100 protein-coding genes and 2 pseudogenes (1 of these 102 running past the window's edge) are annotated in these 115,343 nt (G+C 70.2%); 60 read left to right on the top strand and 42 right to left on the bottom strand.

Going from position 1 to position 115,343, the window contains the following annotated elements; translation table 11 throughout:
- Positions 1-489 carry the 3' portion of a phosphoribosyltransferase gene (locus ACH34Q_RS35005; RefSeq protein WP_395987434.1) on the top strand. 9 nt of this gene lie to the left of the window's left edge, so 489 of the gene's 498 nt are visible here — the last part of the coding sequence; the start codon falls outside the window, past its left edge; the stop codon is at positions 487-489.
- Positions 490-570: 81 nt separating this feature from the next.
- Here the strand turns inward: ACH34Q_RS35005 and ACH34Q_RS35000 are convergent, their stop codons facing one another.
- The 3 genes from ACH34Q_RS35000 to ACH34Q_RS34990 all read right to left on the bottom strand — a co-directional run bounded on the left by ACH34Q_RS35000 (position 571) and on the right by ACH34Q_RS34990 (position 4,929).
- Entirely contained in the window at positions 571-1,680 is a 1,110-nt protein-coding gene (locus ACH34Q_RS35000; RefSeq protein ID WP_395987433.1) for a hypothetical protein, read from the bottom strand.
- Positions 1,681-1,881: 201 nt separating this feature from the next.
- Complete coding sequence (locus ACH34Q_RS34995) at positions 1,882-3,300, bottom strand: helix-turn-helix domain-containing protein (protein ID WP_395987432.1); 1,419 nt, start codon at positions 3,298-3,300, stop codon at positions 1,882-1,884.
- A 399-nt stretch (positions 3,301-3,699) separates the two neighbouring features.
- Positions 3,700-4,929, bottom strand: coding sequence for a helix-turn-helix domain-containing protein (locus tag ACH34Q_RS34990; RefSeq protein ID WP_395987431.1), 1,230 nt, complete (start codon positions 4,927-4,929; stop codon positions 3,700-3,702).
- Between the two features lie 623 nt (positions 4,930-5,552).
- Between ACH34Q_RS34990 and ACH34Q_RS34985 the strand changes: the two genes are divergently transcribed.
- The 4 genes and pseudogenes from ACH34Q_RS34985 (at position 5,553) to ACH34Q_RS34970 (ending at position 10,334) form a co-directional block, all read left to right on the top strand.
- The gene (locus ACH34Q_RS34985) at positions 5,553-6,191 is read left to right on the top strand and encodes a hypothetical protein (protein ID WP_395987430.1); all 639 of its coding nucleotides are present in this window, start codon (positions 5,553-5,555) and stop codon (positions 6,189-6,191) included.
- 692 nt (positions 6,192-6,883) lie between these two features.
- A pseudogene (locus ACH34Q_RS34980) lies at positions 6,884-6,937 on the top strand (hypothetical protein); the annotation flags it as partial.
- A gap of 606 nt (positions 6,938-7,543) precedes the next feature.
- Positions 7,544-9,484 carry a DUF6801 domain-containing protein gene (locus ACH34Q_RS34975; protein WP_395987429.1) on the top strand — a complete coding sequence of 647 codons (1,941 nt, stop codon included), beginning with the start codon at positions 7,544-7,546 and terminating at the stop codon, positions 9,482-9,484.
- A gap of 133 nt (positions 9,485-9,617) precedes the next feature.
- Positions 9,618-10,334 carry a hypothetical protein gene (locus ACH34Q_RS34970; RefSeq protein ID WP_395987428.1) on the top strand — a complete coding sequence of 239 codons (717 nt, stop codon included), beginning with the start codon at positions 9,618-9,620 and terminating at the stop codon, positions 10,332-10,334.
- Between the two features lie 262 nt (positions 10,335-10,596).
- Here ACH34Q_RS34970 and ACH34Q_RS34965 read toward each other — a convergent pair whose 3' ends face one another.
- The 4 genes from ACH34Q_RS34965 to ACH34Q_RS34950 all read right to left on the bottom strand — a co-directional run bounded on the left by ACH34Q_RS34965 (position 10,597) and on the right by ACH34Q_RS34950 (position 14,689).
- Positions 10,597-11,265 (bottom strand): hypothetical protein, encoded by a 669-nt coding sequence (locus ACH34Q_RS34965; RefSeq protein ID WP_395987427.1) that lies wholly within the window; start codon positions 11,263-11,265, stop codon positions 10,597-10,599.
- Between the two features lie 570 nt (positions 11,266-11,835).
- Complete coding sequence (locus ACH34Q_RS34960) at positions 11,836-12,204, bottom strand: hypothetical protein (protein ID WP_395987426.1); 369 nt, start codon at positions 12,202-12,204, stop codon at positions 11,836-11,838.
- Between the two features lie 385 nt (positions 12,205-12,589).
- Positions 12,590-13,210 (bottom strand): hypothetical protein, encoded by a 621-nt coding sequence (locus ACH34Q_RS34955; protein WP_395987425.1) that lies wholly within the window; start codon positions 13,208-13,210, stop codon positions 12,590-12,592.
- Positions 13,211-13,690: 480 nt separating this feature from the next.
- On the bottom strand, positions 13,691-14,689 hold the full coding sequence (locus ACH34Q_RS34950) for an AraC family transcriptional regulator (RefSeq protein ID WP_395987424.1): 999 nt from the start codon (positions 14,687-14,689) through the stop codon (positions 13,691-13,693).
- A 41-nt stretch (positions 14,690-14,730) separates the two neighbouring features.
- Between ACH34Q_RS34950 and ACH34Q_RS34945 the strand changes: the two genes are divergently transcribed.
- The 3 genes from ACH34Q_RS34945 to ACH34Q_RS34935 all read left to right on the top strand — a co-directional run bounded on the left by ACH34Q_RS34945 (position 14,731) and on the right by ACH34Q_RS34935 (position 16,993).
- Positions 14,731-15,534, top strand: coding sequence for an SDR family oxidoreductase (locus ACH34Q_RS34945; RefSeq protein ID WP_395987423.1), 804 nt, complete (start codon positions 14,731-14,733; stop codon positions 15,532-15,534).
- Positions 15,531-15,908 (top strand): nuclear transport factor 2 family protein, encoded by a 378-nt coding sequence (locus ACH34Q_RS34940; protein ID WP_395987422.1) that lies wholly within the window; start codon positions 15,531-15,533, stop codon positions 15,906-15,908. The genes ACH34Q_RS34945 and ACH34Q_RS34940 overlap by 4 nt, the downstream gene beginning before the upstream one ends.
- A 557-nt stretch (positions 15,909-16,465) precedes the next feature.
- Complete coding sequence (locus tag ACH34Q_RS34935) at positions 16,466-16,993, top strand: DinB family protein (RefSeq protein ID WP_395987421.1); 528 nt, start codon at positions 16,466-16,468, stop codon at positions 16,991-16,993.
- Positions 16,994-17,192: 199 nt separating this feature from the next.
- On the opposite strand, the gene ACH34Q_RS34930 is transcribed toward ACH34Q_RS34935, so the two are convergent.
- Complete coding sequence (locus ACH34Q_RS34930) at positions 17,193-17,462, bottom strand: hypothetical protein (protein WP_395987420.1); 270 nt, start codon at positions 17,460-17,462, stop codon at positions 17,193-17,195.
- Between the two features lie 112 nt (positions 17,463-17,574).
- On the opposite strand from ACH34Q_RS34930, the gene ACH34Q_RS34925 reads away from it, so the two are divergent.
- Together ACH34Q_RS34925 and ACH34Q_RS34920 are read left to right on the top strand one after the other, a co-directional pair.
- A complete protein-coding gene (locus ACH34Q_RS34925; RefSeq protein ID WP_395987419.1) occupies positions 17,575-17,913 on the top strand; it encodes a hypothetical protein in 339 nt (112 codons plus the stop codon).
- Positions 17,914-18,110: 197 nt separating this feature from the next.
- The gene (locus ACH34Q_RS34920; protein WP_395987418.1) at positions 18,111-18,920 is read left to right on the top strand and encodes a VOC family protein; all 810 of its coding nucleotides are present in this window, start codon (positions 18,111-18,113) and stop codon (positions 18,918-18,920) included.
- Between the two features lie 90 nt (positions 18,921-19,010).
- Here ACH34Q_RS34920 and ACH34Q_RS34915 read toward each other — a convergent pair whose 3' ends face one another.
- The 3 genes from ACH34Q_RS34915 to ACH34Q_RS34905 form a co-directional block, all read right to left on the bottom strand.
- Positions 19,011-19,361 carry a MerR family transcriptional regulator gene (locus ACH34Q_RS34915; RefSeq protein WP_395987417.1) on the bottom strand — a complete coding sequence of 117 codons (351 nt, stop codon included), beginning with the start codon at positions 19,359-19,361 and terminating at the stop codon, positions 19,011-19,013.
- Between the two features lie 10 nt (positions 19,362-19,371).
- A complete protein-coding gene (locus ACH34Q_RS34910; RefSeq protein ID WP_395987416.1) occupies positions 19,372-20,130 on the bottom strand; it encodes an SDR family NAD(P)-dependent oxidoreductase in 759 nt (252 codons plus the stop codon).
- 106 nt (positions 20,131-20,236) lie between these two features.
- Positions 20,237-20,962 carry a TetR/AcrR family transcriptional regulator gene (locus ACH34Q_RS34905; RefSeq protein ID WP_395987415.1) on the bottom strand — a complete coding sequence of 242 codons (726 nt, stop codon included), beginning with the start codon at positions 20,960-20,962 and terminating at the stop codon, positions 20,237-20,239.
- Positions 20,963-21,187: 225 nt separating this feature from the next.
- On the opposite strand from ACH34Q_RS34905, the gene ACH34Q_RS34900 reads away from it, so the two are divergent.
- The 3 genes from ACH34Q_RS34900 to ACH34Q_RS34890 all read left to right on the top strand — a co-directional run bounded on the left by ACH34Q_RS34900 (position 21,188) and on the right by ACH34Q_RS34890 (position 24,992).
- Positions 21,188-21,784 carry an NADPH-dependent FMN reductase gene (locus tag ACH34Q_RS34900; protein WP_395987414.1) on the top strand — a complete coding sequence of 199 codons (597 nt, stop codon included), beginning with the start codon at positions 21,188-21,190 and terminating at the stop codon, positions 21,782-21,784.
- Positions 21,785-21,789: 5 nt separating this feature from the next.
- Positions 21,790-23,400, top strand: a complete 1,611-nt coding sequence (locus ACH34Q_RS34895; RefSeq protein ID WP_395987413.1) for a DHA2 family efflux MFS transporter permease subunit — start codon at positions 21,790-21,792, stop codon at positions 23,398-23,400.
- Positions 23,401-23,723: 323 nt separating this feature from the next.
- Positions 23,724-24,992 (top strand): MFS transporter, encoded by a 1,269-nt coding sequence (locus tag ACH34Q_RS34890; protein WP_395987412.1) that lies wholly within the window; start codon positions 23,724-23,726, stop codon positions 24,990-24,992.
- Between the two features lie 133 nt (positions 24,993-25,125).
- Here ACH34Q_RS34890 and ACH34Q_RS34885 read toward each other — a convergent pair whose 3' ends face one another.
- Positions 25,126-25,875: a MerR family transcriptional regulator gene (locus ACH34Q_RS34885; RefSeq protein WP_395987411.1), complete on the bottom strand. Its 750-nt coding sequence runs from the start codon at positions 25,873-25,875 to the stop codon at positions 25,126-25,128.
- A 54-nt stretch (positions 25,876-25,929) separates the two neighbouring features.
- On the opposite strand from ACH34Q_RS34885, the gene ACH34Q_RS34880 reads away from it, so the two are divergent.
- The 4 genes from ACH34Q_RS34880 (at position 25,930) to ACH34Q_RS34865 (ending at position 29,905) form a co-directional block, all read left to right on the top strand.
- Positions 25,930-26,217, top strand: a complete 288-nt coding sequence (locus ACH34Q_RS34880; protein WP_395987410.1) for a hypothetical protein — start codon at positions 25,930-25,932, stop codon at positions 26,215-26,217.
- Positions 26,218-26,464: 247 nt separating this feature from the next.
- Complete coding sequence (locus ACH34Q_RS34875) at positions 26,465-26,875, top strand: hypothetical protein (RefSeq protein WP_395987409.1); 411 nt, start codon at positions 26,465-26,467, stop codon at positions 26,873-26,875.
- A gap of 117 nt (positions 26,876-26,992) precedes the next feature.
- Positions 26,993-27,466 carry a DinB family protein gene (locus tag ACH34Q_RS34870; RefSeq protein WP_395987408.1) on the top strand — a complete coding sequence of 158 codons (474 nt, stop codon included), beginning with the start codon at positions 26,993-26,995 and terminating at the stop codon, positions 27,464-27,466.
- A gap of 1,236 nt (positions 27,467-28,702) precedes the next feature.
- On the top strand, positions 28,703-29,905 hold the full coding sequence (locus ACH34Q_RS34865; RefSeq protein WP_395987407.1) for a DUF222 domain-containing protein: 1,203 nt from the start codon (positions 28,703-28,705) through the stop codon (positions 29,903-29,905).
- A gap of 136 nt (positions 29,906-30,041) precedes the next feature.
- Here the strand turns inward: ACH34Q_RS34865 and ACH34Q_RS34860 are convergent.
- Positions 30,042-30,845, bottom strand: a pseudogene (locus tag ACH34Q_RS34860) (transposase family protein).
- Positions 30,846-31,159: 314 nt separating this feature from the next.
- A complete protein-coding gene (locus tag ACH34Q_RS34855; RefSeq protein ID WP_395987406.1) occupies positions 31,160-32,404 on the bottom strand; it encodes an alpha/beta hydrolase fold domain-containing protein in 1,245 nt (414 codons plus the stop codon).
- Between the two features lie 138 nt (positions 32,405-32,542).
- Between ACH34Q_RS34855 and ACH34Q_RS34850 the strand changes: the two genes are divergently transcribed.
- Positions 32,543-33,094: a dihydrofolate reductase family protein gene (locus ACH34Q_RS34850; RefSeq protein ID WP_395987405.1), complete on the top strand. Its 552-nt coding sequence runs from the start codon at positions 32,543-32,545 to the stop codon at positions 33,092-33,094.
- A 693-nt stretch (positions 33,095-33,787) separates the two neighbouring features.
- Here the strand turns inward: ACH34Q_RS34850 and ACH34Q_RS34845 are convergent.
- Complete coding sequence (locus ACH34Q_RS34845; RefSeq protein WP_395987404.1) at positions 33,788-34,198, bottom strand: nuclear transport factor 2 family protein; 411 nt, start codon at positions 34,196-34,198, stop codon at positions 33,788-33,790.
- Positions 34,199-34,264: 66 nt separating this feature from the next.
- Positions 34,265-34,714: a hypothetical protein gene (locus ACH34Q_RS34840; RefSeq protein WP_395987403.1), complete on the bottom strand. Its 450-nt coding sequence runs from the start codon at positions 34,712-34,714 to the stop codon at positions 34,265-34,267.
- 73 nt (positions 34,715-34,787) lie between these two features.
- Between ACH34Q_RS34840 and ACH34Q_RS34835 the strand changes: the two genes are divergently transcribed.
- Positions 34,788-34,916 carry a hypothetical protein gene (locus ACH34Q_RS34835; RefSeq protein WP_395987402.1) on the top strand — a complete coding sequence of 43 codons (129 nt, stop codon included), beginning with the start codon at positions 34,788-34,790 and terminating at the stop codon, positions 34,914-34,916.
- A 220-nt stretch (positions 34,917-35,136) separates the two neighbouring features.
- Here the strand turns inward: ACH34Q_RS34835 and ACH34Q_RS34830 are convergent, their stop codons facing one another.
- From ACH34Q_RS34830 to ACH34Q_RS34815, 4 genes are all read right to left on the bottom strand, one after another.
- Entirely contained in the window at positions 35,137-36,204 is a 1,068-nt protein-coding gene (locus ACH34Q_RS34830; protein ID WP_395987401.1) for a hypothetical protein, read from the bottom strand.
- Complete coding sequence (locus ACH34Q_RS34825; RefSeq protein WP_395987400.1) at positions 36,201-36,716, bottom strand: sigma-70 family RNA polymerase sigma factor; 516 nt, start codon at positions 36,714-36,716, stop codon at positions 36,201-36,203. The genes ACH34Q_RS34830 and ACH34Q_RS34825 overlap by 4 nt, the downstream gene beginning before the upstream one ends.
- A 98-nt stretch (positions 36,717-36,814) precedes the next feature.
- Entirely contained in the window at positions 36,815-37,891 is a 1,077-nt protein-coding gene (locus tag ACH34Q_RS34820) for a TRM11 family SAM-dependent methyltransferase (protein WP_395987399.1), read from the bottom strand.
- A gap of 190 nt (positions 37,892-38,081) precedes the next feature.
- Positions 38,082-38,918, bottom strand: coding sequence for a hypothetical protein (locus ACH34Q_RS34815; protein ID WP_395987398.1), 837 nt, complete (start codon positions 38,916-38,918; stop codon positions 38,082-38,084).
- A 497-nt stretch (positions 38,919-39,415) separates the two neighbouring features.
- Between ACH34Q_RS34815 and ACH34Q_RS34810 the strand changes: the two genes are divergently transcribed.
- The 14 genes from ACH34Q_RS34810 (at position 39,416) to ACH34Q_RS34745 (ending at position 53,207) form a co-directional block, all read left to right on the top strand.
- Complete coding sequence (locus ACH34Q_RS34810; RefSeq protein WP_395987397.1) at positions 39,416-40,531, top strand: ABC transporter ATP-binding protein; 1,116 nt, start codon at positions 39,416-39,418, stop codon at positions 40,529-40,531.
- Between the two features lie 86 nt (positions 40,532-40,617).
- Complete coding sequence (locus ACH34Q_RS34805; protein WP_395987462.1) at positions 40,618-41,316, top strand: MlaE family ABC transporter permease; 699 nt, start codon at positions 40,618-40,620, stop codon at positions 41,314-41,316.
- Between the two features lie 57 nt (positions 41,317-41,373).
- The gene (locus tag ACH34Q_RS34800; protein ID WP_395987461.1) at positions 41,374-42,189 is read left to right on the top strand and encodes an MlaE family ABC transporter permease; all 816 of its coding nucleotides are present in this window, start codon (positions 41,374-41,376) and stop codon (positions 42,187-42,189) included.
- Between the two features lie 7 nt (positions 42,190-42,196).
- A complete protein-coding gene (locus ACH34Q_RS34795; protein WP_395987396.1) occupies positions 42,197-43,480 on the top strand; it encodes an MCE family protein in 1,284 nt (427 codons plus the stop codon).
- Between the two features lie 2 nt (positions 43,481-43,482).
- Positions 43,483-44,529, top strand: a complete 1,047-nt coding sequence (locus ACH34Q_RS34790; RefSeq protein WP_395987395.1) for an MCE family protein — start codon at positions 43,483-43,485, stop codon at positions 44,527-44,529.
- Positions 44,526-45,659, top strand: coding sequence for an MCE family protein (locus ACH34Q_RS34785; RefSeq protein ID WP_395987394.1), 1,134 nt, complete (start codon positions 44,526-44,528; stop codon positions 45,657-45,659). The genes ACH34Q_RS34790 and ACH34Q_RS34785 overlap by 4 nt, the downstream gene beginning before the upstream one ends.
- Positions 45,656-47,005 (top strand): MCE family protein, encoded by a 1,350-nt coding sequence (locus ACH34Q_RS34780; RefSeq protein WP_395987393.1) that lies wholly within the window; start codon positions 45,656-45,658, stop codon positions 47,003-47,005. The genes ACH34Q_RS34785 and ACH34Q_RS34780 overlap by 4 nt, the downstream gene beginning before the upstream one ends.
- Positions 47,002-48,219, top strand: a complete 1,218-nt coding sequence (locus ACH34Q_RS34775) for an MCE family protein (protein ID WP_395987392.1) — start codon at positions 47,002-47,004, stop codon at positions 48,217-48,219. The genes ACH34Q_RS34780 and ACH34Q_RS34775 overlap by 4 nt, the downstream gene beginning before the upstream one ends.
- Positions 48,219-49,469 (top strand): MCE family protein, encoded by a 1,251-nt coding sequence (locus tag ACH34Q_RS34770; RefSeq protein WP_395987391.1) that lies wholly within the window; start codon positions 48,219-48,221, stop codon positions 49,467-49,469. Before ACH34Q_RS34775 ends, ACH34Q_RS34770 begins: the two co-directional genes overlap by 1 nt.
- The gene (locus ACH34Q_RS34765) at positions 49,466-49,996 is read left to right on the top strand and encodes a hypothetical protein (RefSeq protein WP_395987390.1); all 531 of its coding nucleotides are present in this window, start codon (positions 49,466-49,468) and stop codon (positions 49,994-49,996) included. The genes ACH34Q_RS34770 and ACH34Q_RS34765 overlap by 4 nt, the downstream gene beginning before the upstream one ends.
- Positions 49,997-50,006: 10 nt before the next feature.
- A complete protein-coding gene (locus ACH34Q_RS34760) occupies positions 50,007-50,696 on the top strand; it encodes a hypothetical protein (protein WP_395987389.1) in 690 nt (229 codons plus the stop codon).
- Between the two features lie 28 nt (positions 50,697-50,724).
- The gene (locus ACH34Q_RS34755) at positions 50,725-51,486 is read left to right on the top strand and encodes a hypothetical protein (protein ID WP_395987388.1); all 762 of its coding nucleotides are present in this window, start codon (positions 50,725-50,727) and stop codon (positions 51,484-51,486) included.
- Between the two features lie 11 nt (positions 51,487-51,497).
- Complete coding sequence (locus tag ACH34Q_RS34750; RefSeq protein ID WP_395987387.1) at positions 51,498-52,031, top strand: hypothetical protein; 534 nt, start codon at positions 51,498-51,500, stop codon at positions 52,029-52,031.
- A gap of 96 nt (positions 52,032-52,127) precedes the next feature.
- Positions 52,128-53,207: a DUF4192 domain-containing protein gene (locus ACH34Q_RS34745; protein WP_395987386.1), complete on the top strand. Its 1,080-nt coding sequence runs from the start codon at positions 52,128-52,130 to the stop codon at positions 53,205-53,207.
- A gap of 403 nt (positions 53,208-53,610) precedes the next feature.
- On the opposite strand, the gene ACH34Q_RS34740 is transcribed toward ACH34Q_RS34745, so the two are convergent.
- Both ACH34Q_RS34740 and ACH34Q_RS34735 read right to left on the bottom strand, forming a co-directional pair.
- Entirely contained in the window at positions 53,611-54,522 is a 912-nt protein-coding gene (locus ACH34Q_RS34740; protein WP_395987385.1) for an NADP-dependent oxidoreductase, read from the bottom strand.
- Between the two features lie 161 nt (positions 54,523-54,683).
- A complete protein-coding gene (locus ACH34Q_RS34735; protein WP_395987384.1) occupies positions 54,684-55,055 on the bottom strand; it encodes a hypothetical protein in 372 nt (123 codons plus the stop codon).
- A 278-nt stretch (positions 55,056-55,333) separates the two neighbouring features.
- Here ACH34Q_RS34735 and ACH34Q_RS34730 point away from each other — a divergent pair, with 278 nt between their 5' ends.
- The 7 genes from ACH34Q_RS34730 (at position 55,334) to ACH34Q_RS34700 (ending at position 64,705) form a co-directional block, all read left to right on the top strand.
- Entirely contained in the window at positions 55,334-56,275 is a 942-nt protein-coding gene (locus ACH34Q_RS34730; protein WP_395987383.1) for a polysaccharide deacetylase family protein, read from the top strand.
- Positions 56,276-56,460: 185 nt separating this feature from the next.
- Complete coding sequence (locus ACH34Q_RS34725) at positions 56,461-56,976, top strand: DUF1707 and DUF4870 domain-containing protein (RefSeq protein ID WP_395987382.1); 516 nt, start codon at positions 56,461-56,463, stop codon at positions 56,974-56,976.
- Between the two features lie 253 nt (positions 56,977-57,229).
- Positions 57,230-58,597: an FAD-binding oxidoreductase gene (locus ACH34Q_RS34720; protein ID WP_395987381.1), complete on the top strand. Its 1,368-nt coding sequence runs from the start codon at positions 57,230-57,232 to the stop codon at positions 58,595-58,597.
- 117 nt (positions 58,598-58,714) lie between these two features.
- Positions 58,715-59,980, top strand: a complete 1,266-nt coding sequence (locus ACH34Q_RS34715) for a class I SAM-dependent methyltransferase (protein ID WP_395987380.1) — start codon at positions 58,715-58,717, stop codon at positions 59,978-59,980.
- 154 nt (positions 59,981-60,134) lie between these two features.
- Complete coding sequence (locus tag ACH34Q_RS34710; RefSeq protein WP_395987379.1) at positions 60,135-61,100, top strand: alpha/beta fold hydrolase; 966 nt, start codon at positions 60,135-60,137, stop codon at positions 61,098-61,100.
- Between the two features lie 142 nt (positions 61,101-61,242).
- Complete coding sequence (locus tag ACH34Q_RS34705) at positions 61,243-62,490, top strand: cytochrome P450 (protein ID WP_395987378.1); 1,248 nt, start codon at positions 61,243-61,245, stop codon at positions 62,488-62,490.
- Positions 62,491-62,758: 268 nt separating this feature from the next.
- Positions 62,759-64,705: a glycosyltransferase gene (locus ACH34Q_RS34700; protein WP_395987377.1), complete on the top strand. Its 1,947-nt coding sequence runs from the start codon at positions 62,759-62,761 to the stop codon at positions 64,703-64,705.
- A 40-nt stretch (positions 64,706-64,745) separates the two neighbouring features.
- Here ACH34Q_RS34700 and ACH34Q_RS34695 read toward each other — a convergent pair whose 3' ends face one another.
- Complete coding sequence (locus tag ACH34Q_RS34695) at positions 64,746-66,287, bottom strand: long-chain fatty acid--CoA ligase (RefSeq protein WP_395987376.1); 1,542 nt, start codon at positions 66,285-66,287, stop codon at positions 64,746-64,748.
- Between the two features lie 567 nt (positions 66,288-66,854).
- On the opposite strand from ACH34Q_RS34695, the gene leuS reads away from it, so the two are divergent.
- Complete coding sequence (gene leuS, locus ACH34Q_RS34690) at positions 66,855-69,368, top strand: leucine--tRNA ligase (protein ID WP_395987375.1); 2,514 nt, start codon at positions 66,855-66,857, stop codon at positions 69,366-69,368.
- Between the two features lie 483 nt (positions 69,369-69,851).
- Here the strand turns inward: leuS and lexA are convergent, their stop codons facing one another.
- On the bottom strand, positions 69,852-70,553 hold the full coding sequence (lexA, locus tag ACH34Q_RS34685; protein ID WP_395987374.1) for a transcriptional repressor LexA: 702 nt from the start codon (positions 70,551-70,553) through the stop codon (positions 69,852-69,854).
- A gap of 473 nt (positions 70,554-71,026) precedes the next feature.
- Here lexA and ACH34Q_RS34680 point away from each other — a divergent pair, with 473 nt between their 5' ends.
- From ACH34Q_RS34680 to ACH34Q_RS34655, 6 genes are all read left to right on the top strand, one after another.
- The gene (locus ACH34Q_RS34680) at positions 71,027-71,329 is read left to right on the top strand and encodes a LysM peptidoglycan-binding domain-containing protein (RefSeq protein WP_395987373.1); all 303 of its coding nucleotides are present in this window, start codon (positions 71,027-71,029) and stop codon (positions 71,327-71,329) included.
- 138 nt (positions 71,330-71,467) lie between these two features.
- The gene (locus ACH34Q_RS34675; RefSeq protein ID WP_395987372.1) at positions 71,468-73,084 is read left to right on the top strand and encodes an MFS transporter; all 1,617 of its coding nucleotides are present in this window, start codon (positions 71,468-71,470) and stop codon (positions 73,082-73,084) included.
- Positions 73,085-73,143: 59 nt separating this feature from the next.
- Positions 73,144-74,256 carry a serine hydrolase domain-containing protein gene (locus ACH34Q_RS34670; protein ID WP_395987371.1) on the top strand — a complete coding sequence of 371 codons (1,113 nt, stop codon included), beginning with the start codon at positions 73,144-73,146 and terminating at the stop codon, positions 74,254-74,256.
- 266 nt (positions 74,257-74,522) lie between these two features.
- Positions 74,523-74,996 (top strand): transcriptional regulator NrdR, encoded by a 474-nt coding sequence (nrdR, locus tag ACH34Q_RS34665; RefSeq protein WP_395987370.1) that lies wholly within the window; start codon positions 74,523-74,525, stop codon positions 74,994-74,996.
- 221 nt (positions 74,997-75,217) lie between these two features.
- The gene (locus tag ACH34Q_RS34660) at positions 75,218-78,061 is read left to right on the top strand and encodes a vitamin B12-dependent ribonucleotide reductase (protein ID WP_395987369.1); all 2,844 of its coding nucleotides are present in this window, start codon (positions 75,218-75,220) and stop codon (positions 78,059-78,061) included.
- A gap of 77 nt (positions 78,062-78,138) precedes the next feature.
- The gene (locus ACH34Q_RS34655; RefSeq protein ID WP_395987368.1) at positions 78,139-78,519 is read left to right on the top strand and encodes a VOC family protein; all 381 of its coding nucleotides are present in this window, start codon (positions 78,139-78,141) and stop codon (positions 78,517-78,519) included.
- Between the two features lie 121 nt (positions 78,520-78,640).
- Here ACH34Q_RS34655 and ACH34Q_RS34650 read toward each other — a convergent pair whose 3' ends face one another.
- Together ACH34Q_RS34650 and ACH34Q_RS34645 are read right to left on the bottom strand one after the other, a co-directional pair.
- Positions 78,641-79,474, bottom strand: coding sequence for a nuclear transport factor 2 family protein (locus ACH34Q_RS34650; RefSeq protein ID WP_395987367.1), 834 nt, complete (start codon positions 79,472-79,474; stop codon positions 78,641-78,643).
- Positions 79,475-79,513: 39 nt separating this feature from the next.
- Positions 79,514-80,593 carry a sigma-70 family RNA polymerase sigma factor gene (locus tag ACH34Q_RS34645; RefSeq protein WP_395987366.1) on the bottom strand — a complete coding sequence of 360 codons (1,080 nt, stop codon included), beginning with the start codon at positions 80,591-80,593 and terminating at the stop codon, positions 79,514-79,516.
- A gap of 235 nt (positions 80,594-80,828) precedes the next feature.
- On the opposite strand from ACH34Q_RS34645, the gene ACH34Q_RS34640 reads away from it, so the two are divergent.
- The 3 genes from ACH34Q_RS34640 (at position 80,829) to ACH34Q_RS34630 (ending at position 83,228) form a co-directional block, all read left to right on the top strand.
- Positions 80,829-81,119, top strand: coding sequence for a hypothetical protein (locus ACH34Q_RS34640; protein WP_395987365.1), 291 nt, complete (start codon positions 80,829-80,831; stop codon positions 81,117-81,119).
- Positions 81,120-81,139: 20 nt separating this feature from the next.
- Complete coding sequence (locus ACH34Q_RS34635; RefSeq protein ID WP_395987364.1) at positions 81,140-82,105, top strand: pirin family protein; 966 nt, start codon at positions 81,140-81,142, stop codon at positions 82,103-82,105.
- Positions 82,106-82,196: 91 nt separating this feature from the next.
- Positions 82,197-83,228 (top strand): biotin/lipoate A/B protein ligase family protein, encoded by a 1,032-nt coding sequence (locus tag ACH34Q_RS34630; protein WP_395987363.1) that lies wholly within the window; start codon positions 82,197-82,199, stop codon positions 83,226-83,228.
- Here the strand turns inward: ACH34Q_RS34630 and ACH34Q_RS34625 are convergent.
- Positions 83,225-84,169, bottom strand: coding sequence for a helix-turn-helix transcriptional regulator (locus ACH34Q_RS34625; protein WP_395987362.1), 945 nt, complete (start codon positions 84,167-84,169; stop codon positions 83,225-83,227). The genes ACH34Q_RS34630 and ACH34Q_RS34625 overlap by 4 nt on opposite strands.
- A 62-nt stretch (positions 84,170-84,231) precedes the next feature.
- Between ACH34Q_RS34625 and ACH34Q_RS34620 the strand changes: the two genes are divergently transcribed.
- On the top strand, positions 84,232-85,470 hold the full coding sequence (locus tag ACH34Q_RS34620; protein ID WP_395987361.1) for an epoxide hydrolase family protein: 1,239 nt from the start codon (positions 84,232-84,234) through the stop codon (positions 85,468-85,470).
- A 4-nt stretch (positions 85,471-85,474) separates the two neighbouring features.
- Here the strand turns inward: ACH34Q_RS34620 and ACH34Q_RS34615 are convergent, their stop codons facing one another.
- Positions 85,475-86,308: a DoxX family membrane protein gene (locus ACH34Q_RS34615; protein ID WP_395987360.1), complete on the bottom strand. Its 834-nt coding sequence runs from the start codon at positions 86,306-86,308 to the stop codon at positions 85,475-85,477.
- 190 nt (positions 86,309-86,498) lie between these two features.
- On the opposite strand from ACH34Q_RS34615, the gene ACH34Q_RS34610 reads away from it, so the two are divergent.
- A complete protein-coding gene (locus tag ACH34Q_RS34610) occupies positions 86,499-87,986 on the top strand; it encodes a TerD family protein (protein ID WP_395987359.1) in 1,488 nt (495 codons plus the stop codon).
- Between the two features lie 49 nt (positions 87,987-88,035).
- Here the strand turns inward: ACH34Q_RS34610 and ACH34Q_RS34605 are convergent, their stop codons facing one another.
- Together ACH34Q_RS34605 and ACH34Q_RS34600 are read right to left on the bottom strand one after the other, a co-directional pair.
- Positions 88,036-88,665, bottom strand: coding sequence for an endonuclease (locus tag ACH34Q_RS34605; protein ID WP_395987358.1), 630 nt, complete (start codon positions 88,663-88,665; stop codon positions 88,036-88,038).
- Positions 88,666-88,760: 95 nt separating this feature from the next.
- The gene (locus ACH34Q_RS34600) at positions 88,761-89,516 is read right to left on the bottom strand and encodes a ribonuclease HII (RefSeq protein ID WP_395987460.1); all 756 of its coding nucleotides are present in this window, start codon (positions 89,514-89,516) and stop codon (positions 88,761-88,763) included.
- 294 nt (positions 89,517-89,810) lie between these two features.
- Here ACH34Q_RS34600 and ACH34Q_RS34595 point away from each other — a divergent pair, with 294 nt between their 5' ends.
- The 3 genes from ACH34Q_RS34595 to ACH34Q_RS34585 are packed head-to-tail and all read left to right on the top strand — an operon-like array spanning position 89,811 to position 94,296.
- Entirely contained in the window at positions 89,811-92,420 is a 2,610-nt protein-coding gene (locus ACH34Q_RS34595; protein ID WP_395987357.1) for an AAA family ATPase, read from the top strand.
- Positions 92,421-92,474: 54 nt separating this feature from the next.
- Positions 92,475-93,599, top strand: coding sequence for a winged helix DNA-binding domain-containing protein (locus tag ACH34Q_RS34590; RefSeq protein WP_395987356.1), 1,125 nt, complete (start codon positions 92,475-92,477; stop codon positions 93,597-93,599).
- Between the two features lie 10 nt (positions 93,600-93,609).
- Positions 93,610-94,296 carry a histidine phosphatase family protein gene (locus ACH34Q_RS34585; RefSeq protein ID WP_395987355.1) on the top strand — a complete coding sequence of 229 codons (687 nt, stop codon included), beginning with the start codon at positions 93,610-93,612 and terminating at the stop codon, positions 94,294-94,296.
- A 42-nt stretch (positions 94,297-94,338) separates the two neighbouring features.
- Here the strand turns inward: ACH34Q_RS34585 and ACH34Q_RS34580 are convergent, their stop codons facing one another.
- The 10 genes from ACH34Q_RS34580 to ACH34Q_RS34535 all read right to left on the bottom strand — a co-directional run bounded on the left by ACH34Q_RS34580 (position 94,339) and on the right by ACH34Q_RS34535 (position 104,531).
- Positions 94,339-95,187 (bottom strand): biotin-dependent carboxyltransferase family protein, encoded by an 849-nt coding sequence (locus ACH34Q_RS34580; protein WP_395987354.1) that lies wholly within the window; start codon positions 95,185-95,187, stop codon positions 94,339-94,341.
- A gap of 10 nt (positions 95,188-95,197) precedes the next feature.
- Positions 95,198-95,818 (bottom strand): allophanate hydrolase subunit 1, encoded by a 621-nt coding sequence (locus tag ACH34Q_RS34575; RefSeq protein ID WP_395987353.1) that lies wholly within the window; start codon positions 95,816-95,818, stop codon positions 95,198-95,200.
- Positions 95,815-96,567 (bottom strand): LamB/YcsF family protein, encoded by a 753-nt coding sequence (locus ACH34Q_RS34570; RefSeq protein WP_395987352.1) that lies wholly within the window; start codon positions 96,565-96,567, stop codon positions 95,815-95,817. Before ACH34Q_RS34570 ends, ACH34Q_RS34575 begins: the two co-directional genes overlap by 4 nt.
- 196 nt (positions 96,568-96,763) lie before the next feature.
- The gene (locus ACH34Q_RS34565; RefSeq protein ID WP_395987351.1) at positions 96,764-97,132 is read right to left on the bottom strand and encodes a hypothetical protein; all 369 of its coding nucleotides are present in this window, start codon (positions 97,130-97,132) and stop codon (positions 96,764-96,766) included.
- A complete protein-coding gene (locus ACH34Q_RS34560) occupies positions 97,129-99,006 on the bottom strand; it encodes an SseB family protein (RefSeq protein WP_395987350.1) in 1,878 nt (625 codons plus the stop codon). The genes ACH34Q_RS34565 and ACH34Q_RS34560 overlap by 4 nt, the downstream gene beginning before the upstream one ends.
- 158 nt (positions 99,007-99,164) lie before the next feature.
- On the bottom strand, positions 99,165-100,727 hold the full coding sequence (locus tag ACH34Q_RS34555; RefSeq protein WP_395987349.1) for a TY-Chap domain-containing protein: 1,563 nt from the start codon (positions 100,725-100,727) through the stop codon (positions 99,165-99,167).
- A gap of 100 nt (positions 100,728-100,827) precedes the next feature.
- The gene (locus tag ACH34Q_RS34550; protein WP_395987459.1) at positions 100,828-102,417 is read right to left on the bottom strand and encodes a hypothetical protein; all 1,590 of its coding nucleotides are present in this window, start codon (positions 102,415-102,417) and stop codon (positions 100,828-100,830) included.
- Positions 102,418-102,620: 203 nt separating this feature from the next.
- Positions 102,621-102,863, bottom strand: coding sequence for a hypothetical protein (locus ACH34Q_RS34545; RefSeq protein ID WP_395987348.1), 243 nt, complete (start codon positions 102,861-102,863; stop codon positions 102,621-102,623).
- A gap of 167 nt (positions 102,864-103,030) precedes the next feature.
- Positions 103,031-103,810, bottom strand: coding sequence for a cytochrome b/b6 domain-containing protein (locus ACH34Q_RS34540; protein ID WP_395987347.1), 780 nt, complete (start codon positions 103,808-103,810; stop codon positions 103,031-103,033).
- Complete coding sequence (locus tag ACH34Q_RS34535) at positions 103,797-104,531, bottom strand: molybdopterin-dependent oxidoreductase (protein ID WP_395987346.1); 735 nt, start codon at positions 104,529-104,531, stop codon at positions 103,797-103,799. Before ACH34Q_RS34535 ends, ACH34Q_RS34540 begins: the two co-directional genes overlap by 14 nt.
- Positions 104,532-104,623: 92 nt before the next feature.
- Here ACH34Q_RS34535 and ACH34Q_RS34530 point away from each other — a divergent pair, with 92 nt between their 5' ends.
- The 3 genes from ACH34Q_RS34530 (at position 104,624) to ACH34Q_RS34520 (ending at position 109,722) form a co-directional block, all read left to right on the top strand.
- Entirely contained in the window at positions 104,624-105,205 is a 582-nt protein-coding gene (locus ACH34Q_RS34530) for an HhH-GPD-type base excision DNA repair protein (RefSeq protein WP_395987345.1), read from the top strand.
- Between the two features lie 365 nt (positions 105,206-105,570).
- Complete coding sequence (locus ACH34Q_RS34525) at positions 105,571-107,748, top strand: SpoIIE family protein phosphatase (protein ID WP_395987344.1); 2,178 nt, start codon at positions 105,571-105,573, stop codon at positions 107,746-107,748.
- 300 nt (positions 107,749-108,048) lie between these two features.
- The gene (locus ACH34Q_RS34520; protein ID WP_395987343.1) at positions 108,049-109,722 is read left to right on the top strand and encodes an RNA polymerase sigma factor; all 1,674 of its coding nucleotides are present in this window, start codon (positions 108,049-108,051) and stop codon (positions 109,720-109,722) included.
- Positions 109,723-109,931: 209 nt separating this feature from the next.
- Here ACH34Q_RS34520 and ACH34Q_RS34515 read toward each other — a convergent pair whose 3' ends face one another.
- A complete protein-coding gene (locus tag ACH34Q_RS34515; protein WP_395987342.1) occupies positions 109,932-110,675 on the bottom strand; it encodes a YaaA family protein in 744 nt (247 codons plus the stop codon).
- A gap of 232 nt (positions 110,676-110,907) precedes the next feature.
- Positions 110,908-111,138, bottom strand: a complete 231-nt coding sequence (locus ACH34Q_RS34510; RefSeq protein WP_395987341.1) for a hypothetical protein — start codon at positions 111,136-111,138, stop codon at positions 110,908-110,910.
- 258 nt (positions 111,139-111,396) lie between these two features.
- On the opposite strand from ACH34Q_RS34510, the gene ACH34Q_RS34505 reads away from it, so the two are divergent.
- Positions 111,397-113,484: a type IIA DNA topoisomerase subunit B gene (locus ACH34Q_RS34505; RefSeq protein WP_395987340.1), complete on the top strand. Its 2,088-nt coding sequence runs from the start codon at positions 111,397-111,399 to the stop codon at positions 113,482-113,484.
- 325 nt (positions 113,485-113,809) lie between these two features.
- Entirely contained in the window at positions 113,810-115,171 is a 1,362-nt protein-coding gene (locus ACH34Q_RS34500) for an APC family permease (protein ID WP_395987339.1), read from the top strand.
- Positions 115,172-115,343: the final 172 nt, after the last annotated feature.

The following is a 115,343-nucleotide window of genomic DNA, read 5'->3' as shown; positions in this document are numbered from 1 at the left end:
GAGAGAGAAGTCCTGACCTGGGAGTTGTTCGGTACGGCCTCGCGCGCGCTCGCGGAGACGATCGCGGCGGACGGCTACCGGCCCGATCTGGTCCTGTCGATCGCGCGCGGCGGCCTGTTCGTGGCCGGAGCGCTCGGCTACGCGCTGGACGTGAAGAACCTGCACGTGATGAACGTGGAGTTCTACACCGGCGTGAACGAGCGTCTCGACCTGCCCGTGATGCTGCCCCCCGTCCCCAACGCCGTCGACCTGTCCGGTGCCCGCGTCCTGGTCGCCGACGACGTGGCCGACACCGGCGCCACCCTCAAGCTGGTCCGGGACTTCTGCGCCGACCACGTGGCCGACGTGCGCTGCGCGGTCGTCTATGAGAAACCGCACAGCGAGGTCAAGTGCGAGTACGTGTGGCGGCACACCGACCGGTGGATCAACTTCCCCTGGTCGACGCAGCCGCCCGTCGTCCAGGCCGAGGGCCAGGTCCTCGACGCCTGACCGTGCTGATGGCCTGATCGTGACGCCTGGCCGTGTTGATGGCCCGGCCCAGTCAGGCCGAGCGCTGCGCAAGCGCGGCGCTCAGATCCGTACCGCCCCCCTGAAGTGCAGGGGCAGCCAGGTCAGCCGGGACGGGACGGGCGCGGGCTGGGGCGGGAGCGTCCGGAGCCTGGCCTCGGTGAGCAGTCGGCCCGCGAGCCGGCGCCGGACCTCTCTCGGCAGGGCGTTGCGCCGGGCCAGCCGCGTCCGGGCCAGCATCAGCCCGATCGAGACGGTCATCGCGGCCAGCCAGCCCGCCTGCAGCGCGGCCAGGTCCTCGCTGTCGAACGGGTCGCCGAGATTACGGCGCAGACCGGCCATCGGGACCATCGGCATCGGGCTCGGCGCGATCTGCGGGGAGGCGACCGGGGGCAGCGCCACCTGCGGCGCGGGGATCCCGGCCACCGCGTTGAACGCGGGGCTCGTGAGCGGCGGCACGTCCGGCGGCAGTGACGACAGGGAGATCCCGGGCGGCAGCGCGCCGGTGGCGCTGGTGAGGATCAGCCGGTAGCTCCGGGACACGGAGGTCGCCTTGGACGCCGACACGGTGGCCTTGAGCATGATGGTGCCCGGCTTGGCGTTGCTCGGCGCCTTGATGGTGGCCTGCGCGGTACGTCCCGTACCGCTGACGCTGCCCAGCCCCTGAGCGGCCGGGCTGACCGAGGCGTTCGTGGTCGCCAGCCGCAGCACGGTCCCGTGCGCCGTGGCGTGCGCCGACGTCACCCTGGCCGTCGCCGTGATCGTCCCACCGGGCTTGACCGTGGACGCCGACACCGAGATCCCCAGCGACAGCGCCGGCTTGGCCGGCACGGGAGTCCCCGGGTCCGGTGGAGTGGTCGGGTCCGGGGGGTCGGGCGGATCGGTCGGGTCCGGCGGGTCTGGCGGGTCCGGTGGATCCGAGGGGTCCGGCGGGTCGGGCGGGTCGCTGGGGTCAGGGGGGTCCGGCGGATCGGTCGGGCCGGTGGTCGGCGGATCGGTCGGGCCGGTGGTCGGCGGGTCGCTGGGGTCGGGCGGGTTCGTCGGGGTCTCGGTGTTCTCGCCGCTCGGAAGGGGCTCGGGTTCGGCGATGACCGGGGGCGCGGTGGCGACGGCCAGGACCGCCGCCGTACCGAGCCCCGCGAGCAGCGAACCGCCCGCCGATCGTGAGAGCACCGTCACGCACCTCCATGCTTCCCTGCCGGGCTTCCCGCCGGGTTCCCTGCCGGGCTTCCCGCCGAGCATCCTGCCGGACGTCCTGCCGTGACACCCCTCGATAAAAGGGTGCTGAAATGGCATGGGAACACGAATCGAATGACGGAATCAACCTGGCGAAAGAGACTTATTGTCGGGTGCGTATTTCACTCCCGTCCATTGTCACCCGGCGCGTATTCCCGCGTCCGTGGCGGCCGCGGCGCCGGTGCCCAGGTCCAGCGCGGACAACGATCCCCGGCGCGCCTCCCCGGACTTGCGCGGCTCCCTGGACTCGCGCGCCTCGCGGGGTTCACGGGTAACCTGCGCCTCCCGTACCTCCCGGGCCTCCCCGGACCGGGTGGCGGCATCCGCCGCGTCCTGACCGCCGGCCTCGTCCGGGGCCACCTCGCCGTTGCGCCGCCGCAGCCACATGGCGCGCAGCACCACCTCGATCGCGAACCGCGAGCCCGGATCGGTGAGCCGCTCGCCGAGCGTGCCCTCCAGCTTGCGCATCCGGTAGCGCACGGTCTGCGGGTGGACGTGCAGTTCCTCGGCGATCTCGGCGGCCGTGCCGCGGGTGGTGAGCCAGGTGTGCAGCGTCTCCAGCAGCCGGTGCCGCTGCCCGCCGTTGAGCGCGGCCATTCCGGCCAGGTGGCGGCGGGCGATCTGGTCGACCAGCGCCGGGTCCGAGAGCAGCCACAGCTCGATCAGGTGGTCCTCGCAGCGGGTCACCGGGCCGTCGTCCATGATCCCGGCGTCCACCAGCGCGAGCGCCTGCCGCGCCCAGCGCAGCGAGTCGGCCGTGCCGCTCAGCGGCACGCTGACCCCCGACACCGCGCGGCCCTCGGGCAGCGCCTCGGCCAGCATCCGCTGCCGGTCGGCGGTCATCCGGCCGGGGACCAGCAGGTACGGATCGGCGCCGGTGAGGTCGGCGAGCACGTCCGGGTCCAGGGAGGTCCTGATGATCCGGGAACCGTGCGGTACGGCGACCAGCGTCGCCTCTTCCGGTACGTCCCACTCGGCCAGGTCGGCCAGCTCCTGGACGGCGCGCCGGGAGGCCGTCGGCCGGCGCAGCAGCAGATGCAGCAGGCGCCGCCGGTGCTCCTCCAGCTCCTCCGCAGGAAGCGCGTCCAGATAGCCCTTGAGGGCCAGCGAGGCCAGATCGTCGATGTAGGTGAACAGCGTGTCGGCCAGCTGTGCCATCACGGCCGAGGACAGGTTGCGCTGCGGCCCGACCCGCATGACGCGGCGCCAGGCGACCTGCGCGCCGATCCGGAACGCGGCCTGCAGGTTGTCGAGCGTCCGGCCCTCCTGCGCCTCGAACCGGCCGAGCCTGCGGTAGGTGTCCTCGTGCCGCTCGCGCGGCGCCGACGGGTCGGCGATCTGCTCGACGAAGTGGCCGAGGGCTCGTTCCACTCCGATGTGCAGGGCCTCGACATAGGGACCCTGCATGGGGCTCCCGTACTCGGGGATCGCGCGGCGGATCTCGTCGATGATCTCCTTGGCCAGGCTGGGCAGCTCCGGCCGCATGAGCGTGGCCAGCTGCCGCGGCAGCGGGGCCGCGAGCTGCTCCAGGCCATCCGGTTCGAGCGTTCGGGGCATCGGTGCAAACCTCCGAGGACGCCGAAGTCGGATGGGAGCGTTCCCGCCCGGCGGGGCCGCCGGTGCTGCCGACCTCGGCGTACGGCATGGGCCCGGGGGCGCGCTGAGCGGGGGACCCCTGCGCGTCCCCCGAGCAGGCTTTGTACGCTTTCTCTTGTGAGCCGAAGCTCTTGTGAGCTGAGCACTCGCGAGCTGGAAGCAGTTGTGTGTCGATGTACTTGGCGTGTCGATGTACTTGCCGTGTCGAAGCACTTGTGTGTCGAAGCACAATGAACGTAGATCAGACCAGCACACTTCTACGGTAAAAAAACGGTAAAAGTGCCCTCTGTCATGATCTTGATACGGTCGGTCATTTCGGTTGGCGCCTTATGGGGATTCGCACGTTGCCGCAGTTCGTGACTATTGCAGCGAGGGACTCCGGCGCCGCAGCCGTCCCGCGCGCAACACCGCTTCCAGAGCGAAACGGGAGTCGGCGTCCGTCAACTGGTCACCGAACGCCTCGTTGATCTGGCGCAGCCGGTAGCGGACCGTCTGCGGGTGCACCTGAAGATGCCGGGCGGTCTCGACGGCGTTCCCCTGGGTCTCCAGCCACGCGCCGAGCGTCTCGGTGAGCCGCAGCCGCTGCGTCCCGCTCATCCGGGCCAGCACCGCCAGCCGGCGCCGGGCGACCTGGTCCAGCAGCGCGCCGTCGGCCAGCAGCCACAGCTCCAGCAGGTGGTCCTCGGCCGGGGTCAGCCCCTCGTCGTCCAGGATCCCGGCGTCCACCAGGTCCAGCGTCCGCCGGGCCCAGCGCAGCGAATCGCCCGCCTCGGCCAGCGGCACCGTGACCCCAGCCGCGCCGCGCCGTTCCGGCAACGCCGCCAGCAGCGCCGACCGCCGCGCGGCGTCGACCGGGCCGGGCACCAGCAGATGCGGCTCGTTGCCACCGAGATCGGTGAGCAGGTCGTCGTCCAGGGCCGCCCGCACGCACCGCGACTGCGAGGGCAGCGCCACCGCCGTCACCTCGGGCGGCACGCTCCAGCCCGCCTCACCGGCGGCCCGCGCGATCGCGGTACGGGACGCGCGGGGCCGGTCCAGGATCATCCGCAGCAGCCGCCGGCGCAGCTCGGCCCGCTCGTCGGCCGAGTGCGAGCGCGCCTCCATGAATCCCTGCACCGACAGCGAGACCAGCTCGTCGATGTAGGCGAACAGCGCGTCGGCCAGCTGCGACATCACGGTCGACGACAGGCCCCGGCGGTCGCCCACCTCGGCGACCCGGCGCCACGCGATCTGCACCCCGGTCCGGTAGGCGGCCTGGAGGACGTCCAGGCTGCGGCCCTCGTACGCCTCGGCACGCCCCAGCGCCCGGCACAACTCGTCGCGCCGGTCGCGCGAGTCGGTGGAGCCCGAGATCTGGTCGACGAACGTGTGCAGCGCCTGCTCGACGCACATCCGCAGCCGCGGCCGGACCGCCGACCCGTCCAGTCCGGACCCGCCGGGCTGCTGCTCGTACTCCGGAATCGTCCGGCGGACCTCCGCCATGATGTCCTCGGTGAGGGAGTCCAATTCCGGCCGGAGAACGGCGGCTATCTGCGGCGGTAGCCGTCCGGGAGGACGATCCCGCCCGGGCGATTCGAGACTGCGCGCCATCGTCGATGCTCCTTCCCGCCACCGCGGGGCCGCGCGTTGTCACGGGCGGCGGCGGGGAGCCTCCCGGCTGCGGTATGGCCATTACGGTCAGCGATATCGCGCCTAATTCCCGCCGGGAACGATCTGCTTGCACGCGCCCGGCGGTGATCTACGACACGTCAAACGTAACCTACTCGCGCGTATCGTGCACCGATCCGTGGAAGGTTCCGCGACCGGGCATTGAACGACCGTACCGAGTGGTCACTGACCAGGAAGGATACCGTTCCTCGCGGGTCCCGAGAGCCACTGGTCCACTCACTCGCGGATAGAAGCCGAGCCGTTTTGATCACGAGGTGACAAGAAAAGGCGACCGTCCAAGATTTTCGCAAATCGGCCCTTGTCGGGCGGCAGATCCCCGCTTAGTTTACTCATCGGTAGGAGATGCCGGAACGGGCGGGGCAGGTTACCAGAAACCAATGCCGCCGGTACCCCGAGACGGCGAAGTCTCCCGATCACTCCTGCCCTGCCGCAGTTCACGCGAAGGAGCCGCCTGGATAGAGAGCATGCCCACCCCGCCCCCGGATTCCCACCCCTTCGACTCCGTACCCCCACCCGGGAACTCCCATCTCGAAAGGGCACGTCCAATGCGCAAGACCATCCGTAAGGGCCTCGTCGCCTCGGCCGTCGTCGCCGCCGGCATCGGCCTGACCGCCGCTCCGGCCTCTGCCGCCGAAGCCGGCTGGACCGTCGGCGGCGCCGCCGCCGACGGTTACGCCTACGGCATCTCGACCGACACCCAGCTCAAGGTGGAGCGCAGCGGTGCGGTCCTCACCTGCGCGACCTCCGAGGCCGACGCCACCATCAACAACACCACCGGCCACCCCGGTCCCGCGATCGGCACGATCGACCAGACGTACTGGGACACCTGCAGCGGGCCGTTCGGCCTGGTGTTCGACGTCACCCACAGCGGCAAGTGGAACATCAACGCGATCGCCCCCACCGCTGACCCGGCCGTCAACACTGGCAGCGTCACCAACATCGCCGCTTCCATCTCCGGCCCGGGCTGCACCGCGTCCTTCTCCGGTGGAGTGCCCGGCTACTACAAGAACGACCCCACGGGAACCCTCTCGCTCGACCCGACCGCCCCCAACCCGGGCAACGTCCAGCTGACGGCCTCCAACGTCACCGGCTGCTTCGGCACCATCCAGAACGGTGACGTGGCCAAGTTCACCGGCAACTTCGCCATCGACCCCGACACGATCGACCTCACCTACGTCCCGTAACACTGCGACGTCCGGTAACACCGGCGAACGCCGGTTGAACCAGGTGTGAGTCTGTACGGCTGCCGCACGGCCCGATCCCGTCCGCCGCGCGGCAGCCGTACCGCGTTGTCCCCTCAGAGCTGGCCCCTCAGAGCTGTCCCTCCAGAAAAGCGTTGCCTTCAAAAGCGTTGCCTTTCAAGAAAGCGTTGCCTTTCAAGAAAGCGTGGGCTCTCAAGAAGGGATCCCCTCAGGAAGCGTCGTCCCCTCAAGAAAGGGATGTCCGATGCGCTGGATCGCGTGCAAGTCCCTGATCGTGAGCGTCGCCCTGGCCCTCGGCCTGGGCGTCACCGCAGCCCCGGCCGCCGCCGCCGCAGCCGGGACCTGGACCGTCACCGGCGCCGCCGCCGATGGCTACGCCTATGGACACTCCACCGATTTCGAGATCGTGATTCCACGCAGCGGCGTCGTCTTCAGATGTGCCGATGCCGAATTCGACAGCACGATCAACAACACCACCGGTCATCCCGGTCCCGGTATCGGGACGATCGACCAGACGTCCTGGAGCACCTGCACCGGGCCGTTCGGCCTGGTGTTCGAGGTCGTCCACGGCGGCACCTGGTCGATCAATCCCGTCGCTCCGACGGCTGATCCCAACGTCTTCGTGGTCAGCGTGACCGGTATCAACCTGTCACTCATCGGGGCGGGCTGCTCCCTTAGCATCACCGGCGGTGCCGTGGGGTACTACAACAACTCCACCGGAGTTCTGACGTTCGACCCGACCGCCCCCAACCCGGGCAACGTCCAGCTGACGGCCTCCAACGTCACCGGCTGCTTCGGCCTGGTCCAGAACGGGGACACGGTCCTGTTCAGAGGGAGGGTCGCGATCGACCCGCCCATCCAACTCGCCTACACCCCATGACCCTGAGTCCGTGGTCTGCATGACCAGTCCGACCAGCCGCGCCGATGCGGTGACGTTCGGTGACATCCGGTAGCTCGAACCGGCCGGCGGGCCTGCCTGGGCGGGGAATTGCGGTGCTGAAGGCGGCCGGCCCATGCTTATCGTTTGATAGAAGTCCGGGCGCAATTATCATCCGTTAATAACGGTGGCGAGCACGGTAGGCCTGCGGGATTCGATGCCTTGTGTGAGAGATAGCCGGTGGCTATGCTACTGGTCCGTAGTGTTGACTTCTGCAGTGTTGACTTTGGCTGCCATAAGCGAGCTATTCCGGAACCGGCCGGTGCCGGCATCGGCCGATTAGACCGCGATGGGCGATCGTAATGGCGCGGCCTCTGGTGCGCATCTCCTTCTTGTTTGGGATGGATAGGCGGATATGAAGAACGGCGCGCGTTGGGCCCCCATCAGATCGGCCCGGATGGCCGGGATCGCCGCGGTGGTCGTGCTGGCCGGCCTGGTCCCCGGCGCCGCGGCGGCGGTGGGCAGCCAGAAGGCCGATGTCACCCTCAGATACGCCTGTCAGTTCCCCTCGGGATCCGAGCAGGTTCCCGTGCGCATCCAGGCGACCTTCCCGGCGGCGGTCGAACCACGATCCCAGATCCGTGTCCAGGGGGTTTCGGTGGCGGCGACCGTGCCGCGCAAGGCGGTCGGGAGCCTGGAAGGCTCGGGCTCGGTCGAGGGTGTGGCCAATCTCGACGTCCTGATGACCGCGAGTCAGCGCCCGGCCAGTGCGGCCTGGCAGGGCCTCACGATCCCCGGCACGAAACTGGCGGGCGACGGCGCTGTCGAGCTGACGGCCGCCGGTGCCGTACCGCCGTCGACGATCGGGGCGGAGGGGGACGCCGTGTTCTCGGCAGGATCCCTCTCGCTGCGGCTCTCACCGGCAGGGGCCGGCGGCGGCTCGGCCGCGGCGGCGGCGATGTCGGTCTCGTGCACGCCGAATCTCGGGCAGGACACGACGATGGTGACCGTCCCGCTTTCGGGAGCCGACCGCACCGAGGAGCCCGCGCCGCCGCCGAACTCGGGAAGCGGCACGAGTCCGCGCACTCGGGCGGCCGATGATGAGTTCTGCGAGAACCCGATGCCGGAGGACAAGTACAACGAGAAATTCGTTCACCTCTTTCCGCCGATTCCGGATGAGCATGTCCGGGTATCACAACCGAATCCCGGTTGCGCGCGATTCGGTGGAAAGGCGAACGTGAACAAACTCAAGGCCGCCAGCCCCATGGCGGGCGACTCGAGCGTCATCGCGGCAAAGGATCAGTATGTCTATATAGACGACGAAGGGCGGCCGACCAACCAGTTCCGGCATGTGGCGATGACCTACGCCGATACCTTGGACGCCACCTTCCTCACGTTCGGCTTCATGCCGACGACCTCCAAGATGGAGATCACCCAGATCGGAAACATGAATCTGGCCGCGGTCGGTCCGCAGAACGCCAGCGAAGACAGGGAGACCAAGACTTGGGCGTGGGCGGAGGTCTGGATCCGCCTGTATGACGTTCGGGTCAACGGAACGCCGATGGACGTGGGTCCGAAATGCCGGACCGCCCAACCCGTGATGCTCGCGCTGACGGGGAGCGATCACATCGCGCCCCCGTATGCCATCGACAAGGGCGGTCGGCTGAGCGGAATGGTCAACGTTCCGGCTTTCTCGGGCTGCGGTGTGGGTGAGGACCTCGATCGGCTCTTCACGGCGTCGGTCTCCGGAGAAGGCAACTACGTCCAGTTGACGCAGGGGCCGGTGTGCTTCCCCAGTCAGGGAGATATCAACGCCAACCCATGCCCTTCGATTCACGGCTACGGCTACACGATCAAGCCTGGCGGCGAGTGGTCGGGCACTTCCGGGCCTGTGGTCATCCCGGTAGGGCGGAATGTCGGCATCGAGTGCGCGTCCTCGACATTGAAGGGGCGATTCAAGAGCGGGAACCTGCTGCTGCCGAAGAACCTCGGGCAGGTGACGAGTGCCGTCTTCCGTGATTGCCGTGGAGACGCCAACTTCGGTGGTGCTCCCTTCACTGTCAGCGTCAGTGGACTGCCGGCAACGATTTTCGATGACGTGGCGGGGCTGGACCGGGACACCGGGCTCTTCTCGGGCGTTTTCGCTGACTGGTCATTCCGTATGTCGTCACCATCGTGCAGCTTCGATATCAGCCGGACTTCGGCCGGCGGCGCCAATCCCAAGTTTACTCACTCGCGTGCCAAGAGTGAGATTTCGATCACCGAATTGGGATCCGGACTGGCCGCGAGGAACGCTACTCCCGGTTGTCCGAGAATGACCGGTGCTCCCCGGCTGACCGAGCCCTTCGTGTATCCGGGAATCCAGCAGTACATCGGCTACGGTGAAACCTTCGAGTGACATGGTAGAAGCTCAATGCGGCAGCCGGTGAATTCATCGGCTCCGGTGGGGGCCGACTCGACCGCATCATCGATCTCTTCTGGGTCATCGCCCGCACCGACAGGCCGTTCATCGGCATCGGGGAGTGCTGCTCATGAGGCTTGATGACGTACCCCACGACGGGTTCGCCGATGATGCCTATATCGCCCGGCAGAGCTGGCGGGGCAATATGCCGATCCTGGTCGACCTCGGTGCCGTGGAGCTGTTCCTGCTCTACCAGACCATTCGCGCTCCCGGGCTTGGCCTGATCTTCGCGCTGGGCGTGTTCGGCTCGGTGACGGCGGTTCTCGCCGTTCTCTTCGCAAGGTCGATACATCGCGGGGAGGTGTCGTTCGCCGTGGACTCCCGCGGCGTCTATTTCGGCCCGACCGGCGAGGGGGCTCGACCAGAACTGATCCCCTGGTCGTGGATCACCTGCATTGTGACCTTCGACCTGATCGTCCGAAGGAACGGCGGCCAGAAGGGCCGCCGCCCTTGCATAGGGGCCGAGCTCAATTCCGGGGGCATCGACGCACGGGGTGGCAACCTGCCGAGGCCGCCGGACGCGCCGCCGCTGACCCCGGAGCAGCAAGAGTTCAGCGAAGCCGCCCTCGCCCCTTGGCTGCACCACGTGCAGGCCGAGCCGTCGCTGGTATCGCGGCGAATCGAGGGCTGGCGACTGGACATGGAAAGCCTGGCCCAGGTGGTCATGCGCGTCGCGCCCGACAAGCCGATCGGACATCGGCCCACTCGTCACGAACCGGGCATCGTCGGCCTTGCGGCCACGGCCTGGCAGGTTCGGCAGAACCTGCGCCGCCGCCGCGGGCTCTAGGCCGGTTCGTCGTTCGATCAGCGGCTGCTGGTCACCATGGAGTGGCCTGCTCTTGCCGGATCGGCCGCGGGCGGTGCCACCGTTGCATGACGCGTGGTGACGCGACCGATGCCGTTCACGGCGCCGTGCGGCCCCCTCGCAAAGTGAGGCTGGAGTACTGAGCCGAGGGCCCACGCTCATATACCGAGGCCGGTGCACAAGCAGAGGCCCGCCGCCCGGGCGGGCGGCGGGCCTCGGTGCGGAAGCTTCCGCGAGGTGGGCGTCAGCCGATCGCGGCGAGCTGGCGGGCCAGCGTCGGGGGAACGGTCGGCGTGCCCAGCTTCAGCGAGATGGTGTTGTCCGGGCCGGGAACGGTGATGTTGAGGAGGGGAGTCGCCAGGAGGCAGTTCTCGAACTTGGGGATCGTGTAGGTGCCCGACAGGGTGCCGCCCTGAAGGACGTTCCAGTCGTCCTCGGAGGCCAGGTTGATCGTCGCCGGGGTCTCGGTCTTGCAGTTGCTCCCGACCGGCATCGGAATGCCGGCGACCTTGAGGTTCGAGAGCTTGAGCGTGACCTTCGACGTGCTGGTGACCGCGCCGGTGTTGATGTCGATCTTGCCGGTGGTGGGGCCCTCCTCGATGAGCGTGGTCGTCACGCTGACCGGGATGAGGCCCCACTGCTTGAACTCGCCGTGCGCCGGAGGCATCTCCAGATTCGCGGTCAGGTCACCGGTGCCGAGGTCGAGGCTCGACTTCAGGGTGCCGGGGCCGAGCGCCATGGCCGAGCCCGTCGCCTTGATCGTGGTGGTGCCGTTGGCCGGGTAGTTCACGTTGACGACGGGCTCGGCGTGGGCGGCCGAAGGGATCGCGGCGACGGCCGCGGCGGTCAGGCCGGTGGCCGCCAGGGTGGCGATCCGGCGGGACAACGTAGAGGTGGACTTCGAACGCACCACGGGTGACCTCCTGGTACCGGGGGAACGGGTTTCGGATAAAACCGGGGGCGCGGCTCGAACCCAGATGACACCGCGCCGGGCATGCCGACGAGAGCTTGTGGCGGAATCGGCGAACCGCGGCTCCGGGCAGGCGATAGGCCACTCGGAATACTGCGGTTCCACGTACCGGATGAAGTGCTGCCGGATGAAGTGCTGATTGGTTTTGTTCGGAACAGTTGGTGATTGCAGGCTACTTCTCGCCCTAATGTGGCACAAGAGTGCGCAACTGAATTCCTCGGCCGGTTCGGGTCGAGTCGCGCGTTTCTATCATTTCAAAATAAGCGAGAATGCTCTTTTGTCTGGGAATGATAGAGCCGCTTACCGGCACTGGGAACGCTCGGCGTTCCCCAGATGACAGGCAGTATGGGGTCGGTGTTGCCGGGCCGCCCCGCAGCGGCCGATCCGCTCCAAGGCCGACGGACGCCGGCGGAGACGGCCGCGTGTTCGAGTTCGGGCACCGGCGATGACCACTGAAGAAATGGTTCCGGCATGGTGGCGGGTTATTCCGGCGGCACGGTCGACGCCCACGGATCACGGATGGGCCGTACGGCGCCGTTCCAGAAGTGCGGAAGGGGCGATGAGGGTTTCCGTGGTGAGCAGTTGCGCCGCGTACGCCCCGAGAGGGCGCGGTTCGTTGAACGGTTCCTGGCCAGGGCCTCGCCGCCCGGTGCCCTGCCCATTGGGCAAGCGACACGCCGCGCCCGCGTTCGCCGTACACCGGTCCGGCCCTGGATCGGACTCGTCGGGTCCGGCGGGCTCCGGGCGACCCTCGTAGAACCGGCGGAGCACCATGAGGAGGACCGCCGCGCCGAAGGCGGTCAGGACCATCCCGTCATGCAGCAGCAACTGCACGAACGTGGTCGCGTCCATCTGCGGGCCGAGGATCATGACCCTCGGCATGGCCGCGCGGCCCCTCGAAGTCCGTGGCGGCCCCGAAGATCTGCGTACCGAACGCGCAGCCGACGAGGAAGGCTCCCGCTCCACGCACATCGCCGATGCCTGCCGTCCGGCTCGCCGTGAACCTCGGCTCGGCGGAGAGGGCGACCACGCCCAGGGTCCCGGTCGTGCACAGCAGCATCGCCCCGATCACCCAAGGCCGGCTGGGAAGCGCCGCCGGACTCCGCTCGGCGGTCATGATCCCGCGAGCCGGGACGGCGGGGCCGGCCCAGCGATCCGGAGATCGTGCCGTCGCTGAGGGCGATCGCCGCTCGCTACCGGCTCACCCCCGCCACCGGCCTCACCCCCGCCACCGGCCTCACCCTCGCCACCGGCCTCACCCCCGAGGTCATTCCGCCGTGATCACCTGTGGTGGATCGACGATGGAGGGCGCCATGGAAATCGTCCAGGGATGCCCGCTGGCGAATAGCCCGAAACATCCAGATACATTCCAGATATGAAGATTTCCCCCGCCGAGAGAGAGCTCGCCGAGAGCGTTGCTGTAGGAAGCGGACATGGTGCCGGGCGTCGTAGCGTCAGGGCCTGCGACGTCGGCGCTGCATCCGGGAGTAGTGAAATGGAATCGTATGCCGCTGATCGTCCCGTTGACGCTGTCAGTGGAGGCATCGTAGGAGTTGGCATTCAGACTCCATGGGCTCGAGAAGGTTGCGCCGAACGTAATCCCTAGCCAGCCGGTGCAGTGATTGACGGTTTGATCGACCAGTGTCGCGATGGATTCACCAGGATGACCACCATCGGACTTGGCTGTACCCGAGGCGCTGATCGACTGGCAGGTCAACGACGTGCCAGTGACTTCGTCTCGCATATTGAACAGACCAGCGAACCAGTCGAATCCTCCTCCAGGCGCTACCTCCCAAGTGGTGGCGGCGTGGGCAGGGGTGGTCCATAATGCTGCGCCGATGGCAATTGCGCTGCCAGTTGCCATGCACTTTTGGGCGATCTTGTGCATTGATATCACGGGCCCTTTCGTGAGTTCTGGACGAGGGTAAGACGCTGCATATTCAGCGAATGTGGTCTGCGTGTCTGAGTTGGAGGTATCGGGCTCCAATAGGACCGGCGGGGAGGTTCGAATGAGCGTAGGGCAGGGCGATGTTTGGTGGTTCTAGCAGGCCGGAGGTGCGGCTACTCGGGAAGAATGACTTCAGAGCTGATGGGCCTGATGATATTCCGAAGCCCCTGTGCGGACAAGGGCAGGTTTCGGTCCCGAAGAAATTGTGCGATGCGAGCAACGGTTTGTCATTGGATGCCAAATTTGCTTTCGATGATATGACCGTGCCATCCGACCACTACCGCAGGCGCGACCGCTTGGGCAGCCGGGCTAACGCGCGAACGCGCCAGTCAAGGCTTGGCACTTCCTGGCCGCGACCGCCCGACGGCCTTGCCGCGCCGGCCACATGCTGGAAGGCTCCGTGCCACGGAGGACCGTCTATCAGGACTCTGCGCGGGGGCGGCGGTATTCGCCGGGAGGAACGCCGAAGTGGCGACGGAAGGCCAGGTGGAAGCCGACCGCCGAACGGTAGCCGACGCGTTCGGGAACGGCGCTCAGCGGCGTCGCGGTCTCAACCAGGATGCGGGCAGCCTCGCGCATCCGGCGGCCGTTCAGGTGGCGGGCCGGTGCCTCGCCGACGAGCCGGCTGAACGTGGTCGCGAACGCCGATCGCGACATGCCCGCCTCCCAGGCCAGCGACTCCAGCGTCCACGGCTCGGCGAACCGGGACTGGATCGCCAGCAGCGCACGGCCGATCGCCGGATGCCGCAGCGCCTGCAACGCGGGGGACAGATCGCTGAGCCGGCTCAGCGCCACCCGCAGCGCCAGCACGAAGACCAGCTCGAACGCGCGCGACGCGACCAGCCCGGCGCCCGCCGCGCCGTGCCCTGCCGCGCCGTGCCCTGCTCCGTCCCCCGCTGCTCCGTACCGGGTCGGCGCCGCCAGTTCCGCCAGCGTCCCGGCCAGCAGCGGCTCGCTCGCCAGCATCTCCCCGTCGAGAACCAGGATCTCCGGCAGCGCCCGGTAGAGGGGCGACATCCCCGCCTCGTCGTAGTGGAGACCACCGCATAGCAACTCGGTGAGCGGGCCCGGCCCGTCCACGCGGATCTCGGTCGCGCTCCCGATGGGACGTCCCGGGAGCAGGAGGTCGAGCGGCGACGTGGCGCGGCCGGGGCGGTCCGCGATCTCGTGCGCGGCGCCGTACGGGAAGACCGCCAGCTCGCCTGCGCGCAGGATCACCGGCTCGGACGTTCCGGGCATCGTGATCGCGCACTCGCCGGAACGGACGTAGTGCAGGAGCGCGTTCCATTCCTGGTCGCCCCGGAACCCCCAGGGGGCGCGGGCCTCCCACCAGCTGGCGAAGACGCCCTCCAGCCGCAGTGGCGCCAGCAGCTCATCGAGCAGATCCGCTGGACGATCCTTAAGTAGATCGGGACTCATGCTTATGGAACGTACTGGATCCGCCCGGCAGGCTGAACAGCATGAGCGAGCTGAGCAGTATGAGCGACACATACCTGGTGATCGGCGCGAACGGTGCCCAAGGTGGCGCGGTGGCGAAACGGCTTGTGCGGGACGGGCACCACGTGCGCGGCTTCGGCCGTGCCAACGGTGGCGGCCTGGGCGACCCCGAGGCGGTACGCGCCGCGTTCGAGGGAGTGACCCGAGCCTCCGTGACGCTGCCGATGGAATTCGATCCGGCGCTGGTCGCCCGCTACGTCGACAACATCATCGCCGCTGCACACGGGTGCGAGCGGCTGGTGTTCAACGCGAGCAACCGCATCCCGGCAGCCCGTACCTCCGTCGCGGCGTTCGAGACAAAGCGCGACGCGGTCGACGCCCTGTTCGCCTCCGGCATTCCCACGGTCGTGCTGCGTCCGCCCGTCTACCTGGAGAACCTGTTCCCATCCGACGGCGTCCTCGCCTATCCGATCCCGGCCGGACATCGCGTGGCCTGGCTTGCCCATGACGACCTCGGTGCCCTGACCGCCGCCGCGTTCGACCGCGACGACCTGCTCGGAACCTCGGTCGATGTCGGCGGCAAGGACATCGTGACCGGCGCGGAACTGGCCGCGGCCTTCAACGTCCGCTACCTACCATTGGATCCGGACGCCTTCGAGGAGCACATGACACCGATTCTCGGATCGGCGGCCGCCTCAGGAGTCGCGGCCACGTACCGCTGGTTGTCCGTCCCGGAAAACGCCCACTTCTATGACGGTGATCCCGACAAGGTCGAGGCACTCTTCGGCGTCGAACTCACGCCCCTGCACACCTGGATCACCCGATGAACGCCATCGAAGAGATCATCGAGCATCACCGCTTCATCGAGTCCTGGCTGCGCGGCACCGCCACCGACGTCTCGGGCTTTCTCGAAATGCACACCCCGGACTTCACCTGGTACGACCCGGACGGATCCCTCGCGATGCTTCCCGACCTGGCCGGCGCCATGGAGAAGGCCCACGGCACTGTGCCTGACCTGGAACTCCGGATCCGCGAGCCCCGCGAACTCCTGAACGGCGACGGCATGGTCGTCGCCACGTACGAGGAACATCAGACCGGCAACACCCGGCGCGCCGTGGCCGTCTTCGTACCGGACCCGAAAGCGCGCAACGGCCTGCGCTGGCGCCATCTCCACGAGACCTGGATCCAGGCCGACTCGTAGCCGGCTCGCGGCCGGACCGGCGCGGCGAGCAGGCCATCGGCGCCGGTCCGGCCAGCCATGAGTTGGTACGGGCAGGGCTAGTTGGTACGGGCAGGGCTGGTTGGTAGGGCAGGGCCAGTGGTACGGGCGGGCCCAGTTGGTGCGGGCAGGCCCTTGGGCTAATCGCGCTGCCGTACGTAGTAATTGCCCAGCACGCCGTCGTACCGTCCCGTGGGCCGGCAGCATCGGCCGAAAGCGCCGCCCGGAACCGCAGGGGCACGGGTCTTTGCCGCCGAGCTTCTCGACCAGCTCCTTATCGCCGCGCACGACCCGGTCGCCGCGCTTGACCCTGGTCTCGCTAGAGGGAACCCCCTGCGGCGCTTGCTGGTCCGTTCAAAAGTGCACCTCGTCGTCGCGGTACATGATGGCCTCCTCCGTACGGGAACCCGACGAGATTAAGCGCACCGGCCCGACAACGGCGACTCTTTTTCCACCCGGCCCTGTTCCACTCGGCTCTCTTTCCGCCCCGCCCGTCAACCTTCCCGAGCTGCTCGCGGCAGGTCATGCATGATGGAGTGATGGTCTGGACCGCACCTGAGACCGAGCGCACGATCGCGCCCCTCGATGTGCTCACGGGAGATGAGCGCGTCCTGGCCGACGCGTGGCTGGATCTTCAACGACGGACGCTGCTGTGGAAATGCGGTGGCCTCACCGCCGAACAACTCAAGCTGCGCGCGGCCGAACCGTCCGGCCTGTCCCTGCTCGGCCTCGTCCGCCACATGGCGGAGGTGGAACGCGATTGGTTCCGTACGAGGTTCGCCGGGCAGCAGCTGGATTACCTGTATTGCACCGAGGACGACCTCAACGCCGAGTTCGACGTGGACACCGCCGATGCCGAATCCGACTTCGCCACGTACACCCGCGAGATCGAACTCGTCGGGCAGGCGCTGTCCGGGCACGCGCTGGACGAGGTCTACGTCGACCCGCGACGCAAGGTGGAGATGAACCTGCGCTGGGTCTACTCGTCGATGCTCCAGGAATACGCCCGCCACAACGGCCATGCCGACCTCCTGCGCGAACGAATCGACGGCCGAACCGGACACTGACCAGGCGGAGTCTCGCCGGGAGGCCGATCCGTCGTGTCGCCTCAGTCCATGGTCCTCGTCCCATGGGCCGATACCGGCGCCGCGCGGACGTCCGTAGGGTCGAGCCATGATCTTCACTTCTGCCGAACCGGATGTGGCCGTCGTCATGGGACCAGGCGGTCCCGTCGGTACCGCTTGGCTGCTGGGCCTGGCCGCCGGGTTACGCCATGCGGGCGCGGACCTGGCCCGAGCGAGCGTCCTTGTCGGCACCTCGGCGGGCGCAATTGCGGGCGCCGCCCTGGCCACCGGCCGGGACCTGGACGTACTCGCCGACGTCCCGCCCGCGCCACCGGGCGAGCGGACCGGTGACCTGAGCGTCATGCCGCGCGTCTTCGAGATCCTCAACGAGCCGGGCACCGACCCGCGCGAGGCGCTGCGCCGGGTCGGCGCGCTCGCCCGTGACGCCGAGGCATTGCCAGAGGAACGGCACCTGGCCACGATGGAGCACCTGGTCGGCAGCCAAGCCTGGCCGGACGTGCCGCTGCTGATCACCGCCGTGGACATCGACGGCGGCGAGCCGGTGGTCTGGACACGGGACAGCGGTGTCCCGCTGCACGCCCGCCGTCGCCTCCAGCAGCGCCGCACCCGGCTACGCCGCGCCGATCACCATCGGCGGGCGAGACTACATGGACGGCGCGTTCGGCGGAGACTCGAACGTCAACTTGGCTGGTGGTGCGGGCACGGTGATCCTCATCGAGCCGATCGGGCACGTGTTCCCGGGCGCACCGGCCGAGGTGGAGTTGCGGATCGGGCCGGACGACGCCGCGCTGGAGGCGATCGGGCCCGACGTGGGTGACCAGAGCCGGTGGGCCGGGGCCTACAAGGCCGGGCTGCGCCAGTCCGCCGATTTCGTCGACCGGATCGCGCCGCTCCTGCCCTGACAGCGTTCCTGCCCTGACGGCGTTCCCGCCCTGCCAAGCCGTTCCTACCTGACGACACTCCCGTCCTCACGAGCCGTTCCTGCCCAAACGACGGGAGGCCTGAGCGCTCGAGTTTCGTTGCGGCGCGATGAGTTTGCGTGCCGGGCGTGGTCTCACCCTCTGACCATCCTTGTTCGGTGCTCCATCGGAAGGTAGCCATGCACCAGATCCCCGCCATCGGCAGCATCCTGCTCGCGTCCACGAACCCTGAGTCGCTTCGGGCCTGGTACGAGCGCGCGTTCGACGTCAAGGCGGACGCCGACGGATTCCTCCGGCTGGGCGAGGTCGGCCTGCTGATCGACGGCCGCGACGATGTGGCCGTGACGGCCGCCGAGCCCGCCCGGGTGATCATCAACCTGCATGTCACGGACGCGCAGGAGACGGCTCGCCGCCTCGGGTCCCTCGGGGTGAACTGGGTCGCGGATCTGGAGTACCGGGAGGACGCGGGCGCGTGGTTCGGAACGGTGCTCGACCCGGACGGCAACTACCTGCAGATCATCGAGCTGACCGCCGCGTACTGGGTCGCCCGCCGCGAACGCGCCGGCCTGCGTGCCGCCGGATCGCTGCTCGACGCCGCCGTTTCAACCCGCCTGCCGGCCCAGGATCTCGACCGTGCCAGGCGCTTCTACGCCGAGAAGCTGGGCCTGGAACCCGCCGAGACCCGGCCGGGAGGGCTGCGCTACCAGTGCCGGAGCGGGAGCTTCTCCGTCTTCGAGTCCACCGGCGAGCCGTCCGGGGGCCACACCCAGATGGCCTGGAAGGTCGACGACGTGGAGGCGGTGGTGGCCGAGCTGCGCGGCCGGGGCGTCGAGTTCGAGGACATCGACGTCCCCGGCCTGCGCACCGTCAACGGGATCGTGGAGGTCGCCGGCAACTACCCGTCCTCGGGAGGTACCGGCGAACGGGGGGCCTGGTTCCGCGACAGCGAAGGGAACGTGCACGGCATCGGACAGACGGTAAGCAACTGATCAGCCGGCTCGTACTCCCCGGCCCCGTATCCACCGGCCCCGTTCTCACCGGCCCCGTATCCACCGGCCTCCCGCCCACCGGCCCTGTCGCTAACCTTCCGCATGTGCGAGGGCCTCGGTGAGGCTCTCGCGGACGGTGTTCAGCGCGGCGATCTTCTCCTGTACGTCGGAGAGCCGCCGAGCGATGATCTCCGCGCTGGCCGGACAGACGGGTTTCCCGGGGGCGTCCAGTCCGAGACAGGGGACGAAGGCCCGGGCGTCCGCGGCGGTCAGGCCGAGCGACAGGAGCAGCCGGATGTTGCCGACGACGGTGACCACCGACTCGTCGTACTCCCGGTAGCCGTTCGGTGCCCGGCGCGGGTGGAGCAGGCCTTCCTGCTCGTAGTACCGCAGGGCCTTGATGGTGGTACCGGACCTGCTCGCCAGCTCCCCGATCAGCATCGTTCCCCCGTCATCCGGCCGCGCTCAGCCCGCCGTCCACGCGAACGACCGTACCGTTGAGGTACCCGGCCTCGGGGCGGGCCACGTTCACGATCCACCAGGCGATCTCCTCGGGGCGGGCGAGGCGCCCGAGCGGGATCCGGTCCCGGAAACCCTGGCCCATCTCGGCGAGTTGCTCGTCGGTAAAGCCGGCGTGGGTCATCACGGGCGTCTCGGTCACTCCCGGGGCCACCGACACGACGCGGATACCGCGCTGTGCGAGTTCGACCGCCCAGGTACGGGTGAGGAAATCCAAGGCCACCTTCGTGGATCCGTAGACGGAGTTGCCCGGCCAGCCCTGGTGAGGCGAGTTGGACGTGATGTTGACGATGACGCCGCCGGCCTCCAGATGCGGCAGAGCGTGCTGGGCGAGGAACACGGGGCCGAGCAGGTTCGTGGCGAGTTCTTGCTCGGCGACCTTCCGGTCGATCGCCTCGAGCGGCGCGGGACGGGTGATCGCGGCATTGTTGACCAGGACGTCGATGCGGCCGAGTATGTCCAGCGCGGCGGCCACGATGGCGGCCGGGGCGTCCGGCAGGGTGACGTCGGCCACGAAGGTACGGATGCCCGGATGTCCGTCGGCGGTCTCGGCCAGGCGTTCGGCGGTCCGGCCGACGACGAGCACCTGGGCACCCTCCGCGGCGAACCTCTGGGCCGTCGTACGGCCGATCCCGGTCCCGCCCCCGGTGATCAGTACTGTCCTGTCGAGAAGCGTCTCCGTCAATTCCATGATCGCGACGCTAAACCCTCCCCCAAGGGGCAAGGTCAACCCTCCACCGCTCACCTCGTTGACTCGCGGCTCGTTGACACGTCGCTCGTTGACTCGTGGCGCGGTGCTAGATCTTCAGGTCGGCGGCGATTCCGTCGAGGACGTAGCCGAGGCCGGTCTCAAACTGCCATTCCAGCGCGTCCTTGCGGATCGCCGTCTCGAGGTAGCGCTGGAACGTGGGATAGCGGCCGGTCCGCATGTGCCAGGTCATCTGGGGGCCGAGGTCGGCGCGTACCTGGTGCCCCTCGGTCCAGCCGTGCTCCTGCATGAGGCTCTTGAGGGAGAGTTCGTAGTTCATGGCGCCGTGGACGTAGGCGTCCACGGCGCGGAAGACGCCCATCATCGTGTCGGCGTCCAGGCCCAGGTCGCCCAAGGCCTGGAGTGACCGTTCGGCGATCGCCATCCGGCTGGGCGTGAGCGAGAGCATGGCCTGCGGCGAGAGCCGGGCCAGCCACAGATGCTTCAGCATCAGCTCGCGGGTGCCCAGCGCCAGCGTCCGCATGGTCTCGCGCCATCCGGCGTTCTCGGGAAGGCGCAGGTCGGCGTAGATGAGGTTGACCATCAACTCCAGGACCTCGTCCTTGCCGGCGACGTAGCGGTACGCGGCCATGGGGGCGACGCCCAGTTCGGTGGCCAGGCGGCGCATGGTGATCGCGTCCAGGCCCTCGGCGTCCGCGATTCCGACCGCCACCGACGCGATGCGCTCGGCCGTCAGCGTCTGGCGCGGGGTGGGGGCGGGACGTTCGAGCCGTTCCCACAGGTGCTCGCGAGGTGCGTCCTTCTCATCGGCCATCGGGAACGGCCTCCCTCCACGTCATCGAACCTGCACGTCATCGAACCCGCACGTCATGAAACTGCACGTCATAGAACACGGGCCAGAATCTCCAGGCCATGCCCCTAAAAGTCATGAAGCTCCAGGTCACAACGCGATACAACGTATCAGAAGTAGACAGCGTACGCGGGCTTGTGTACGTTGTATCTCGCACAGATACGCCGTACACAAACACGGGAGACCTCAATGCATCACGACGACCGGCTGAAGATCGCGATCATCCTTGGCAGCACCAGGGACGGCCGCTTCGGTACGACCGTGGCCGACTGGATCGAGACCCACCTGCGGCAGCGCGACGACATGTCCACCGACCTCGTGGACCTGGTCGAGACCCCACTGCCGACCGTGTTCCCCGTCCTCGGACAGCCGCCGGCGACGCAGGAGGCCGCCGACCTGCTGGCGGCCGTGTCCCCGCGGCTGGACGCGGCCGACGCGTTCGTCATCGTCACACCGGAGTACAACCACAGCTTCCCGGCCGCGTTGAAGAACGCCATCGACTGGCACGGTACGGAATGGCGCGCCAAGCCGGTCGGCTTCGTCTCGTACGGCGGCTTCTCCGCCGGCTTGCGCGCGGTCGAGCAGCTCCGCCTGGTGCTGGCAGAACTGCACGCCGTCACCATCCGCGACAGCGTCGGCTTCCAGGGGGTCTGGTCCCAGTTCGGTCCGGACGGCACCGCCCTGGACCCGGCCGCCGACACGGCCGCCAAGGTGATGCTCGACCAGCTGGCCTGGTGGGCGCACGCCCTCCGCGAAGCCAGAACCGCCCGCCCCTACGCGGCCTGACGCGCATGAACGAGACCGCCCACTCTCGTGACTCCCACTCCCGTGACTCCCGCACCCGTCACTCCCGCACCCGTGCCCCTGGTGTCCGCTCGCTCTACCTGGGCGTGTTCGGGCTGCTGCTCGGCATGTTCCTGGCCATGCTGGACGGCCTGATCGTCGGCACCGCGCTGCCCACGATCGTGGGCGAGCTCGGCGGCCTCGAGCACATGTCCTGGGTGGTGACCGCGTACCTGCTCGCCGCCGCGGCCACCACCCCGATCTGGGGCAAGCTCGGCGACCTGTACGGGCGCAAGGCCACGTTCATCGCCTCGATCATGATCTTCCTGACCGGCTCGACTCTGGCGGGCCTGTCGCAGGACATGGGACAGCTCATCGCGTTCCGCGCCGTCCAGGGCCTCGGCGCGGGCGGGCTGATGGTCGGCGCTTTGGCGATCATCGGCGTGCTCGTACCGCCCCGGGAGAGCGGCCGGCTGCAGTCCATGATCGGTGCCATGATGCCGGTCGCCTACATCGGCGGACCGCTGCTGGGCGGCGTGCTCACCGACCATCTGAGCTGGCGCTGGACGTTCTACGTCAACGTGCCCGTCGGCGCCGTCGCGCTGCTGATCATCGCCACCCGCATCCGGCTGCCGCCGTTCGAACGCGTCAAGGCACCCATCGACTACCGCGGCGCCGCCCTGCTCACGACCGCGATCCTGGCCCTGACCCTCGTTGCGAGCTGGGGCGGCACCACGTACCCCTGGCTCTCGCCCCCGATCCTCGTCCTGGCCGCGGCCGGTTCCCTCGCCCTGGTCGTCTTCGTCCGGGTCGAACGCCGCGCCGCCGAACCGATCATCCCGCCGGGTCTGTTCCGCGACCGCAACTTCACCGCCGCCCAGGTCCTCAGCTTCCTGGTCGGTGCGGTGATGCTCAGCGTCACCGCGTACCTGCCGCAGTACATGCAGTTCGTCCAGCAGGCGTCCCCGGCGGCCAGCGGCATGCTGCTGCTGCCCCTGATGTTCGGCATGCTCGGCGCCCAACTCGTCACCGGCCACCTCGTCAGCCGCAACGGCCGCTACCGCGCCTATCCGATCCTCGGCGGCGCGCTCATGGCCGTGGGCGCCCTGGCCATGCTGCTCCTGGACGTGGACACCGGTACGGCCGCCGCCTCCGCGCTCACGTTCGTCGCCGGAACCGGCATGGGCCTCCTCATGCAGAGCACCCTGCTGATCACGATGAACAGCGCCGACCCCCGCGACATGGGCGCCGCCAGCGGAACGGTCACCCTTCTCCGTACCATCGGCGGCTCCCTGGGCATCGCCCTCCTGGGCGCGGTCTACGCCGCCCGTATGCGAACCGACCTGACCGACCAGCTCGGTCCCACGGAGGCCTCTCGGCTCGTCGACCTGACACCCGCACTCCTGAACGATCTGTCCGCCCCGGCCCGCGAAGCCGTCCGTACGGCCGTCGCCGGCGGCCTGCACGGTGTTCTCATCGGCGCCGCCGTCCTGTCGGTCGTCGCATTCGCCGCCGCCTGGCTGATCCGCGAAGTCCCGCTCCGTACCGACGCCCCGGCCTTTCCCGATCCCGCGCCGGAGAAGGACATGAACCGGCAGAACGACCGGAGCTCCCTGTAATCGCTCCCCATAGCCGCTCCCTGTAATTCGGTGACCGCGATTTCCCCGTCCACCGCAGTTGCGCGATAGACCCTCGATCCCTCCTGCCCTTCACCGACGTCTCAGCCTGAATTCGTACACGCTTGAATACGTACCGGCTTTGTATACGTACCGGCTTGAAAACGTAGTGGGCCGTCCCGGACGCACGAGGACCCTGGGTGGAACGGGTCACATGTGGAATACGCGCCGCCGGGCTGGAGGTTGGAGGTCGGGTGGCCTCGCGGTGCGAGGCCGTCCCAGCGAGGTCGCGCCACGGCGTACCGGAACGGTTTGGAGGCGGTGGCTTGACGACGCGTGCCCCGATGGGCGGCAATCTTGCCCGTCCCCTGCTCGCGCTGGCGCTCGGTGGCTTCGGCATCGGTACGACGGAGTTCGTCATGATGGGCCTGCTGCCCGAGATCGCCGGTGATCTCCGGGTGGACATCCCGGCAGCAGGCCGCCTCATCGCCGCCTACGCGATCGGGGTCGTGGTCGGTGCCCCGCTGCTGACCGCCGCGACCATGCGAATACCTCGCCGCCGCGTCCTCGTCGGGCTCATGACGCTGTTCACGATCGGCAATCTGCTGTCGGCCCTGGCGCCCACGTACGAGACGCTGCTGGCCGCGCGACTGCTCAGCGGCCTGCCGCACGGCGCGTTCTTCGGCGCCGGCGCGGTGGTGGCGGCGAGCCTGGTCGACGTGGCGCGGCGTGGCCGGGCCGTCTCGGTGATGTTCCTGGGCCTGACCGTGGCGAACGTGGTGGGCGTACCGTCCGGGACCCTGGTCGGGCAGATGTTCGGCTGGCGCTGGACGTTCGTACTGGTCGCGGCCATCGGAGCCGTCGCCGTGGCGGCGGTGATGCTGCTGATCCCGGCCCGTGCCGGGACCACGTCGGCGCCCGCTTCGCTGCGTGGCGAACTGGCCGCGCTGCGCCGCCCGCAGGTGATGCTCTCGATGGGCGTGATCGTGCTGGGGTTCGGTGGCCTGTTCGCCTGCTACAGCTATGTCGCGCCGATGATGACCGAGGTGGGCGGGTTCTCCGCTGGAGCGATCACCCCGCTCCTCATCGTGGTGGGGCTGGGGATGACCGCCGGCTCGGTGCTGGGCGGCCGGTTCGCCGACCGGGACGCCACCCGGACGGTAATCGCCTGCCTGGCCGGTCTGGTGGTCGCGCTGGGCGTGCTGACCTTCGCGGTCTCGGTGCCGTGGGCGGCGGTGCCGCTGCTGTTCGCCGTTGGAATGTTCAGCCTGGCGATGGGACCGGCCGTACAGACCCGCCTCCTGGAGCAGGCCGGAGACGCCCCCGCGTTGGTGTCGGCGGGCCTGCAGTCCGGCGCCAACCTCGCCAACTCGCTCGGCGCGTGGCTCGGCGGGCTGGTCATCGCCGGCGGTCTCGGCCTGAGGGCACCCAACGTCGTCGGTGCCGCGCTCGCCGGAGCGGGCCTGGCCCTACTGCTGGCCGGCGCCGTCTCCGAGAGGCGAAAGGGGCGCGCCGAACGTCCCGTGCAGATGACCGGCGACCATGCCTTGCCACAGGACATCCGTCCCGCGGTCCCCGCTTCCGTTCGCGGTTAGCCCGCATCAGGCAACGCTTGCCCTGTCGAAGACGGCTGCAAGCTGCGTGCATTCCGCACGCAGCTGTTCGCATGTGACTGTCCGCACGCAGGCTTGCGTACGCAGCCGGGACCGTGCGTTCCTCCACGTCGTGTCACTCGTCCAGCTGTGTGCGGATGAGCAGGTGTGCGCGGATGAGCGTGTCGAGCCGCTGCCAGGCCGGGGACGAGGCGTTGACCGTGCCCTGGATGAGGGCCGGGATCTCGGAGGACGCATCCAGCCCGGGCGGTTGGTCGTGGCCGTAGCGTTTCTGAGTCGCCTCGATGATCCGGCGGGCGAGGTCGTCGATGCGGGGATCGTCGGCGTCGAGGTCGTACGCGCGGTCGTAGTCGAGGAAGAGCCGCCGTAGCGCCGGGTCGGCCAGGATCTCGGCTTGGTCGTGGAACAGCGTGATCGCGCGATCCGGGTGGGTGGCGAACACGAGGATCCACAGATCGCGCTGCAGGTTCACCCAACGAGACGTGAATCCCCAGCGCGCCAGGTCCTCCAGATAGGCGGCGACCTCGGCGGGCAATGGCGCCAGTTGCCCGGCGGCGAGCTCGCGCAGCCGTCCCTGGGTCGCCCGCATGCCACGGATGCGGGCGGTGAGCTCGTCGTCGATCTCGCGCAGCGCCTGCTGGAACTCATCGTCGGTCGCTGATCTCAGGTCCCGGATACGGGCCAGCGGAACGCCCGCTTCGGCGAGCGTCCGGATCTTGATCAGGTCGATGGCGGCGTTCGCGCCGTACCGGCGGTACCCGGACGCATCGCGGTCGGGCTCGGGCAGCAGCCCCTTGTCGTGGTACACGCGGATGGTCTTGATCGACACCCCGACGTACCGCGCCAGCTGCCCGATGGTGATCACTCGGCCATCGTTCCACTTGACCTTTCCCCAGGGGCAGGCCTGCACCATGGCGTCATGGCGAACACGAACATCGATCGCGAGACCCTGCGCGAGTTGGCCGATGAGGGCAACGAGGCCGCTCTGGACCGGCTGGCCGACCTCGCCGACGAAGCCGGCGACCTCACGGAACTGAGTGAGTTGCTGGACGAGGGATCCACGCACGCCGGGTTCCTGCTCACGCGACGCGCGGCCGCAACCGGTGACCTGCGCGAGCTACAACGAATCTCCGACGCCGGGTACGACGAGGCAGGGAAGGAACTGGATCGGCTGCTGCAGGCACCGGCGGACGGGCATCGGGACTGAGCATGGCCGAACCCGTGGCGCACATGTGAAATAGACGATTCACTAGCGCCCGTTGCTGCTGCCACAATGCCGGTCGTACTCCCGACCTCCTGCTCCCCACATCCTGCTCCTACCTCCTGTTCCTGCTGAGTACGGAACGGGGCGGCGCCAGGCGGGACGAGCACGAGGCAGGCGGAAGGCGGTCACTGTGTCGATCGACCGGACCGGACGCTTGAGGTCTCTGAAGAGTCCGAAGAGCGCGAAGAGTGTGAAGAGCCGGCGGGCGCTGGCCATCCTGGCCGTGATCGTCGTGATGCCCTTCTACCTCGTGTTCGTGGGCCAGAGCAGCGTTTCGGTGTGGTGGTACGCCACGGGGACGTCCACCAAGGCCGTGATCGAGGAGTGCTGGAACGAGAAGACCGGCAAGAGCAAGGGGCCGACGGTGTGCCGTGGTTCCTGGACGTTGCCGGACGGTACGCGCCGTTCCGGCAAGATCGTGGGCCCGGGCAAGCGCGACGTCGGCGCGACGATGACCGTACGAGCCTCCAAGGAACACGCCGCCGAACCCGGCCTGCGGCTGTTCGGCTACCCCCTGCTCCTTCTCGTCCCGCTGTTCGTGCTCTTCGTCGCTTCTCGCGCAGAGCGGCAGCGCGTCGCCACCCGGGCGAAGTCGAAATGACCCCGCCAGGGCCGGATCCGGCGTAAGGCCTCACGATCGCGCATCCGAGCCTGCCAGGATGACGCAGTGGATGATCAAGAGTGGACCGTAACCTCGCGAAGGTTCGAACCCTCGCGCATGGCCGGTGAACGCGCCTCACTTACCGAGTTCCTGGAGTACCAGCGCCAGACCTTGGCCATGAAGTGCGCGTGGCTGACCACCGAGCAGCTCCGCGAGAAGGCCATTCCTCCTTCTGCCCTGTCCCTGCTCGGGCTGGTCCGGCATCTGGCCGATGTGGAACGGAGCTGGTTCCAGAATGGGATGAACGGTGAACGTGTCCGCAGTTTCTGGGGACGGGGACCCGACGGGGAGCCTAACGAATTCGATGTCGATGAGGCCGACCCGAACCACGCGTTCACCGTCTGGGAAACGGCATGCCGGCGTTCCCGTGACATCGTGGACGCCGCCGAGTCCCTGGAGACCGTCGGACACTACGGCGACGAGTCGTTCACGCTTCGCTACGTCCTCACCCACATGATCGAGGAGTACGCGCGCCACAACGGTCACGCGGACCTCCTCCGCGAGCGCATCGACGGAGCCACCGGAGAGTAGGACGGCGGTTCCGATACCGCAGGCTGGGCCCTGCTTGTGGGCGCAACCAGGACGGCGTGACTACGACGCTTGGTGACCCTGGCGATCTCTGTGAACGCCTGCATGGACCTTTTGCTCGGCGCGGGTGCGCAGCGCGATCCAACTGCAGTAGGGCCTCCAGCGGTCGGCGATCTCGACCAGCCGCTGCATGTCGCCGGCCCCGACCTCGTCCAACCTGTACTGATCAGCAAGCCCGTACTGTTCGGCAAGAGACGGGAAGTCCCAAGACGGGAAGTCCCAAGACGGGAAGTCCCAAGACCGGAAGACCGTGGCCCTGCGATAGGCCGGTATGGACCGTTGTGGCACCCAGGTACTTGCCGCCTTCAACGCCGGACTTCTGAACGCTCATCGCTTTGGAATTCGGCGTCGAAATTTCCGGATCCGACTTGAGGCGGCCGATGATCCGTCGTCGGGCGGCTGGTGTTGTGGGCCTCGTGTTTTGAGGGGAGTGGTGGGGGTGGCGCTGCGTACGGGGGCGCCCCTCCAGCGTCAAGGGCGCTTCGCGTCGCTTCGCGATCGGCCTCCGGCCGACCCTTGACCCTGGAGCCTCTGCGCCCCCTGGAGGCAGTCCCATCGGGCAGGCTCCGCCTGCCCCGCCCGACGCGCCACCCCCACCTCTTCAGTCCCCTTCTCCTCCCAAAGAGGCCAAGGCAGAGCCGTTCATGGAGTTGGGGCCACGATGGCCACCACCCGAGTGAGACCGAGATCGCAGCCGTGAATCGAATCCTTACGCTCGCGGCGTTTTGCGCATCTTGTTTGTGAAACTGCACACACTCTTGAGATCGTGCCGAAAATGGATCGGAGCAGGCCACTCATTCTCAGCGGCGGAACTCTGCTGCCGTACCCCCAGCGCAGCCTTGCCTCAACACAGCCGCCGCCAAAACGGTCCTTCTTCTCAATACGACCCACCCTTCAATCGGTGGAAGTGGGGCGGGGTCGAGAATGGCGCTCTTCATGGGAAAGTGGTTGTGATCATACGGATACGTTCGGTAGTATTGGCTCATGTGTTCGAGCGTGGTCGATGTGGGGTCGCTGTCCACCGGTGAGTTGGTGGACGCGGCGGTGTCGATCGCGGCTGAGCTCAGCCGACGTGAGATCTGCACCTCGAGGCTCGACTCACCGTCTCGTTCAGGGACTGGTTCGAGACCCGGCTCAGGGCCTGGTTCGGAGGAGGACCAAGGGGCTGGTTCAGGGTGGGTGTCGGCGGCTGTGTGCCTGGAGTGGGCCGAGACCCTGGTCCGTGCCGCCGACGTACAGGAGGGCTTCCTGGCTCGTTTGATCGCGGTGGTGGACGCATCCGGTGAGATGCGCCGGTGGGGCTACCCCTCCGCGCAGGCGTGGCTGCGGTCCCGCCTGGGGATGCGTGATGCCCGCGCCAAGGAACGCGTCCTGCTCGCGCGCCAGCTGCCACGACTGCCCGAGACCGCGGAACGGCTGGCCGACGGCACCCTGTCCTGCGGATACGCGGTCGCGATCGTGCAATCGGTGGCCCGCCTCGACGATGACGACTGCGCCAAGGCCGAGACGCTGCTGCTGGAGATGGCCGACGACGGCTTCTCCGCCGGGAAGGTCGCCGCGTTCGGCACCCGGATCCGGGACGTCATCGCCGAACGCGACGGCACCGACCACGCCCCCGACGACGCCGCACGCGGCTACCAACGCTCCTGGCTCACCTCGACGCGGTCCCTGGACGGCGGCCGGTACATCAAGGGCTGGCTGAACGCCGAAGACGCCGCCGTCCTCGACGGCACTTTAGGGCCGCTGGCCAAGCCTGCCGGTCCCCAGGACCTGCGCGATCTGGCCGAACGCACCGCCGCCGCGCTGACCTGCGTCCTGTCCGGCGGGCACCACGCCACCAAGGTCACCCTCATCTGCGATCTGGACACCCTCACCGGCGGTGACACCCCGGCGCGGCTGCCCGACGGCACCCCCATCCCGGCCGAACAGGCACGCCGGATCGCGCTGTCGGCCGGGGTGTCGCCCCTGCTGCTGGGATCTGGTGGTCTCCCGCTGTATCTGGGGCGGCGGGCCCGGTTCGCCAGCCCTGCCCAGCGCCGCGTCCTGGAAGCCCTCTACCCCACCTGCGCCGTCCAAGGCTGCGAAGTCCCCGGCACCCTGTCTGAAGTCGACCACGTCGACGGCTGGGCCCTGGACAGTGGCGCCACCGACATCGACCGCCTCACCCTGTGCTGCGGCTGGCACAACCGCTGGCGCCACACCAACCCCCACCAAATCAGCATCGAGACAGATAAGAACGGACGATTCGTCTACCGACTCCTGCCACCGTCCGGACACGACCACAAACCCCGAAATCCCTACCCTTGGTCATCGGGGGAGGGGCGCCCTACAAAGACGATCTTCCACCGTAACCGCGCCGGTCCCCACACCACAGCGGCGTGAGCATCACGCGGGTACCCCTACGCTGACAGCCCCACCGGCATTATCGGTATGCCCATCTACTGTCCTGGATCGGTATTTCGAGATTGCTGGGTAGGGCATGGGAATTCCCGGCAGAGGCTTGTTCCAGTGAGCCTTTTCATCCTCGGGTGACTTCGTAGTTCTGTAGGACGGCGATGGCTTTGACGTGGTGGCCCCGTTGCTGGAGTTGCAGCGGAGTTTGCGGAGCAGGTTCCGTGATTTCAACGATTTCAACTGCGCGATCGTGTGTTCGCCGGGGCCGCGGAGCTTGGCGTGTGATCGGTTCGCCTGCTTTTTTGGGACTCCGGATTGTTCCGCCCTTTGTAAGGGGGTGAAGGCGATCGAGGCCTCGGCGCTTTGGTAGCCCTTGTCGGTCCGGGTGATGATGCCGGCCTTGTCCAACTCGCGCAGGATTCCCCAGACGCGGGCGGCGGTCAGGTCGCGGTGTGGCCGGGCATCGTCCCCGAGGTCAACAGGATCGTCCAGTCGGGACCGGAGATGACCTGGATGTTCATCTCGTGGCAGCGGCGTTTGGCCGAGTAGTACGGCCGGTCGGCGGCTACACGGTCGCAGGCGATGAGCGTTCCGTCCAGGACCAGCAGGTGCAGTCCGTCCTTGCACCTTGCGTCCTTGCACCTTGCGGCCTTGCGCAGCGCCGCTGTCAGCTTTGGTGACCGCGCCGACAGCAGCGCCACCACCTCCTGGACGTAGCGCCAGCCCGTAGCCGTCAACACCTCGAACCCGGCTGCGAGTTCAGTGAACGTCTCGCCCTGGCGCAGGAGGGACCAGCACCAGCAGGCCTGCTGCCCGGTGTTCAGCAGGCGCCAGGCGGCCCGAGTGCTTTGCGATGGCGCCGGATCAGTCCGGCTACGTAGTTCAGCGTTGCACGCGACAGATCAACCACGGCACGACAGAACAGCACGCAGAGCGCCTGGTTCGGACGTGATGGTTGTGGTGATCAACTCGTCGACCTGGGGCTTCTTCAGCTCATCTGCCCAACGCCCGCATCGCGATCATCCCGTGATCGGTGGCCCGCTCAAGCGGATGAAGAGGGTCCGTGCCGGGCCTTGCTGTGATCAACGTCGGCCGTGGCACTGTTCCCGGAATCCGGTGGAGGCCGGGCTCGCTGGGTGTTGGGCTCAACGGCCCGAATCCCGCCTGTACAGAAGATCACTTCGGAAGTCGGCGCTGGCGCTGTTCCAGTTCCCCACCTCCTGGATGCCCTCAGCCTGGACGTCAGGCGGAGGGCTCCCCTGTCGTCGGCTCCTCCTGGTAGGAGGTGGGCCACCCGGGCGTGCGCGCCTCCAAGGAGTTCGCCGCGCGGACGTAGGCACCGACCTGCGCGATCGCGGCGGCGGCTTCGGGCAGGAAGGACCAGTAGAGCTGGAAGCTCTCCGCGTCCACCGGGTAGATCTCCAGCCGGACGTCGACCTTGCAGGATCGCGCGTGTTCGGTGAGCCGTTCGGCGTCCGGCAGCCCTTCGTGAGCCGCGGCCGCCTGGACGAGCATCGGGGGCAGCCCGCTTAGGTCGGCGTGGAGCGGATCGACGAGGGGGTCGTCCACGGGACGGCCGTCGAGGTAGCGGGCGATGCCCAGCGCCATGCCCCGCCTGGTGCCGCTCGGCGCGGGCGTGGCCGGCAGCGCCTCGGGGACGGCGGCGCCGAGGTCGATGAAAGGCGTGAACAGGACACAGCGGGCGGGCAGTGGCCCGCCGCGCTCCTTGAGCCGTAGCAGCAGGGAGAGGACGAGCCCCGCGCCCGAGCCGTCGCCGACCGGCACGATTTCGTCCGGCGACGCACCCTGGTCGATCAGCCAGGTGTAGGCGGCGCAGACGTCGTCCACGGCGGCGGGAAACGGATGCTCCGGCGCGAGCCGGTAGTCGGGAGTCAGCACTCGGCACCCGGTCGCGTCGGCGAGGCCGCTCGCCAGGGACCGGAACCCGAATGCCGACCCGTTGGTGTAGTTGCCACCGTGCAGCAACAGCGTCCAGGAGTCACCGGGGTCGGGCGGCTCGGCCACCAGGCCCGGCACGCCGCGGGCGACGACCGGGGTGAACGCCACCTCGGGGACGATGGGGAGGAGTGCGTAGTGGCGCTCGGACGCCGCTCGCAGCGCGTCCACGTCGTCGAAGGTCAGCTCGGCGAACGGTTCGCCGAGCCGCCGGATGCGCGCGGCCAGCTCCCCGCCGACGGAACGGACGGTCTCCACGACGTCGTCGATGTCGTCCAGCACGGCGGGCAGCCGGTCGAGCAGCGCCTGTCCCGCGAGGGTGAGTGCCACATGCTGGGTGGAGCGCCGCAACAGCACGCAGCCGAGCGTCCGTTCCAGGGCGGCGACCTGGCGGCTGAGCGTGGACGGGGACACGTACAGCCGCGCGGCGGCGCGGCCGAAGTTGAGTTCCTCGGCCACGGCGAGGAAGGCACGGAGGTGGCGCAGTTCCAGGCCGTCCGGAGCCTGCGCGCGCGGTCGTTCGTCGCTCACCCGACCATGATCGGGCACGTCGGCCGGTGACAGTGCGGAACCCGCACCACGCCGTTGTGGAATGCGGCATTCCCTTCCGTGCGGTCGTCCGGCAGTGTGGATCACACCAGGTCATCGCACCCTTTTCGGAGGATCCCCATGCGCACGATGTTCTCCTTCATGGCGATCAGCGCGGACGGCTACCACGCCGACACCGGCCGCGACCTCGCCTGGCAGACCTTCGGGCAGGAGTTCGCCGACTACTCCGTCGAGCAGCTCGACGAGGTCGACACCCTCGTGTTCGGCCGCACCACCTACACCGAGCTCGCCGCCTACTGGACGGGCGACCTCGGCGCGGACTTCGACCCGCGCATCGCCGACCGCATGAACGCCCTCGCCAAGCTCGTCGTGTCACGGACGCTCGACGCGGTCTCTTGGGGAACGTCTCCGGCCAAGCTCGTCACGATCGACGAACTTGCCGAGTTCAAGCACACCTCGGGCAGCAACATCGCGGTCCTCGGCAGCTCCACTCTCACCGCCGCCCTGCTGCGCGCCGGCCTGGTGGACGAGCTTCGGCTGATGGTCAACCCGATCATCCTCGGGGACGGACTCAAGCTCTTCGCCGAGGCCGGAACGGTCCCGCTGGAACTGATCCGGGTCCGCCCCTTCGAATCCGGCAACGTGCTCCTCTACTACCGCCCGGCCCCCTGACGCTCACGACCGGCCCCAGACCGGGAAGGTCTTGATCGCCTGAGTCTGCGACAGGCGGTGCCCTGGCCGCGGCACGGGCGCGTACGTACCCGGCCAGACTTGCCGCAGCGCCCGTCCACCGGCACGGCTGGTCGCAGCGCAACTGCAGTGGGCTGGAACACGCTTTCACCTGAACCTCCGGAGGATGCCCCGGCCTTCAGGGTTCAAGGCCGACCCGGTGGCGTTGTATCTGCCGGATCCGACGCGGACGCTCACCAAAGGGACTGGTTCGACGAACCGGGCATCGGCGGCCGGGCAGGCACTCGGGCGATCACGGGTGGGCTGACCACCAAGATCCACCTGGCCGTGGACGGGCGTGGCCGGCGTTTCGACTTCACCGCCTTCCGCGGCTCGTGGAGACGATCGGGGTGCGGGGAGATCAGGCAGGGCTGTATCTCAAGCCCGGCCGGCAGCGAATGCCGCTGGCTGGTGGACGAGAGAAGCGCCGAGCGGGATCCGGCACCTAAGCGACGGGGCGGGAGCGCCGCCGACATTCCGCTGGATCTGCTGGTCGACTGGTTGGTGGGGAAGGCCACGGTCTTCTGCGCCGCGCGGTGACGGCTACGTGCATAGCGCTTCGGTCGTTTTGGGAGAGGCTCTGGCCATCCCGGCGCCGCTTGAGGGCGTACCGCCGACGTGGCAGTTCTGGGGACGTCAGCGGGCTGCGATCTGGCGGTGGCCGCTTGCGGTGTCCATGTATTCGCGTACGCGGTAGATCAGGCCGTCGCGGAGTTCGAAGACGAAGCAGTAGTCGTTGATGTAGGTGTTCCCATCGGCCAGGACGGCGCTCATCGTCTCTTCGACGATGACGTGGTCGCCTTCCGCGTGGAAGCCGTGGAAGGTGACCGCGACGTCTCGTACGAAGAGTCGGGGGAAGTCGTCGGCGAGGAAGGCCACGATGGCCTTCCGTCCGGCCATGTGGCTGGGAGCGTCCAGTGCGATGGCGGTGGCGTTGCCCGCGGGGGCGAGCCATTCGGCGTCTTCGGTGAAGAAGGCGGATATCCGCTCAGCGTCGTGGGAGGCGAACGCGCGCCAGGCGTCCTGGACGACCCTCTTGCTCTCCATGCTGGAGAACGTAGCCAGGGAACGGCTGACGGGCTGGCGGATATCCGACCTCGACGGCAGGCTTGGTCAGCCTGCCAGTCTGACGCCCTCCTGGCATGCCTCCATGAAAGCGGCCCTGCCCGCCGGGAACTTGCCGCCCTCTTCGACACCCTGCTGGTACGACATCGCGCAGAAATCGGAGGGGAGGCCCTTTCCTTCGAACGCGGCGGCCATCCCCGCGGCCATCTGGACCATCTCCTTGCGGCTGTACGTCTTGCCGTCGGGATCGATCATGATCACTTGAGAGCCGGTCACGGTGGGACGCTCGTCCGGGGTCGACGGCGGCTTCGAACTGTTGGGCGTACTCGATGGGGTGGGTGCCGCGCTGGTGGGCGCCGTACTGGTGGGCGCTGATGCGCTCGTGGCCGACGTGGGCAGCGAGCCGGTGGATGCGCCGTCATCGCCGCAGGCCGCCGCGCCCAGCGAGATGATCCCCAGGGACACGGTCGCCAGCAGAGCCGCGATGTTCTTGATCACTGTCCCCTTGATGTCGTGGCCGTTTTCGGCTGGATCATGGAGAGTATCCCGCTGAATCGCCGCTGGGAGCGGGGTGTCGACCAGTGTGCTTCTTCTCGTTGCCGTTGCCGTTGCCGTTGCCGTTGCCGTTGCCGTGCCGGGACTTCGCCGCGTGCTCGCGATCCTGCTCGAACGACTGGAGGAGGGCGCCGGCCTGGCTTGAGACGGTCTTGCCGACGCGGGGCGGTCCGTGCCATCGGGCCTGGTGGCGGATGGGCCTCGCTGCATCTGGTGGGGGATGGGCCGACCGTGGGCGGGTTACTCATTCCGGACATGGACGGGATCGGGGGTGGCCGTCCGAGCCCGGTCACGCTGATCGGGCCTGCCGCCGAGTTGTGGTGGGACGTGGTCGACTCGGCGGCGGCATGGGCGGGCTTGCGTCGCTATCTGAGCGGGGTCGTGGTCCAGTCGGCCGGGTCGGCTCCGAGGACTTTGATGCGGGCGGCGAGTCCCTTCAGGCCGCCGGAGGGCTTGAGCAGGGCGGCCGCTTTGGCCGTGAGGGTGTAGACGCACATGTTCAAGCCCTTGAGCTCGTACAAGCACATCAGTTCCGTCTTCTTCTCCGTCTCTCGTGTGAGAGGGATCCCGGTCGGAGGGCCCTGGTACGCGGGATGGCCGTTGAACGTGGAGTTGGGCTTGCGCGGAGGCCGGCCGACGTCGCCGCTCGTGTCGTTCGGCAAGGAGAGGGTGATGAAGAGGCCGGGGGAGAAGTTGATCGTCGTGTCCCAGCCGATGCTCGATCCCTGGGTGGCGATCCGGACGCTGCCGGGGCCGAAGCCTTGAGGGAGTGCCTTGATCTGGACGGGGAGCGCCGCCGGTTCGTTCAGGGGCTTGACGCTCTCGGCGATCCGGCGGACCGTCGCCGCCATGTTCCCGCGCTTCCAGGCGTTGATCTCCACCTCGGCCCATTGTCCGGGATGCAGTTGGAAACGCAGGCGCGCTTCCGTGGCCCGGTAGCTCGGTGCTTGCAGCCAGTGCGCGCGGCGCCCGTTGATCGGGCGGACCGGGACACGCTTGGCCGGAACGGCGCCGGGCAGCATGCCCAGGGCGGGTTCCTTGCCCTTCCGGAACACCGAGAGCACGACCTGGCTGCCGTGCCTGCCTCCTGACTGCGCCGCCAGACTGAAGACGCCATCCTCGTTGTGGGTGAAGAACGAGGTGTGGCCGGACGGAAGCCAACCGAACGCCGCCTTGTTGACGAGCAGCTGGAAACGTGGCGCCGCGACCACAGGGGGGGTGCGGGGAGCGTCGTCCTGCGGCCAGGCGGTGACGGCCAGGCCCGCGACGGTCGCAAGGGCGAGGGCCGGGGCCACGACCTTGGCGGTACGGCGGCGCCGGATCAGGCGGCGGCCGTCGGCGCGAGCGCGTTCCAGGTCCGGTCGTACGAGCGGTGCGGACGGGTCCTCGGCGAGCAGGTGCAGGCCATGGCGGAGTTCCTCTTGGACGTTCACGGGCGGTCCCCCTCAAGGGCGGTGGGTTCGAGGGTGCGCCGGAGCGCGGTGAGGGCACGTGAGGTCTGGCTTTTGACCGTGCCGGGGGAGCAGCGCAGTTCCTCGGCCGTCCGCTCGACGGTCAGGTCGCAGTAGAAGCGCAGGACGACGGCGGCGCGCTGGCGTGGCGGCAGTGCGGCCAGGGCCGCGCGGAGGTCGAGGGACGTCTCGTACGCGACCGGGTCGGTGGCCGCGTCGGGCGGGTCGGCGGTGACCGACACCCGGCGCCACCAGGCGGAACGCTGCTCCGACAGGTAGGCCCGGACCAGGATCGTGCGCGTGTAGCCGTCGAGGTTGTCGATACCACCCGCCTTCGGCCAGTGCGCGTACAACTGCGTGACGGTGGTCTGCACCAGGTCCCCGGACCGCTGCCAGTCGTGGCAGAGCAGATACGCGACCCGCTGGAGCCACAGGGAACGCGCCGTCACGTAAGCGGTGTACGACTCGTCGTGCTCCCGCGAAGGTTGCTTCACACCGCTATTAATGCGACGGGACTGCATGAGGTTGCATCGGTTCGGTGGCTTTCTTGTGGTGTTGGTGGCTGGGCCGGTGTTTCAGTCGGCCCTGTGTTTCAGTCGGCGCTGTGTCTCAGTTGGACGAGGCTGGAGTGCGTTCCGGCGATTCTGACCTGCTGGAGATGGACGGGGATCAGGCCGTTACGGATCGCGATGGTGAGGTCACTGGGGTCGGGGGTCAGGATCACGGCGATTCCCTTGGGCGCGAGGACCCGCCGCAGTTCCGTCCACCGGCGGGAAAGGCGACCGTCCGGGGCGACCTGCGTTCCCCAGGGTGGATTGCAGATCACGCGGTCGACGCCGGCGTCGGGGAGAGGCAGGGCGCCCGCGTCGCCTTGCCGGAATTCGATGGCGAGGCCTGCCGCGTTCGTTCGGGACGCGCGCAGGGATTCGGGGCTGATGTCGAAACCGTGCAGGTGGGCTTGAGGTTGGATGTGCGCGGCCTCGATGAGCGGTGTTCCGGCGCCACAGCATGGGTCCAGGACGGTGTGACCAGGTTCGATCTCGGCCATCTGCGCCATCGCGGCCGCGAGGGGAGGGTGCAGGGTGCCGGGGATCGTGCGGCGCTTGTACGGGCGGCGATGCAACGGGTGGTCGGCGATGCGCCGCATGAGGCAGGCATTGACGCCGTCCAAGGCCAGCCGCCACGCGCTGTACTCCGATGGGGGAACGGAATTGTTTCGCCGTGAGTGGTAGGGGACTCCGAGGCGTTCGGACAGGATTCGTCCCACGGCGTCTTCGGCATCGTGGCGGTTGAAGTTGCGCCGCCCGAGGAACGAGGCCGTCACCTCGATCCCGGCGACGGGACTCTGGACTTCGATGGGGCTTCGGACGTCGACGGGACTTCGGCCTTCGACGGAACTTTGGACGCCGATGGATTCGGCGAGCCGTCCGAGACCGTGGACTCCGGCCTTGGCGGGGCCGATGTCGGGTATCTCGGCGGTGAGCTGGAAAACGTCGTCGGCGAGCCGCAGTTCGGTCGCCTCGGATTCCGGAAGCTCCGATTCTGACGGCTCCGTACGGAAACGCACCTCGCGATGACCGAGGTGGGTGATCGTGCCCAGCTCGTACCGGAGGATCTCGGTGGCCAGCAGAGGCTCGAGCCCGCGGACGCAACGCGCCACCATGCGCATGGTTTCTTCTCCCACGTCAGGACCCGGGACGGGCGTCAGGCCGGTCCCGCATCGCCGGCGGCGGGGGCTCCTCGCCTCGCCGGCGGATCCTTAGCGCAGGAAGAAGAAGTTCATGCGCGGGATGCTAGCAGCGCCGGGCCCCGCCGGCCGGGGACGCCGTCAGCCGAGGGCGCTGCTGGCCGGGACGCCGTCAGCCGAGGACGCGGGTGGCTTTGGCGTAGGCCTGGGCCGTGGCCTCGTTGAGCATCGTCACCATGTCGGCGCCCGGCCCGGGCTCCATGTTGGGTATCCGGATCTCGATGAGGTGGTTCGGGAGGCGGACGACCGCGCCCCAGTGCCAGACCTTCCCCTTGGTGTCGATGATCCGGTAGGCCCAGGAGCCGGGAACGCCTGGTGCGGGCAGCGGCTCGACGCGGCCGGGCGCACCGTTGTCCGTCGTCATCCGGGAACAGGACGCCGGTGGATGGGATCCGTTCAGAGCGTCCAGTACATGGCCGGGCGCGCTGACCAGCGCTTCGCTGAAGATCAGCGACTTCCACCGCACGTGCCGTGCCCGCTCTTCCGATGTGAGGTCGTGGGGGAGCGGTGATGTGAGCATGACGAGTCCGAGTTCCACGCCCGGCAGGCTTCCCCGGGCCGTGACCAGGCTCAGCCACATTCCGCCCGTCCATTTCAGGCACAGCCGTCCGCCGTCGAAGCCGGTGCCCATCTGGCGGATTCCCATGAAGAGCGACTCGCGGTCGCGGATCGGGAAGCGGACGCCCGCGCCGGGCACCCGCGGGCGGGAGATCAGCCCGGGCGCGTGCGGCGTCTGGAAATCGGTGAGCAGCGCGGCGGTGAGGTGTGGGTCCGCCGCACCGGTTCCGGGGTTGCGGATCTTCGCGTCGCCGCCGGGGCTGGAGAGCACGATCCTCCCGCGCGGTGCGGCGTCGGGGGCGGCGTCCGTACCGGCGTATTCGGAGCCGGTGGCCGTGAGGGCCAGGATCAGCATCGCTCCGGTGATCCTGGCCCAGGTCGTACGGATCATCGTCCACCTTCTGGATTCGCCGGCCCGCCGCGGATGATGTGGAAAGAGAATCATCGATCCTACCGCCGGGAACGTTCCCTGGCCCGTCCCTTGCGACCGGCCCGTCCCATGCGGCCGGCCGGGCCCTTGTGAAATGCGTGAGCAGATCGGCCGGACAATTATTCGGAGCGTGCGAAAATTCTCTCCCGATACATTTAACGGCGGCCGGCCGTTGGTCGATGCCGTTCTGTGACCTGGCGTGATGCGGATGTGCGGGCCGGGACGCGCACTCGGAGATAAACCCTCCGGTAGCCGTTGTCATTCGATGACAACGATGTGGAGCGGCAGAATTTGTTTGGCCGGGATTGCTTGCGTACCGCCGCTCGGCGCAAGTAGCGTACCGGCCAGTAGCGATGGGTGCCGCGACACTGATGCCGTGGCCATTCGGACCGGTTTTGAAGAGATCTCCGATGTTCGGCTCTGCGGAATGGGCCCTGGCTGTTGAATGGCGCTGTCGAATGGGAATTGAAGTCGTCGTCGAGGGGCTGACGAAGTCCTTCGGCCGGCAGACCATCTGGCGGGACGTCTCGCTGACGCTGCCGGCCGGCGAGGTCAGCGTGATGCTGGGCCCGTCCGGGACCGGCAAGACCGTGTTCCTGAAGTCGCTGATCGGGCTGCTCAAGCCCGAGCGCGGCCGGGTGCTGATCAACGGCGTGGACATGGTGAACGACCCGGACCGCAAGGTGTACGAGACGCGCAAGCTGTTCGGGCTGATGTTCCAGGACGGCGCGCTGTTCGGGTCGATGAACCTGTTCGACAACATCGCGTTCCCGCTGCGCGAGCACACCCGCAAGAAGGAGACCGAGATCCGGCGGATCGTGCTGGAGCGGATGGAGATGGTGGGGCTGGGCGGCCAGGAGCGCAAGCTGCCGGGCCAGATCTCCGGCGGGATGCGCAAGCGGGCCGGGCTGGCGCGGGCGCTGGTGATGGATCCGCAGATCATCCTGTGCGACGAGCCCGACTCCGGGCTCGATCCGGTCCGGACGGCGTACCTGTCGCAGCTGCTCATCGATCTGAACGCGCGGATCGACACCACGATGCTGATCGTCACGCACAACATCGAGATCGCGGCCACGGTGCCGGACAACATCGGCATGCTGTTCCGCCGCGACCTGGTCACGTTCGGGCCGCGCGAGGTGCTGCTGACCAGCCAGGAGCCGGTGGTGGCGCAGTTCCTGCGGGGCAACAGGCACGGCCCGATCGGGATGAGCGAGGAGAAGGACGCGACCGCGCTGGCCGCCGAGCAGCGGCTGGCGCTGCCGGCGGCGCACGTTCCGGAGATCGTCCCGCAGCTGAAGCCGAGCCCGGGGATGCCCGAGCGCAAGGCCGTGAACCGCCGCCGGGAACGGGTGATGACCATGCTGGCGCAGCTTCCCCCCGCCGCCCAGGAGGCGATCTTGAACAGTCTGCTGCCGCCCGCCCGCGAGGCCCGGCACGGGCCGCCGGGGCATGGCGTTTCCGACTACCGGCCGTCCGGGCTCGGGCCGGCGAGACCCGGGCCGTCCGGCCACGGGTCGTCCGGTCACGGGTCGTCGGGGCAGCAGGGGCCGCCCGGGTTCGGGGGGCGGCCGTGACCGCGCCGGGGACGTCGGTGCCCGGGACGGGCGCGCTGCGCGAGACCGGGCGGCTGTTCGCGCTCGGCGCGACCGTGCTGACCCAGATGTTCCGGCGGCCGTTCCAGGCCCGCGAGCTGCTGGAGCAGTTCTGGTTCATCGCCTCGGTGACGATCCTGCCGACCGCGCTGGTGTCGATCCCGTTCGGCGCGGTGATCGCGCTGCAGGTCGGCTCGCTGGCCCAGCAGCTGGGCGCGCAGTCGTTCACCGGCGGCGCCAGCGTGCTGGCGGTGATCCAGCAGGCCAGCCCGATCATCGTGGCGCTGCTGATCTCCGGGGCCGGCGGCTCGGCGATCTGCGCCGATATCGGCTCGCGGACGATCCGCGAGGAGATGGACGCGATGGAGGTCATGGGCGTCTCGCCGATCCAGCGGCTGATCGTGCCGCGGGTGCTGGCGGCGATGCTGGTGGCCGTGCTGCTGAACGGACTGGTCTCGGTGGTCGGCGTGATGGGCGGCTACTTCTTCAACGTGATCATGCAGGACGGCACTCCGGGCGCGTACCTGGCCTCGTTCTCCGCGCTGGCGCAGCTGCCCGACCTCTACATCAGCGAGTTCAAGGCGCTGCTGTTCGGGTTCATCGCGGGCGTGGTGGCGGCGTACCGGGGCCTGAACCCGCGCGGCGGGCCCAAGGGCGTCGGGGACGCGGTCAACCAGTCGGTGGTCATCACGTTCCTGCTGCTGTTCTTCGTGAACCTGGTACTGACCGCGATCTACCTGCAGGTCGTCCCGCCGAAGGGGGCATGAGCGATGGCCTCCCCACCCCTTGAAGCCCCTGGATCGCTGCCGGGCCGCGGCTCGCTGATGCGCCGGCCCGGGTCCTGGTTCGCCTGGCTCGACCAGCCCGGCGACCAGCTCGGCTTCTACGTCCGGGCGCTGCTGTGGACGCCGCGGGTGCTGCGCCGCTACCTGCGGGAGGTGCAGCGGCTGCTGGGCGAGGTCGCGTTCGGCTCCGGCGCGCTGGCGGTGATCGGCGGCACGGTCGGCGTGATGTTCGCGATGACGCTGTTCACCGGCGTGGTCGTCGGGCTGCAGGGGTACGCGGCGCTCAACCAGATCGGGACCTCGGCGTTCACCGGGTTCGTGTCGGCCTACTTCAACACCCGGGAGATCGCGCCGCTGGTGGCCGGGCTGGCGCTGTCGGCGACGGTCGGCGCGGGCTTCACCGCCCAGCTCGGCGCGATGCGGATCAACGAGGAGATCGACGCGCTGGAGGGGATGGGCATCCCGTCGATGCCCTACCTGGTCACCACCCGGATCATCGCCGGCACGGTGGCGATCATCCCGCTGTACGGGATCGGGCTGCTCAGCTCCTATCTGGCGTCCAGACAGGTCACGATCTGGATGAACGGGCAGTCGGCCGGCACCTACGACCACTATTTCAACGTCTTCCTGTCGCCGACGGACGTGATCCTGTCGTTCCTGAAGGTCGTGATCTTCAGCGTGATGGTGATCCTGGCGCACTGCTACTACGGCTACCGGGCGAGCGGCGGGCCGGCGGGCGTCGGTGTCGCGGTGGGCCGCGCGGTCCGTACCGCGATCGTGCTGATCAGCGTCACCGACTTCTTCCTCAGCCTGGCGATCTGGGGAGCCACGACGACGGTGAAGGTCGCGGGGTGAGCGGGAGATGACACGCAGAAGCGAAGGCGCGCTGGTCACGGTGTCGCGGCGGCTGCAGGGCGTGGTGTTCCTGCTCGTCCCCGTGCTGCTGGTGTGGCTGGCCGTCGCGGTCTACCAGAAGAAGTTCACCGAGGCGACGATGGTGACGCTGCGGACCGGATCGGTCGGCAACGAGATGCACCGGCACGCCGACGTGAAGGTCCGCGGCGTCGTCGTCGGCGAGGTCCGCGAGATCACCTCCGACGGCGCGGGCGCCCGGCTGACGCTGGCGCTCAAGCCGGAGACGGTACGGCGCGTCCCGTCGAACGTGAACGCGCAGATGCTCCCGACGACCCTGTTCGGGCAGCGGTTCGTGGCGCTGGTCGCCCCGCCGGGGACCTCCGCGCGGCCGATCACCGAGGGCAGCGTCATCACCGAGGACCGCACGGCCAGCGCCGTCGAGCTGCAGGAGGTCCTCAACAACATGCTGCCGCTGCTCAGCGCCGTGCAGCCGGCCAAGCTGTCGGCGACGCTGACCGCGATGTCGCAGGCGCTCGAAGGGCGCGGGCACGAGCTGGGCGAGACGCTGGTGACGCTCGACGCGTACCTGAAGAAGTTCAACCCGGAGCTGCCGGCCTTGAACCGCAACATCCACGAGCTGGTGGAGTTCACGCACAACTACAGCGACGCCGCCCCCGACGTCCTGGACGCGCTGTACGACTTCAGCGCCACCAGCCGTACCGTCGTCGACCAGCGCCGCGACCTCAGCGAGCTGTACTCGACCGTCACCGGTGGCGCGCAGGACCTGACGACGTTCCTGCGGGAGAACTCCGGCAACATGATCCGGCTGGCGTCCTCGAGCCGGCCGTCGCTGGAGGTCCTGGCGCGGTACTCGCCGGAGTTCCCCTGCGTGTTCTCCATGCTGAACGACTTCAAGCCGAAGATGGACAAGGCGCTCGGCAAGGGCACCGACAGGCCGGGGCTGCGGGTCGACATCACGTCCGTCCCGTCCAAGGGCCGGTACGTCCCGGGCCGGGACACGCCGCGCTACACCGCGGGCGGCGGCCCGCGCTGCTACCCGCTCCCGTACGACCCGGCCGGCGGCACCACCGCGCAGGTCGCGCCGCCCGGCCAGGTCGCGCCGGTCGCGGTCGCGCCGGGCGGGCTCGGGCTGCCCAACTCCCCGCAGGAGAACGCGCTGGTGAACGAGCTGCTCGCACCCGGCATGCGCGAGGTCCCGCAGTCCCTTCCCGACTGGAGCAGCGTCCTGGTCGGCCCGATCTACCGGGGGGCGCAGGTGAACGTCAAGTGAGGATGAACGTCAGGGGTCTCGGCGGGCCCCTCATCAAGTCGGCCCTGTTCGTCATCGTGACCGTGACCGCGACCGCCGTGCTGGCGATCAGCATCGCGAACACGGGCGTCGGCAACGCCGACCGCTACAAGGCGCGGTTCAGCGACGTCACCGGGCTCATCGAGGGCGACAGCATCCGGATCGCGGGCGTCCGGGTCGGGCAGGTCATCGACATCAGCGTGGCGAACCGGCGGCAGGCCGAGGTGGAGTTCAGCGTCCAGCGCGGCCGCCGGCTTCCCTCGTCCACCACGGCCACGATCAAGTACCTCAACCTGGTGGGGCAGCGCTACATCCACCTGGACCGGGGCACCGGCGCGCCGGGCGCGGTGCTGGCCAGGGGCGGCACGATCCCGCTGGAGCGCACGACGCCCGCGCTCAACCTGACGCAGCTGTTCAACGGCTTCCAGCCGCTGTTCCAGGCCCTGTCGCCCACCGACGTCAACCAGCTCGCGGGCGAGATCATCCAGGTGCTGCAGGGCGAGGGGCCGACGATGGACTCGCTGCTGCGCACGGTCGGCTCGCTCACCAGCACGCTGGCGGGCAAGGACCGGGTGATCGGCCAGGTCATCGACAACCTCAACGCCGTGCTGGAGACGATCAACTCGCGCGGCGGGCAGCTCGCCGACCTGATCGTGACGCTGCGGCAGCTGACCTCCGGCTTGGCCGCCGACCGCAAGCCGCTGGGCGAGGCCATCGGCGCGATGTCGGAGCTGACCAACAGCACCGCCGACCTGCTCAAGGTCGGCCGGGCGCCGCTGAAGGACAGCATCGCCCAGCTCGGCCGGCTGTCGGACAACCTCGCCGACGAGAGCCCGACCGTGGAGCAGTTCCTGCGGACGGTCCCGGGCAAGAGCGCCAAGATCGCCCGGCTCGGCTCGTACGGCTCCTGGTTCAACTTCTACATGTGCCAGGCCACGGTCACCGGCGCCACGTACACCGACGGCCGCGACCCGCCCACCGGCGTCGGCATCGACGACGAAGACGAGCCGAGATGTGAGGTCCAGGGATGAGCGGCACCCACGGCCCGCCGATGCCGCCCGGACCCGGCACCGGGCCCCGGCCGGGCGGGACGGCACTGCCGCCGCTGAAGCGGCCGCGCGCCGCCCGGCTGCGCAAGCCGATCAGGGAGCGCAGCCCGGTCGGCGTGGCGATCATCGGGCTGGCGGTCATCCTGGTGCTGGGCCTGCTGGCCTACCGCGCCGACGACCTGCCGCTGATCGGCGGCGGTACGACCTACACCGCCGACTTCAAGGAGGCGGCCGGGCTCAAGCCCGACGACGAGGTACGGGTCGCCGGCGTCAAGGTCGGCGAGGTCACCCGGGTCGAGCTGGACGGGCCCAAGGTCAAGGTGTCGTTCCGGGTCAAGGACACCTGGATCGGCAACGCCAGCACCGCCGGAATCATGATCAAGACGCTGCTCGGCGCGAAGTACCTGGCCGTCGACCCGCTCGGCCCGTCCGAGCAGGATCCCGGCCGCCGGATCCCGCTCAGCCGGACGGTGTCGCCGTACGACGTCACCCAGGCGTTCCAGGACCTGTCGGGCACCATCGACCAGCTCGACACCGTCAAGGTCGCGCAGAGCCTGGAGACGATCGCCGACACGTTCTCCAACACGCCGCCGAGCGTCCGCAAGGCGCTGGACGGGCTGTCGGCGCTGTCCAAGACGATCTCCACCAGGGACGCCCAGCTGGCCCGGCTGCTGGCCAACAGCAAGCAGGTCACCGGCGTGCTGGCCGAGCAGAGCGCGGAGTTCGAGGCGCTGCTGAAGGACGGCAACCTGCTGCTGGCCGAGTTGCGCAAGCGGCGCGAGGCCATCCACGGGCTGCTGGTCGGATCGCAGGCACTCGCCCGCGAGCTGTCCGGCCTCGTCAACGACAACCAGGCGCAACTGCGGCCCACGCTCCAGGCCCTCGACCGGATCACCGATGTGCTCCAGCGCAACCAGGACAACCTGAACCGCGCGCTCGCGGTCGCGGGACCGTACAACCGGCTGCTCGGCAACGCGCTCGGCAACGGCCGCTGGATGGACGGCTACCTGTGCGGCGTCGTCCCGAGGGACTACCTCGCGCCGGACACCAAGCCCTCGACCGGCTGCATGCCGCCCAAGCAGGGCCCCACCAGCACGGGAGGCGCCCGATGAAGGTGGGCGGAATGAAGGTGGGCGGGCTGCGACTCGGCCGGCTGAAGAGCAACCGGATGACGCTGGACGCGGCGCTGATCGACGCGTCCTGGAGCCGGCGCGCCTGGCAGGAGCGCCGCCGTACGGTGATCGCGCTCGGCCTGGCCGTGGTGCTGATGGCCGTGGCGCTGTCGGCGGTCGCCGGGGGCCCGGCGGGACGGCGCATCACCGCGTACTTCGGCGCGGCCGTCGGTGTGTACCCGGGATCGGACGTGCGGATCCTCGGCGTCAAGGTCGGCACCATCGACGAGGTCACCCCGGTCGGCACGCAGGTGCGGACCCGGCTGACCCTGGACGACGGCGTCCCCGTCCCCGCCGATGCCAAGGCCGTCGTCGTCGCCCCGAGCGTCGTCGCCGACCGCTACATCCAGCTGACCCCCGCGTACACCGGCGGTATGCGGATCGCGACCGGTGCCGTCATCCCGGTCACCCGTACCGCGACCCCCGTCGAGCTGGACCAGCTCTACGACAGCCTGAAACGGATCTCCGGCGACCTCGGCCCGAAGGGCGCCAACTCCAAGGGCGCCCTGTCGCGGGCCCTGCAGGTCGGGGCGGACAACATGGCCGGCAACGGCAAGGCGCTCAACGACACGATCGCGCAGATGGGGCAGGCCAGCCGGACGCTGGCCGGCAACAGCGACGACCTGTTCGCCACCCTCGCCAACCTGCAGAAGTTCACCACCATGATCAAGGACAACGACCTGCAGGTCCGGCAGGCCGAACGGCAGCTGGCCGAGGTGACCGGGTTCCTGGCCGCCGACCGCGACGAGCTGGGCGCCGCGCTGCGCGAGCTGGCGATCTCGCTCGGCCAGGTCCGCGACTTCATCCGCGACAACCGGGCGCTGCTGAAGACCGACGTCGACAAGCTCGCCTCCCTCACGCAGATCCTGGTCGACCAGCGGCACTCGCTCGCGGAGGCGTTCGACATCCTGCCGCTGAACGCCACGAACCTGCTCAACTCCTACGATCCGGCCACCCGCACGCTGATGGGCCGCGGCAACCTCAACGAGATCAGCATGGGCCCGATCAGCGGCACCTCCACAGGCGGCGCGGCCGGCTCCGCGCTGGCGGCGCTCGGGCAGGGCACCGGCAGCGCGCTGTGCGCCTCGTCCGCCGCCTCCAACACCATCACCAAGGCCCTCTGCGACAAGCAGCGGACCGGGAACATGACCCCCGTTCCGGAGTCGGCCACCGGGATCCTGCCGCCGATGCCGCTGCCCGCCGTGGGCGACACGTACGGCTCACCGGGCGACCCCAAACAGGGCGGCGCTGAACAGGGCGACCGTAAGCAGGGAGGTGGCCGATGAGGACACGCGTGGCCGCGTTGGCCTTCGCGGGTGCCGTGCTGCTGAGCGGCTGCGGTGGCGGGTTCACCGGCGTACAGGACCTGCCCCTCCCGGGGGGCGCCGACCTCGGGGACGATCCGTACACCGTCACCGCCGAGTTCGCCAACGTGCTCGACCTCGTACCGCAGGCCGCCGTGAAGGTGAACGACGTCGCGGTCGGCCGGGTCTCCAAGGTGTCGCTGCCCCTCAACGGCTGGACGGCGCGCGTCTCCCTCGTCATCAACGGCAAGGTGAAACTGCCCGCCAACGCGACCGCGCGCCTGGAACAGTCCAGCCTGCTGGGCGAGAAGTACATCCAGCTGGCCGCGCCCACCACCGGCGCGTCCGGATCCCTGGCCGACGGCGCGACCATCCCCACGGCGCGTACCAACCGCAACGTCGAGGTGGAGGAGGTCTTCGGGGCTCTGTCCCTGCTCCTGAACGGGGGCGGCCTTCCTCAGCTGCGCACCATCTCCCGCGAGATCAACAACGCCCTCACCGGCAACGAACCCGAGATCAAGTCGGTCCTGAAACAGCTCAACGAGCTGACCTCCAGCCTCGACTCCAACAAGGGCGACATCGTCGCCGCGCTGGACGGGCTCAACCGGCTGTCGGCCACCCTCTCCACCCACAAGGAGAAGCTCGGCGTCGTCCTGGACGACCTCAGCCCGGGCCTCAAGGTCCTGGAGGAGCAGCGCGGCGCCCTCATCACCATGCTGCGGCAGTTCGAGGACCTGTCGGACATCGCGGTACGGACCATCAACGCCTCCAAGGACGACATGGTCGCCGACCTGCGCGCCCTCGCCCCGACCCTGCGCAAGCTCTCCGACGCGGGGGAGGACCTGCCCAAGTCGCTGGAGGTGCTGTTCACCTACCCGTTCACCGACGAGGTGATGAACGCGATCAAGGGCGACTACCTCAACGTGTACCTGGCGGTGACCGCGGTCCCCGGCACCCAGATCATCCCGACGATCACCCCGGATCCGACCGGGAGCCCGACCGCGGGCACCAGGAAGAAGCCCGAGGTGCGCGGTACGCCGACGCTCCCGCTGCCCCCGGTCGACACGCCCTCGGTCGTCCAGCCGCCGATCGCCCCGGGCACGCCCTCGGCCTCCCCGACGACGACCCCGAGCGCCCCGCCCTCCTCGGGCGGCGGCGGCGGGATCTTCCCCGAGCTGCCGGGAGGTGGCGGCTGATGCAGACCGCCGCGACCAGGATCAAGACGCTGGCCTTCATCGTCATCTCCGTGTCGATCATCGCCTTCATCGGTGCCCGCTACGCCGACCTCGGCCGGCTGGTCGGGATGCCCGGCTACTACGTGGCCAAGCTGGAGATGGCCGAGACCGGCGGCCTGTTCCCCGGCTCGAACATCACCTACCGGGGCGTCTCGGTCGGCCGGGTCGGCGACCTGCATCTCACCGACGACGGTGTGGTCGCCGACCTGCAGATCGACGACTCCGCGCCCAAGATCCCGGCCGACCTGCGCGCCGTCGTCGCCAACCTGTCGGCCGTCGGCGAGCAGTACGTGGACCTGCGCCCGTCCCACAACGCGGGACCGTACCTGCGCGAGGGGGCCGTCATCCCGCGCTCGGCCGGAACCACCCCGGCCCCGGTCACCGACCTGCTCAAGGCCGCCAACGACTTCACCGGCTCGGTCCCGCTGGACGCGCTGCGGACCGTCGTGGACGAGTTCTACCAGGCGTTCAACGGCCAGGGCCCCAACCTGGAGGCCCTGATGGCCGCGCAGAACGAGTTCATCCGCGCCGCCGACGCCAACATCGGCCCCACCACCACGCTCATCCGCGACGGCGAGATCGCGATGCGTACCCAGAACGAGGAGGCCGCCGCCCTCAAGGGCTTCGCCGGCAACGCCCGGCTGCTCGCCGAGCAGCTCCGTACCTCCGACTCCGACCTGCGCAAGCTCATCGCCGTATCGCCCCAGGCGTCCATCGAGCTGACCGGCCTGCTGCGCGACCTCGACCCGAGCCTGAGCGTCCTGATCGCCAACCTGCTCACCGTGGCCGACATCGGCGTCACCCGGGTGGACGGCCTGGAGGAACTGATGGTCCGGCTCCCCGGAGTCGTCGCCGCCGGCTCCACCGTCGTCCAGGATGACGGCACCCTGCGGTTCGGGATGGCGACCACGTTCTTCAACCCGCTGCCCTGCACCAAGGGCTACGGCGGCACCACGTACCGGAACGGCACGAACCTCTCGGCCGGGCCACCGCTCAACACCGGCGCACGCTGCGCGATGCCCGCCTCGAGCGGGGTCAACGTCCGCGGTTCGGCCAACGCCCCCCGCGGCGGCGTACCCGAGCCCGCCCGTCCCGGATCGGTGGGGATCGCCGCACGCGACGCCGCCCTCCCGGGCGCGCTCGGCCTGCCCGGCGTGGACGCCCGCGAGCCCGACATGGCCGACCTGCTCGGGCTGAGGGGAGACCGATGAAACGGCCCGCAACGATGATCCCGCCCAAGGGGAGGATGGGCGTCTCCTGGGTTCTGCTGACCGCCTCGATGGTCTTCCTGGCCTGGTCGTGCTGGACGTTCTGGGACATGCGCCAGGGCGAGACGCAGGACATGGCCCGCGACCGCGACCAGGCCGTCACCGCGGCCAGGAACCAGCTCGCCGCCCTCAACTCGATGGACGCCAAGCATGTCGACCAGGGGCTGCAACGCTGGCTGGACTCCTCCACCGGACCCCTGCACGACCAGCTGAAACGTACCCGGAACGACAGTAAGCAGAAGATCCAGAAGGCCGGCGCCGGAGCCGCGGGATCGGTCACCGACGCGGCCCTGACGGCGCTCGACCAGCGTTCCGGCTCCGCCCGGGTGATCGCCACCGTCAAGATCGAGGTCACCCGCCCCGGCGCGGCGCCGACCGTACAGCGCAAGCGCTACGACGCCGCCCTGGCCCGTACGGCCGCCGGCTGGAAGCTCAAGTCCCTGACCGCGCTCCCCGTCAACGCCAGATGAGGAGGGACCCATGAGCACCGAAACCGACGCGGCCAGTCAAGCCGACGCGGCCACTGCGACCGACGCGGTCACCGACGCGGACGAGACCGAGGCCAGCGAGCCCAAGGAAAGCAAGACAGCGGCCGGCAAGACAGCGGCCGGCAAGCCCAAGGCCGGCAGGACGGAGGCGGGCGAGACAGAGTCCCCGCCGACCTCCGGGAAGATGATCCGCCCCTGGCGCATCCTTGCGATCGCCCTCGCCGTGGGCCTCATCGCGGCGGGCATCCTCGCCTTCACCGAACGGCAGCGCGACGCGTCCCCGTCCGCCAACCGCGCCCTGGTCGACGCGCCCGCCACCGCGAAGGCCGTCGGCGATGTCAGCAACGCCCTGGTCAAGATCTTCTCCTACGAGCACGGCGATGTCGCCGCCACCGAGAAGGCCGCCGCCGAGCTGCTGGAAGGCAAGGCCGCCGACGATTACCGTGCCCTGTTCGCCCAGGTGAAGCAGCAGGCGCCGGCCCATCGCCTCACCCTGACCACCCGGGTCGTCCGGGCCGGGGTCAGCCGGATGTCCGGCGACACCGCCCACCTCTTGGTCTTCCTCGACCAGGTGAGCACCCGCAACGGCAAACCGGCCGGCGGCACCGCCGCCGCCCAGCTCGCGGTGACCGCCCGCCTCCACGACGGCCACTGGCGCATCACCGAGATCCGCTCGAGCTGACGACGTCGTACGACATGAGGTGAACCAGGTGAGCAAGACCAGCACCAAGGACTCCGAGCCCCCCGTGGTTCCGGAGCCCGAGCCCGATGACGAGGCCACTGAACCTGGCGTCCCAGAGGACCAGGAAGACGCCGGCGAAGCAGACGCCGCCGAAGAATCCGCAGAAGCGGAAGCGGAAGCGGAAGTCGACGAGCCCGAGGCCGACGATCCTGTGACTGAGGGAGCGGACAAGGGAGACGGCACAAACACAGAGGCATCGCAGGACGGCGCGGCCAAGAAGCCGGCGAATCGGAAACGTACCGTCGCGATGGCTCTGACCATCGTCGCCGCCGTGTGCGCGGCGTGGTTCGGGTGGTCCTGGTACGGGGCGGCGCACGACGACTCGTTGAGTTTCTCCAGTGAGCGTGATGAGGCGTTGCGTGCGGGGGAGCAGGCCGTACAGAACCTCAACACCCTCGACTACCGCTCGCTCGCCCCCGGCCTGAAGTTGTGGCAGGACTCCTCCACCAGTGAGCTGTACCAGCAGATCGTTCAGGGGCGGCCGCAGTTCGAGCAGGCCGTGCAGAAGGCCAAGACCATCACCTCCGCCAAGGTTTTGGACGCGGCCGTGACCGAGCTCGACCAGCACGCGGGCAAGGCGAGCGTCATCGTCGCCCTGCAGATCACCGTGACCCCGCCCAAGGGGGACCCGGCCATCAAGAAGACCCGCCTGGTCGGGCAGCTGACCCGTACCGCCACGGGGTGGAAGCTCAGCGCACTGGCGCAGGCTCCTGTCGGAGCGACGGGGTGAAGGGACGCGCAGTGAAAACGCTCAGCAATGTCTGGGGACACCCCCGGCTACCGATCGCCCTTGCCGTGCTCACCATCCTGCTGGGATGCCTGGCCGCCTGGTCGGCCCGCCAGGCGCACGCGCTCAACAGCGGTACGACGGCCGAGAACACGGCGCTGACCGACAACGCCCGTACGAGCGGGCTCAAAGGCGAGGTCAACGACATCGTCAACACGGTCTTCTCGTACAACTACACCGACGTCGGCAAGACCGAACGTGCCGCGCAGACCCTGCTGACGGGCAAGGCGGTCCAGCAGTACAACGAGATGATCGCCCTGATCCGCAAGCAGGCGCCCGAGCAGAAGCTGATCCTCACCACCACGGTCACCGACAGCGGGGTACGGATGCTGACCGGCGACCGCGCGAGGCTCGTGGTGTTCGCCGACCAGCGCAGCACCCGTACCGACAAGGACCAGACGGCCTACTCGGCCGCGATGTTCTCCGTGGGAGCCGTGTACCGGAACGACCGCTGGCAGATCGAGAACATCGATACATTCCAGAAATAGCGCGATATCCCGCCCGCCTTTTCTTCAGCGGACGACTTATCCACAGTTCGAGTGCCCCCTTTCGAGAGGATGCCGCCGGCCGCGACAGTCGATGGCATGACGGAAACCACCGGCCGGACGCCTCTGGTGATCCGGTCCATCCCCGATGCCATCGCCGCCGTTCCGTACCTGCTCGGCTTCCACCCCACCGACAGCATCGTGGTCATCGGCTTCGGCGGCCCGCACAACACGTGCGCCGTGCGCGCGGACTTACCGCCGCCGGACGATCCGGGCCGCTTCGGGCAGACGGCCGAGAACCTCGTCGGCATGCTCGTCAACGGCGAGTTCCCCCAGGCACTCCTCCTCGGCTACGGTCCTCCGATCCGGGTGGACCGTACCGTCGCCGCCATCCGCGACGCGACGCTCACGACCGGCCTCGGCATCGTCGACGCCGCCCGCGTGGCCGACGGCCGCTGGTGGTCCCTGACCTGTGCCGAACCCGAGTGCTGCCCGCCCGGCGGCAAGCCGTACGACATCTCCACCAGCGTCGTCGCGGCCCAGGCCACCCTGGCCGGCCAGGTCGCGCTGGCCGACCGCTCCGAGCTTGCCGACTCGGTCGCCCCGCTCGCCGGCGCCACCCGTACCGCCATGCGCCGGGCCACCAGGGACGCCGAGCAGCGCTTCAGGAGCCTGACCCTCCTCGAGGTGACCCGCCCCCGCCTCGAAGCCCGCCTGCGAACCGAGGCGGAAGGACTCCTGCTCCTCCTCCGCCGTCCCGGCGCCCGCCCCGACCACGACCAGATCGCCTGGCTCGGCCTCCTGCTGACCAACCTGCGGGTCCGCGACGAGGCCTTCGTACGCCTTGATCTGGACGACCCGTCCGCCGACATCGACTTCTGGCGCACGATCCTCCGCCACGTCGAAGAGCCGTACAGTTGCGCCCCCGCCTGCCTGCTGGCCCGCGCCGCGTATGCCGCAGGCGACGGCGGCCTGGCCAACGTCGCCCTGGAACGAGCGTCTCCCGACTACTCGATGGCCGACCTCCTCCGCGCCGTCATAGCCGCAGGCATCCCACCGACCGAGCCAGGCCTGCGCATGACCCCAGAAGACCTCACCACCGCCTACGCAGAACACGACGCAGACCCCTGCCCCGACTCCCGCACCGGACAAGACGCAAAGGCCGACACAGACGCCTAGCCCAAGGCCAACACCTGTGCCGCATCTACACACGCCAACGGGAGCCGCCATCGAACGACCCGCGCGTACAGCCGGTCATGCAACGCGATGACCCTGACGCCGAAGCGGCATGTTGCTTCGTCATCCGCTTTTCGTGTGCCGAGGGACTTCTGAGCCAGGTGTCCGCAGTCAGCTGGAAAGCCCAAGCTGTCCTTGAACCACCGGACGCGTTGGTGGCCGAAGGGCAATCGCTTTGCCTGGCAACACGACGGCCAGTTGCGGGCCGATCCCGGCCGGCCGCCCGCAGGCACCGGGCCGGCCGGGGCGGCCGGGGCGGAAGCTGCATGTCCCTCGTGCTGTTTCGGTGCTGCGGGCCGTCCAGAGGGCCGGTGGCGGGTGGGCAGGGTCAGTCCATGAGGAGGGGTCAGTCCATGAGCAAGACCACTTTGCCGCGGCCGTGGCCTGTCGCGACCTCGCGGTGGGCGTCGGCGGCGTGAGAGAGGGGGAACGCCTTTCGTACGTGGATGTGCAGCCGGCCCTCGTCGTAGAACCGGGCCGCTTCGGCGAGCCGTGCGGCCGATCGCTTGAACGGCGTGGTGCGGACTCCGAGTTCGGCCGCACGTTCGTGCTCGACGAGCGTGATGATGCGATCGCGGTCCTTGACCAGGTTGAGGGACACGGCGAGGGCGTCGCCGCCCGCGCCGTCGAGAGCGGCGTCGACGCCGTCGGGAGCGGCGGCGCGTACGCGGTCTTCCAGGCCTTCGCCGTAGGTGACCGGAATCGCGCCGATCGAGCGGAGGTAGTCGTGGTTGCCCTCGCTCGCCGTGCCGATCACGGTCGCTCCGGCGATGCGGGCGAGCTGGACGGCGACGGTGCCGACGCCTCCGGCTGCGGCGTGGATCAGGACGGTGTCGCCCGGGCGCACGGCCATCTCTTCCAGGGCGATGTGCGGTGTCATGACCGCGGCCGGGAAACCGCCCGCGACCTCCCACGGCATGCTCGCGGGCTTGGCCGTGACCTGGTCGGCGGGGACGACGGCGTACTCGGCGTACGCGGTGAGGCGCGTGTAGGCGAGCACCTCCGTTCCCGCCTCGACATGCTCGACGCCGTCGCCGACCTGGTCCACCACGCCCGCGAAGTCGTTCCCGGGGATGCGCGGGAAGCCTTCGGGGGTGCCGGGGGGCGACCAGCCCTCCCGGATCGCCAGGTCATAGGGCTGCACGCCGGCGGCCTTGATCCGGACCCGGACCTCGCCGGGACCCGCCTGCGGTGCGGGGACCTCCAACAGCCGCAGAACGTCGGGCCCGCCCGGGGTGGTGAATGCCGCTGCCTTCATCGTCGCTGCCTTCATTGCCGTTCCCTTCATCGTCGATCAAGGGGAACGCTAAGACCTCAGGTTTGCTTGAGGTCAAGGGGTGCGGCTCGTCCGGCGCCGAGATCACCTGGAGTGGCGGGCGGCGGCGGGGCAGGTGGTGCGGGTGGCCGGTTGTGGCCTGGTCAGGAGCGGACGGCCTCGCCGGGGGAGCCGGGGTCGATGCGGCGGTCGCGGTTGCGCTCGTTCCAGGCACGCATCCGGGGCGGGTAGCCGACGATCTGCACGTCGTAGACGGGCATGCCGAGGTCGTGGGCCACCTTTCCGATGACCTTGGGGGCGCCGACGCGGCGGCGGGTCCATTCGCCGTCGTGGGCGACGGCGACGGCGGTGGTGTCGGTGGCGAAGGTCTCGGGCTCGACGTAGAACTCCACACCCTGCCGGCTGCGCGCGAAGGCGATCAGCGCCTTGATGTCGTCGTCGGTGGCCTCACGGTCGAACCTGGTCACGCTGGTACCGCGGTTCTTGCGGAGTCCGAATCGGTCCCGGAACCTCATCGGGCCTGTCCCGTCGTTTGGTGCCGCTCCGGAACGACTCCGGAGACACTGGGCGCGTATGACGATAACGAGTGTTCGGCGGAGCGGGGTTCCCGATATCGCGGCAATTCACCGAGCCGCCGGGCGACGTGACCCCTAAACTTGCGGCTCGATCGAGCATGTGCCAGTGATCGAACATGTGCCAGAGATCGGACATGAGACCAGACACGGACATGTGCCACAGACGGACATGAGCCAGAGATCGGACATGTGCCAGTGCGCGAGGCCGAGGGAGCTGCATGACGGGGCGCGGGGCGCGCGTGGCGCGGCGGTGGGCGGCGATGGCGGCGGGTGCGGTCGTCTGCGGCTGGCTGAGCACGCTGACGCCCGCGACGAGCACCATGGCGGCGCGTACGGCCGAACGGCACGCGGCGAACACCGTGGCCGCGGGCAAGCCGGGGCCGGGCGCGGAGGTCAAGCCCACGTCCACGCCTGAACCCGAGCCGACGCCCAAGCCGCCGCCGGACTGCCGCAAGGTGAAGTGCGTCGCGCTGACCTTCGACGACGGGCCGATGGGCAGCACCGCCAGGCTGCTCGACATGCTGGCGGCCCACCAGGTGAAGGCGACGTTCTTCCTGGTCGGCCGCAACGTCGAGCAGTATCCGGAGCTCGTACGCCGGGAGGCGGCCGAGGGGCACGAGCTGGCCAATCACAGTTACTCGCACGCCGATCTGGGCCGGTCGTCCACCGCGAAGGTGACGTCCGAGCTCGAACGGACGCAGCGGGCGATCCGCCGTGCGGCCGGCGTGACGCCGGTGCTGATGCGCCCGCCGTACGGATCGACCGACAAGCAGGTCGCCGCGGTCACCAGGCGGCTGGAGTTGGCCCAGGTGCTGTGGACGCTGGATCCCCTCGACTGGCGGTTCCGCGACAGCGGGCGGGTCGAGCGCAAGGTCGTCGGCGGTACGCGGCAGGGCCATATCGTGCTGATGCACGACATCCACTCCACCACCGTCGACGCGGTGCCGCTGATCATCAAGCGGCTGGCGGAGAAGGGCTACGTGTTCGTGACGGTCTCCGAGCTTTACGGGAAGCCGCTCACGCCGGGCAAGAAGTACATCGAGCGCGAGCCGGAACCCCTGCAGAAGCAAGAGAATCCGGGACCCCAGCAGAACCAAGAGAAACCAGAGAAGCCCGATAAGCCCGATAAGCCCGAGGAGCCCGAGGAGCCCGAGGAGTAAGAGAAGCGAGAGAAACGGGATGAGCGGCCGGGGGGACCGCACCGGCGGCGGCTCTGAGGTGAACGGTGAGTCCGGCGTGGAACACGAGGGTGCCGCCGGTCGTCCCTGAGAGGGGGACGGATCTCAGGGCCCGTTGGGGGGTTTCCCTGATGGCGACCGCCCGCGCGCGGGGGGAGTATCGAGGCATGAACAGTGGATATGCGGCAGCGGACCTGAGGGTCTCGGACGCGGAACGCGAGCCCGTCATCGAACGGCTTCAGGAGGCGTACGCCGAGGGGCGCCTGGAGCACTCGGAGTTCGGGATGCGGATGCATCTGGCCATGACGGCGAAGACGCGCGGGGACGTCGCGGCGGTGCTGCGGGATCTCGCGCCCGTCGCGGCGCTGCCGGGTGCCACGGCCGCGAACCCCACCGGTGAGGACCGGATGCTGGCCGCGCTCTCCCATGCGCTGGGCGTCCCGACGCTGTTCGTCGGGCCGCTGGTGATGATGCTGCTGAGCGGGAAGCGCTCGGAGTACGTGCGGCGGCACGCGGCCGAGGCCCTGAACTTCCAGTTGACGCTGCTGCTGGTGACCATCGTGACGTTCGGCCTCGGGGGCATCGTGTACGCGGTCAGCTGGGCCGTGGCGGCGGTCGCGGCGGTCGTCGGGCTCACCGGCGGGCCGTTCCGCTACCCGTGGATCCTGCGCCTGGTGAAGTGACCCCGGGATGGGGCCGGTGTGGCACGGCCGGTGCCTCGCGGCAGGTGTAGCACGGCAGGTGTGGCACGGCCGGTGCCTCGCGGCAGGTGTCGCGCGGGTGGTTCGCGGGAAGCTGTTAGGGGGCGCGGGTGGGCGGGTGAGGCCGAGCAGATTGGATAGGTTTATTCCCTTACGTCCTTGTGATCACCCTCTCGCCCGAATTATGTGGACCATGCATGCGATCCCCGATTTACTTGGGCGCGGGAGGGGTGAGATGACGGAGCTTCTGGTCAAGGATGATCATGAGCGGGCCGTTCGGGCACTGCGGAGGTCGTACGAGGCGATCCCCCAGGGGGCACCGGTACGGCTGGCCAAGCGGACCTCGAACCTGTTCCGCTGGCGGGACCCTTCGGACGCGCCCGGGCTGGACGTGACCGGCTTCGACCGCGTGCTGCACGTGGACGCCGAGGCCCGTACCGCCGAGGTCCAGGGCATGATCACCTACGAGGACCTGGTCGACGCCACGCTGCCGCACGGGCTGATGCCGACGGTGGTGCCGCAGCTGAAGACGATCACGCTCGGCGGCGCGGTCACGGGACTGGGCATCGAGTCCACGTCGTTCAGATTCGGGCTGCCGCACGAGGCGGTCCTGGAGATGGACGTGCTCACCGGGGACGGCGAGATCGTCACCGCGAGCCGCGACAACGAGCACCGGGACCTGTTCTACGGGTTCCCCAACTCCTACGGGACGCTCGGATACGCGGTGCGGCTGAAGATCGAGCTGGTACCGGTGAAGCCGTACGTGCGGCTGCGGCACCTGCGGTTCGACGACGCCGGGACGCTGACCGAGACGATGGCCCGGATCACCGAGTCGGGGGAGTACGAGGGCGCGCCCGTCGACTTCATGGACGGCACCGTGTTCGGCCCGCGCGAGCAGTACATCACGCTCGGTGTGTTCGACGACGAGGCGCCGTACACCTCGGACTACACCGGGCAGGAGATCTACTACCGCTCGATCCAGCGGCGGTCGACCGACTTCCTCACGGTGCGCGACTACATCTGGCGCTGGGACACCGACTGGTTCTGGTGCTCGGGCGCGTTCGGCGTCCAGAATCCGGTCGTACGGCGACTTTGGCCGGACAAGGCCAAGCGGTCGGACGTCTACCGCAAGCTCGTCGCGTACGACCGGCGCTACCAGTTCGTGGCGAGGGTCGACCGGTGGCGCGGGCAGCGCCCCAGGGAAGACGTCATCCAGGACATCGAGGTTCCGGTGGAGCGACTGCCGGAATTCCTGGAGTTCTTCCACGAGAAAGTGGGGATGAGCCCCATCTGGCTGTGCCCGCTGCGCGCGCGCGAGCGCTGGCCGCTGTACCCGCTCGAGCCGGGCCGCACCTACGTGAACGCCGGTTTCTGGGGAACGGTCCGGCTGCCACCGGGTCAGATCCCCGAATATCACAACCGGCTCATAGAACGTAGGGTCGCGGCCCTTGACGGGCACAAGTCTCTCTATTCGACTGCTTTTTACAGCCGTGACGAGTTCTGGCGGTACTACGACGGGGAGACCTACCGGCGGCTCAAGGAGTCGTACGACCCCGGCGAGAGGCTGCTGGACCTCTACGACAAGTGCGTGCGCGGGCGCTGAGCGTCCGCGGCTCGGGGGAGCCCTCGGCGGGGGCGCGCCACCGCGCGGTCCCGTCGAGGGCTGCGTGGTGACGCCATGCCCCCTGTCGCGGGGGGCGGAAAGACAGGAGGAATCATCATGACGCTGGCCAGGGTCTTCGAGGAACTCGTCGGACCTGAGGCGCCAGTGGAGTTCGCGGCGTACGACGGGTCACGGGCGGGGGTTCCGGGCGCCGGCATCAGGGTCGACGTGCGGTCGCCCTACGCGGTGTCCAACCTGGTGCACTCACCGGGCTCGTTGGGGCTGGCACGCGCGTACGTCAGTGGGCATCTCGACGTCGACGGTGACATCTACACCGCGCTATCCACGATGCAGCAGATGTTCGACGACGTGACTCCGGGCGACAAGATGCGGATGCTGGCGCACGTCGTACGGGATCCGCTGCTGCGCGCGGCCGTCAGCCGGCGGCTCGACCCGCCGCCGCAGGAGGCTCCCTTCAGCCGCGTTCCGGCGTGGCTGCGGCACTCCAAGCAGCGGGACGCCAAGGCGATCTCGCATCACTACGACGTCTCCAACACCTTTTACGAGTGGGTACTGGGCCCGTCCATGGCGTACACGTGCGCGTGCTACCCCGAGGAAGGGTCGACGCTCGAGGAGGCACAGGACTTCAAGCACGACCTGGTGGCCAGGAAGCTGGACCTCAGGCCGGGCATGCGGCTGCTGGACGTGGGCTGCGGCTGGGGCGGCATGGTGATGCACGCCGCCAAGGAGTACGGGGTGAAGGCGCTGGGCGTCACCCTCTCCAAGCAGCAGGCCGAGTGGGCGCAGAAGGCCATCGCCGACAGGGGGCTGTCGGCGCTGGCCGAGGTACGGCATCTGGACTACCGGGACGTGACGGAGTCGGGCTTCGACGCGGTGAGCTCCATCGGGCTCACCGAGCACATCGGCAAGGCCAACCTCCCCGCGTACTTCTCCTTCCTGCACGGGAAGCTGAAGCCGGGCGGGCGGCTGCTCAACCACACCATCACCCGGCCCGACAACCTCGCTCCGGCGATGCGGCCGGGCGGGTTCATCAACCGGTACGTGTTCCCCGACGGGGAGCTGGAGGGGCCGGGCTACATCCAGTCCCAGATGAACGACGCCGGGTTCGAGATCCGGCACCAGGAGAATCTGCGCGAGCACTACGCGCGGACGCTCGAGGCCTGGGGCCGCAACCTGGAGGAGCACTGGGACGAGGCCGTCGCCGAGGTGGGCGAGGGCACCAGCCGGGTGTGGCGGGTCTACATGGCCGGCTGCCGGCTGGGCTTCGACCTCAACTGGATCCAGCTCCACCAGACGCTCGGAGTGAAGCTGGACGAGAACGGCCGGTCGCACATGCCGCTGCGCCCGACCTGGGCCTCGTAAAGCCGAGCAGCAGGCAAGCCGAACGCGAGGGCCCCGCACCATCCGGTGCGGGGCCCTCGCCGTGTGCCAGCCGGCCACCCCGCCCGCACAGGCAACGAGACGTCCGCGTGGGGATAATGGCGGTTTTCGGGCGAGGGCGAGCGAGGAGCGACGCGTGGGCGAGAACCGAGGGAACGGGCAGGGGAACGGGCAGGGAAAAGAGCAGGGGAACGGGCAGGGGCACGAGCGGGGCATCGCGCGGGGGACGGTCGAGGCGAACGGGCTGGAGTTCGCGTACCTCGCGGCAGGGCCGGAGGACGGGCCGCTCGCGCTGTGCCTGCACGGTTTCCCTGACTCGGCGCACACCTGGCGGTACCTGCTGCCCGAACTCGCAGGGGCCGGGTACCGCGCGGTGGCGCCGTTCACCCGCGGGTACGCGCCGACCGGGATTCCGGCGGACGGCGCGTACCAGACCGGGGCCCTGGCAGCGGACGCGGTCGCCCTGCACAAGGCACTCGGCGCGGACTCGGACGCCGTGATCATCGGCCATGACTGGGGCGCGTTCGCGACGTACGGCGCGGCGGCCTTCGCGCCCGCGCTGTGGCGCAGGGCCGTCACGCTCGCGGTGCCGCCGATGAACGCGATGCTGAGCTCGTTCTTCACCTACGAGCAGCTCAAGCGGTCGTTCTACATCTTCCTGTTCCAGACGCCGCTGGCGGAGATGGCGCTGGACCGCTCCTTCGTGGACGGGCTGTGGCGCGACTGGTCGCCCGGGTACGCGGCGGACGCGCGCGCCGAGGACGTCGGCCACGTGATGGACTGCCTGGCCACCCCGGAGAACACGGCGGCGGCGATCGGCTACTACCGGGCCATGCTCGACGGGTCCCGGCACATCGACCGGTACGCCGCCGAGCAGGAGGCGGCGGCGGGGCAGGGGGAACGGCCCGTCCTGTACCTGCACGGCGCCGATGACGGCTGCCTGGGCGCGGACGCCGTACTGCCGGGCGGCGACAACGCCGCCGTTCTCGCACAGCTCCCGCCCGGCTCGCGCGCGGAGGTCGTCCCGGACGCGGGTCACTTCCTTCAGCTGGAGCGTCCCGCGGACGTCAACACCCGGATCATGGCCTGGCTGACCGAGTGACCGCCGGGGGCTCAGTGGGGCAAGATGGGCGGATAAGTGAGGTGCGTCACACGATCCGGCCATGCCTGCCCCTCGCCGCTTGACTCTGGCAGGGTACGTGTAAAACCGAATCCCATTCTAGCTGGCAGGCGGGTGAGGCAGGATGCTCAAGGTCGAGGACATCAACCTGACGGACTGGGGTTTCTGGCGGCGGCCGATCGAGTTCCGGCACGAGGCGTTCAAGGCCCTGCGCTGGGAGCCGGGTCTGGTGCTGTTCGAGGAACCCGACATCGTCATCGTCCCGCAGGGCCCCGGCTACTACGCGCTGACCCGGCACGCCGACGTCGTGGAGGCCTCCCGCCGGCCGCAGGACTTCTGCTCGGGCAAGGGCGCGATCAGCATCCCGGACATGCCCGGCGACATGCACGAGTTCTTCGGTTCGATGATCAGCATGGACGACCCGCGGCACGCCAAGATCCGGCGGATCGTCTCGCGCGCCTTCTCGCCCCGCATGATCCAGCGGTTCGAGGACCAGGTGGACGAGGTGGCCGAGCAGATCGTCGAGACCGTCGCGGCGGGCGGCGGCACCGGCGACTTCGTCGCGGACGTGGCGGCCCGGCTGCCGTTGAAGATCATCTGCGATCTGATGGGGATCGGGGAGGAGCACTACCCCACCGTCCTGGACGCCACCAACGTGATCCTGGCGGGCAACGACCCCGAGTTCGTGCCCGACAGCAACCCGGAGGCGCTCGCGCTGGGCCTGCTCACCGCCGGCCAGACGCTCAAGGACCTGGTCGAGGAGCTGGGCCGCAAGCGCCGCGCCGAACCGACCGGCGACCTCACCTCCGCGCTGGTGAACGCCAACATCGAGGGCGAGTCGCTGACCGACCAGGAGCTCGGCTCGTTCTTCATCCTGCTGGTCGTGGCCGGCAACGAGACCACCCGCAACGCGATCGCGCACGGGCTCGACCTGCTGACCCGCAACCCCGAGCAGCGGGCGCTGCTGGTGGCGGACTTCGAGGCGCGGATGCCCGGCACGGTCGAGGAGATCGTCCGGTACGTGTCGCCGGTCATCTGGATGCGCCGTACCGCCACCCGCGACACCACGCTGAACGACCACGAGATCAAGGAGGGCGACAAGCTCCTCCTGTACTACTGGTCCGCCAACCGCGACGAGGCCGTCTTCACCGACCCCGAGAAGTTCGACATCATGCGGGACCCCAACCCGCACGTCGGCTTCGGCGGCCCCGGCCCGCACTTCTGCCTGGGCGCCCACCTGGCCCGCCGCGAGGTCACCACGATGTTCCGGGCGCTGCTGCGCCGGCTCCCCGACATCCGCTCGAACGGTGAGCCCGACCGGCTGGAGTCCAACTTCATCAACGGGATCAAGCGCCTGCCCTACACGTTCTGACCCGCGCCGCGGGACCCGAGCCTTCCTGACCCACGACCCGCCATCCGGCCGGACTTCTTCACCCGGATGGACCCGACGCCCGGGTGGACACTTGATATCCGGATGAACAGCCGACGCCCGGATGAACGGCCACTGTCCGGATGAACGCTGTCCGGGTGAACACTGGATGGCGGCTCGTGGAGGGTGCCGGAACGGCGACCCCGGCCGGTCTAGCGTGGACCCCGCTGGAGCGTCGCCGTGACGCTGACCCTGGCGCCGGGGGTGCCCTGTGACCGTTCCCGACCCCGTTCCCGATGCCTCCGCCGACGCGACCGCCATCGCGCTCGCCGAGGCGCGGCGCGAGCGGGACGAGCGCGAGCGGCAGATCGCGCATCTCCGGCGGGCGCTGTCGGACGCGGCGCGCCGGATCGGCGACACCGACCGCGAACGGGCCGTCCAGGAGCACCGTGCCGGGCGCGCCGAGTGGCAGGCGGAGGCGATGCGGCGGCGGCGCTGGTGGCGCCTCGGCGGCGCCGTGACGGCGCTGCGCAAGCATCCGCTGGCGCCCGCCTCGTACGGGAAACTGCGTGCGGCGCTGCGCGTCCGGCCTGCCCCGCCCGCACCACCGGAGAGCCCGCGCCTGCCCCGGCATCCGGAGGTCCGGGTGGCCGACACCGAGCCGCTCGGCGACCTACCGGCGCTCGACTTCCCGGACGGACCGATCGGCCGTCCCGGCATCGCCGCGGCCGTCGTGGCGAGCCCGGTCATCGCGGCGGTGCTGCGGTACGAGTGGCGCCAGCTCGACGCGTTCGGCCCGGACGGGGACTGGCGCGAGGCCTTCGAGGCGGAACGGCCCGCTCTGCTCCTCGTCGAGTCCTCCACTGAGGACGAATGGCCGTTGGCGGAGATGGCCGAGTGGTGCCGCGAGCACGACGTGCCGACCGCGTACTGGGACACCGGCGCGGGCACGCAGGACCACGCCCGGCACTTCGACCACGTCTTCACAACCGACGCCTCGTGCGTGCGCGCGTACAGCGAAGCCCTCGGGCACGACCGAGTCCACGAATTGCCGTTCGCCGCACAGCCTCGCCTGCATAACCCGATGCGCGGCCCTGACCGAGGCCGCTATCCCCTCCTGTACGAAGGCGACTACGACACCGGTGCGGAAACGTTGCTCGGGCCCGCCCCCAGACTCGGCGCCCATTTCTACGGAACGGGCTTTCCCGCTCTCTATCGGCAACGGGTCGTCCCAGAACTTCCGTACGAGAAGGCCCTGACGGCACGCAAGCACTACCAGGTGCTCCTGGCGCCTCACCCGCGCCTTACCCACGAGGCCGCCGCAGCAGGGATACCTACCGTTCACCCGGAAGCGGTGGACGACGCCAAGGACGCGTCGCGTCTGCTCAGGGCTTTGCTATCTGGCCCGGAGATGCGTGACCGGCAGGCGCATCTCGCCTTGCGGCAGGTCCATGCCGAGCACACGTACCGGCATCGCGTAGGCACCGTTCTCGAAACGCTGCTCGGGACACCTCCGGACGACTCGCCGCCACTGGTGTCGCTGGTGCTGCCGACGTGCCGGGCCGAGCAGATCACACCGGCGATCGAACGCGTGGCCCGGCAGGTGTGGCGCCCGTTGCAGCTGGTCCTGGTCCTGCACGGACTCGCCCTCGACCCCACGCTCGTGGAGAAGCAGGCGCGCGACGCCGGAGTCGACGACGTCATCGTGCTCGACGCCGACCGTTCGCTGCCGCTCGGAGCCTGCCTCAACCTGGGCGTCGAGGCGGCCGACGGCGCTTACATCGGCAAGATGGACGACGACGAGCTGTACGGCCCGCATTACGTCTCCGACCTGCTGCCCGCCTTCTCCTACACCGATGCCTCAGTGGTCGGGAAGCTGGCGCACTACACGCACCTGGCGTCGATCGACGCGATGGTGCTGCGCCATCCCGGCCTGGAGCACCGCTACGTGAACGTCCTGCGCGGCGGGGCGCTGCTGGCCGAGGGCGACCTGCTCCGCGACTACCGGTTCGCGGAGGTGGGCAAGGGCGAGGACACCGACCTCTTCCGGCGGCTGCGCGCCGACGGGGTGCTGGTGTACGCGGCCGACCGCTACTCGTTCATCACCATCCGGCACGCCGACCCGCAGCGGCACACCTGGCGGCCGAGCGATCTGGAACTGCTCGCCGACGGCCAGGTGGTCCACTACGGGCTGGCCGAGGAACACGTCCTGTTCTGACCGGCCGGGCCGGCGCCGTGCGGGCCGGCCCTGCACGCGGCTAGCGCAGCTCGCGCTTGAGGATCTTGCCGGTGGCGGTCATCGGCAGCTCGTCGCGGAACTCCACGACGCGCGGGTACTTGTACGAGGCGAAGTTCTCCTTGCCCCACGCGACCAGCTCGGCCTCGGTGACCGTGGCGTCCGGGGTACGGATCACGTACGCCTTGATCTCCTCGCCGTGGCTGTCGTGCGGGACGCCCACCACGGCCGCCAGCGAGACGTCCGGATGGGTCATCAGGACCTCCTCCAGCTCCCGCGGGTAGACGTTGAAGCCACCCCGGATGATCATGTCCTTGGACCGGTCGATGATGAAGTAGAAGCCGTCCTCGTCGCGGCGGGCGATGTCGCCGGTACGGAACCAGCCGTCCTTGATCGACTCCGCGGTGGCGTCCGGCCGGCCGTAGTAGCCCTTCATGATGTTGTGGCCGCGCACCGCGATCTCACCGGGGCCCTCGCCCTCGATGGTCTTCCACTCCTCGTCGATCAGCTTCATGTCGATGCCCCAGATCGGGGTACCGATCGAGCCCGGCTTGGTCGGCCGGTCGGGCTGGTTGAACGAGGCGACCGGCGAGGTCTCCGACAGCCCGTACCCCTCCAGCACCTGGACGCCGAACTTCTTCTCGAAGCCGTTCAGGACCTCCAGCGGCAGCGAGGCACCGCCGGAGCAGCAGGTGTGCAGGTTGGCCGCGACGTCCTCGGCCGCGACCGTGCCCTGGTCCGACAGCAGCGCCCAGTACATGGTCGGGACGCCGCAGAACAGCGTGACCTTCTCCTTGACCATCAGCTTCAGCGCCTCGGCCGGCTCGAACCGCGCCTGCAGCACCAGCGTGGCGCCGCGCCGGATGCCCACGTTCATCACGCAGGACTGCCCGAACGCGTGGAACATCGGCAGCACCACCAGCGACACGTCGTGCTCGGTCCGCTCGAACATCGCGTCCGAGACGAACGCGTTCAGCAGCATGTTGGAGTGCGACAGCTCGGCGCCCTTGGGCTGGCCGGTGGTCCCGCTGGTGTAGAGGATCACCGCGGTGTCGTCGGCGCCGGTGGTCGCGGCGTCGAACGTGCCCGGCTGCCCGCCGAGGGACGGCCAGAACAGGTCGGCCTCCTCGTACGGCGACTCGGTGGCGCCCGGGTCGGTGGTCATCAGGATCAGGTGCTCGCACCCGTCCGCCTGCTGGAACCCGGCGTGCCCCATCTCGCCCAGCGGCAGCTCGGGGGTGCCCTCGAAGACGAACAGCGCCTTGGAGTCGGAGTCCTTCAGGTGGTAGGCGATCTCCCGCGGCTTGAGCAGCACGTTCAGCGGGACGACGGCGGCACCGGCCTTGAGGATGCCGAAGTAGACCATGGGGAAGTACGGCACGTTCGGGCAGGAGAGCGCGACCTTGTCGCCGGCACCGATCCCGCGCGAGCGCAGCAGATGGGCCACCTGGTTCGCGATCATGTCGATCGTCGCGTACGACAGCCGCATGTCGCCGAAGACGACCGCGTCGCGGTCGGGGGTCTTGCGGGCCGCGTCCTCAAGCAGAACGGAGAGGTTGAGCATGGCACTCCTCGCACGGGGCTGGGCATAAGCCGGTTGTTACTCATGAGTGTACGAACGGTGGCGCACATCCTGCTGCAAAAGGGGCGAGCGGCGCGAGTACTTCGCAGGTCGGTGACGTGCGAGTTCGGCGTTCAGAGGGACCCTGGTGGCAGGCGGGAAGCGCTCCGACACGGTGCGTGCTCACAGCGGCCACGGTGCGTCCGCACAACGACCGCATCCGGTCGCCGCCCGGACCGGTCCCACGACCGGCCCGATGACCGTCCCACGACCGGCCCGATGGCCGATCCGTCGACCGGCGCGGCGCCCGATGATCTACCGCGATGCCGGATGGTCCGCCGCGGTACCCCCGATGATCCGCGGCGGCGCCGGGATGATCGGCTCGCCCAGCGGTGGGCCTTGCCCCTGCGCTAGTCTTGTTGTATGCGGACCCGGCTGCTTCTCAGCCGGCCGCGCCGGCCCCAGGCAGGGCGGCGCGGCTGACCCCTCGTCGACGAGGGGTCCTTTCATGTCAGGGCATCGCCATGGGGCCGCGCCCCGTACCGAGACAGGACCAGTGGAGTAGCGACCGTGAGCAGCGACGACACCTTCCGCGAAGCGCCGGCGGGACCGACCGACGGGTACGACCCGCGCGCGGTCCAGGACAAGTGGCAGGCTCGCTGGGCGGAGCTCGACCCCTTCAAGGCCGCGGACGACGGCGCCGGCGGGGACGGGGACGGCAGGGAGCGTCGCTACGCGCTGGACATGTTCCCCTACCCCTCCGGTGACCTGCACATGGGCCATGCCGAGGCGTTCGCCATCGGCGACGTGGTGGCCCGGTACTGGTTCCAGAAGGGCTACAACGTCCTGCACCCCATCGGCTGGGACTCCTTCGGCCTGCCCGCCGAGAACGCCGCGATCAAGCGCGACTCGCACCCGGCCGAATGGACCTACGCCAACATCGACACCCAGGCGGCGTCGTTCCAGCGCTACGGGACCTCGTTCGACTGGTCCCGGCGGCTGCACACCAGCGACCCCGAGTACTACCGCTGGACGCAGTGGCTGTTCCTGCGCTTCTTCGAGCGCGGACTGGCCTACCGCAAGGGCGGCCAGGTCAACTGGTGCCCCAACGACCAGACCGTGCTGGCCAACGAGCAGGTCGTGGCCGGCAACTGCGAGCGCTGCGGCGCGCAGGTCGAGCGCCGGGTGCTGACCCAGTGGTACTTCAAGATCACCGACTATGCCGACCGGCTGCTGGACGACATGGAGGCGCTGGAGGGCAAGTGGCCCGAGCGGGTCCTGCTCATGCAGCGCAACTGGATCGGCCGCTCCACCGGCGCCGACGTCGACTTCGTGATCGAGGGCCGGGAGGCACCGGTCACCGTCTATACCACCCGTCCCGACACGCTGTACGGGGCGACGTTCATGGTCGTGGCCGCCGACGCCGCGCTGGCCGACGAGGTCTGCGCGCCCGAGCAGCGCGCCGCGTTCGAGGCCTACCGCGCCGAGGTCGCCCGCGAGAGCGAGATCGAGCGGATGTCCACCGAGCGCGAGAAGACCGGCGTCTTCCTGGGCCGGTACGCGATCAACCCGGTCAACGGCGAGCGGATCCCGGTCTGGGCCGCCGACTACGTGCTCGCCGAGTACGGCCATGGCGCGATCATGGCGGTGCCCGCGCACGACCAGCGCGACCTGGACTTCGCGCTGAAGTTCGGCCTGCCCGTACGGGTCGTGGTCGAGACCGGCGAGACCGACCCCGCCGCCAGCGGCGTGGCGACCTCCGGTGACGGCCGGATCGTCAACTCCGGACCGATCGACGGGCTGGCCAAGGCCGCCGCGATCGAGCGGATCACCGGGATCCTGGCCGGCAAGGGCCTGGGCAAGGGCGCCGTCAACTTCCGGCTGCGCGACTGGCTGGTCTCCCGGCAGCGCTTCTGGGGCTGCCCGATCCCGATCGTGCACTGCGACGGCTGCGGCGAGGTCCCCGTACCGGACGACCAGCTGCCGGTCCGGCTGCCCGAGGGCATGCGCGGCTCCGACCTGTCGCCCAAGGGCACCTCCCCGCTGGCCGCCAACGCCGACTGGGTCAACACCGAATGCCCCAAGTGCGGTGGCGCCGCCAAGCGCGACACCGACACCATGGACACCTTCGTCGACTCGTCCTGGTACTACTTCCGCTACTGCTCGCCCGACTACACCGACGGCCCGTTCGACGTCGAGCAGGTCCGCAAGTGGATGCCGGTCGACCAGTACACCGGCGGCGTCGAGCACGCGATCCTGCACCTGCTCTACAGCCGGTTCTTCACCAAGGTCCTGTACGACATGGGCATGGTGGACTTCACCGAGCCGTTCACCCGGCTGCTCAACCAGGGCCAGGTCATCCTGAACGCCAAGGCGATGTCCAAGTCGCTGGGCAACATGGTCGACCTGGGCGAGCAGATCGACGAGTACGGCGTCGACGTCGTCCGGCTGGCGATGCTGTTCTCCGGCCCGCCCGAGGACGACATCGACTGGGCCGACGTGTCCCCGCACGGGATGTCCAAGTTCCTGACCCGGGTGCACCGCATCGCCACCGAGGTCGCCGCGCCGGTCGGCGCCGACCCGTCCGCCGGCTCGGTCGAGCTGCGCCGCGCCACCCACCGGGCGATCGACGAGGCCACCGGCCTGGTCGAGGTGCACCGGTTCAATGTCGCGATTTCGCGGATCATGGAGCTGGTCAACGCCACCCGCAAGGCCATCGACTCCGGCGCCGGTGCCGCCGACCCGGCCGTACGGGAGGCCGCGGAGACGATGACCGTCCTGCTGTCGCTGTTCGCCCCGTACACGGCTGACGAGGCCTGGGAGGTGCTGGGGCGGCAGGCTCCGGTCGCCACCGCGGGCTGGCCGTCCGCCGACCCGGCGCTGCTCGTCCAGGAGTCGGTCACCTGCGTCGTCCAGGTCGCGGGCAAGGTCCGCGACCGGCTGGAGGTCGCCCCCGGCATCGACGGGGCCGAGCTGGAGCGGCTGGCCCTGTCCTCGCCCAAGATCAAGGAGGCGCTGGCCGGCCGGGAGATCCGCAAGGTGATCGTCCGGGCGCCCAAGATCGTCAACATCGTTCCCGCCTGACGGACCCGTTCCCGCCTGACGGACACCGCTCCCGCCTGGCGGACACCGCCCCCGCCTGAAGGGGCCGGGTCCGCCTGGCATACATTGTCCCCGCCCGACGGACACCATCCCGCCTGAAGGGCACCGTCCCCGACCGGCGGGCATCGTTTCCGCCTGACGGATAGCGTCCCCGCCCGACGGGGAGACCCTGACCCGGCATGACCCGGGACCTCGACCCGGGAACCCCCCTGACCCGGGAAGCCCTGATCAGCGAACGCCCGGCCGGTGAACCCCGGCCGGGCGGCCCTGACCGGGAAACGAGACCGGCGGCCCTGGAACGACTGTTCCGGGGGCCGCCGGCCGGGGGTCACATGTGGGAGTCACATGGCAGCGTCACAAGGTGCGTCACACCCGGTGCCACAGGGTGCGCCGCACCGGAAGTCCAGTGCCTCGCATCGGGAGTCCGGTGTGTCGCACCGGACGTCCGGTGCGACACACCAGGCGTCACATCTTGCGCAGGACCGCCACCACACGGCCGAGCACGGAGGCCTCGTCGCCGGGGATCGGCTCGTACGCCGGGTTCTGCGGCATCAGCCAGATATGCCCGTCGCGGCGCTTGAAGGTCTTCACCGTCGCCTCGCCGTCGATCATGGCGGCCACGATGTCGCCCTGCTCGGCCACCGGCTGCTGCCGGACGACCACCCAGTCGCCGTCGGCGATCGCGGCCTCGATCATCGAGTCACCGGTCACCTTGAGCAGGAAGTGGGTGCCCTCGCCGACCAGCTGCTTGGGCAGCGTGAAGACGTCCTCGACGGCCTCCTCGGCCAGGATCGGGCCACCGGCGGCGATCCGCCCCACCAGCGGGACGTAGGCGGGCGCCGGGCGGCTGGACGTCTCGGCCGCGGTGCCGCTCGGCTCGTAGGCGTCGTCGTCGGTGCGGACGGGCGTGGTGCCCGGAACCCGGACCTCGACGGCGCGCGGGCGGTTGGCGTCGCGCCGCAGGTAGCCCTTGCGCTGCAGCGCCCGCAGCTGGTGCGACACGCTGGACGTGCTGGTCAGGCCGACGGCCTCGCCGATCTCGCGCATCGACGGCGGGTAGCCGCGGCGCTGGACGGAGTCGCGGATCACCTCGAGGACCATGCGCTGCCGCTGGGTGAGCCCGCTCTCGTCCCCCGGACCGTCGGGCAGCTCCCGGACCTTGCTCATCGCTCGTCGCCTCCCCGGCGCTGGATCCGTCACTCCTTGTCATGGCACGTTATCGCGTCCGGACCCGATGATCAAACAATTGTTCGAAGAATGTCCTCGCGTTTCGCGCCCGTGTTGAGGTACAACATCGTACAGGCGTTCGATCGAAAGCGCATTCGAATGCCCAGGATGGAACGGTTGACCGCAGGAGGGCCGAGATGGCGGGGTCGCCCCAGGGGACACGAGCCGCGACGCACGCCCCGATGAACGCCTCGATGAACGATCCGACGGAAGCGTCCGGGGAAGCCGCGACACCGGCTCCGGCAGAAGCTCCGATACGACTATCCGTACCCCGGCCGCATGGGCGCCATCGGGCGACCAAGCCGCCCAAAGTGCATGGGCCATACAAGCCACGCAAGCCGAACAAGTCACGCAAGCCGCACAGGCCACATAGACCGGATCCGCCGCTGCGGCTGACCCGGCGGGGCCGTGGCGTGCTGGTCGGCACCGTGGCGACCGGCCTGCTGGTGACGTTCTGGCTGACCGCGGGCCTGGGCGCCCAGGCCGGTGACGGGAACGAGCGGCCCGCGCAGCGCATGTCGGGCCAGCGGCTCGCGGACGCGGCCGAACGGCCCGTGATCGTGACCGTCAAGCCCGGCGAGACGCTCTGGGAGATCGCCACCCGCGACGACCCCACTGGCGACCCACGGGTGACCATTCAGCGGATCGTCGACCTCAACGGGCTGGCCGGCACGTTCATCCAGCCCGGTCAGGAGCTGCGGATGCCCGCCCGCTGACCCCTTCTCCCGAGCACCGGACGGTCTTCTCGATCCGCTCGCGAACTTTTTTTCGCGCGGCGTGTCGAGACCGCCGCGGCCGCTCCGACCCTCTGGTGAGCGGCGCCCGGAGGGGGCGCCCGGAGAGGGGTGGTCCTCATGGGGTCGCACACCGAGCCGCACGGCGAGCGGCACAAGGGGCACGAGCCGCACGAGCGGAATGCGCGAGCGGGCCGGCGGGAATGGGCGGGACTCGCCGTACTGGTCCTGATCGCGTTGATGGTCTCCATCGACGTCTTCGTCCTGCTGCTGGCGCTCCCGCATCTCAGTGCCGATCTGGGCGCGAGCGGCACCCAGCAGCTGTGGATCATGGACATCTACGGCTTCCTGCTGTCCGGCTTCCTGATCACGATGGGCGGGCTGGGCGACCGGATCGGGCGCCGCCGGCTGCTGCTGATCGGTGCCGCCGCGTTCGGTACGGCCTCCGTCGTGGCCGCGTACTCCACCAGCCCCGAGACGCTGATCGCGGCGCGGGCGCTGCTGGGCGTCGCCGGGGCCACGCTGGCGCCCTCCACGCTGTCGCTGATCGGCACGATGTTCCGCGACCCGAGGCAGCGGTCGCTGGCGATCGGCGTGTGGCTGGTGGGCGTCATGGGCGGCGCCGCGCTGGGCCCGATCGTCGGCGGCCTGCTGATCGGCCACTTCTGGTGGGGATCGGCGTTCCTGATCGGCGTGCCCCCGGCCGTGCTGCTGCTCGTCCTCGGCCCGCTGCTGCTGCCCGAGTTCCGCGCTCCGGCGGCCGGCCGGATCGACCTGGCCAGCGTGGCGCTGTCCCTGGCCGCCATCCTGCCCGTCGTGTACGGGATCAAGGAGCTGGCGCACGACGCCCGGATCGCGCCCGTCCCGGTCCTGGTGGCGGGACTGGCCGCGGGGGTGCTGTTCGTACGGCGCCAGCGGCGGCTCGGCGACCCGCTGCTGGACCTGCGGCTCTTCGGTAACAGGGAGTTCTCCACCGCGCTCGGCGGGACGCTGGCGGCGACCCTGCTGATGGGCGCGATCATGATGTTCCTGACCCAGCACCTGCAGCTGGTCCAGGGGCTGACCCCGCCGCGCGCGGCGCTGTGGATGCTGCCCGCGCTCGCCGCCAACATGCTGAGCTTCCAGATCTCGCCGCTGCTGGCGCGGCGGTTCCGCCCCGCGCGGCTGATCGCCGCCGGACTGGCCGTCTCCGTCTGCGGGCTGCTCGTGCTGACCCGGGTCGGCATCGACGACGGCCCCGTAACGCTCATCGCCGGCTGGGCCCTCATCGGGCTGGGCTCGGGCCCGCTGGTCACGCTGGCCACCGATCTGGTCGTCGGCTCCGTACCGCAGGAGCGGGCCGGCTCGGCCGCGGCGATGAACGAGACCAGCGGCGAGTTCGGCTTCGCACTCGGCATCGCGATCCTCGGCAGCGTCGGCACCGCCCTCTACCGGGCCCAGGTCGAGATCCCGGCCGCCGTGGGAGCCGATTCGGGTACGGCGCGGGAGAGCCTGGCCGGAGCCGTCTCCGTCGCCGGTAATCTTCCCTCGCCCGCAGGTGAGGCGCTGCTCGACTCGGCCCGTACGGCGTTCACCGGCGGGCTGCACGCGGTGGCCTTCACCAGCGCCGTCCTGCTCGCCGGCATGGCCGTCCTGATCGCCGTGATGCTGCGGCGCGTACCGCCGATCGGCACGCCGTCCGGGCCGGACCCCGAGCCCGGGCACGCCGAGCGGCCCGTGCCCGCCACCGCACGCTGACCGACCGCCTGGCGGCCTGACCGACCGACCGCCAGACCGACTGACGAGAGAGAACGATCATGTTGCAGAAGCGCATCCAGGACGCCATCGACCGGATGGTCCAGGACGGGACCGAGACCGGCGTCCAGGTGTCGGTGTACCGGCACGGTGAGCCGGTGGTGGAGGCCGTCGCGGGCGTGGCCGACTCCGCGACCGGGCGCCCGGTCACTCCCGACACCCCGTTCTACAGTGCCTCCACGGGCAAGGGCGTGACCGCGACGGTCGTGCATGTCTTGGTGGAACGCAGCCTGGTGGAGCGCAGCCTGGTGGAACGCGGCGTGCTCACGTACGACACGCCGATCGTCGAGCTGTGGCCGGAGTTCGGCGCGCATGGCAAGGAGGCGGCGACCGTACGGCACGCGCTCACCCACACCGTCGGCGTCCCGGGCCTCCCGTCCCACGTCACCCCCGAGGACCTGTGCGACTGGCACAAGATGTGCGCGCTGATCGCCGATTCCGAGCCGTGGTGGACGCCCGGCACGAGGACCGCGTACCACTCCCACACGTTCGGGTACATCCTCGGCGAGATCGTCCGGCGGGCCACGGGCAAGCCCATCTCGCAGGTCCTGCACGACGAGATCGCCGTCCCGCTGGGCGTCGCCGGCGAGCTGTACTTCGGCGTACCGGTAGCGGACCAGGCCCGGCTCGCCCGGCTGGAGACCGATCCGGAGATCGCCGAGGCGGCGGCCGCCATGCGCGGGATGTTCGGCCGGGTGGCGCCGCCCGGGATCATCCCCGACTCGGCCTTCGGGAACCGCGCCGACGTCCTGGCCGCCGACATCCCGGCCGGCGGCGTGCTGTCCGCCCGGGCCGTGGCGCGCATGTACGCGGCGCTGCTGGACGAGGTCGGCGGCGTGCGGCTGGTGTCCCCGGGACGCCTGCGCGAGATCTCCACGGCCGCGTTCGAGGGCACCGACGAGGTCATGGGGTCGCCGGCCACCTGGGCCCTGGGCTACTCCCTCGGAGCCCTCGCGCCCAGCCGTCCCGACGCGTTCGGGATGCCCGGCATGGGCGGCAGCGCCGCGTACGCGGACCCGGCCACCGGGACGGTCTTCGCGGTGACCAAGAACCGCTTCAACCCGATGGACGCGAGCGCCGTCGAGGAGATCGCCGGGATCGTCGCCGCGGGCTGATCCCCGGCATCCGGTGGACGGCTTCCCGGCGTCCCGGGGACGACGCCCCGGCGTCCGGTGGACGGCTTCCCGGCGTCCGGGGGACGACACGCCGGGGTGGGACGCGAGAGGCGCGATGTGACCAGGGTCTACGGACGAGGCCCCCGATCCAGGTTGCGCAGTCCTCCGGATCCTCGTACGGTTGACCACAACATCTAGTAGTTACAGTGATGTCATTAACCACAACTTGTGGTTAAAACAGATTTCCTGTCAGGGGAGGAGGCGACGTGCACTGCCCGTTCTGCCGAAGCCCTGACACCAAAGTGATCGACAGCCGTTCCACCGATGACGGAGGCGCCATTCGGCGCCGCCGTTCGTGCCAGGAATGCGGCAAGCGATTCACGACGCAGGAGAACGTGCTCCTGATGGTGGCCAAGCGAAGCGGGGTCACCGAGCCGTTCTCCCGAGAAAAGATCATCGCCGGGGTGCGCAGGGCCTGCCAGGGCCGCCCGGTCGACGAGGATGCGCTCGCCAAACTGGGACAGCAGGTGGAGGAGGCCATCCGGGGGACCGGATCGGCCGAGATTCCCTCGCACGAGATCGGTTTGGCCATTCTGGGACCGCTCGGCGATCTCGATGAGGTCGCCTATCTGCGGTTCGCCTCGGTCTACCGGAGTTTCGAGTCGCTCGACGACTTCGCCCGGGAGATCGAGACCTTGCGCGAGAGCGGTTCCTCGGGGGAGCCCGTCCAGCCCCAGTAAGGGGCGGGCAGCGCTAACACGGCACAGCACACGCCGGTAAAACAGCACAGCATCGGTAACACAACATGGCGTCGGTTACACAACACGGCGTCGGTGACCACAGCACACGTCGGTAACAGCACAGCACGGCACAGTGAAGAGCCCGCGGCCGGGATGGACCGGCCGGCGGGCGGGGTTGTTCCTGGACAGGGCCCGGCGGGAGGGCCCAGGAGGGGGAAGGCATGACGGAGACGGTGAGCGGCTCGGCGGCTCGGCGCGGCAAGGGGGGCCGCAAGGGGTTGAAGATGGAGCGGATCTTCACCACGCCCGGCGTGCATCCGTACGACGAGCTTGGCTGGGAGCGTCGTGACGTCGTCATGACCAACTGGCGCGACGGCTCGGTGAACTTCGAGCAGCGCGGGGTGGAGTTCCCCGACTTCTGGTCGGTGAACGCCGTCAACATCGTGACGTCCAAGTACTTCCGCGGCGCGGTCGGTACGCCGCAGCGCGAGTGGAGTCTCAAGCAGCTGGTCGACCGGGTCGTGCGGATGTACACCGACACCGGCCGCGAGCAGGGCTATTTCGCGTCCGACGAGGACGCCGAGATCTTCGACCACGAGCTGAAGCACGCACTGGTGCACCAGATGTTCAGCTTCAACTCGCCGGTCTGGTTCAACGTGGGGACCCAGTCCCCGCAGCAGGTCAGCGCCTGTTTCATCCTCTCCGTGGACGACACGATGGAGTCGATCCTGGAGTGGTACAAGGAAGAGGGCGTGATCTTCAAGGGCGGTTCGGGCGCGGGCCTGAACCTGTCCCGGATCCGCTCCAGCAAGGAGCTGCTGTCGTCCGGCGGCACGGCGAGCGGGCCGGTGTCGTTCATGCGCGGGGCCGACGCCTCGGCCGGGACGATCAAGTCCGGCGGCGCCACCCGGCGGGCCGCCAAGATGGTCGTGCTGGACGTGGACCACCCGGACGTGGCCGAGTTCATCGAGACCAAGGCCCGCGAGGAGCACAAGATCCGTGCGCTCCGCGACGCCGGCTTCGACATGGACCTCGGCGGCAAGGACATCGCCAGCGTCCAGTACCAGAACGCCAACAACTCGATCCGGGTCTCCGACGAGTTCATGCGCGCGGTCGAGTCCGGCGGCGACTTCGCGCTGCGCGCCCGGCTCAGCGGCGACGTCGTGGAGACGGTCAAGGCCAAGGACCTGTTCCGGCTGCTGGCCAGGGCCGCCTGGGAGTGCGCCGACCCGGGCATCCAGTACGACGGCACGATCAACGACTGGCACACCAACCCCGAGTCGGGGCGGATCACCGCCAGCAACCCGTGCTCGGAGTACATGTCGCTGGACAACTCGTCCTGCAACCTCGCCAGCATCAACCTGATGAAGTTCCTGAACGCGGACGGGACGTTCGACGTCCAGCGGTTCACCCGGCTGACCGAGCTGATCATCACCGCGATGGACATCTCGATCACGTTCGCCGACTTCCCGACGGAGAAGATCGCCGAGACCACCCGCGACTACCGGCAGCTGGGCATCGGCTACGCCAACCTGGGCGCGCTGCTGATGGCGACCGGGCACGCCTACGACTCCGAGGGCGGCCGCTCGCTGGCCGCTTCGATCACCTCGCTGATGACCGGTGTCGCCTACCGCCGCTCCGCCGAGCTGGCCGCGGTGGTGGGCCCGTACGAGGGGTACGCGCGCAACGCCGACGCGCACAAGCGGGTCATGCGCAAGCACGCCGCCGCCAACGACGGCATCCGCACGCTCGACGAGATGGGCCGCAAGCTGCACGCCGCCGCGGCCAAGCAGTGGACCGAGTGCCTCAAGACCGGCGACAAGAACGGCTACCGCAACGCGCAGGCCTCGCTGCTGGCCCCGACCGGGACCATCGGCCTGATGATGGACTGCGACACCACCGGCATCGAGCCCGACCTGGCGCTGGTCAAGTTCAAGAAGCTGGTCGGCGGCGGCTCCATGCAGATCGTCAACCACACGGTGCCGCGCGCCCTGGACATGCTCGGCTACCAGCAGGAGCAGGTCGAGGCCATCGTCGAGTACATCGGCGAGCACGGCCATGTGATCGACGCGCCCGGCCTGCGTCCCGAGCACTACGAGGTGTTCGACTGCGCGATGGGCGAGCGGGCGATCAGCCCGATGGGCCACGTCCGGATGATGGCCGCGGCCCAGCCGTTCCTGTCCGGGGCGATCTCCAAGACCGTCAACATGCCCGAGCAGGCCACCATCGAGGACATCGAGAAGGTCTACTTCGAGGGCTGGCGGCTCGGCCTGAAGGCGCTGGCGATCTACCGCGACAACTGCAAGGTCGGCCAGCCCCTGTCGATCGCCAAGACCGGCGAGGAGACCAGGGCCGAGGCCGCGGCGGCCGACGCCGCCGCCGCGCCGGTCCGTCCGGTCCGCAAGCGCCTGCCCAAGCAGCGCCCCGCGACCGTGACGCGGTTCTCCGTGGCCGGTGCCGAGGGCTACATGACGGCCTCCTCGTACCCCGACGACGGCGTCGGCGAGGTCTTCCTCAAGCTGGGCAAGCAGGGCTCCACCCTGGCCGGCGTGATGGACGCCTTCTCGATGGCGATCTCCATCAGCCTCCAGTACGGCGTCCCGCTGGAGACCTGGGTCGAGAAGTTCACCAACATGCGCTTCGAGCCCGCCGGCATGACCGACGACCCGGACATCCGGATGGCGACCTCGGTGATGGACTACATCTTCCGCCGGCTGGCCCTGGACCACCTGTCCTACGAGTCGCGCGCGGAGCTGGGCATCCTCACCGCCAAGGAGCGGTCCCTGCAGGCCGACGGCAAGGACCCGGCGAGCCTGCACGACGAGGACGAGCTGGACCAGGAGAGCCTGGCCCAGAGTGCCGAGATCAAGCGCCCGGCCGTCCAGTCCCCGGCCGCCGCGCCCACGGCGCAGGCTCCGGTGGCGCACTCCTCGATGGAGATCATCGAGAGCCGCCAGGGCCGTACGGCCGACGCGCCGCTGTGCCTGACCTGCGGCACCAAGATGCGTCCGGCCGGCAGCTGCTACGTCTGCGAGGGCTGCGGCTCCACCAGCGGCTGCAGCTGATCCTGACCGTTCAGGCGTGAACCGCCGGCCAGGGCGGAGAGTCGATGCCGACTCTCCGCCCTGGCCGTTTCCCAGCCATGACGACCGACGAATTCGCCAGCGTCCGCTACATCGTCGACGACGTGCCCGCCGCCGTCGAGTTCTACACCACCCACCTCGGCTTCACCGTGCACACCAACCCCGCGCCCGCCTTCGCCGACGTGGTCCGCGGCCCGTTGCGGCTGCTGCTGTCGGGCCCGGCCAGCTCCGGTGCCCGGGCCACGCCCGATGACGTCGCCGGGGCGGGCCGCAACCGCATCCATCTCATCGTCGGCGACCTCGACGCCGAGATCGACCGGCTGCGCACCGCCGGGCTGTCCTTCCGCGGGGAGGTGGTCGCCGGTCCGGGCGGACGCCAGATCCTGCTCACCGACCCGGCCGGCAACCTCGTCGAAATCTTCGAACCCGCCTCGCGCTGAGCCGCTCCCGAGAACGCGCCGCCCCACGGACGCCCGACCCGTACGGGGAATGGACCGGGGACCCGGAGTCGCTCCGGGTCCCCTCGACCTGGTTCCGCACGCCGGTGGCGGATTCAGTGGATCAAGGCCGCAGACCGGTCAGCGCCTTGCCGGTGTCCAGGGCGTAGGGGACGGAGAGGTGCTGATGAACCATCAGCCACTCGCCGTCCTTGCGCTCGAACACCCGGGTGCCGCGCGACCAGGCGTCGGTGGTCCGCCCGTCCGCCTGGTTCACCCGGACATGGTTCAGCCCCCACGCGACCGCGAGGTCGTCCCGCACCAGGATCTTCAGATCGGGCACGTCCAGGCTCACCTCGGCCTCGCCGCCCGCGCCGAGGCTGCGCTCGCACACCTCCCGGACGGCCTGGACGCCCACGTACTGCAAGTGCTCCCCATGCTCATAGGAGACGACGTCATCGGCGATGGAGGCCATCAAGGCGTCCAGATCCTTGGCGGCGGTGCCCCGATACCAGTCTTCATGCACGCGGCGCACCTCCTCTTCCGCGTCATCGCGGGCGGTTTCGACGAGCGGGAACGAATGGTGCTCGTGGGCGACGACCCACCGGCCGTGCTCCTTGCGCAGGCCAAGCGTCAGCCGCAGCCGGTTACCGGAGTCGTCGGCGAGACTCTGCCGGTTCTCGCAGCGCAGTAGGGCGTAGGCGAAGGCGACGTCGTCACCGGCGACCACCTCCATGGATTCGATCTCGAACACGGCGCCCTGCGCCTGCCACTCGAAGAACGGCGGCCACGACTTGCGGTAGGCGTCCAGGCCGCGTACGCCCTCGTAGGGCGGCGGGACGTCGAACATCACGATGTCGGCGGCGTGGTCGGCGATGACCCCGTCCATGTCGCCGAGGTGCACTGCCTCGGCCCAGCGCTCGATCAGGGTACGGATCTGTTCCTCGTTCGTGGGCATGTGTCGGTCCGGTCCTTCCGCTCGCTGCTTCCGTCAGCACTACAACCCGGGCCGATCGGCGAAATCATCGCGGCGTGCCGTATCGGTTTCCGGCAGTTGCGCGGGCAGGCCGAACGCGGTGAAGTCGGCGTCCAGGAACGAGACCACTTCGGCGATCCGCGTACCGCGCACGGCGAGCAGATCCAGGCCGCCCGGCAGGTAGACCGCCTTGTCCGCGTCCCACATATAGGTGCCGAAGGCCAACTGCCCGTTGGCTCGCGTGGGCAGAAAACGCCAGCGCCGCTTCATCGGTCCTTCCTCAAGGAAGCCGCGGATGCCCGCCCGGCCCTCGTACCAGGCGGTCAGCGGCGGCATGGAGTACTTGGCGTCCTCGGCGAGCATCGCCACGATCGCATCGATGTCCTCCGCCTCCCAGGCCGCGATGTACCGGCGGGCCAGGTCCCGCTGCGCCGCCTCACCCAGCGCCTCCAGCGTCCGTTGCTGGCTGGGCTCCGTGAGCTGCCCGGCCACAGCCTTCCGGGCCCTTTGCAGCCCGCTGTTGACCGCAGCCGTCGTCGTGTCCAGCAGGTCGGCGGCCCCCCGGGCCGAGTAGCCGAGTACATCGCACAGCAGCAGCACGGCCCGCTGCAATGCGGACAGGTGCTGGAGGGCGGCGACGAACGCCAGCTCCACGCTCTCGCGCGCGAGCACACGGGCCTCCGGGCTGAGCCGCTCCGTCCAGATCATCAGCCGGTCCGGGTACGGCTCGGCCCAGGCCGTCTCGGCCAGGGGCGCACCCGGGCTCATGTCGGCCGGCAGTGCGCGCCGCCCGCGCCGTTCGATGAGCGTCAGCGACCGATTCGTGGCGATCTTGTAGAGCCAGGGCCGGATCGATCCCCGCTCCTGGTAGCGCGCCAGCCCACGCCAGGCCCGATCCAGGGTCTCCTGGACGGTGTCCTCCGCGTCATGGACCGAAGCCAGCATCCGATAGCAGTGCGCGCGCAACTCGTCCCGCAACGGCCCGACCAGCCGCCCGAACGCCTCCCGGTCCCCGCCGCGAGCCGCGGCCAGCAACTCAGACTCGCCAGGCTCTTCCACTTCGAAATTCACATCAGCCACATCCCAGTCGCCGGTACCCATCAACAGAACCTCGGGAAGACCACCCGCCCGCCCATTACAGCGCCTCACCCGTACGGGGAACGGAACGGCTGCCGTTCACACCGTGGCGTGTGCTGATCGGCCGGCGGTTCCAGAAGACTCGCCAGTGTCGAGATCGAACGGCTCTGGGGGTACGGGTTCACGTGGCGCAGGATTCAGCGGTGTCCTCGGCGCGCTCGGGGAGGGCCCGGGCGGTGCGGGGGGCGACGAGCCGAGCTTGGTCCCGCAATGGGAGGTCGCGTTCCTGACCATCGGCTTCGCCGGCATGGCCCTGGGGCTGGCCGTGGCCGTGCCGATCTACCTGCGGGAGCGCTGGCCGCGGGCGTTCCTCGGACGTGTCGGGCAGGGCCGTCCCCGCTTGTCGAAGCCGGTCACGGCGGCGATGGCCGTGGCCGTCGGGCTCGGCCTGCTCTGGTACCGAAGTGGCACTGAGGCGGCACTACGTGGCCGAGGTGGGCGTGCCGCCATGGTGTGCGGGACGTACAGTCGGCTGGGAGCGTGGCTGTAGGGGCGAGGGGTGGGGGCAGAGTGAGCGATCTTCAGGTACGGCCGGTGCCCGTGGTGTGCGGAGGACGGGACGACGTCGCGGGCGGGCCCGTACGGGAGCTGCTGAAGCACCGGGCGGTGCCGTTGGGCGAGAGCACCATGGTGCGCAGACTGCTGCCCAGTCTGGGACGGCGGATGGTCGGGGCGTGGTGCTTCGTCGATCACTACGGGCCGGACGACATCGCGGGCGAGGCGGGGATGCAGGTGCCGCCGCATCCGCACATCGGGCTGCAGACGGTGAGCTGGCTGCATGCGGGCGAGGTACTGCATCGCGACAGTCTCGGGAGCCTGCAGACCGTACGGTCCAAGGAGCTCGGCCTGATGACGGCCGGCCGGGCGATCGCGCACTCGGAGGAGTCGCCGCGCGAGCACGGCCGGACGCTGCATGGCGCGCAGTTGTGGGTGGCGCTGCCCGAGGAGCACCGGAACGCCGAACCGGCGTTCGAGCATCATGCCGACCTGCCGTTCGTCGAGGGCGGGGGCATCAAGGCGACGGTCATCCTGGGGGAGCTGGACGGGACGGCCTCACCGGGAGCCGCGTACACGCCGATCGTCGGCGCCGATCTGGAACTGGCCGCCGGGGCCGAGGCGCGGCTGCCGCTCGAGCCGGACTTCGAGTACGCGGCGCTGACGATGTCGGGGGTCACCGAGGTCGACGGCGTACGGATGGAACCGGGGCAGATGCTCTACCTCGGCTGCGGCCGGAGCGAGCTGCCGCTTCGGGCGGAGACGGACGGCGGTCTGGTGCTGCTGGGCGGTGAGCCGTTCGAGGAGAAGCTGGTCATGTGGTGGAACTTCGTCGCCCGGACGGGTGAGGAGATCGCGACGGCGCGGGCGGAGTGGACGGCGGGAGAGCGCTTCGGTGAGGTGCGCGGGTACGAGGGGGCCCGGCTGGCCGCGCCGACGATGCCGGAGACGCCGTTGAAGGCGCGGGGCCGTACCCGGTAGGAATCGCGGCGCCGGGACGGCGGTTGCCATGGGTGTGACGCATGGTGAGTACAGACCGCATGGTGAGTCGACACTGCATGGTGAGTACAAGGTGCCCGGCGGAAAGCTCGTGGTGGCCGATCTGGAGGTCGAGGACGGCCTGCTGAGGTCGCCGCGGATCAGCGGGGACTTCTTCCTGGAGCCGGACGAGGCGCTGGAGGCGATCAACGCGGCGCTGGACGGGCTGCCGGCGGCGCTGGAGGCGCACGAGATCGCCGCCCGGGTGGAACGCGGCCTCCCGCCCGGCACGGTGATGCTGGGCCTGTCGGCGGAGGCCGTGGGGATCGCGGTACGGCGGGCGGTCGCGCACGCGTCGGACTGGCATGACCACGAGTGGCGGCTGATCCACGAGGGGCCGCAGGAGCCGGTTCTGCACATGGCGCTCGACCAGGTGCTCGCCGAGGAGGTGGCCGCCGGCCGGCGGCCACCGACGCTGCGGATCTGGGAGTGGGCCTCGCCCGCGGTGATCATCGGCAGCTTCCAGTCGCTGCGCAACGAGGTGGACGCGGCGGGCGCGGTCCGGCACGGGGTGAGCGTCGTGCGCCGGATCAGCGGCGGCGGGGCGATGTTCGTGGAGCCGGGCAACACGATCACCTATTCGCTGTACGTGCCGGAGTCGCTGGTGGCGGGGATGTCGTTCGCCGAGAGCTACGCGTTCCTGGACGACTGGGTGCTCGGCGCGCTGGGCGAGCTGGGCGTCCGGGCCTGGTACCAGCCGCTGAACGACATCGCCTCCGACCAGGGCAAGATCGGCGGCGCGGCGCAGAAGCGGCTGGCGGCGGGGGCGGTCCTGCACCACGTGACGATGTCGTACGACATCGACGCCGCGAAGATGCTGGACGTGCTGCGGATCGGCAAGGAGAAGCTGTCCGGCAAGGGCATCGCCAGCGCGAAGAAGCGGGTCGATCCGCTGCGCCGGCAGACCGGGCTCGCGCGGGAGGAGATCATCGAGCGGATGGTCGGGCACTTCCGCGGCCGCTACGGGCTCGTCGGCGACGGTGTCGCGGAGGGCGAGCTGCGCCGGGCCGAGAAGCTGGTGGCGGAGAAGTTCGATACCAGAGAGTGGACGGCCCGAGTTCCTTAAGTTGCGCCCGTGTAGCGGGCCGCTAGGAGGCGGAGGCGGTCGACCAGTTCGGGCGGGCCGGTGACCTGGAAGTCGGCGTCGATCATGCCGAGGTAGAGCGCCAGCATCCGGACATCGTCCGAGCCGACGTGGACGACGCAGGTGTCCGGGCCGGACGGCTCCACGATGACGGCGGGTGGCAGCCGTGCCGCGATCGTGGCGGCCGGGGCGTTCACGGTGGCCTGGGCGCGGACGTTCCAGGTGGCCTGGCCCAGGCTCTTGGCCACGTACGAGGCGACGTCCTCCGGTGTCTCGCGCGGTGCGAAGCGCGCGCCGAGGGGCGGGCGCGGCTCGATCCGGTCCGCGCGGAACGTCCGCCATGCGTCGCGGGCGACGTCCCAGGCCAGCAGGTACCAGCGCCCCTGGGCGTGGACGAGCCGATGCGGTTCGGCGTTGCGCAGGCTGGTGGTCCCGTCGTGGGAGCGGTAGCCGAAACGCAGGACGCGATGGTCGCGGGCCGCCCCGGCGATGGTGGTCAGCACCTCGGCGTCCACGCGCGGGCCTGAGCCCGGTACGGGGACGGTGTAGTCCTGGAGCGTGTTGACCCGGTGGCGCAGGCGGGACGGCAGGACCTGTTCGAGCTTGGCGAGCGCCCGCAGGGACGATTCCTCGATGCCGGAGACCGGGCCGCTCGCGGCCGTGCGGAGCCCGACCACGACCGCCACGGCCTCGTCGTCGTCCAGCAGGAGCGGGGGCAGCGACGCGCCCGCGCCGAGCCGGTAGCCGCCGGCGGCGCCCGGCGTGGCGTTGACGGGATAGCCCAGGTCGCGAAGCCGCTCGACGTCGTTGCGGACGGTACGGGTCGTGACGTCGAGCCGCTCGGCGAGCTGCGGTCCCGTCCAGGAGCGCGGCGTCTGGAGGAGGGACAGGAGCCGGAGCAGGCGGGCGGAGGTCTTCTGCATTCCCCAAGAATGCCCTGCAACGCGGAACGATCCTTTCCGCATACGGTTCTAGCGTCGTCCCCATGAACGAGATCCGCGAGAAGACCGAGATCCGCGAGAAGACCGAGACCCGCGAGAAGACCGCGATCCGCGAGCACCGCGTCGATGTCCCGCAGGCCGACCTGGACGATCTCCGGGAACGGCTGGCCCGTACCCGCTGGCCGCGCGAGCTGCCCGGCACCGGATGGAGCCGGGGCGTCCCGCTGGAGTACCTGAAGGAGCTCGCCGCCTACTGGGCCGACGGCTTCGACTGGCGCGCCCAGGAGGCCGCGCTGAACGCGTTCCCGCAGTTCCTGACCGAGATCGACGGCCAGGACATCCACTTCCTGCACGTCCGGTCGAAGGAGCCGGGGGCGCTGCCGCTCCTGCTCACGCACGGGTGGCCGAGCTCGCCGGTCGAGTTCCTGAACGTCATCGGGCCGCTCACCGACCCGCGCGCACATGGGGGCGACCCCAGCGACGCGTTCGACGTGGTCATCCCCTCACTGCCCGGGTACGGGTTCTCCCCTCCGGTCAAGGAGACGGGATGGGGGAACCTGTTCCGCGTCGCGATGGCCTGGGCGACCCTGATGGAACGTCTCGGGTACGAGCGCTACGCCGTACAGGGCACCGATGTCGGCGCCGGAGTGGCCGGCATCCTCGGGGGAGTGGCTCCGGAACGCGTGGTGGGGGTGCACCTCACGGGTACGGCCCCGGCCATGCCGTTCGGTCCGCCGATCGAGCTCGAGGGCCTGTCGGGGGACGATCGCGTACGGGCCGAGCACTTCAACGGGTTGCAGATCGACGGCCTGGGCTACCTCCACATCCAGGCCACCCGCCCGCAGACGCTCGGATACTCGCTCACCGACTCGCCGGTGGGGCAGCTCGCCTGGATCGTGGAGAAGTTCGCCGAGTGGACCGACCCCGCGATCCCGCTCCCCGAGGACGCCGTCGACCGCGACCAGATGCTCACCAACGTCAGCGCCTACTGGTTCAACGGCGCCGGAGCCTCGTCGGCGCACGGAACGTACGAGGGCATGAAGGTGTATCGCCAGCTGTCCGAGCAGAACGCGGAAGCGGCCGAGACGGTCGAGGAGACCACGGGGCCGCCGATGGGCGTCGCGGTGTTCGCGGCCGACGACACCATCAAGAGCCTGATGGATCCGGCCGGGCAGATCGCGCACTGGTCGGTGTACGACCGGGGCGGGCACTTCCCGGCGATGGAGGCACCGGACCTGCTGGCCACCGACCTCCGCGCCTTCTTCCGGGCGTACCGCCGCTGAACGGTCAGCCGCCGGTGCCCTCGTCGCGCTTGATCGGCTGGGTGTCGGACGAGCCCCGGCGGCGCCGGCCGGGCTTGCGGCGGCCCGCGACCAGCGTGTCGTCCGCCTCGCCCTCGACGATGCCGGAGGCCAGCCGTGGCCGCTCGCCCTGGCCGCCCGGGGCCGCGGCGGCCTCCGGCATCGTCGGCGCCGGCGGCTTGGCGGGCTGCTTCTTCGGCGCGGGCTTCTCGTCGGGCTTGGCTGCGGGAGACCCCGCGGCCCGCCCGGCGGTCCCGGCCGGACTCCCAGAGGACCCGGAGGACCCGGACGGCCTGGTGGCAGGCCCTGCGGCGGGCTTCGCGGCGGGCTTGTTCTCGGCCTCGCGGAGCGACTCCACGAAGCTCCGCTCGTCCTCCTCGTCCTCGGCCGGACCCCGCCGGCGGGCGCCGAACAGCCACTGGTCGAGGGTCAGCCGGCCGCCGGCGCCCGCGGCGAACAGCAGGCTGGTCAGGCCGAGGACGAGCACCAGCTCGTAGCCGTTGCCGACCCGTTCGCCGTCCACCAGGAACAGGCCGTTGCCCACGTGCACGAACACGAACGCGCCCGCCATGTCCACGAACAGCAGGACGCCGACGACCGGCAGGCCGAGCCCGGCGATCAGCGCGGCGCCGCCCAGCAGCTCGACGAACGCGGCGTACACGGCGGCGCCGGTCGGCAGCGGCACGCCGAGCGTGTCGAACGAGCGGCCGGTGGCGGTGATGCCGGCCTCGATCTTCTGCCAGCCGTGCGCCATGAAGACGATGCCCGCGCCGAGCCGCGCGAGGAGGGCCACGACGTCGTACAGCGGCCGAGAGCGCATGCCGTCGACTCCTTCTGCGTGGGGACCGACCGGGGGTTTTCGCCCGTGAGTATGACGCCGGCGGTACGGATCCGCGAGCGTTCCAGGTGAGGACGGGTGGAGATCCGGATCATCCGGACGGCCGGTCCGGTCGCCCGCGCGCGCGACTCCCCGTAGGTTGGGGGGCGTCGGATGAGGAGGAGGAGCGTTCATGTCCATGCAGAAGGGCGCCAACACGCCGGTCCCGGTGCCGTCGGTGAAGGTCGAGCTGGGATGGCAGAGCGGCCCGGGCGTACCCGACGCCGATGCTTCCGCCCTGCTGGTCACCGAGAACGGCAGAGTGCGGTCGGACGACGACTTCGTCTTCTACAACCAGCCGTCGCACGCTTCGGGTTCGGTGCGGCACGAGGGCAAGCAGCAGGGGCCGGCCGTACGGGACGTACTGGCCGTCGATCTGGGCCGGGTCGAGCCGGCGATCGACAAGATCGTGATCGCGGCGTCGTCGGACGGCGGGACGTTCGGCCAGTTCCAGGGCCTGTACGTGCGGATCGTCGACGCGGCCGCGGGCACGGAGGTGGCCCGGTTCGACAACCCCGGCGCCACGTCCGAGACGGCGTTCGTGCTGGGCGAGCTCTACCGCCGCCAGGGCGCGTGGAAGTTCCGCGCCGTCGGCCAGGGGTACGACACCGGCCTTGGCGGGCTGGCCACCGACTACGGCATCTCGGTGGACGAGCCCGCGAGCGCGCCGCCGCCACCGCCCGCGCAGCCCACCCCGGCCGCGCCGCCGCCCGCCCCCGAGCCGCAGTACGCGCCGCCGGCCCCTCCGCCGCCGCCGAACCAGTACGGGCCTCCCGGGCAGCAGTACATGCCGCCGCCTCCGCCCTCGGCGCCCGCACCGCAGTACCCGCCGCCGCCCGGGCACGCACCTCCGCCCCCGCCGCCCGGCCAGTACGCGCCGCCGCCTCCGCCCGGGCAGTACCCGCCCCCGCCCGGACAGTACGCGCCGCCGCCGCCCGGCGCGCCGATGCCCCCGCCGCCTCCGGGCGCGCCGCAGCAGCAGGGAGGCGCCGGCAAGATCTCGCTGACCAAGAGCTCGCCGTCGGTGTCGCTGACCAAGCACGGTGCCACCTCGGGCCACATGCGGGTCAACCTCAACTGGACGGCCAAGGAGGGCGCGGCCAAGGGGATGCTCGGCAAGCTGCGCCGCGGCGTCGACCTGGACCTCGACCTCTGCTGCCTGTGGGAGCTGCAGGACGGCCGCAAGGGGATCATCCACGCGCTCGGCGACTTCGGCGCGCTGGACCGGGCGCCGTTCGTCCTGCTCGACCGCGACGACCGTTCCGGCGCGGTGGCCACCGGTGAGAACCTGACGATCAACCTCGACCACACCGCCGACTTCAAGCGGATCCTGGTGTTCGCCGAGATCTACGAGGGTGCCGAGGACTTCCGCGGGATGAACGCGGTCGCGACCCTGTACCCGGTCGGCGCTCCGCCGATCGAGATGCAGATCAGCGACTGCGTGGACGCCTCGCGCGACGTGGTGCTGGCGGTCATCGAGAACGTCGGCGGCGAGTTCGTCGTCCGGCGCGAGGGCCGGTTCGTGCTGCCGCCGCCCGGCCGCCCGCGCTGGGGCAAGATGGCGGTCGACCAGGCGTACAACTGGAACCTGGAGTGGGTCGCCGCGCGCGGCAAGGACTGACGGGCGCGACCGGCTGGTTCTCGACCAGGCGCTAGGTCTTGACCAGCCGCTAGGACTTGACGGAGTCCGCGAGTTTCTTGTCCCGGGCGGCCCTGACGAGGGCGGCGGCGAACCTGCCGAGCTCCTTGTCCGGGACCTCGCCCGCCAGCCGCTCGGGGTCGGCGGGCAGGCCGAGCCGCTGCGCGCCCTTGCGCGTCTGGCCGTCGAAGTAGGGGCGCAGCCAGGGCCACACGGACTGGGCCTCGCGGCAGAAGATGTCGACACCGGTCGGGCCGATGCCCTTGAACTCCTTGAGGAGTTCGGCGGCCCGGTCGATGTCGCGTTCCGCCGTGACGGGCAGCCGGCGCAGGTCGCCGCCGTACTTGTCCTGGACGAGCTCGGCCATCTCGCCCAGCCGGGTCGCGGTGCTCTCGTCGTAGCGGACGTAGTGACCGCGGCCGAGCGCGTCGACCCGTTCCTGCCAGCTGAGCTTGGCCATGCCCCGGGGTGTCCCGCCGCCGGCGTCGAACAGCTCGTGTGCCGCGGCCATCGCGATGTCGGCCGAGATACGGGCGCTCATCAGATTGGCCAGGACCAGTAGTTTCCAGAGAGCCGCGGGCTGATCCTTCAGGGGGATGCCCGCCTCTTCGGCGTAGGTCTCTCCCGCTTCGTGCAGCAGCTTCTTCACGACGGCATCCATGGAAAGCACCTCCTGTGCAGGCGGCGTACCCATGAACCCCGTGGTGACTCCACTGCGGTGACTCCACTAGCAGTGACTGCGCAGCGGTGACGCCGTCAGAGCAGGCTGAGCTGGCCCGCTCCGGCCATCGGGTCGCGGTGCTTCTTGAGGTGCCGCCAGCGGGGGAGGTCGTCGAGGTACGACCAGGACATGCGGTGGTACGGCGTCGGCCCGTGCTCCTGCAGCGCGGCCTGGTGCACGGGCGAGGGGTAGCCGGCGCTCCCGGCGAACCCGTACCCGGGGAACTCACCGTCCAGGCCGGCCATGAGGCGGTCGCGGTGCACCTTGGCGAGGACGGACGCGGCGGCGACGGTCACCGAACGCTGGTCGGCCTTGATCTCGCACCGGACCCGCCACGGGCTGCGCAGGAAGTCGTGCTTGCCGTCCAGGATCACCACGTCGGGCGGCTCCGGCAGCGCCTCCAGGGCCCGTACGGCCGCGCGGCGCAGCGCCTCGGTCATGCCGAGCTCGTCGATCTCCTCGGGGGAGGAGGCGCCGATGGCGTGGCCCGACAGCCAGCCGGGCAGCAGTTCGGCGAAGCCGTCGCGGTGCGCCTCGGTGAGGAGCTTGGAGTCGGTGAGCCCGATGGTGCGCTTGCCGCGTCCCGGCAGCTCGGGCGGCGCGCTCAGGTCGGTGACGGCGGCGCACACGACGACGGGGCCCGCCCACGCGCCCCGTCCGACCTCGTCCACCCCGGCGATGCGCAGCGGCCCGCGCCCCCTGGTGGACGCCGCGTCGCACAGCTCCCGCTCGATCTCGTACCCGGCGGCGCGCGGCAGGGGGACGGCGACGGAGGCCGGAGCGGCTTCCATGCCGGGCAGCGCGCCGTCCGCCCCGTCTCGGATGTCGCCCGCGTCGCGGGAATCGCTCGCGTCGGTCGCGTCGGTCGCGTCGGTCGCGTCGGTCAAGGGGGCTCCATGGGCGGAGGTGATGGTCCCGTCGATCGTAGGGCCGTCGTGCGGGAACGCCGGCCATCGGCGGCCCGGCGATTCCACGGTGCCGGCGTGCCGTCCGACCCTGATCGTCATATGGGGGGCATGTCAGGAGTCAACGAACAGGCTCGGAGGAGTCCCGTAATGACGGGCACTGCGCTTTACTCGCCTTGTATGGCTGTGTTCCGGAGGGCCCGCTCTCGCCCCGCGGCGGTCACCGCGGCGCGGGATCTTTTCGAGCGCCTGCGCTGGCGGTACTTCCAGATCCAGGGCGGGCTGCGCTTCCTGGGCGGGCTGCTTCTGGCCGCGCTGGCGGTCGTCGCCGCCGTGCTGCTGGAGGGCCCGGTGATCACCGTGGCCGCGTTCACGCTGATCCTGCTGGCGGTCGCCCATCTGTTCCTGCGTTCCCCGGCGGGCATGGCGGTCGTGTCGGTCATCATGTGCTGGCTGGCGCTGTCGATCCCCCTGGGGCGCCTGTATCCGGAGCAGCCGCACCCCCTCTACCTGGACGCGACGTTGCTGCTGGCATTGCTGGCTCTGCCGGTGGCGTTCGTGGCGCTCCGGCTGCGCGGGTACGCGCCGTGGCGTACGGCGCTACTGGGCCTGGGCGCGGCCGGGCTGGTCGCGGCCGCCGTGGTGCATCCCTTGCCGGGACTGCACGTCGCGCCCGCATGGCTGGCGGCACTGGCCGTACTTGCCTACCGGTGGGACCAGGCCAGGCGTTCGGTTCCGGCGGAGGCGTACGACACCGGCTGGGTCCAGGAGCAGTCCAGTACTAAGGGCAGCGGCCAAGGGAGCACCCAAGGCACCGGCACAGGCACCGGCGGGAGTGACTCCGGTAAGCGCCCGCGACGCCGGCCGGGCGAAGCGGGACCCAAGAGCCAAGCAGGACCCAGGAGCGCGGACGACGAGGTGCCCCCGGCCGGATCCGGAGTGCCGGCGGCGACCCAGGCCGCGTACGAGCAGCGCGCCGCCGCCGAGGCCGAGACGGCGACCGGGACGGCCCCCGAGCGCGCCTCCGGCACCGCCGCCGCGGAGGAGCCGCCGGAGCTCTCGGTCGCCGAGGCGCTGGCCGAGCTGGAGGACATGATCGGGCTCGAGCCGGTGAAGCGGCAGGTCCGTTCCATCGCCGCCTCGATCGAGGCCGCGCACCTGCGCGCCGCCGCCGGGGTCCCGACCGAGAAGCCGATGCGGCACTTCGTGTTCGTGGGGCCCTCGGGTACGGGCAAGACGACCGTCGCCCGGGTGCTGGCCAAGATCTTCTACGCGTTCGGGCTGCTGCCCGCCCCGGCGGTGGTGGAGGCGCAGCGGGCCGATCTGGTCGGCGAGTACCTCGGCGCCACCGCGATCAAGACCAACGCGCTGGTCGACTCCGCGCTCGGCGGCGTGCTGTTCGTGGACGAGGCGTACGGGCTGGTCAACGCCGCCGAGGGGCAGCCCGACCGGTTCGGCAACGAGGCCGTCCAGACGCTGCTCAAGCGGGCCGAGGACGACCGCGACAACCTGGTGATCATCCTGGCCGGGTACGAGCCGCAGATGGCCGAGTTCCTGGCGTCCAACCCCGGGCTGGCGTCCCGGTTCGGTACCCGGGTGCACTTCCCCTCGTACACGCCGGGCGAGCTGCTGGAGATCGCCGACTACCACACCGGGCTGCGCGACGACCGGCTCGACGCCGAGGCGCGGCGCCGGCTCGCCGTCCACTTCGAGGAGGTGGAGCGCCGCGGCATCGTCGACGAACTGGGCAACGGCCGGTTCGTGCGGACGCTGACCGAGGCGGCGGCCCGCGCCCGCGACGTCCGGGTCGTCGGCGATGCCGCGCCCGAGGCCGGCGGGCACCGGCCCACCGCCGACGACCTGGTCACCCTGATCGCCGAGGACGTGGAGGCCGCGTACGCCGAGGTCACCGAGCGGTACCGCGGCTACGCCGAGACACCGACGCTGGACGAGGCGCTCGGGTCGCTGGAGGCGATGATCGGGCTGGAGCCGGTGAAGCGGCAGGTCCGGGAGATCGCCGCCCAGCTCCAGGTCGCCCGAATGCGGCAGGAGCAGGGCCTGGTCACCCGCTCGCCGACCCGGCATTTCGTCTTCACCGGCCCGCCCGGCACCGGCAAGACCACGGTGGCCCGCGTGCTCGGCCGGATCTTCGCCGCGCTGGGCCTGCTGGCCCGTCCCTCGGTGATCGAGTGCCAGCGCGCCGACCTGGTGGGCGAGCACCTGGGCGCCACCGCGCTCAAGACCGGCCGGGTGGTCGACTCGGCGCTCGGCGGCGTGCTGTTCGTGGACGAGGCCTACGCGCTGATCAACCCCGGCTACAGCGGCGGCGACGCGTTCGGCTCGGAGGCGGTGCAGACGCTGCTCAAGCGGGCCGAGGACGACCGCGACCGGCTGGTGGTGGTGCTGGCCGGCTACGAGGCCGAGATGGACCGCTTCCTGTCGTCCAACCCCGGGCTGGCCTCGCGGTTCGACGTCCGGGTCGGGTTCCCCTCGTACGGTCCCGACGAGCTGCTGCAGATCGCCCAGCTGATCGCCGAGGAGAGCGGTGACCGCTGGGACGAGGGAGCGCTGGACGATCTGGCGCTGCTCTTCCAGCGCGTGTGCGGTGTCGGCCGGATCGACGAGTTCGGCAACGGCCGCTTCGCCCGTTCCATCTACGAGAAGGCCTGCGCATCCCGCGCGATGCGGGCGTCCCGGCTCGGTGCCGCGGCGACGGCCGCCGATCTGACCGTTCTGACGACCGACGACGTCCACGCCGCCTACACCGAACTGACCCACCGCCTGGGCTGACCGACCGGCTGAGCCGACCGGAAGAGTGTCGGTGGCGTGTGATGGGATCGGCGCATGGAATCGGTGACCTGGGCGCAAGTGCTGGCCTGGCGGATGAGGCGGCAGTTCCTGGACGGCCCCGGCGAGGTGCCGGTGCTGGACGTCGTGCGGCGGCTGGCGGGCGTCCAGGCCCAGGTCGCGTCGTCGGCCGAGCTGGCGATCGCCGTACGCGGCGGGCCCGTATCCGGTGGTGCGGTGCCGCACGCGCTCTGGGAGGAGCGCACCCTCGTCAAGACCTGGGCGATGCGCGGGACGCTCCACCTGCTGCCCGCCGACCAGGCGCCCGCCTACCTCGCGCTGTGCGCCACGGCCCGCCACTGGGAGAAGCCCAGCTGGATCAAGGTGTTCGGCGCCACTCCGGCCGACCTGGAGGCGATCGCCGCCGCCGCGACCGCGGCCCTCTCCGGCGGCGCGGCGCTGACCCGCAAGGAGCTGGTCACCGCGATCCTGGAGGAGACCGGCTCGGAGCACCTGGCCGAGGTCCTCAGGTCCGGCTGGGGCACGCTGCTCAAGCCGCTCGCCTGGTGGGGCGTGCTCTGCTACGGCCCCTCGCAGGGGACGAACGTGACCTTCGCCGCCCCCGAGCACACGATCCCGGGCTGGCCCCGCTCGTCCGAGGGCGAAGGCCCGCCCTCGGTGGAGGAGGCCGCCCGTACGGTGATCCACGCCTATCTCGGCGCCCACGGCCCCGCGACGGCCGAGGCGTTCGACAACTGGCTGACGCGCAAGGCCAGCCGCAAGAAGGAGCTCAAGGGCTGGTTCGCCGCCGTCGCGGACGAGTTCGCGACCGTCGAGGTCGACGGCGTTCCGATGTACGTGACGCGCGAGCATCTGAGCGAGCTGCTGGAGACCGCGCCCGACCGTTCCGTACGGCTGCTCGGGGGCTTCGACCAGTACGTGCTGGGCGCCGGGACGGGGGCGGCCTATCTCATTCCGCCCGAGCGCCGATCCGAGGTGTCCCTCCCGGCCGGCTGGATCTCGCCCGTGGTGCTGTACGAGGGCCGCGTCGCCGGTGTCTGGAAGGACGTGAAGGGCGACATCGAGATCACCACCTTCGAGGACGTTCCGGCCGATCCGCTCAAGGAGGCGACCGCCAGGCTGAAGGAGGCGACCGCCAGGCTGCGGGAGGCCATGGCCTAGGGTGCCCAGCGTGAGCGAAGCGACCGAATACCGCCAGACCCCCTACGAGGCCCCCACGGGTGCGGCCGAGCTGCTGCTGATCCGGCACGGCGCCTCCGAGCCGGCCCGTCCCGGCGTCCCGTTCCCGCTGGTCGACGGCCAAGGCGACCCCGACCTGGCCCCCGAGGGACGCGAGCAGGCCGAGCGGCTGGCCGAACGGCTCGGCAAGGAGCGCATCGACGCCGTCTACGCGACCACGCTGCGCCGTACGGTCCGTACCGCCGAGCCTCTGGCCCGGCGGCTCGGGCTTGACGTCCAGGTGGAGGCGGGCATGCGCGAGGTGCATCTGGGCGAGTGGGAGGGCGGCCTGTTCCGCAAGAAGGTCGCCGAGGCCGACCCGATCGCGCAGCGCATGTGGGAGGAGGAGCGCTGGGACGTCATCCCCGGCGCCGAGGCCGGGGCCTCACTGGAGGCACGCATCCGGGAGAGCATCGACCGCCTGGCCGCCGCGCACGCGGGCGGACGGGTCGCGGTGTTCTCGCACGGCGGTGTCATCGGGCAGGCGCTGGCCATGGCCACCCGGTCGCGCCCGTTCGCGTTCCTGACGCCTGACAACTGCTCGATCTCGCGCGTGGTGGTCCTGGACGGCCACTGGTCGATCCGCGGCTTCAACGACATCGCCCACCTGCCCCACGGCGCCCCGCAGCCCCTCACGTAGGGCGCGGAACACCGGCGGGCGGATCTGCAGAGCGAAGCGGATCTACAAGGCGAAGCGGATCTGCTGGCCCGGGCGCAGCTGGGCGGCCAGGGAGATGTCGGCGGAGACCAGCACGGCGACCACCGGATAGCCGCCGGTGGTCGGGTGATCGGTCAGGAAGAGGATGGGCAGCCCGTTCGGGGGCACCTGCAGCGCGCCCGTGACCACGCCCTCGCTGCTCAGCTCACCCTCGCGCGCGCGGGTGAGCGCGGGACCGTTCAGCCGTACGCCGACGCGGTTGCTCTCCGAGGTCGCCTCATAGGGGTGCGAGACGAGCGTGGAGATGGCGTCGGGAGCGAACCAGTCGTCCCGGGGCCCCGGACGGATGTGCAGGACCGGCACCTCGGGGAGGGACGGGCAGGGGGCGACGTCCACCTCGATGTCGGCGAGGCCGGCCGACGGCCCGACGGGCAGCCGGTCGCCGGACGCCAGCGGTGCGGGCCCCAGACCGGACAGGAGGTCGGTCGAACGGCTCCCCAGTGTCGGCGCAACGGCCAGGCCACCCCGTACGGCGAGATAGCTCCTCAGCCCCTGCGAGGGCAGGCCCAGTTCGACGGTGGCGCCGGGAGGGACGTGGCAGGGCGCGTTCATCCCGTACGGGCGCCCGCCGATCCGCAGCGGGACCGGCGCTCCGGTGACCGCGATCCAGGCCGCGTCATGGAAGCGCAGCGCACCGCCGCCGAGCGTGAACTCGATGGCGGCGGCGTCCTCGGTGTTCCCGACGAGCCGGTTGCCCAGCCGCAGCGAGCGGCCGTCGGCGGCGCCCGAACGGGGCACGCCCAGATGCGCGTGCCCCGGACGCCCGAGGTCCTGAACCGTCGCCAGCGGGCCGGGGCGGACGACCTCGATCAACGAATCTCCTTCACGACGCGGGTTCTTTCACAACGAAGCGGACCTCGGTGCCGGGCTGGAGGAGCGACGGCGGATCGCGCGTGACGTCCCACAGCGTGAGATCGCTCCGGCCCAGCAGCCGCCAGCCGCCTGGCGACTGCGACGGGTAGACGGCGCCGTACGGGCCCGCGATCGCCACCGAGCCGGTCGGGACGGCGGTACGGGGCGAGTCCATTCGCGGTACGTGCAGGACCGGGTCGAGGCCGGTCAGGTAGCCGAAGCCGGGAGAGAAGCCCAGGTAGGCGACGGTGAAGGTGGACGCGGTGTGCCGGGCGATGACCTCGTCCCTGGACAGGCCGGTGAGATCGGCGACCGCGTCGAGGTCGGCGCCGTCGTACACCGTGGGGATCTCGACCGGGGGCGTCAGGCCCGCCGCGCGCTCGGGCAGCGGCAGCGCCGGCAGCCGGGCGGCCAGGCGGTCGAGATCGCCCGCGTCCGGGTCCGCGACCACCAGGACGGTCCCCTCGCCGGGCACGATGTCCGCGATGCCGGGGATCGCGGCCTCGCGGATCGCCGCGTTCAGCCGGTGCGAGGTCGCCAGGTCGCCGGTCTCCACCAGCAGCGCCGCGTCCCCGGCCCTGCGGACCTTCACGCGAACGCTTCCGTACGCACGCCCGCCTCGGTCACCGCGGCCCGTACGGCCTGGGCCAGATCCACCGCGCCCGGAGTGTCGCCGTGCACGCAGATGGAACGGGCGTTGAGCACGATCTCGCTGCCGTCCACGGCCACGACCGTCCCGTCGACGGCCATCCGCACGGCGCGTTCGACGACGGCCTGCCGGTCGTGGACGACGGCGCCCGGCTCCCGCCGCGAGACGAGCCTGCCCTCGGGGGTGTAGGCGCGGTCGGCGAAGCACTCCGCGACGACCGTGAGTCCCTCGGCCGCCTCGTACATCGCGGACCCGGGAAGCGTCAGCAGCGGCAGGGCGGGATCGTACGCGCGCACGGCGTCGGCGACGGCCCGCGCCTGCACCGGGTCGCGCGCGACCCGGTTGTAGAGCGCCCCGTGCGGCTTCACATAGGCCACCCGCCCGCCCTCGGTCCGCGCGATGCCGTCGAGGGCGGCGAGCTGGTAGAGGACCTCAGCGGTCAGCTCAGGCGCGGCGACGTCCATCTCCCGCCGCCCGAACCCGGCCAGATCGCGGTACGAGACCTGCGCCCCGATCGTCACCCCGCGCTCCACCGCCCCCGCGCACACCCGCCGCATGATCAGCGGATCACCGCCATGGAAGCCGCAGGCCACGTTGGCGCTGGTGATCACGTCCAGCAGTGCCGCGTCGTCGCCCAGCGTCCAGATGCCGAAGCCCTCGGCCAGGTCCGCGTTGATATCGATGACCGCCATGGTCCAGATGTACCACCGTCCACCACGGCCGCTGCCACCGCGGTCAGCGTCACTGCGGGGGAACGACCCCCTACACCCCTACACGAGCCGATGCATCATTCCCTCGCTTCGCTCGGTCACGACGCAATATCACTGTGGGGGGCGACCCCCCACACCCCCCGGCAGAGCCGATGCATCATTCCCTCGCTTCGCTCGGTCACGACGCATCCTCCCGGATTCCCTCGACCTCGGCCCGTGGCGCCCATGCCTGGTAGACGCCCCGGTCGAACATCTCCAGCCCGAGCCGTTCGGCCACCGGCGCCTTGCCGCCCACGTACTCGATCCGCAGCCAGCCGTCGTGCTCGCCCAGGACGATGAAGTCCTCGCCGCGCCAGGTGCACATCGTGCTGATGTAGGAGAGCCGCTCGACCTCGGCGGCGGGCACGACCCTGACGTGGCGCTCGGGCGTCACCGCCGTGAAGCCCTCGGCCGGGCCGGGCAGGTAGAGCCGTACCCGGGCGCCGTCGGGGCTCGCCTCGTATTCGGTGCCGCGCCAGCGCGCGTAGAACCCCTGCCGGGCGCTCATGTCCGTCCTTCCTGCCGCGCGTCGCCGCTCGCTTCTCCGGCCGGAGGCGGCGCTGAGGTCGCCACCGGCGGCGGTGCGGGCACCTGCATGCCCGGCCGCAGCAGCCACTGGCGCCGGTCGGCGTCGTACCCGGCCACCAGCTTCTCCCGGCCCGACCTCTCGATCCTGTACATCTCGGCGCCGTGCGGCAGCCGCTGGCTGGCGATCTTGAACTCGGGGATCGCCGTCCCCTCGCCCGGCGCGTAGCCCGAGCCGGGGAACGGTGCCTTCTCGATCACCCAGCCGCCCGGGATGATGCTCATGCTCCACTCGTCGATGCCGCCCAGCGGCTTGCGGAACAGCGCCGGCTTGACCGCCGGCCAGCGGATCACGTACATCGCCTCGTCCCCTGGCAGGAACGGCGTTCCCTGGAAGACCAGGCCGAGCCCGCGGACGAGCGTGGCCGGGGTGTTGAGCTCGCGCACGTCGCGCAGCCGGTGCACGTAACCCGCGACGAGGTCGTACCCGCCGCTGAGGTAGTGCGCCACATGCTCCGGCCGCACCACCTTCTGCATGACGGTCACGTTCGGCTGGGGGCGTGGCTTGGACTGCGCCTCGGGCCGTTCCACCGGCTTGGGCGGTACGGGCGGCGGTACAGGCGGCGGTACGACCGGTACGGCCGGCGCCGGCGGGGCAGGCGGCGTGGGCTCGGCCGTACGGATGGGCACCTGAGGCTCCGGTACGACCTGCGGCTGCGGCGCAGCCTGCGCTGGGGCCGGTGGCTCCGGGTTCGGCTCGGGCCGTGGCGCCGCCGGTGGTTTCGGCGGAGGCGGCGGGGCCGCTTTCGGCTTCGGGGGCGCCGGAGGCGGAGGCGCCGGGGCCTTCTGGACGACGGGGACGTCCTTCTGGGTACGAGGCGCGGCGGAGCGGCCGTTGCTCGCCTCCGGGCCGGGAACGGCCGCGCGCCCGTTCTCCTGCGGGACCGGCTGGGCCACCGGAGGGCGGTGGCCTGCGGTGGCGAAGAGCGCGGCGGCGTCCAGGTACGAGGCGCTGGGCAGGCCCGGGTTGATGGCGAGCTGCCACTCCGGGTTGGGCCAGTGCTGGACCAGCTCCGAGATGAACGCCTCGCGGTGATGCACCGCCTGCCCGCGCAGCGAACGGTCCATCGCGGTGGGGGACGTGAACGCGAGCACGAACGTCTCGTCGCCGAAGACGGCGGTCGCGTACTGGTGGCCCGAGGCGTCCTCGTACGTGGGGTCGGTGGGGGAGGGCAGGTAGAGCAGGGCCCGCGCGATCAGCGCCAGGTAGCCGTCCTGGTCGCCGCGCTCGCGGGCGGCGGCGAGGGCGGTCTCCAGCCTGGCGCCGGACGCCCGCCCGCGCGGATCGTTCGGCGGGGCCGTGGCGGGCGGCGCGCCGTCGGGATCGGCCGCCTCGTCCTCGACGATGGCGCGCGGGATGCCTAGGCCCGGCAGGTCCATCGGTCCGGCGAGCTCGTCGTCGGTGCTGCTGGCCTGGTAGACGAGGCCGAGCGGGGAACGGACGCCGTACACGTCACGGAACGCCGCGACCATCCGGCTCGCCAGCGCTGCGCAGAGCTCGGCCATGTCGGGGGCGGGGCGGCCGGACCGGTCGACCGTCGAGACCAGATACCACCAGTTCTGCCGGTCCCGGTCGTCGGGCCGCTCCCAGCCGTTCACGGTCAGCCGGCGCTCCTGGCCCGGCGCCAGCGGGCGCGGCAGGAACGCGTTGCCGACCGCCTCGGCGTCGATCTCCTCGTCCGTCCGCATCGCCTGGACGTACGGCAGCCCGCTGGGATCCTGCACGATCAGGTACGACCGGACCGGCAGCCGCATGAGCTCGATCGTCAGTCGTCCGGCGAAGTCTTTCCAGTCCAATCGGCCCAGCCTTCGCGTCCGTGGTCGGTCTTCATACCCGACGGTAGCCGCCCGGGCGGGCGCGTGCCGGGCCGACCGTGGTCATTCTGGTCGGTCAGGGATCGGTCGGGGTCGGTCAGGGTCGGTGGGGCGGGTTCGGTCGGTCGGGGCGGCCCCGGTCAGTCGCGGCGCGGGGCCGGGACCGCGTCGGCGCGTACCTGCGTCCACGTGCCCCCGATGGCGTCGAAGACGGCCGCGGGCACCGCCGACTCGGCCTCGTCGCCCGTACCGTCCCAGTGCCAGAGCCGGGCGCCGTGCGGTGCCCGCAGCGGGACCCCCGAGGCGATCACCGGGGTCGCGGGCGTGAACGCGGGGATGCGTCCGGCAGGCGGCGCCGGCGGGACCTCAGCCGGGCCCGGCGGTGGAGACGGGGCCGGGATCGGGCGCCGGGGCCGGGGTGGCGCGGGCGCGGCGGCCGGCGGAGCGGGTGGCGGCGGCACGGGGGCCTGCGGTGCGGGGGCCTGCGGTACGGGCGGCTGCGGCGACGGCTGGGCGAGGGCGCGCTGCGTGGCGTCCAGCCGGTTGACGGCGGCGGAGTCCAGATGGACCTCGCTGGGCAGGCCCGGGTTGACCGCCAGCTGCCAGGCCGGGTCCGGCCAGCCGAGCGACAGCTGCGAGAACGTCGTCCGCCGGTAGAGGTCGGGCCGGTACCCCGAGCGCACCAGCGCGTGCGGGGAGGTGAAGGCCACGATGTACGTGCTGCCCGCGATCATGGTCGTCGGGAAGTCGGCGGCGTCGGGGTCCTCGACCGCGGGACCGGTCGCCGGCAGGACCAGATCGGCCGACAGCAGCAGCTCGAAGGAGGTCGTGTGGTCGCCGCGCCCCTTGGCCTCGGCCAGCCGCGCCTCGAGCTCGTCGGGCCCCGGCGGCTCGGCACCCTGAGCCGGCCGCCCGGCCTGGCTCTGCGGACCGGTCTGCCCCTGTGGACCGACCTGGCCCTGTGACCCGGTCTGTCCTTGCATGGGCTGCCCCTGTGGCCCGGTCTGGCCCTGTGAGGGCCGGCCCTGCGGCCCGGTAGGAACCTGCGGTCCGGGCCGGTCCTGCGGTCCGGGTCGGCTCTGCGGTCCGGGAGGCCCCTGCGGCTCGGGCTCGAAGCCGGGCACCGGTGCGGCCAGCGCGGGTACGGAGGCAGCCGGTACGGACGCGGGCGCGGCCTGTCCGGCCTCGCCGTCCCAGGCGGGCCCCTCGGTGGAGGTACGGCGACGCTTGCTCACCCGGCCGGGATCGGCGGTGTCGATGCCGAAGTCGAGCAGCTCGATCAGCCCGGTGCCGTGCCGGTGGAACGACTCGTACACCAGGTCGGAGGGCCGCCGGACGCCCTGGACGTCGCGCAGCGCGGTGACCATGACGTCGGCCAGCCGGTCGTGGTCGGCCGCGGTGGCGTACGCGGGCAGCTCGGTCCACCAGTTGCGCGGGCCGGCGGCGGGCGCGCCGTCGGGACCCGGCTCGGCGGGCGGGCGCCAGCCGGCCTCGCTCATCACTTCCTCGTCGGCCAGCGTCAGCAGCAGCGGCCCGTCGAGGAAGTTGTTGCTGACCGCCTCGGCGTACAACCGGTCAGGCTCCCGCATCGCCTGGACGTAGTGCCGGCTCTCGTCGTGCTCGCGCACGATGAGGATGGTGTCCCGCTCCAGACCCGCGAGCTCGCGTCCCAGGTGCCGCGCGAACTCGGACCACTCCAACAAGATCACTCCCTACCGCCCGGGGCCCGGCCGCGACCCCCGCGCGACCGCTACCCGAGACCCCGATGATTGTCGCCCGGAACGCCACTGGCAAACCGGGAGTTCACTCCGGGGGCTCCGCGTGACGCAGCACACGCAGCGCCCCGCGCAGTTCGCCCGGATCGTCGCCGCACCGGTCGAGGACGTCGATGAGCCTGTGCAGGATCTCGTGGCGTTCGTACCCCACGTCCAGCAGCGCCTGTGCGGTTTCCCACAGTTGCGGCGGGTCGCCGTTCCACAGCCGTACGGTGAGCCGCTCGTGCGCGTCCAGGTGCGCGTCGGACGCGCCCGGATGCTCGAACTCCAGCATGAACCGCCGGTCCTGCGGGTCGGCGGGGTCGAGGGTGGACAGGTCGATCGAGCCGTGCCGTCCCGGCAGCCGGTGCCGCCCCGACAGGCGGTGCCGGCCGGACAGGAACGGCAGCGCGAACGCGCGCCGGGGCAGCGCCTCCAGCTCGCCGTCCGGCAGCAGCCGGGTCACCAGATCGCGGTCCAGCCCGAACGCGGACGGGTCGCGGTAGGCCTCGGCGAACTTGGCGGTGGCGTCCCAGACGGCGTCCAGAGTGGCCCTGACGCCCTCGTCGGGCAGGCCGGTGCGCTTGCCCGCCCAGCGCACCCAGGCCGCCAGTACATGCGGTACGGCCTCCTGCTCGGTCGGCGACAGCAGCACCTTGCGGGGCAGCCAGTCGAGCAGGAACATCTCGCACTTGAGCGGGCTCACCCGCAGCGGCCGGCCGAAGTCGTGCGCGCAGCCGTAGTCGATGATCCGGTCGACGCAGCGGCTGGCGGCCGACCGGTCCGACAGCTCCTCGGCCTCGTCGGAGGCCAGGAAGCGGGCGGCGATCGTGGCGCGCCGGTCGCGCCCGTACACCGGCGGCTGCGGGACCCGGCCGCCCGGCGGCAGCAGCGCCACCCGGGCCCGGACGAACGCGTGGTACGAGCCGAAGCTGTCGTTGACCGGCGGGTCGCGCAGCTCGTCGGTGAAGTCGAGCGCGCGGCGCAGCACCGCCCGCGTCTCGCGCGGATCGAGCGCCTCGTACCGCATCAGCGGGTTGGTGCGGCCCTCCCGCTCGCAGTGCCCGAGCAGCTTGTCGACCTGGGAGGACACCCAGGCGTCGCGGACCAGGCCGGCGGCGGGCGGGCGCGGGTCGCCGGCGGCCGCGGCCAGCGAGCCGGGGAACGCCGGGCCGGCGCCGGTGCCGTGCAGCAGCGAGCCCGTGACGGCGCCGGCCTTGGTCCGGTCGACCAGGACGATCAGCGCGTGCCGGTCGAGGCCGCCATAGGTGTAGGTACAGATGATCGAGTCCTGGTCGCCGTACACGTCCCGGGACACGTGGCAGTCCTCCAAGACGACCGTCCCGACCCGGTCGGCCCAGCCGGGACGGGCCACGCCGCGTTCCATCAGGGCCAGCGCCGCACGCTCGGCCTTGGCGGCCTGCCGCGGGGTGCCCAGGTAGGCCATCCCGGTGAGCAGGGCGAGCGCGGCGGGCGTGCCGACCTCGCCGGCGTGGTCGACCAGCGCCTCGCCGATGACCTCCTCGACGTCGCCGGCCGCCACCCGCTGGCCCCACCAGGAACCCAGGATCTCGCTGACGATCAGCTCGGCGTCCAGCGGGCTGCGCACGGCCAGCAGCTCGCGCGCGTGGCGCAGCATGCCATCGAAGATCGCGGAGATCTCGTCCGGGGGCGGTGGGCCGTCCCGGGCCGGTTCCCCGGAAGACTGGCGGCGGCTGCGGGGACTCACCCCTCTAGCTTCTCAGATCCGGCGCCGGTCCTCGGCCAGGACATCGGCCTCGGCCGGAAAGGGACGTGCCGGAATCCATGGGTTTCACCGTCCGTAGTTCACGGGCCGGTCACTCACGGGTCCGGTCCGCCGGCCCGCCCCGAGGGCGGCTCGGATTTGACCATGCCCACCAGATGCTCGCGGGCCATCCGCTCGACCAGCGCCGGGGTCGCCTCCAGGCCCAGATGGGTCATGCACGCCTGGACGTCGGCGACGCAGCGCTCGACGGTGTCGGGATTGAAGATCTCGAACTCTGCCGCGAGCCGTCCGGCGAGCAGCCGGCGGATCTCGCCGCGGCGGTCGGCCAGTGCAGGCATCAACGCACGCCTCCGAGCCCCGAGGGTCCGGCGGGACGGGGTGAACCGCCGGGGGCGGGCGGGGCGGGCGGGCACGCGGACCCGCGCCGGCCCGCGCCGGGGGCCTCGGCGGAAGCGTGCCGCCAACCTCGCCTCGAAGTCTCATTCCAGCGCTTTTGCGGTGAGTGTCAAGACCTATCCGGACCGGTCTTCACCCCGTTCTCCGAAGGTTCTCCGGAGCGTTTCCGAGAGTGCTCTCCGGGTAGTCGTTCTGGAGGTTCCATGTCGTCCAGCCGGTCCATGTCGTCCAGCCAGCTCGCGTGATGCCGCGCCGCCCAGGCCCTGTCGACCCGCCCGGTCACCATGGCGCCGAGCGCGCCCCGGTCGCGCAGCGCGTACCAGAGGTGCCCCAGCGTCACCACGACGACGATCAGGAACAGCCAGTCGTGGACGAACGTCGCGCCGGTCCGCCAGCGGTCGGGCCACGGATCGGGGAACGTCAGCATCGTGCCGGTGCCGAGCATGATCAGGATGGCGCCCGCGGTGAACGCCGCGTTCAGCTTCTGGCCCGCGTTGAACTTGCCCACCGGGATGACCCCGCGGTCCAGATCGCCCTGCCGCGCGACGTCCCGGCGGTCGCCGCGGCGCAGCCAGTCCCAGTCGTGCGGCCCGAACCGGTCCAGCCGCCTCAGGTCCATCCGGAAGGCCCGGGACGCCAGCCCGAGCAGGACCGGGACGGGCAGCGCGTAGCCGGCCCAGATGTGCAGCGGCTTGATCAGGTCCCGGCGCCCCACCGCGGCCGACAGCGCCGGTACGTACAGCAGCGCGGCCGTGACCAGGCACGCCAGCATCAGCAGCGCCGTCAGGTGATGGATCCACCGCTCGGCCCGCCCGAACCGCTTCAGCCACTCCGGTCGCTCGGGCCGCCCCGGCCGCGCCGACCCGTCGATCTGATCAGGTCGGGGCATCGTCACGTCCGTTCGACCGGCCGACCCAGGCGTCGACGTCATATCCGCGTCGCTCCCAGTAACCGGAGACGACCTTCTCGGTCAGTTCGATGCCGCCCAGCCACTTGAGCGACTTGTAGCCGTACATGGGGGCCACGAAGAGCCGTACCGGCCCGCCGTGATCATGGGTCACCGGAGCGCCCAGCATCTGCGTCGCGACCAGGACGTCCCGCCTGCGCGCCTGGTCCATCGTCAGGGACTCGGTGTAGACGCCGTCGAACGAGGTGAAGCGCACCGCACGCGCACGAGGCGACACGCCTACCGCGTCCAGAAGGTCAGGCAAGGCCACCCCCGCCCACATCACCTCAGGCACCCGCCACCCCGTCACGCACTGGAAGTCGCGGGTGAGGTGCGTCTGGGGGAGTGCCGCCAGGTCGGCCATGCTGAACGTCCGCGCACCGCGGACCAGGCCGCCCACCGTCATCTTGTATTGGGCGGGGGTACGGGGACGCACGCTGCTGACCACTGAATAGAACCGGAATCCGCCCGCGCCGGGCAGCACGTCTCCGATCTGGGTGACGGGCGCGAGGGCCTTGTTCACCCCTTGCTGGAGGGAGGCCCCCACCGCCACCCCGGCCGCTCCGAGGCCGAGCATGCCGAGGACGACCCGCCGCCCTACCGGCGTGCCCTCGGTACGCCTGGGGCCTTTCTGTTGCGTGTCCTGTTCGTCCACGTTCTCCATTCGAGCACCCTCACCGCGCCGCCACCATGCCCTGGACGCTCCCGTAAGGATTCGGTGAGATCTGGGGAACCGGTGAGTTCTAGACTCGTCCCATGGCCATCCAGGTTCACTTCGCGCAGCGGCCCGAGGCGAACGAGCTGCTCGGACGCAGCCCGCTCGCGGCCCTGACCGGCATGCTGCTCGACCAGCAGGTCCCGATGGAATGGGCGTTCTCCGGCCCGTACACGATCACCGAGCGGCTCGGCACCGGCGATCTGGACGCCCACCAGATCGCCGCGTACGACCCCGAGGCGTTCGCCGCGCTGCTGTCGGAGAAGCCGGCGGTGCACCGCTACCCCGGCTCGATGGCCAAGCGGATCCAGCAACTCTGCCAGTACCTGGTGGACCACTACGGCGGCGACGCCGAGGCGATCTGGCGGGACGCCGGGAGCGGCAAGGAGCTGTTCAAGCGGCTCAACGCGCTGCCCGGCTACGGCAAGCAGAAGGCGCAGATCTTCGTGGCGCTGCTCGGCAAGCAGTACGGCGTACGGCCGGAGGGCTGGCGCGAGGCGGCCGGGGCGTACGGGGACGAGGGCTCGCGCCGTTCCGTCGCCGACATCACCGGCCCGGAGTCGCTGGCCGAGGTCCGCGCCTTCAAGCAGGAGGCCAAGGCCGCCGCGAAGGCGAAGAAGTAGCCGACCCGGCCGGTGCCGGACGCCGGCGGGCGGACGGGCCGAAGGCGTCCGGGACTCGCCGAACGGGCGTGGCTGCCGGGCGTGGCGCGCCCCGGCGTCGTAACATCGCCTACTCGCCGTCCGAGCAGACGCCTCCCGCCGCCGGGCGGGCCGGTGTGGGCGGCGTCCGAATCCGAGGTCGGCGCCGTGAATCGCGTGACAGAGATGCCGCCGGGGCTTCCGTCGGCGGCGAACCATCGGGATGATGAGAACCTGACTTCGACGGCTGACGTGATGGAGGCGGGAGCGCTAGCCTGCTCCCATTCACTCATAGTGATGACGAACTGCCGCGCGGTACGGGTCCCCCTGGGGCGGAGGTGTTGCCGATGAGCACCGATACGTCCGTTCCGCATCCCCGGATCTCCGGGGTGGAGGGCCAGCCCATGGATGCGTCCGATTCCGCCCTGTACGCCACGCTGATGGATCAGGCCCCCGCCGGCCTGGCGTTCTTCGATACCGGCCTGCGCTGCCGCCGGGCCAACGGCGCGCTCGCCGAGCTGCTGGGCGTGCCCGGCACCGATCCGCACCGGCGGCGGCCCGAGGAGTTCCTGCCCGCCGGGCTGGCCGCCGCGGTCGAGACCGCGCTGCGCACCGTGCTGGCCGAGGAGCGGCCGATCAGCGAGGCCGACCTGACCGTTCCGCGGCCGCGCCAGGAGACCCCGCCCGGCGGCCTGGTCGAGCCCGCCGTGCCGGTTCCGGGGCCGCCCGCGACCACCGTGGCGGCCGGCCAGCGCGTGCTGGCCTGCACCTGGCTGCCCGCCAGGGACGGCGACGGCCGGCTCGCCGGCGTGGTGCTGACCGCGCTGGACGTGACCGAGCGGCGCCGCGCCGAGGAGGTCATCCGGCGCAAGGAGCAGCGCTACCGCTCGCTGGTGGAGGCCAGCTCCCAGGTCGTCTGGGTGGCCGATCCCGACGGCGGGGTGATCGACGACGCGCCCGAATGGCGATCGATCACCGGCCAGACCCCCGACGACTACGCGGCCGGCGGCTGGCTGGCCGTGGTGCACCCCGAGGACCGGCCCCGGATCGAGGCCACCTGGCGCGAGTGCGTCTCCGACGACCGGGTGTTCGAGAGCAACTACCGGATCCGCACCAAGAGCGGCAACTACCGGCACTTCGACGTGCGCGCGGTGCCGATCTGGCGCGGCGACGCGGTGATCGAGTGGGTCGGCGCCAACACCGACGTCACCGGCCAGCGCGAGGCCGAGGAGATGCGCGGCCGGCTGACCGAGCAGCTGTCGGCGGCGGCGCTGCGCACCGCGCGGCTGCAGCAGGCCACCTCGATGCTGGCCGAGGCGCTCACCGTCAGCCAGGTCGTCCAGGTGATCACCGAGGTGGGCCGGTCGGCGATCGGCGCCGACTACTCCGCGGTGGCCCTGCTCGACGACGACAAGCTGCGGCTGAGCATCGTGAACCCGTCCCAGCCCGGTGCCCCCGAGGGGCGCCCGGAGAACCGGCCGAGCTCCCCCGAGGACTTCAAGGTCAGCGACCAGACCGTGATGTCGGTGGCCGTACGGGAGAGCAGGCCGTTCCTGGCCGAGCACCCCGACAGCCTCCGGCTCCAGCTGGGCCGCGACGAGGCCGGGCTGTTCCTGCAGCACACCGAGGAGCGCGCCTGGGTGGGCCTGCCGCTGCTGGCGGCGGGGGCCCCGATCGGCGCGCTGCGGTTCTCGTTCACCCGCCCCCGGGAGATCACCGAGGAGGAGCGGGTCTTCCTGGAGGCGCTGGCCGGCCAGTGCGCGCTCGCGGTCGAGCGGGCGCTGCTGTTCGAGCGCGAGCACAAGACCGCCGAGGAGCTGCAGCGCAGCCTGCTGCCCAGCGACCTGCCCCAGCTGCCCGGCATGGTGCTGGCCGCCCGCTACAACCCCGCGACCCGGCACGTCCAGGTCGGCGGCGACTGGTACGACGTGTTCCGGCTCCCCGACGACCGGCTGGCGGTGGCGGTCGGCGACGTGATGGGCAAGGGCGTGCTGGCCGCGGCCGGAATGGGCCGCGTCCGCAACGCGCTGCGCGCCCTGGCGCTCAACGACCCGCGGCCCGCCGCCGTGCTGGCCGGGCTCGACCGGCTGTTCAGCGCGACCGAGGACGAGGAGCAGTTCACCACGGTCGCCTACGCGGTCATCGACCCCGAGACCGGCCACGGCGCGTTCAGCAACGCCGGCCACCCGCCGCCGCTGCTGATCTCGATGGACTCGCCGGCCCGGCTCAGCACCCTGGAGCCGGGGACCCCGCTCGGCTGGCCCTCCCAGCGCCAGCAGACAAGTTTTTCCATCGAGACCGGCAACACTGTGGTCTTCTATTCCGATGGACTTGTGGAGAACCGTAGGCGTGGGGTGGACGCCGGCCTGGACGAGCTCGTCGCCGTGGCGGCCGACGCCCCACCTGAAGTGGTAGGAGATCCGGAGAGAGTCGTCGACTTCCTGGTCGATCGGATGCTTGCGGGCTACGAGCAAGTGGACGATGTGACCGTGCTCGCCCTGCACGTCCCACCGAAGCCTGGATGACCTCCGCCGACGGAGAGCGCGAGGGCGGCCCGCGGAACGGGACCGGAGACGGCCGGAAGACGGCCTGAACACGGCACCGTACGTACGAAGGACCGCCCAGCGCCCTCTAAGGTGGTGTGTTACCGGGCAGGACATCGGATGCGGAATGCGCAGCAGTCCAGAATGCTTGACCCAGTAAGAGCGGGTACGCTGCGGTCCGCATAAGGTGACCCACCCAGTTGTGTGGTCCCACCCAGTGTGAGGCCGGGCCCGTCAGGGCACTTGGGTCAACCAAGCCACACGTTCGTTCGAGAGGTATTTGTGTCGCCTGCTAGCTCGACCTCGAAAGCGTCAGATCTGCACGAGCACGTCATCGCGCAACTGATCGAGCGTGGACGGTCCCAGGGTTACCTCGACGCCGACGACGTACGACGTACGTTCGAGGAGGCCGACATCCCCGTGTCGATGGCCACCAGCATCTTGCGGAGCCTCAGCAAGGAGGGTGTGAGCGTCATGGTGAGCGCTGCCGACTCCGCCGCGCCGAAGCGCCAGCGCAAGCGCGCCGCGCCGGCCGCACCGCGCCGGCCCAAGACGGCCGCCGCCGCCAAGGAGCAGCCCGACACGGTGACCGCCGTCGTCGACGACGGTGCCGAGGAGACTCCGGCACCGGCGCCCACGCCGGCCGCCGTGGCCAAGAAGGCCGAGGCCCGCAAGGGCGCGGCCAAGCCGAAGAAGGCCGCCGCCAAGCCGGGGCCGGCCAAGAAGGGCGCCCCCGCCGCCAAAGGCGCGGAGGCCAAGGGCGGCCCGGCCAAGAAGGGCTCGGAGGACGCCCCCGAGCTCGAGGACGACGTCGACGTGACCGACCTCGACGACCTGGGCGACCTCGGTGACCTGGAGGTCGTGGCCGCGGCCGACGACACTCCCGCCGAGGAGAGCGCCCCGGCCCAGGCCGTTCCCGCGCCGGTCGCCGTGGCGGCGCCCGGCAAGGGCCCCTCCGGCAAGCCCGAGGGCAAGGAGGAGGAGGGCTTCGTCCTCGGCGACGACGACGAGGACGCCCCCGCCCAGCAGATCGCGGCCGCCGGTGCCACCGCCGACCCGGTCAAGGACTACCTCAAGCAGATCGGCAAGGTCCCGCTGCTCAACGCCGAGCAGGAGGTCGAGCTCGCCAAGCGGATCGAGGCCGGCCTGTTCGCCGAGGAGCGGCTCGCCTCCGACGGGCACGCGATGTCCGAGGAGGACCTCGACGACTTCGAGTGGATCGCCGAGGACGGCCGCCGGGCCAAGAACCACCTGCTGGAGGCCAACCTCCGCCTGGTGGTCTCGCTGGCCAAGCGCTACACCGGCCGCGGCATGCTCTTCCTGGACCTGATCCAGGAGGGCAACCTGGGCCTGATCCGCGCGGTCGAGAAGTTCGACTACACCAAGGGCTACAAGTTCTCCACGTACGCCACCTGGTGGATCCGGCAGGCGATCACCCGCGCGATGGCCGACCAGGCCCGCACCATCCGTATCCCGGTGCACATGGTCGAGGTCATCAACAAGCTGGCCCGCGTGCAGCGCCAGATGCTCCAGGACCTGGGCCGCGAGCCCACCCCGGAGGAGCTGGCCAAGGAGCTCGACATGACCCCTGAGAAGGTCGTCGAGGTCCAGAAGTACGGCCGCGAGCCCATCTCGCTGCACACCCCGCTGGGCGAGGACGGCGACAGCGAGTTCGGTGACCTGATCGAGGACTCCGAGGCGATCGTCCCGGCCGACGCGGTCAGCTTCACGCTGCTGCAGGAGCAACTGCACTCGGTGCTGGACACGCTCAGCGAGCGCGAGGCCGGCGTGGTCTCGATGCGGTTCGGCCTCACCGACGGCCAGCCGAAGACGCTGGACGAGATCGGCAAGGTCTACGGTGTGACCCGCGAGCGGATCCGCCAGATCGAGTCCAAGACCATGTCCAAGCTGCGCCACCCGTCGCGCTCCCAGGTGCTGCGCGACTACCTGGACTGACCTGACGGCGACACGATGACACCCCGCTTCGGCGGGGTGTTTTCGTGCTGCTGGAAACCTGTGCCGTTGGCAACCTCTGCCCGAGCCGGTACGGAACATCCGTGTCCGGATGTGGCCGCCCCCCGGGAGGGCGCCGGCGATCACCGCGCCGCCGGTGCCTCCTCGGTAGCAGGTGCCTCAGCGGAGCAGGTGCCTCAGCGGCCGGTGCCTCAGGCGTGCAGGATCACGTCCAGGTCGCCGCCGTTCAGCTCCACGGTGTGGCCGAGGTCGGCGACGGCCTTGTGCAGCTCCTCAGGGGTACGCGGGGACGCGCCCGCCTGAAGCAGGTCGTGCGCCACCTTGCCGCGGGTGGCCTTGGCCATGTGGCTGACCACGGTCCGCTTGGGGACGCCGCCCAGGATGCGCTCGCGGAAGACCCGTACCCGTACCGAAGAGGCCGGTGCCTTCCAGGCCGACATGTACGGCCCTGACCGCATGTCCACGACGAGCCGCCCCTCGGGGCGCAGGGCCCGCTTCAGGGCGGGCCGCCAGAGCGCCGCCAGCCCGCCCTCGGTGGGCAGCGTCACGCCCATGGCCAGCCGGTACGGCGGGATCCGGTCGGTCAGCCTGAGGGCTCCCCAGAGGCCGGAGAACACGATGATCTGGTCGGCCGCGGCCACGGGGTCGAGGTCGCTCAGGACGAGGTACTCGTACAGCACGCCGGTGTAGAGCTCGGAGACCGGCACGGTGGGGGCCCGCATCAGGGCCCGGTTGCGTGCCAGGGCCTCCTCGGTCTGCCCCTCGGGCAGGCCCAGGACCTCGCGCGCGTCGTCGCGCAGGCAGGCCTCGCCGAGCGCGCCGAGCACGCGCTCGCGGACCGGGTTGAGCTCGGGGAGGCTGAGGCCGGCCAGATCGAGCGGGGGACCGTCCGCGCCGGCGGCCTTGCGCTCCGATGGCGGCAGCAGAATCAGCATGGTCCCCCCGTCTCCGGACGTCCGTGTTCGTTGGATCATGATGGCGTCCGGTTCCTCCAGGATATTCAGTGGACGGAGAATGCGAGCCAGGACTCGTGACCGTTTGAATACTCAGTGTAGTTAATTGCTCACGTTATGAAGTCATGTTTCCCGGGTCACCTTTCCCGGAGAATGCGAACGGCGGCCACCGTCGCCGGTGGCCGCCGTTCCGGGGATTCTTTTATGTCGAGGCTTACCGCTCCTCGGTGGTCGCGGTGGCCGGGGTTTCGTGCAGCCTGTCGGTCTCGTCCTGAATGTCGGCCCCGTTGGAGCGGAGAGCCTCTGCGTACTTACGCCCGTGGTGGGCGCAGAACAGGAGGTCGCCGCCGCCTGCAAGGACTGCACGGACATAGGCCTGGGCACCGCAGCGGTCGCAGCGGTCTGCGACGGACAGCGGTTTGGTCGGGGCAAGGGCTCCAGTCACGGCACCTTCCTCATGCTCGGGGTCGGTACTTAAGACAACATCTAACCTGACGCGGACGTTCCCAACCTGGTTGCGCGTACGCCGAGAGCAGAATGGGTCAATTAGTGACCGACATCACATCACATGGCCTCCACCGGCCGAAGTGGGACCGCCGGATCGGTGCAGGGACCCCTCTCCGGCGGCGAGCCTGTAAGTGGACTGTCGGCCCCCGGCGGTACCCTCTTGCCGAATGTCCGACCCCCGAGGAGCACAGGCACGTTGACCGCCGCGACCGCAGAAGTGACCACCGACGATTCGCACGGCTACTCCGCCCGGCACCTTTCGGTGCTGGAGGGGCTGGAGGCCGTGCGCAAGCGACCCGGCATGTACATCGGGTCGACCGACAGCCGTGGGCTCGCCCACTGTCTCTGGGAGATCGTCGACAACTGTGTCGACGAGGCCCTGGCCGGATACTGCGACCACATCGACGTGACGATGCACGCCGACGGCTCGTTCTCGGTCGGTGACAACGGCCGCGGTATCCCGGTCGACATCCATCCCAAGACCAAGCTGCCGGGCGTCGAGCTGGTGATGACCCGGCTGCACGCCGGCGGCAAGTTCGGCGGCGTGTCCTACACCGCCTCCGGTGGCCTGCACGGCGTCGGCGCCTCGGTGGTGAACGCGCTGTCGGCGCGGCTCGACGTCGAGGTCGACCAGGGCGGCGCCACCCACGCGATCAGCTTCCGGCGCGGGCTGCCCGGCGAGTTCGCCGACGAGGGCCCCAAGGCCCGGTTCAAGAAGCGTTCCGGCGTCCACCAGGTGCGCAAGGTCGCCCGCAAGACCACCGGCACCCGGGTCCGGTTCTGGCCCGACATGCAGATCTTCATCAAGGGCGCCACCGTCGACCAGTCCCAGGTCCTCGACCGGATGCGGCAGACCGCCTTCCTCATCCCCGGGCTGACCATCGAGCTGCGCGACGAGCGCGGCGAGGAGGTCCTCGAGGAGACCTTCCGCTTCGACGGCGGCATCAGCGAGTTCTGCTCCTACCTGGCCAAGGACGCCCCGATCAGCGAGGTGCTGCGGCTGCGGGGGCGCGGTCACTTCACCGAGACCGTTCCGGTGCTGGACGACCAGGGCCACCTGCTGCCCACCGACGTCGAGCGCGATCTCGAGGTGGACGTCGCGCTGCGCTGGGGCGGCGGCTACGACACCATCACCAAGTCGTTCGTCAACGTGATCGCCACCCCCAAGGGCGGCACCCACGTGCGCGGCTTCGACCGTGCCGTGCTCCGGGTGCTCAACGAGCAGCTGCGGGCCACCAAGCTGCTCAGGAACAGCGACGAGGACGTCATCAAGGACGACGTCCTGGAGGGCCTGACCGCCGTGATCACGGTGCGCCTGCCCGAGCCGCAGTTCGAGGGCCAGACCAAGGAGGTGCTCGGCACCTCCGCCGCCGCCCGGATCGTCTCCCAGGTGGTGAGCCGCGAGCTCAAGGCCATCTTCGACAACCCGCCGCGCGGCCAGAAGCAGCCGCTGCGCGCCGTGCTGGAGAAGGTCGTCGGCGCCGCCAAGACCCGTATCTCCGCCCGGACCCAGCGCGACAACCAGCGCCGCAAGAACGCCCTGGAGAACTCCGCGCTCCCGGCCAAACTGGTCGACTGCCGTACCGCCGACGACCGCAGCGAGCTGTTCATCGTCGAGGGAGACTCCGCCCTCGGCACCGCCAAGCTGGCCCGCGACTCGGAGTTCCAGGCGCTGCTGCCGATCCGCGGCAAGATCCTGAACGTGCAGAAGGCGTCCGTCGCCGACATGCTCAAGAACGCCGAGTGCGCCGCGATCATCCAGGTGATCGGGGCCGGCTCGGGCCGCACGTTCGACATCGACTCGGCGCGGTACGGCCGGATCATCCTGATGGCCGACGCCGACGTGGACGGCTCGCACATCCGCTGCCTGCTGCTCACGCTGATGTACCGCTACATGCATCCGATGCTGGAGGCCGGCCGCGTCTTCGCCGCCGTACCGCCGCTGCACCGGATCGAGCTGATCAAGCCGCGCAAGAACCAGGACAAGTACGTCTACTGCTACAGCGACGCCGAGCTGCGCAAGAAGCTGGTCGAGTTCGAGCGCAAGGGGATGCGCTGGAAGGAGCCCGTCCAGCGCTACAAGGGCCTGGGCGAGATGGACGCCGACCAACTGGCCGAGACCACCATGGAGCCGCGGCACCGCATCCTGCGCCGGATCCGGATCGAGGACGCCGAGGAGGCGGCCAAGATCTTCGACCTGCTGATGGGCAGCGAGGTGGCACCGCGCCGGGAGTTCATCACCGCCGGTGCCGCCGAGCTCGACATGGAGCGCATCGACACATGATTTAAAAGACCCGGCCCACAGTGCTCGCCTGGCGGCTCGCACCGTGACCGGTTCTTGTGCGAGCGCGGCATCGCTTCGCGATCTGCCCGGTGAGGCTCGCCTTCGGCTTTGCCTCACCGGCCAGGTAGCGCGCTCGCGCGGTGGCTGAGGTTCGTTCGGGACGGGCACTGGACCCGATCTCTGGCCTACACCGATATTGACCGCCACCCAGCATCGACATCAGTGGCTTACGGTGCGGCGTTCGGCCGTGCAAAGTGACGTTCGCTTGACGATTAGCGGCTGCCGTCCGGGTAGGGACGAGCAGAGCTGATCAAGGGGGGCGTGCATGTCGGAGGCGGGCGTCGACGCCCCTCGACCGGCCGGCGGTGGCCTGCGCCGGGTCATCGGCCGCAAGGTGCTGGTGCTGTTCGTGATCGGGGACATCCTCGGGGCGGGCATCTACGCGCTGGTCGGACAGGTCGCGGGCGAGGTCGGCGGTGCGGTGTGGCTGCCGTTCCTGGTCGCGTTCGTGCTGGCGGCGCTGACCGCCACCGCGTACGCCGAGCTGGTCGGCAAGTACCCGCGGGCGGCCGGCGCCGCGCTCTACACCAACAAGGCGTTCGGTATCCCGTTCGTGACGTTCATGGTGGCGTTCACGGTGATGATGAGCGGGATCACGTCGGCGGGCGCGGCGGCCCGCGCGTTCGGCGGCGAGTACCTGGCCGAGTTCGTCGCGCTGCCGACGCTGCTGGGCGCGCTGATCTTCCTGGCCCTGGTGACGCTGGTGAACGTGGCCGGCATCTCCGAGTCGATCAAGGTGAACGTGGCGCTCACCGCGATCGAGGCGTTCGGGCTGCTGGTGATCATGGTGATCGGCGTCGTGGGGCTGCTCGCCGGGGACGGAGACCCCGGCCGGGCCCTGGACTTCGATCCCCAGAACGGGGCGTTCCTGGGCGTCCTGGGCGGCGCCGCGCTGGCCTTCTACGCGCTGATCGGCTTCGAGGACTCGGTCAACCTGGCCGAGGAGACCCGCGACCCGTCCCGGGACTTCCCGGTGGCGCTGTTCGGCGGGCTGGCCGTCACCGTGACGATCTACATCGCGGTCGCGTTCACCGCGACCATGCTGGTCGACACCGAGACGCTGCGTACCTCGACCGGCCCGCTGCTGGAGGTCGTCCGGGTCGCGGGGTTCAGCTTCCCGCCCAAGCTGTTCGCCCTGATCGCGCTGCTCGCGGTGGGCAACACCGCGCTGATCAACATGATCATGGCGTCCCGGCTGGTGTACGGCATGGCGCGGGAACGGATCGTCCCGCCGGTGTTCGGCTACGTGCATCCGGGCCGCGGCACGCCCTGGGCGGCGATCGCCTTCACGGTCGCGATCGCGGTCGTCCTGGTGAGCACCGGCGACATCGGCGACCTGGCCGACACCACCGTGCTGCTCCTGCTGTGCGTGTTCGCACTGGTCAACGTGTGCGTGCTGGTCCTGCGCCGGGAACGCGTCGGCCACCGGCACTTCCGCGCGCCGACCTGGATGCCGGTCCTGGGCGCGGCCAGCTGCCTGTTCCTGGCGATGCCGATCACCGGCCGCGGCGCCGAGGTCTACCTGCGGGCCGCGATCCTGCTGGTGATCGGGCTGGCCCTGTGGTTCGTGAACCGGCTGATCGTCGGCCGTACCGGCTCGTTCGATCCCAGCCGCCTCGACGGCTAGCTGTACCACCTGGCATGCGCAGGGCGTTGACTCGTGGGGTGTTGGCCGATTGGGCTGGCGGTTTGAGGCGAACACGCCCCGAGTGAACGGGGAAGGGCGGTCCCGGGGAAGGGCGGTCAGCGGGCGAAGATGCCCAGGGCGGCGTAGACGTGCCAGGAGCCGATCTGCTTGT

Source organism: Actinomadura sp. 9N407, from assembly GCF_044326315.1.
Taxonomy (GTDB): Bacteria; Actinomycetota; Actinomycetes; order Streptosporangiales; family Streptosporangiaceae; genus Spirillospora.
This window is presented reverse-complemented; position numbering and strand designations above follow the sequence as displayed.

Bases quoted from the DNA above. Each gene is read 5' to 3' on its own strand.
- ACH34Q_RS34995 (WP_395987432.1), bottom strand. From the start codon at position 3,300: ATGCCCCGAACGCTCGAACCGGATGGCCTGGAGCAGCTCGCGGCCCCG.
- ACH34Q_RS34990 (WP_395987431.1), bottom strand. From the start codon at position 4,929: ATGGCGCGCAGTCTCGAATCGCCCGGGCGGGATCGTCCTCCCGGACGG.
- ACH34Q_RS34985 (WP_395987430.1), top strand. From the start codon at position 5,553: ATGCGCAAGACCATCCGTAAGGGCCTCGTCGCCTCGGCCGTCGTCGCC.
- ACH34Q_RS34975 (WP_395987429.1), top strand. From the start codon at position 7,544: ATGGCCGGGATCGCCGCGGTGGTCGTGCTGGCCGGCCTGGTCCCCGGC.
- ACH34Q_RS34970 (WP_395987428.1), top strand. From the start codon at position 9,618: ATGAGGCTTGATGACGTACCCCACGACGGGTTCGCCGATGATGCCTAT.
- ACH34Q_RS34960 (WP_395987426.1), bottom strand. From the start codon at position 12,204: ATGCCGAGGGTCATGATCCTCGGCCCGCAGATGGACGCGACCACGTTC.
- ACH34Q_RS34955 (WP_395987425.1), bottom strand. From the start codon at position 13,210: ATGCACAAGATCGCCCAAAAGTGCATGGCAACTGGCAGCGCAATTGCC.
- ACH34Q_RS34950 (WP_395987424.1), bottom strand. From the start codon at position 14,689: ATGAGTCCCGATCTACTTAAGGATCGTCCAGCGGATCTGCTCGATGAG.
- ACH34Q_RS34945 (WP_395987423.1), top strand. From the start codon at position 14,731: ATGAGCGAGCTGAGCAGTATGAGCGACACATACCTGGTGATCGGCGCG.
- ACH34Q_RS34940 (WP_395987422.1), top strand. From the start codon at position 15,531: ATGAACGCCATCGAAGAGATCATCGAGCATCACCGCTTCATCGAGTCC.
- ACH34Q_RS34935 (WP_395987421.1), top strand. From the start codon at position 16,466: ATGGTCTGGACCGCACCTGAGACCGAGCGCACGATCGCGCCCCTCGAT.
- ACH34Q_RS34920 (WP_395987418.1), top strand. From the start codon at position 18,111: ATGCACCAGATCCCCGCCATCGGCAGCATCCTGCTCGCGTCCACGAAC.
- ACH34Q_RS34915 (WP_395987417.1), bottom strand. From the start codon at position 19,361: ATGCTGATCGGGGAGCTGGCGAGCAGGTCCGGTACCACCATCAAGGCC.
- ACH34Q_RS34910 (WP_395987416.1), bottom strand. From the start codon at position 20,130: ATGGAATTGACGGAGACGCTTCTCGACAGGACAGTACTGATCACCGGG.
- ACH34Q_RS34905 (WP_395987415.1), bottom strand. From the start codon at position 20,962: ATGGCCGATGAGAAGGACGCACCTCGCGAGCACCTGTGGGAACGGCTC.
- ACH34Q_RS34900 (WP_395987414.1), top strand. From the start codon at position 21,188: ATGCATCACGACGACCGGCTGAAGATCGCGATCATCCTTGGCAGCACC.
- ACH34Q_RS34895 (WP_395987413.1), top strand. From the start codon at position 21,790: ATGAACGAGACCGCCCACTCTCGTGACTCCCACTCCCGTGACTCCCGC.
- ACH34Q_RS34880 (WP_395987410.1), top strand. From the start codon at position 25,930: ATGGCGAACACGAACATCGATCGCGAGACCCTGCGCGAGTTGGCCGAT.
- ACH34Q_RS34870 (WP_395987408.1), top strand. From the start codon at position 26,993: ATGGCCGGTGAACGCGCCTCACTTACCGAGTTCCTGGAGTACCAGCGC.
- ACH34Q_RS34850 (WP_395987405.1), top strand. From the start codon at position 32,543: ATGCGCACGATGTTCTCCTTCATGGCGATCAGCGCGGACGGCTACCAC.
- ACH34Q_RS34845 (WP_395987404.1), bottom strand. From the start codon at position 34,198: ATGGAGAGCAAGAGGGTCGTCCAGGACGCCTGGCGCGCGTTCGCCTCC.
- ACH34Q_RS34820 (WP_395987399.1), bottom strand. From the start codon at position 37,891: ATGCGCATGGTGGCGCGTTGCGTCCGCGGGCTCGAGCCTCTGCTGGCC.
- ACH34Q_RS34815 (WP_395987398.1), bottom strand. From the start codon at position 38,918: ATGATCCGTACGACCTGGGCCAGGATCACCGGAGCGATGCTGATCCTG.
- ACH34Q_RS34810 (WP_395987397.1), top strand. From the start codon at position 39,416: ATGGGAATTGAAGTCGTCGTCGAGGGGCTGACGAAGTCCTTCGGCCGG.
- ACH34Q_RS34805 (WP_395987462.1), top strand. From the start codon at position 40,618: ATGTTCCGGCGGCCGTTCCAGGCCCGCGAGCTGCTGGAGCAGTTCTGG.
- ACH34Q_RS34800 (WP_395987461.1), top strand. From the start codon at position 41,374: ATGCGCCGGCCCGGGTCCTGGTTCGCCTGGCTCGACCAGCCCGGCGAC.
- ACH34Q_RS34795 (WP_395987396.1), top strand. From the start codon at position 42,197: ATGACACGCAGAAGCGAAGGCGCGCTGGTCACGGTGTCGCGGCGGCTG.
- ACH34Q_RS34790 (WP_395987395.1), top strand. From the start codon at position 43,483: ATGAACGTCAGGGGTCTCGGCGGGCCCCTCATCAAGTCGGCCCTGTTC.
- ACH34Q_RS34785 (WP_395987394.1), top strand. From the start codon at position 44,526: ATGAGCGGCACCCACGGCCCGCCGATGCCGCCCGGACCCGGCACCGGG.
- ACH34Q_RS34780 (WP_395987393.1), top strand. From the start codon at position 45,656: ATGAAGGTGGGCGGAATGAAGGTGGGCGGGCTGCGACTCGGCCGGCTG.
- ACH34Q_RS34775 (WP_395987392.1), top strand. From the start codon at position 47,002: ATGAGGACACGCGTGGCCGCGTTGGCCTTCGCGGGTGCCGTGCTGCTG.
- ACH34Q_RS34770 (WP_395987391.1), top strand. From the start codon at position 48,219: ATGCAGACCGCCGCGACCAGGATCAAGACGCTGGCCTTCATCGTCATC.
- ACH34Q_RS34765 (WP_395987390.1), top strand. From the start codon at position 49,466: ATGAAACGGCCCGCAACGATGATCCCGCCCAAGGGGAGGATGGGCGTC.
- ACH34Q_RS34760 (WP_395987389.1), top strand. From the start codon at position 50,007: ATGAGCACCGAAACCGACGCGGCCAGTCAAGCCGACGCGGCCACTGCG.
- ACH34Q_RS34745 (WP_395987386.1), top strand. From the start codon at position 52,128: ATGACGGAAACCACCGGCCGGACGCCTCTGGTGATCCGGTCCATCCCC.
- ACH34Q_RS34740 (WP_395987385.1), bottom strand. From the start codon at position 54,522: ATGAAGGCAGCGGCATTCACCACCCCGGGCGGGCCCGACGTTCTGCGG.
- ACH34Q_RS34735 (WP_395987384.1), bottom strand. From the start codon at position 55,055: ATGAGGTTCCGGGACCGATTCGGACTCCGCAAGAACCGCGGTACCAGC.
- ACH34Q_RS34730 (WP_395987383.1), top strand. From the start codon at position 55,334: ATGACGGGGCGCGGGGCGCGCGTGGCGCGGCGGTGGGCGGCGATGGCG.
- ACH34Q_RS34725 (WP_395987382.1), top strand. From the start codon at position 56,461: ATGAACAGTGGATATGCGGCAGCGGACCTGAGGGTCTCGGACGCGGAA.
- ACH34Q_RS34720 (WP_395987381.1), top strand. From the start codon at position 57,230: ATGACGGAGCTTCTGGTCAAGGATGATCATGAGCGGGCCGTTCGGGCA.
- ACH34Q_RS34715 (WP_395987380.1), top strand. From the start codon at position 58,715: ATGACGCTGGCCAGGGTCTTCGAGGAACTCGTCGGACCTGAGGCGCCA.
- ACH34Q_RS34705 (WP_395987378.1), top strand. From the start codon at position 61,243: ATGCTCAAGGTCGAGGACATCAACCTGACGGACTGGGGTTTCTGGCGG.
- ACH34Q_RS34695 (WP_395987376.1), bottom strand. From the start codon at position 66,287: ATGCTCAACCTCTCCGTTCTGCTTGAGGACGCGGCCCGCAAGACCCCC.
- lexA (WP_395987374.1), bottom strand. From the start codon at position 70,553: ATGAGCAAGGTCCGGGAGCTGCCCGACGGTCCGGGGGACGAGAGCGGG.
- ACH34Q_RS34675 (WP_395987372.1), top strand. From the start codon at position 71,468: ATGGGGTCGCACACCGAGCCGCACGGCGAGCGGCACAAGGGGCACGAG.
- ACH34Q_RS34670 (WP_395987371.1), top strand. From the start codon at position 73,144: ATGTTGCAGAAGCGCATCCAGGACGCCATCGACCGGATGGTCCAGGAC.
- ACH34Q_RS34660 (WP_395987369.1), top strand. From the start codon at position 75,218: ATGACGGAGACGGTGAGCGGCTCGGCGGCTCGGCGCGGCAAGGGGGGC.
- ACH34Q_RS34655 (WP_395987368.1), top strand. From the start codon at position 78,139: ATGACGACCGACGAATTCGCCAGCGTCCGCTACATCGTCGACGACGTG.
- ACH34Q_RS34650 (WP_395987367.1), bottom strand. From the start codon at position 79,474: ATGCCCACGAACGAGGAACAGATCCGTACCCTGATCGAGCGCTGGGCC.
- ACH34Q_RS34645 (WP_395987366.1), bottom strand. From the start codon at position 80,593: ATGGGTACCGGCGACTGGGATGTGGCTGATGTGAATTTCGAAGTGGAA.
- ACH34Q_RS34625 (WP_395987362.1), bottom strand. From the start codon at position 84,169: ATGCAGAAGACCTCCGCCCGCCTGCTCCGGCTCCTGTCCCTCCTCCAG.
- ACH34Q_RS34620 (WP_395987361.1), top strand. From the start codon at position 84,232: ATGAACGAGATCCGCGAGAAGACCGAGATCCGCGAGAAGACCGAGACC.
- ACH34Q_RS34615 (WP_395987360.1), bottom strand. From the start codon at position 86,308: ATGCGCTCTCGGCCGCTGTACGACGTCGTGGCCCTCCTCGCGCGGCTC.
- ACH34Q_RS34610 (WP_395987359.1), top strand. From the start codon at position 86,499: ATGTCCATGCAGAAGGGCGCCAACACGCCGGTCCCGGTGCCGTCGGTG.
- ACH34Q_RS34605 (WP_395987358.1), bottom strand. From the start codon at position 88,665: ATGGATGCCGTCGTGAAGAAGCTGCTGCACGAAGCGGGAGAGACCTAC.
- ACH34Q_RS34600 (WP_395987460.1), bottom strand. From the start codon at position 89,516: ATGGAAGCCGCTCCGGCCTCCGTCGCCGTCCCCCTGCCGCGCGCCGCC.
- ACH34Q_RS34595 (WP_395987357.1), top strand. From the start codon at position 89,811: ATGGCTGTGTTCCGGAGGGCCCGCTCTCGCCCCGCGGCGGTCACCGCG.
- ACH34Q_RS34590 (WP_395987356.1), top strand. From the start codon at position 92,475: ATGGAATCGGTGACCTGGGCGCAAGTGCTGGCCTGGCGGATGAGGCGG.
- ACH34Q_RS34570 (WP_395987352.1), bottom strand. From the start codon at position 96,567: ATGGCGGTCATCGATATCAACGCGGACCTGGCCGAGGGCTTCGGCATC.
- ACH34Q_RS34565 (WP_395987351.1), bottom strand. From the start codon at position 97,132: ATGAGCGCCCGGCAGGGGTTCTACGCGCGCTGGCGCGGCACCGAATAC.
- ACH34Q_RS34550 (WP_395987459.1), bottom strand. From the start codon at position 102,417: ATGCTGCGCCACGCGCGCGAGCTGCTGGCCGTGCGCAGCCCGCTGGAC.
- ACH34Q_RS34545 (WP_395987348.1), bottom strand. From the start codon at position 102,863: ATGCCTGCACTGGCCGACCGCCGCGGCGAGATCCGCCGGCTGCTCGCC.
- ACH34Q_RS34540 (WP_395987347.1), bottom strand. From the start codon at position 103,810: ATGCCCCGACCTGATCAGATCGACGGGTCGGCGCGGCCGGGGCGGCCC.
- ACH34Q_RS34535 (WP_395987346.1), bottom strand. From the start codon at position 104,531: ATGGAGAACGTGGACGAACAGGACACGCAACAGAAAGGCCCCAGGCGT.
- ACH34Q_RS34530 (WP_395987345.1), top strand. From the start codon at position 104,624: ATGGCCATCCAGGTTCACTTCGCGCAGCGGCCCGAGGCGAACGAGCTG.
- ACH34Q_RS34525 (WP_395987344.1), top strand. From the start codon at position 105,571: ATGAGCACCGATACGTCCGTTCCGCATCCCCGGATCTCCGGGGTGGAG.
- ACH34Q_RS34515 (WP_395987342.1), bottom strand. From the start codon at position 110,675: ATGCTGATTCTGCTGCCGCCATCGGAGCGCAAGGCCGCCGGCGCGGAC.
- ACH34Q_RS34500 (WP_395987339.1), top strand. From the start codon at position 113,810: ATGTCGGAGGCGGGCGTCGACGCCCCTCGACCGGCCGGCGGTGGCCTG.